This is a genomic window from Frateuria terrea (assembly GCF_900115705.1).
Lineage (GTDB): Bacteria > Pseudomonadota > Gammaproteobacteria > Xanthomonadales > Rhodanobacteraceae > Frateuria_A > Frateuria_A terrea.
The window spans coordinates 114246-229588 of sequence record NZ_FOXL01000003.1 but is presented as its reverse complement, the minus strand read 5'-3'; the positions used below and the strand labels follow the sequence as shown (position 1 = coordinate 229588).

Below are 115343 nucleotides of genomic sequence, written 5' to 3'. Positions count from 1 at the left end.
TTCTGCAGCATCATCGTCTTGCCCGACTTGGGCTGGGAGACGATCAGGCCGCGCTGGCCCTTGCCGATCGGAGCGATGAGGTCGAGGATGCGGCCGGTGATGTCCTCGCTCGAACCATTGCCACGCTCGAGATGGAACGACTTGCGCGGGAACAGCGGCGTCAGGTTCTCGAACAGCATCTTGTTCTTCGACGCCTCCGGCGGATCGCCGTTGATGTCGTCGACCTTGAGCATCGCGAAGTAGCGCTCGCCTTCCTTCGGATGGCGCACGCGCCCGGTGATGTAGTCGCCGGTGCGCAGGTTGAAGCGGCGGATCTGGCTGGGGCTGACGTAGATGTCGTCCGGACCGGCGAGGTAGGACTCGTCGGCCGAGCGCAGGAAGCCGAAGCCGTCCTGCAGGATCTCCAGCACGCCCTCCGCCCAGATGCCGCCGCCGGAACGCGCGTGAGCCTTGAGGATGGAGAAGATCACGTCCTGCTTGCGCGCGCGGGCGACGCCTTCCTGGATGCCCAGCGACTCGGCGAACTCCAGCAGCTGGATGGCGTTCTTGCGCTTGAGTTCGGTGAGGTTGATCAGCCGGTCGCTGCTGCCGATGTCGGCGTTCTCGTCGTCCTCGGGCAGGCCGCGCGGGTTGTTGCGGTTGGGCTGGCCCTGGTTGCCGCCCTGGCTGCCTTGCCCGCCCCCTTGCCCGCCCCCTTGACCACCCTGGGGGCGCTGGCCGCGCTCGTGGCGGCGCCGGCGGCCGCGGCCGTCGCGGTCATTGCGGTCGTTGCGGCGTTCGTTGCTGCCGTTCGGCTGCTGGCTGTTGCCACCCTGGCCGCCCTGGCCGCCTTCGCGCGGCTCCTGCGGGGCGCGCTGGGCGTTGTCACCCGCCTCCATCGGCAGGCTGGCCTGCGCCGGCGCCGGAGGTGGCGCGGAGATCGGGGCCGGGGCGGGCGCTTGCGCGGCGGTGGGTGCCGGCGCGGGCGCCGCTGCAGGGGCGGCGGCCGCGGCGGCCGCCTTCTCGGCAGCGGACTTGCGCGGCGCACGCGTGCGCGGTGCGTCCGCACTCTTGGGTTCGGCGCGCTTGGCGTCGGACGGGTCTTGGGTTTCGATATCGGACACGGGCAAACCTCGTGGGGCGCCGTTGGGACAGGCCGTAGTGAATCAGGAGGGAGGTCGAGCGTCGCGCGGTACGCGCGGGAGGGGCGAAGCGGACCGCCCCTTACGGTCGTGCAATGAATCTAGCATCCGCCGCGCGGCGCCGTAAAGCGCGCGCGGCGGGAATGGGCGGCCTTCAGATCGCCTTGTCGATCATCTGGCTGAGCTGGCCCTTGCTGACGGCGCCGATCTGCGTCGCCTCGACCTTGCCGTGCTTGAACACCATCAGGGTCGGGATGCCGCGCACGCCGTAGGTGCGGGGGGTCTTCTGGTTCTCGTCGATGTTCAGCTTGACGATCTTCAGCTTGCCCTCGTACTGCCTGGCCAGCTCGTCGAGCATCGGCGCGATGGCCTTGCACGGGCCGCACCATTCAGCCCAGAAGTCGAGCAGCACGGGAGTGTCGGACTCGAGCACGTCCTTCTGGAAGGCATCGTCGTTGACGTGGGTAATCAGGTCGCTCACCAGGATCTCCATGGTTGCGTGGAAAGGGGGTTTGGGACCGCGCGGCCGGCATCGGCTACACTGGGGCGCCCATGTTGCGCGGTTCTAACCGGAAGACTGCGGGGATTGCCGTTGCGGCAAGCCTCCATTCCAGCGTAACTCGGGTCGCTATTCAAGCGATTCAAGGGTGGTGACGGAGGGTTCCGTTGTCATAGGCGAGCCGGCTGGCGCACGAGCCGACTCGCCTATGCCAGCGGAACCGTCGGTCCCAGCCTCCACCGGCGGAGCCAGGCGGCAATGCGCGCGCAGGACCGGTCCAAGGCGATCGGCCAGGACGCACGCGCGGTCGGCCCACCCCGCACCCTCAACCGTTCCGCGCCTGCCAGGCGGCGGAGCCGGGCCCGGCCATGCGCCCGCCCGCATTCCATCCAGTGACCCATGTCCGAAACCGTACTGACTGACACCTTCTTCACCAACTTCGACCTCCACCCGCTGCTGCAGCAGGGCCTCGCCGAGGCCGGCTTCACCCGCTGCACGCCGATCCAGGCGCTCACCCTGCCGCTCGCGCTGACCGGACGCGACGTCGCCGGCCAGGCGCAGACCGGCACCGGCAAGACCTGCGCCTTCCTGGTCGCGCTGATGAACCGCCTGCTGACCCGCCCGGCGGTCGCCGAGCGCAAGGATTCCGATCCGCGCGCGCTGATCATCGCACCGACCCGCGAGCTCGCCATCCAGATCGACAAGGACGCGCGCAGCATCGGCCGCCACACCGGCCTGAAGACCGCGCTGATCTATGGCGGCGTCGACTACGACAAGCAGCGCCAGCAGCTGAAGGACGGCTGCGACATCATCATCGCCACGCCCGGCCGCCTGCTCGACTACTACAAGCAGCAGGTGTTCGGCTTCAACGGCGTCGAGGTGATGGTGATCGACGAGGCCGACCGCATGTTCGACCTCGGCTTCATCAAGGACGTGCGCTTCATTTTCCGCCGCCTGCCGGCGCGCGAGCAGCGCCAGGTATTGCTGTACTCGGCCACGCTCAGCCACCGCGTGCTCGAACTGGCCTATGAGCACATGCACGAGGCCGAAAAGCTGGTGGTGGAGACCGACAACATCACCGCCGACAAGGTGCGCCAGGTCGTCTACTTCCCGGCCAAGGAAGAGAAGATGCCGCTGCTGCTCAACCTGCTGGAGCGCGAGAAGCCCAGCCGCAGCATCGTCTTCGTCAACACCAAGGCCGCTGCCGAACGCATCACCGAGCGGGTCAAGCGCCAGGGTTACCGCGTCGGCGCACTCTCCGGCGACGTGCCGCAGCTGAAGCGCCAGAAGCTGCTGCAGCGCTTCCAGGACGGCCAGCTCGACATGCTGGTGTGCACCGACGTGGCCGCGCGCGGCCTGCACATCCCGGCGGTCAGCCACGTCTTCAACTACGACCTGCCGCAGGACGCCGAGGACTACGTACACCGCATCGGCCGCACCGCACGCCTCGGCGCCGAGGGCGACGCGGTCAGCTTCGCCTGCGACCTGTACGCGATGAGCCTGCCGGACATCGAGGCCTACATCGGGCAGAAGATCCCGGTGGCGACAGTCGAGCCGGACCTGCTGGTCATGCCCAAGCCGCACGCGATCGATCCGCAGTTCGCCGAACAGGCCGCGGCCGACAGCGAGCAGTTCGGCGACAAGGTCGAGCCGCGTGGGGACGAACGCAAGGGGCCGCGCGACGGTTCGCGCCGCAGTGGCCGTGGTGGCGAGCGTGGTCCGCGCGAAGGTCGTCCGCCGCGCGCGCCGCGTCCGCCGCGCGACGAAGGCGAGGCCGCGGTGACGACCGAGCCGCAGCCGGGCGTGGTTGCCTCCGGCGCCAGTACGCCGGCCACTGCACCGGCGCCAGAGGGCGGCGAAGGTGCCCACAAGCGGCGGCGTCGTCGTGGCGGCCGTGGCCGCCGCCGCGAGGGTGGCGAGAACGCCGCCCCGCCTGTCCAGGCCACGGTGGAGAGCCGCGCGCCGCATGGCGAGCGCAAGCCGCCGCGTGAGCGTGGCGCCGGCCCATCGCGGCCGTCGCGGCAGGTGGCGGTGCAGTCGGGCGTGACCGATGTGCCCTCCAAGAAGCCGGGCTTCTTCCGCCGCCTGACGCGCCTGTTCACCGGGCGCTGAGCAAGCTTTGATTCCTTCTCCCCCTCCGGGGAGAAGGGGCGCCGAGGGTCGGGCTCGCACGGGCTGGTCAAAGCCACGCTATGACGAGGCCGTGTCGCAAGAGTGGCCCCTCGCCTCAACCCTCACCCCAGCCCTTTCCCCGCAGGGAGAGGGAGCCGCTTGCGGCCTCGTCCGAGGTCTCCAGGCAGCTTCCACAAGCACCCCACGCATCCCGTATCCTTGGCCGCTAATGCGGGACAAGGAGCCACACGCGGTGATCCGCTTCGACCAGGTGAGCAAGCGCTACGAGGGCGGCCATGAGGCGCTCTCGCAACTGTCCTTCGAGGTGGCGGCCGGCGAAATGGCCTTCGTCACCGGCCATTCCGGCGCCGGCAAGAGCACCCTGCTCAAACTGATCGCGCTGATCGAGCGGCCCTCGCACGGGCAGATCGTGGTCGAAGGGCAAAGCCTCGCCAAGGTCGGCCGCGGTGGCATTCCCAAACTGCGGCGCCGGCTGGGCATGGTGTTCCAGGACCACCGCCTGTTGATGGACCGCACCGTGTTTGCCAATGTCGAGTTGCCGCTGACGATTGGCGGCATCGCGCCGGCCGAACGCAGCCGCCGCGTGCGTGCGGCGCTGGAGAAGGTCGGCCTGCTCGCGTACGAGCGCCAGTTGCCCGACTCGCTTTCCACCGGCGAGCAGCAGCGTGTCGGTATCGCCCGCGCCATCGTGGCGCGCCCGGCGGTACTGATCGCAGACGAACCGACCGGCAACCTCGACCCGCAACTGGCCGTCGAAATCATGGGCCTGTTCGCTGAATTCCAGGACATCGGCACCACCGTGCTGGTGGCCAGCCACGACCTGCCGCTGATCAAACGCATGCACAAGCGCGTGGTCGTGCTGGACCACGGTCGGCTGGTCGCCGACATCCCGGGGGAGGAGGTGCTGTGAGCGCTCCTGCCATGACTGAAAAAGCCGCGCCGCGCAGCGAGCGCAGCCAGGCCCGCCGTTTCGCCGGCTGGCGCGAGCATCACGGTTGGAGCGCGGCGGCGAGCCTGCGCCGGCTCGGCGGCCGCCCGCTCGGCACGCTCATGACCGTCGCGGTGCTGGGCCTGGCGCTGGCCCTCCCGCTGGCGTTCTACCTGCTGCTGGCCAACGTGCAGTCGATGGGTAATGCGCTCGGGCAGAACCCCGCGGTCAGCGTGTTCCTGAAAACCGACCAGGCCGGCGCGCAGGCCAACCTGCTGGCCGGCGAGCTGCGCGGCCGCGCGGACGTGGCGGCGGTGACGGTCAAGACGCCGCAACAGGGCCTGGACGAACTGGCCACGCTGCAGGGTTTCTCCGGCGCCGTGCACGCGCTGGACGACGCCAACCCGCTGCCCTGGGTGCTGGTGGTGCAACCCAGGACGGGCCTGGATGCGGCGGCGGTGGACAAGCTGGTGGAGTCGCTGCGTGGCGAACGCGCCGTCGACCTGGTGCAGGACAGCAGCCAATGGCGGCAGCGGCTCGACGCACTGCTGGATGTCGGGCATCGCGCGGTGCTGGTGCTGGCCGGGCTGCTCGCGCTGGCGGCGCTGCTGGTGGTGGGCAATACGGTGCGGACGGACATCGCCAGTCGCAGCGAGGAGATCGGCGTGCTGATGCTGCTGGGCGCCAGCCGAGCCTTCGTGCGGCGGCCATACCTGTACGCCGGCATCTGGTATGGCCTGTTCGGCGGTGTGCTTGCCTCGCTGCTGGCGATGGCGATCGAACTGGCGCTGGCCGGCCCCGCTGCCGAGCTCGATCGCGCCTATGGCGGCCGGCTCATGCTCGGCGCACTGCCTTGGTGGTTGCTGCTGGCCGTCCCGCTGGCGGCGGCCGTGCTGGGTTGGGTCGGCGCGCGGCTGGTCAGCGCCTGGCAACTGCGCAAGGCGGCCTAGTGACCGTCTTCGCAACCCGCGCGCGGTGCGATGGTGCAAGATAGCCCCGGGTGACGCGCGGGGCGTACACGGGGTTCGATGTGGATGGGTGGGGCATGAATGCAGACGTTGGCAGCCACGGCGCCGGCACCGCTCCGCGGGTGTTGGTGGTGGATGGCTCCAAGGTGGTGCGCCAGCTGATCACTCGCGTGCTCAAGGCCGAGCTGCCGGAAGCCGAGCTGATCGGCTGCGGCAGCGGCGCCGAGGCGCGCGAGCTGATCGAGCAGGGCCCGTTCGACTTCATCACCATTGCGCTGCGCCTGCCCGACATGGACGGGCTGGAACTGGCCCGCCACGTGCGCGAAGCGGCACAGGCGTACGTGCCGATCGTGGTGGTTTCCGGCGACGTCGATGCGCGCCTGCACAAGCGCGAACTAGGAGACGTCACCGACTACTTCGACAAGTCGCTGGGCTTCCAGGCCCTGGCCGATTTCATTCGCGGCTACGTGCGGCCGGAGGCCACCGCCGAGGGCACCGTGCTGTACGTGGAAGACAGCCGCGTGGTGGCGCTGGCCACCCGCCGCATGCTGGAGAAGATCGGCCTGACCGTTCGCCACGTGGTCAGTGTCGAAGACGCGTTGGCGATGCTGGAAACCGATCGCGCCCAGGGCAACGTCGGCGCCGACGTGGTACTCACCGACGTCAGCCTGAAAGGCGAACTCACCGGCGGCGACCTGCTCGAGCGCATCCGCAGCCAGTTCGGCTACGGCAAGGGCCAACTGCCCGTGCTGGTGATGACCGGTGACGAGAACCCCGCCAACCAGGCCGCGCTGCTCAGGGCCGGCGCCAACGACCTGGTCGAGAAGCCGGTCGAGGAAAAGCTGCTGGTGACCAAGCTGCTGTTTCAGCTGCGTGTGGCCAAGCACCTGCGCGGGCGGGCCGAAGGCGCGTGAGCGAGGCCGCCGAAGCCGAGCGCATCCGCCTGGAGCCCTCCTGGAAAGCACACCTGGGTGACTATCTCGAACGCCCGGACATGCGCAAGCTGGCCGATTTCCTGCGCGCCGAGAAGCGCGCCGGCAAGGTGCTCTACCCGCCCGGTCCGGAGATCTTCAACGCCTTCGCCCATACGCCCTTCGACAAGGTGCGCGTGGTGATCCTGGGCCAGGACCCCTACCACGGACCCGGCCAGGCGCACGGATTGTGCTTTTCGGTGCGCCCGGGCGTGCCGATACCGCCTTCGTTGCTGAACATCTTCGCCGAGATCGAGCGCGATCTCGGCATCCCGCGCCCCGACCACGGCTGCCTCACCCCCTGGGCCGACCAGGGGGTGCTGCTGCTCAACAGCGTGCTGACGGTCGAGCAGGGCCGTGCCGGCGCGCACCAGAACAAGGGCTGGGAGGGCTTCACCGATGCCGCCATCGAGGCGCTCAACCGCGAGCGCGAGGGGCTGGTGTTCCTGCTCTGGGGTGCCTATGCGCAGCGCAAGGGCAGGCTGGTCGACCCGAAGCGGCACCTGGTGCTGAGCTCGGTGCATCCCTCGCCGCTGTCGGCGCATCGCGGCTTCATCGGCAACGGCCATTTTTCTGCCGCCAACCGCTACCTGCAAAGCCGTGGCCAGGCTCCGATCGACTGGGCGCTGCCACCTCGCGCGCGGCTGGTGGCCGGCTAGCGCGGTCCGGCGCAGCTTGGGACGTCAGCTAGACGTCCGTCCACATGCGCAACAGGTTGGCGTGCGACTTGCTGACGGCGTCGAACGTGGCGCTCTTGCCTTCCCGCCCGAAGATCTGTCGCTTGGCGTTGTCCAGATCCCACAGCAACTCGCGCCTGGCGGGATCGCGCACCTGGCTCTGCACCCAGATGATCGCCGCGTGGCGCGTGCCCTCGGTGACCGGTGCCACGTGGTGCAGGGAATTGGCTGGATAGGCGATGGCCGAGCCCGCTTCGAGCTTGAACTCAGCCCCCATGCCCTGGCTCTGCACCACCAGCTCGCCGCCGACGTAGCTGTTGGGGTCCGAGAGGAAAAGGGTGATGGCCACGTCGCTGCGCACGGCCCCGCCCATGCCTCCCATCACGGCAGCGTCGACATGCGGGCCGTACTGCATGCCCACGTCGTAGCGGTTGAACAGCACCTGGGTCATGGCGGCCGGCAGCAACGCCGTTTGCAGCAGGCCGTTGCGGAGGAATGCGTTGCGCACGATCTCCCGCAACTGAGGCAACCTGTCGTTGCCCGCATCGACCTGCAGGTTCTTCTTGACTTCGCGGGCCGACCACCCGGCGGTGCTGCTGCCGTCGACGAACGATGCCGTCACGAGCTCTCCCTGCAGCATGCGCAGTTCGTCGGGGGTCAGTACGTTGGTGCAGATGATCAAAATGCGTCCTCTTGGGCCCACGGCCGATGAACGGGGAAGCGATTCCGTTGAGTATAGTCAGGCGGCGCTAGGCCGGTTCCGTCAGGTATCGGACGCAACCATGGAATGCCGTCGAGGAACCCTGGGATGGCGGCGCTGGCGCCTGGACGGACGCGACGGCAGCGGCTCGCTGCACTTCACGGTCGATAGATCGCTCATGTGAACAATGGGCCGCATGACCGCGCGGCGAGGGCTGGCGATGCCGCCCCAATTGCTGTACGATTCGGTTCAATAAAACCCCGCAGCTGCAACTTTCCGACCCTTTAGCACTCTCAATAGGGGAGTGCTAAGCTGCGAATTCATTGCCGGAGGTTCCATATGTCCCAAGCCTTGGTGACCGCCAACCTGCCGATCCCCAGCGTCGTTGGCAGCCTGGATGCCTACATCTCGGCCGTACACCGCATCCCGGTGCTCAGCCACGATGAGGAGCAGGCGCTGGCGCGCCGCTTCAACGAAGAGGACGACCTGAGCTCGGCCAAGAAGCTGGTGATGTCGCACCTGCGCTTCGTCGTGCATGTGGCGCGTGGCTATTCGGGCTACGGCCTGCAACTGGGCGACCTGATCCAGGAAGGCAACATCGGCCTGATGAAGGCGGTCAAGCGCTTCGACCCGGACCAGGGCGTGCGGCTCGTCAGTTTCGCAGTGCACTGGATTCGTGCCGAGATGCACGAGTTCATCTTGCGCAACTGGCGCATCGTCAAGGTCGCCACCACCAAGGCCCAGCGCAAGTTGTTCTTCAACCTGCGCAAGAGCAAGAAGCGCCTGGGCTGGATGAATGCCGAAGAAGTGCGTGTGGTCGCCCACGACCTGGGCGTGCCGGAGGCGACCGTGCGCGAGATGGAATCGCGCCTGTCGGGCCGTGATATCGGTTTCGAGGCCCCCGCCGACGCGGACGACGACGCCAAGCCGGCACCGGAGGCCTTCCTGGTCGACGACGGTGCCGATCCATATGACAACGTGTCCGACGCCGACCAGGCCGACAATCAGCTGGAGACGCTCTCCACCGCCTTGGCCAAGCTGGACGACCGCTCGCGCGACATCATCCAGCGTCGCTGGCTCAACGAGGACAAGGCCACGTTGCAGGACCTGGCCGACGAGTACGGTGTCTCGGCCGAACGCATCCGCCAGGTCGAGGCGAACGCGATGAAGAAGATGCGCGCATTGTTCTGAGACGCGCGCTTCCGGCGTGTTAACCGAGGCGGCCCTTCGCAGGGCCGCTTTGCGTTTGCGTTCCACGCCTCTCTACAAGGAGGCGAGGCGAAGGCGGCTCAGAGCCGCTCTGCCAGCAGCTTCTCCAGCTGCCGCTGGTCGGCCGCGAATTTGCGGATACCTTCGGCCAGCTTGTCGCTGGCCATCGCGTCCTCGTTCATGCCCCAGCGGAAACGCGCCTCGTCGATGGCCGGCGGGCGCTCTGTACGCGTGCCGTCGTCGGACAGGCGCCGCGGCAGCGCATCCTCCGAAGCGTCCAGCTCCTGCAGCAGGTCCGGGCTGATGGTCAGGCGATCACAGCCGGCCAGCGCCTGGATCTGGCCCACGTTGCGGAAGCTCGCGCCCATCACTACGGTGCCGTAACCGTGGGTCTTGTAGTAGCGGTAGATGCGCCGCACCGACTGCACGCCCGGATCCTCGTCAGGTGCGTACTGCTTGACCCCGGTGTTGGCCACGTACCAGTCCATGATGCGGCCGACGAACGGCGAGATCAGGAACACGCCCGCCTCGGCGCTGGCCACCGCCTGTTCGAAGGCGAACAGCAGCGTCATGTTGCACTGGATGCCACGGCGTTCCAGCTCGCGCGCCGCGCACACTCCCTCCCAGGTGGAGGCCAGCTTGATCAGCACGCGATCGCGCTTGATGCCGGCGTCCTCGTACATCCCGATCAGCCGCTCAGCCTTGGCGATGCTGGCGTCGGTGTCGAAGGACAGGCGCGCATCCACTTCGGTCGAGACCCGCCCTGGCACAAGCTCCAGGATCTTGCGTCCGACCGCCACCGCCAGCTGGTCGCTGGCATCGATCAGTTGCTGCTCGCGCGAGTGGCTTTTTGCCCTCGCCCAGGCCAGCGATTCCTCCAGCAGCGAGGCGTAGCTGCTCTGGGTGATGACCTTGAGCAGCAGCGAAGGATTGGTGGTGGCGTCCACCGGCCGCCAGCGGGCGATCGCTTCGATATCGCCGGTATCGGCGACGACGGTGGTGTATTGGCGCAGTTGTTCGAGTTGGGAGGGCACGATGGGAATCCGAAGCTCAGGGGATGTCAGAAGGGCGCTTGTCCGCGGTAGGTACGTCAACCGCATCGGCGCCGGTGACGATGCGGGCGTGGCGCTGGTAGGTCCAGTAGGCCCAGGCCCAGTCCAGCAGCACGACCAGCCGGTTGCGGAAGCCGATCAGGAAGTACACGTGGGCCAGCAGCCAGACCCACCACGCCGGCGGGCCGGACAGCCGTAGCCGCCCGAATTGTGCCACCGCGGCCATGCGCCCGATGGTGGCGAGCGCACCCTGGTCGCGGTAGTGGAACGGAGCGGGCGTCGAATCGGCGTCGAGGCACGCACGAATGCGGGCGGCCACGTGGCGCCCCATCTGCTTGGCTGCCGGCGCCACACCCGGCACCCGTGTGCCGTCGGTGCACTCGACGCAGGCCAGGTCGCCGATCACGAACACCTCCGGGTGTGCCGGCAGGCTGAGATCGGCAGCCACCCGCACACGCCCGGCCCGGTCGGTTGGCGCGTCCAGCCTTCGCCCCAGCGGCGAAGCGGCCACGCCGGCGGCCCACAGCACGGTGTAAGCCTCGAGCGGCACGTTACCCAGGCAGACGCCCTCGCCGTCGATCGCGGTCACCGCGGTGCCGATCTGCACCTCCACGCCCAGGCGCTCGAGCTGGCGCTGCGCCTTGGCCGACAGGGTCGGGTCGAACGCCGGCAGCAGCCGCGGGCCGGCCTCCACCAGCAGTACCCGCGCGCGGCGTGGATCGCTGCGGCGGAACTCGCGCGGCAGCGTATGCCGAGCGATCTCGGCCAGCGTGCCGGCCAGCTCCACGCCGGTCGGTCCGCCGCCGACCACCACGAAGTTGAGCCAGGCCTGGCGCCGTGCCGGATGGTCCTCGCGCTCGGCCCGCTCGAAGGCGAGCAGCACGCGCCGGCGGACCGCGAAGGCGTCGTCCAGGGTCTTCAGCCCCGGCGCCCAGCGCGCCCAGTCGTCATGGCCGAAGTAGGCGTGGGTGGCGCCGGTGGCGACGATGAGGAAGTCGTAGCCAAGCATTTCGTGCGCAAAATGCACGCGCTGCGCCGCGAGATCGACGTCCAGGGCTTCGTCCAGCAGCACGGTCACGTTGTCCTGCTTGCGCAGGATCTGCCGTAGCGGCGCGGCGATGGAGGGCGCGGACAGACCGGCGGTGGCAACCTGGTAAAGCAGCGGCTGGAACAGGTGGTGGTTGCGCCGGTCGACCAGGGTGACGCGTACGGGCGCGCCAGCCAGCGCGCGGGCGGCGGCCAGTCCGCCGAAGCCGCCGCCGAGGATCACCACGTGGGGAAGCGCCGCACCATCGTCCATGGGCTTTCCTCTGCGAGATTCGGTCCATCCATTGTCCCATCCCGGGACGTAGATGCCGAACAATCGCGCGGTCGTGCGGGAGCACCACCGACGGGCCGCGTGGTGGTGTCGACGCCCCGGCGCTCACGGGGGCGTGGCAGGATCAATGCAAGTTGCCGGTGGTCAGTACAAGTCGATCGGATCGACGTCGAGCGACCAGCGCACGCGCCGCGCCGACGGCAACCCGGCGAGTGCGTGCTGCCAGGGACGCAGCGCAGCGTGCAACGGGCCACGGGTATCGGCTTCGACCAGCAACTGCCCCCGGTGGCGTCCGGCGCGCAGCGGCATCGGCGCGGGCATCGGTCCGGCGATGCGCAGTGCCGGGTCGGCAGGCAGCGCCGCGTGTGCCTCGGCGAGGAAGGCGTCCACTGGCGCGCGCTGGTGCGCATCGACGCGCAGCAGCGCCTGGTGGCTGTAGGGCGGCAGCATCGCCTGCTGCCGTTCGGCCAGCAGTTCGCGCGCGGAGGCCGCGTAGCCATGCGCGAGCAGGCCGCGCAGCAGCGGATGGTCCGGATGGTGTGTCTGCAGCAGCACGCGCCCCGGCTTGCGTGCGCGCCCGGCGCGTCCGGCGACCTGCACCACGAGCTGGGCCAGGCGCTCGCCGGCACGAAAGTCCACGCTGTGCAAGCCCTCGTCCACGCCGACGATCGCCACCAGCGTCAGGTTGGGCAGGTCGTGCCCCTTGGCCAGCATCTGGGTACCGACCAGGATCGCGGCGGCGTCATCCCTGAGCCCGTCGAGCAGTTGTTCGAAGGCGTCGCGGCGACGGGTGGTCTCGCGGTCGATGCGCAGTACCGGCACGTCGGGGAAGCGTGCGGCCAGGGCCTCCTCCAACCGCTCGGTGCCCTGGCCTTGCGGCTTGAGCTCGACGCCGCCACACGCCGGGCAGACGCCCGGCATGGCGGCGTGGCGATCGCAGTGGTGGCAGACCAGCATGCGCCGCTGCGCATGCACGGTCATCGGACGCTCGCAGCGCGGGCATTCGGCATGCCAGCCACAGGCATGACACAGCAGTGCCGGCGCATAGCCGCGGCGGTTGCGGAACACCAGCACCTGTTCACCGCGCTCGACCGTGTCGGCCACCGCCCCCAGCAGCGCGGGTGACAGGCCATGGTCCAGGCGCTGCGCGCGCATGTCCACGATCTGCACCTGCGGCCGACGCACGGCCCCCGGGCGGGCGCGCAGGTGCAGGGCGAGGTAGCGGCCGGCATCCACGTTGGCCAGCGATTCCAGCGAGGGTGTGGCCGAACCCAGCAGCACCGGCACGCCCAGCGTACGGCCGCGTACCAGCGCCAGGTCGCGAGCGTGGTAGCGGAAGCCCTCCTGCTGCTTGTAGGCGCCGTCGTGCTCCTCGTCGACCACGATCAGCCCGGCCTGCGGCAGTGGCGTGAACACCGCCGAGCGGGTACCCAGCACCACCCGCGCCTCCCCGCTGCGAGCGCGCAGCCAGGCGCGCGCGCGCTCGCCCTCGGCGAGGTTGGAGTGGATCACTTCGACCGGTACACCCAGCCGCTCGCGCAGGCGGCGCAAGGTCTGCGGCGCCAGGCCGATCTCCGGCACCAGCAGCAATGCCTGCTTTCCGGCCGCCAGCGCCTGCGCGATCAGCGCGAGATAGACCTCGGTCTTGCCGCTGCCGGTCACGCCATCGAGCAGGAACGGCTGGAAGCGGCCGAAGCTCTGGGCGACGGCATCCACCGCGGCTTGTTGCTCGGCCCCCAGGGGCGGCGCGGGCGCAGGTGCTGGCCCGGTCGGCGCGAACACGCGTGGTTCGACCAGCCCGGCGTCCAGCAGGCGCCGCGCGGCGGGGCGCCAGCCGGGCAGGGCGGTGTCCAGTTCGGCCGTGGTGTGCGGCGCTTCGGCCAGCAGATCGAGCAACGCGCGGCTGGAACCGCGGCGGCTGCCCGCGTCCCGTGCGCTCTGCCCAGCCACCGTGAGTGCGTAGCCGGGCTCGGCCGTCTGCGGTAACGGCCGCGGTTCGCGCAGCGCGAGTGGCAGCGCGTTGGCGTAGGCCTCGCCCGGTGCGGCCAGCCAGTAGTCCGCGGCCCAGGCAAGCGTCTGCATCATTTCGGCGTCGAGCAGCGGGCCTTCGTCCAGCACGTGCAGCACGCTCTTCAAGCGCGTGCCCGCGACGGCGGCCTCGACGTCGGTCGCCACCACCACGCCAACCATCTTCTTGTGGCCGAACGGCACCAGCACGCGGCTGCCGGCCGCCACGCCGCCGGCGGGAGGCAGGTAGTCGAACAAGCGGGCGAGCGGAACCGGCAGGGCGACGCGGACGACGGCGGGCATGGCGACCTCGTGGGCGGCCCAGTGTAACGGCTCGGCCACGGTGTCCTGCGGGCGGGCGAGGGCCTGCTGCCCTCTCATCTAGGAATTCTTCCTAAGTGGCTCTCCTCAGGAAGAAATTTCGCTTATCCACAAAGCTTGTGGATAAGTCTGTGGACGGGACGGGGAGAGAGCTGTCAAAGCCCCGTCATGGTGCCTTCGGGTACGCGCTGGGCAAAAAATAACCAGCAAATTTAGGTCCAAAAAATCAAAGGTTTGCGTGCAAGCATGTGACCGTGTTCACGCCCTGCTCATGCTTCCCCGATCGGCCTTGACAGCCCCATGACGCTGTGCACAACCGCCATGACAGGCAGTTTTTTCGATCGCCCCGGGCGGCCGTGGCCGGCCGATTCAGTGCCCGGCGCCCAGCACCACCGCAAGCCCCAATACCGACGACAGCAGCCAGAAGTAGCACCAGCCGATGAACCAGTACTTGATCACGGTCATCGCCCAACCCTGGCGGTAGATGCGCTTCTGCATCAGCAGCAGGTAGGTGGGCATCCACAGAAACACGGCCCCCTGCAGGTAACCGAAGACGTAGCCGGTCCATGCTGCGTGCGGCCGCAGCCAGGTCGAGAGCATGCCCAGCACCGCCACCAGCAGCAACGCGAGAAACAGGAAGGCGTGGCTGTGCAGCGCCACGATCAGGTGCTCCATGTAGAGCCGGCGCTTGAACACGTAGAACAGCTTCAACAGCAGGGCGAAGATCGGGATCATCACGACCATGGCCTGCGGCAGCACGGCGAACACGCCGGTGATCAGCCGCTCCCGGGCCAACTGCCGGGCCTCGGGGTTTTCGTCGCCGAACGCCTCCTTGATGTTGGTCAGCATGCGGTGCACGTAAAGGTCCAGCCGCTCGTTCATGAACTGCGGCAACCAGGCGACGTGGACGATCTGGTGGTCCATCTTGCTGGTCAGATGCACTGGACGATCCAGGCCTCCGGCGTCACGTGCCGCCGCACTGGACGCCCGTGCCGGCGCCTTGCCCAGTTCGGCCAGGCGCTTGTTCGCCTGCTCGCGCAGCTGGTTCTCGGCAGCATCGATCCCGGGCAGCGCAACCGTCGGCATGGTCTTGCGCGTGGCTTCGAGCTCGCCCTGGCTCTTGGCCAGCCTGGCCTGCACTTCCTGCGCGGTGCGCGCCTCGGCGAACGTGTTCTGCCCGCTCCCGGTGCGCCCCGATTCGGCCACGCGCTTGTTCATCACCACGTCCACCGCCAGGTGGAAAGCAAAGAAGGCCAGCAGGCACAGCACGAACATCAGCCGGAACGGGGCCACATAACGCTGCCGGCGTCCGGAGAAATATTCGAGCGTGAGGAAGCCGGGCTTGCTCAGCAGCGGCGGCAGCGTATGGAAGATGCGCCCGTCCACGTGCAGGAACATGTCCATGCCGTCTTCGAGCATGTGGTGCACGGGCTTGAGCACGCTGTGCACGGACTGGCCGCAGTGGTGGCAGAACTCCCCCCCCAGCGGCGTGCCGCAGTTGGCGCAATGCAGGGTGCCGGCTTCAGTCAGCTCGTTCATGGACACTCGCCCCCGTGAAAGCGTGCGATCTTGGCACAGCAGGCTATCCGGGGCAGCCCCGCCGACTCGGCTAGAATGGCGCGCCCTCCCGGATACAAGAGCTGATGAAGACCATCGACCGCGCGCGCGTCGTGCACGAGGTCCGCGCCACCGTGCGCCTGGCCCTGCCGTTGGTGTTCGCGCAACTGGCGGCGGTCGGCACCAACGTGGTCGACGCCGTGCTTTCCGGGCATTTCAGCGCGCATGTGCTCGGTGCGGTGGCGGTGGGCACCAGCGTGTGGACGTTGGCGATCGTCAGCGGCATCGGCGTGATGATGGCGGTGCCACCGTCGGTGGCGCAGCTCGACGGCGCCGACCGGCGCCCGGAAGTGGGCGCCGTGTTCCGCCAGGCGCTGTGGCTGGCGGTCATGCTGGGCACGCTGCTGTGGTTCGGCGTCCGTCACGCCGAGCCGCTGGTCAACCTGATCGGCGTGGCGCCGGGCCTGCGCCACGACGTCAACGAGTTCCTGCACGCGATCAGCTGGGGCGCGCCGGCGCTGGCCTGCTACTTCACCTTGCGCGGGCTGTCCGAGGGGTTGTCGCTGACGCGCCCGTCGATGATCTTCAGCCTCGGCGGCCTGGCCGTACTGGCGCCGCTGGGCTACGTCTTCATGTTCGGCAAGCTGGGCCTGCCGCCACAGGGCGCGCGGGGCTGCGGCATCGCCACCGCCCTGGTGCTGTGGCTGGAGATGCTGGGCTTCCTCCTCTACGTGCTGTGCCACCGCAATTACCGGGGGCTGAACCTGCTCGAGCGATTCGAGTGGCCGCACTGGCGGCGCATCGGCGCGCTGCTGCACATCGGGCTGCCGATGGCGGTGACGCTGCTGGCTGAAGCCGGGCTGTTCGTGGCCACGGCGTTGCTGATCGGCACCATGGGCGAGGACGTGGTTGCCAGCCACCAGGTGGCGATCAACGTGGCCTCGGTGTTCTTCATGGTCCCGCTGGGCGTGGCCATGGCGATCACCGTGCGGGTGGGCAATGCGGTCGGCCGCGGCGATGCGCGCGGCGTGCGCTACGCCGGTTTCTGCGGCATCGGCCTGACCCTGGTCACCCAGCTGGTCTCGGCCGGTTTCATGCTGGGCCTGCCGCATGCGATCGCCTCGCTGTACACCGGAAACGCCACGGTGATAGCGCTGGCCGCGCAGCTGCTGGTGCTAGCCGGCCTGTTCCAGTTCTCCGACGGCATCCAGGTCGCTTCCAACGGCGCGCTCAGGGGCCTGAAGGACACCCGCGTACCGATGGCGATCACCCTGTTCGCCTACTGGGGCGTGGGCATGCCGGTGGGCTGGTGGCTGGCATTTCGCCACGGCCTGGGCGCGCGCGGCATGTGGATGGGCCTGATCGCGGGGCTGAGCGTGGCGGCGGTGCTGCTGTTCACGCGCTTCTGGCGCAGCGCCTGGCGACACCGCTGGCAGGCGACCCCGCCGGAGGACCGCATGACGGTGAATTCGCAAGCGGTTACGCTCAACGATCACTTGTGAGGACCGACCGATGAGTACCCCGCCGCCGCTCCACCGCCCGAACGGATTCTGGGCCTTCCTGCGCGTGATCGGCCGCGGTTTCAACGTGGTGCGGCTGGTGATCCTCAACCTGGTGTTCTTCGCGCTGCTGTTCGTGGTGCTGCTGCTGATCGTCGGCGGCGTGGCCGGCAACCGGCTGGCGCATACCATCAAGGACGGCAGCGTGCTGGTGCTGCAGCCCAAGGGCGAGCTGGTCGAGCAGTACAGCATCGAGCCGCTGCAGCGCGCGCTGCAGAGCCTGTCGGGCGAGCCGCCGAAGCAGGTGCAAATGCGCGACCTGGTCGGAGCCATCGACACGGCTGCGCACGACGGGCGGATCAGCCGCATCCTGCTGCTGCCGGACGAGCTCAAGGGCGGCGGCTTTGCAGCGCTGCGTGAGGTCGGCGCAGCGCTGGACCGCTTCCGCGCCGCCGGCAAGCCGGTGATCGTGTGGGGCGTGAACTTCGACCAGGGCCAGTACTACCTGGCCGCGCATGCCGACCGCATCCTGCTCGACCCGCAGGGCGGCGTGATGATCACCGGGCTGGCCAGCTACCGGCTGTTCTACAAGGACCTGCTCGACAAGCTGGGCGTAGACGTCCATCTGTTCCGCGTCGGCCGCTACAAGAGCGCGGCCGAGCCGTACATCCTCGACCACGCCTCGGACGACGCCAAGGCCGCCGACCGCTTCTGGATGGGCGGCCTGTGGGACGAATACATCGACGAGGTGGCGAAGCTGCGTCGGCTCGATCCGGCGGTGTTCCGCGCCGACATCGACAGCCTGCCCGACGCCATCGCACGCACCCAGGGCGACCTGGCGCAGCTCGCGCAGGACGAACACCTGGTCGATGGCACCGCCACGCGGGCGCAACTGGATGCGATGATGCGCAAGGCCGGCGTGCCCGACGGCGACAAACCGCAGGAAGGCTTCCGCCAGGTCGGCCTCTCGCGCTATGTCGCCAACCTCGAGCACGACAGCCGTTTCGGCCCGGGTGTTGCCGTGGTGGTGGCCGAGGGCGAGATCGTCGGCGGCCGCCAGCCGCAGGGCAGCATCGGTGGCGAATCCACCGCCGCGCTGATTCGCGCCGCGCGGGAAGACCACCGCACCAAGGCCCTGGTCCTGCGCATCAACTCGCCAGGTGGCGAGGTCTACGCCGCCGAGCAGATCCGGCGCGAGGTGGAGCTGACGCGCAAGGGGGGCATCCCGGTGGTGGTCTCGATGGGCAACGTGGCCGCCAGTGGCGGCTACTGGATCGCGATGAACGCCGATCGCATCTTCGCCGATCCCAATACCATCACCGGTTCGATCGGCATCTTCGGCATGTACTACGCGATACCAGGCACACTGGACAAGATCGGCATCCACAGCGACGGCGTGGGCACCGGTCCGATGGCCGGCGCCTTCGACATCACCCGGCCGCTCGATCCGAAGGCCGGCGCGGTGATCCAGGCCATCATAGACAAGGGCTACCGCGACTTCGTCGGCAAGGTGGCGCAGGCGCGTGGCAAGACTTTCGGGGCGATCGACGCGATCGCCCAAGGCCGCGTGTGGACCGGCCGGCAGGCGCTCGAGCGCGGCCTGGTCGACCAGCTCGGCGGCATGGATGCCGCGCTCGACGCGGCGGCGACGCTGGCGAAACTGGGCAAGGACTACCACGTGCGCTACGTCGAGGCGCCGCTGGGTGGCTTCGAGCAGTTCCTGGTGGGCATGAACCAGAGTGCGATGGTGCAGCTGGCGCAGGGCGACGGCCTGCGCCTGCCGGCGTGGCTGGCCGAGCTGCCGCGACTGGCACCCGAGCTCAAGCTGCTGCGCCACGCGCAGGCTGGCCGGCCGAACGTCTACGCCTATTGCTTCTGCGCACCGCGGTAAGGTCGAGATCGCACGAACGGCAGGGTTGATATCGGACCCTGTCGCAGGACTACTGCTCGGCGTCGTCCAAGGCCTTCTGCTGCTCCTTGGCGTGGTCGTCGACCAGCTTCTGCACGTCCTTGGCCTTCTGTTCGTCCTTCTTCATGTCGTCCCACGGCGTAGCCACGCGCTTGGGCGCGGCGGTGGCCTGCGGTTCGGGCGCCTTGTTCGAGCAGCCGGCGAGCGCGAGCAGGCAGGCGAGCGGCAGCAATGGCTTCATAGCGGATTCCCTTGTCGACCCAGGCGCAGTGTCCCGCTGCCACACGATGGCGGCAAGCGCATCGGCTAAGCTCTGCGCCCATGAACCTGCGCACCGACGCCTGGCAGCTCACCGGCCACACCGCGCTGATCACCGGCGCCAGCAAGGGCATCGGCCTGGCCGTCGCGCGCGAGCTCGGCGGCCTGGGTGCCGACCTGCTGCTGGTGGCGCGTGACCAGGTGCACCTCGAACAGGTGCGCGCCGAACTCGCCGAGGACCTGCCAGGCCGCGAGGTGCTCGCCTTCGGCGCTGACCTGGCCGAAGAGGAGGAGCGGTTGGCGGTGTTCGACTGGATCGCCGACATCGACGCCCCGGTCTCGCTGCTGATCAACAACGCCGGCGGCAACGCGCCCGAGGCTACGCTTGCGTACGAAAGCGAGGACTACCGCGCGATCTTCGAGCAGAACCTGTTCAGCGCCTTCGAGATGTGCCGGCTGGCGCACCCGCACCTGGCCGAGCATGGCAATGCGGCGATCGTCAACGTCGGTTCGGTGTCCGGCGCCGTGCACGTGCGCACCGGTTCGCCCTACGGCATGACCAAGGCGGCGCTGCACCAGCTCACCCGCAACCTGGCGGTGGAGTGGGCGGTCGACGGCATCCGCGTCAATGCCGTGGCGCCCTGGTACATCCGCACGCAACGCTCGGAGCCGGCGCTGGCCGATCCGGATTACCTGGAAGAGGTGCTCGAGCGTACGCCGCTCAAGCGCATCGGCGAGCCGGAGGAGGTGGCCGCCGCGGTGGCCTTCCTGTGCCTGCCGGCGGCTGGCTACATCACCGGCCAGGTGCTCGCGGTGGATGGCGGGTTTCTCAGCTATGGCTTCTAGGTTTTTCCGCAAGGCGGGCTGACGCCCTCCTGCGAACTGCGTTCAGCCGCCGCAGTTGGCCAGCTGCGCCTGCATTTGTGCCCCGCGCTTCTCCAGCGGCGGTCGCTGGCTCTTGAAGGCGTTGCCGAGCTTGTGCTCGTTCCTGTCGTACTCGTCCTGCAGCGCCCGGCAGGCTTCTTCGGCGTCGAGCTCGCGGCACGAGTCCTGCACCCAGACATAGTTGTTCGCCACCAGGCCGGAGGTGACACGGCCGCGGTTGGCCTCGGGCGCGGAGATGCCGGCACCGCCGCGGTCGGGGCCGTAGACCTCCGCCAGTGGCAGCTGCTCTGCGCCGAGTACCCCGTAGGGTGCCTGGTAGGGCGCGGGATTGCCGTTGCTGCTGAGGTAGGTCTGGCCGTCGGTGGCGCGCACGCAGGCGTACATCACCGGCAGCGGCGCGACCGGTTGGGGAGGGGGCGGCGGTGGCGCTTCGGACGAGGCCGTGGGTGCGGGCGGCGGCGTGGCGGGCAACGATGCCGCGGGCGCGTCGGCCACCTGCATGGCGTGCTGTTGCTGGCCCGCGGGACAGGGCGTGTCCTGGTAGGTCACCTGGCCGTCGGCGGCGGTGCATTCGTAGACGGTGGTGGTCGCGTCGGCGTGCCGGATCGGGCCTAGGGCGAACAGGCCGAGGGCCAGCAGCGTGGAGGCGGGCAGGAGACGGCGCATGGGACGGATTCTAGGGCTGTGCGGGTGAACCGGATGCGCCTGGAGTTTTGCCTTGCCGGGCTTTCCCATGAGCCCCGCCTCACTTACGCCCGCTCACCGGAGGGAGGGGCGCAGAGCGCGCGTCGGGGCCTTAGAAATCGGGCTCGTGTTCCTCGGAGGCGAAGCCGAGCGTAACTGCGCCTTCGCCGACGTTGACCATCCCGGTGATGCTCATCGGCGCTTCGAGCAGGGTCGCGCCGGTTTCCTCGCACGCCCGGCGCAGGCCGTCGTAGCCCGGGAGCTTGGCCAGCTCGGAGAGGTCGCCGCCGTAGCTCACGCACACCACCGGCACCATCAGCCCCGCGCGAACGCGCCGGGCGGCGTAGTCGAACAGCGTCTCGGCGCCGTGCTCGAAGCCGCGCACCTTGCCAACCGGACCGGTCTCGCCGCGGAAGCAACGCAGCAGCGGCTTGATGTCCAGCGCCGTGCCGACCACCGCACTGAAAAGGCTGACGCTGCGATCGCCCTTCTTCTTGGTGCGGTTGCGCAGGTGGTGCAGGTCGCGCGGCAGCATGTAGGCGTAGGTGTGGTTGGCCACCACGCCCAGCCGTTCGCGGATCGCGGGCGGCGCCTCGCCGGCCTGGATCAACCGGGCCGCCTCGAACACCGCCGGGCCCTCGCCGGCAAATACGTTGCGCGTGTCGACCACGCGCATCAGGAACGGCCCCGGGACACCGGCCCGGTCGCGCACCTGGCGATAGTTCTTGAGGATGGCAAAGCTCGCCTTCAGCACGTGCTCGTGGATCGGACTGCGCGTGGCGGTGATGGTCAGGCAGAACACGCAATCGTGTTCCAGCACCAGCTTGTCCAGGAACAGCCGCTGCACGTCCTCGACCGAGCACGGCTCGGTTTCGGCGGCGTGGGTGCCAGCCAGCTTCATGTACAGGAAGCGCTCGATCTCCTCCTGGTCGCGGTCGTCCTTGAACACGGTGCCGTCGAGCTTCACGGCAATCGGCATGACCGCAATGTTGTGTTGCCTCAGGAACGCCTGCGGCAGGTCGCAGGACGCGTCGATCGCCAAGCCCATCCGCATTGGTGTCATCCCCCTGGCCAATGACGCGCCCAACATAACACGCGCATCGATGCTGTGACCCGGATCTTGCTGCGCGGGTTCCGGGCCGGCTAGCGGCCTGCGCGGGGCCGGCTTGAGTGACGACCGCAGGCCGATACCCATAGAATGGTGCGGACTCGAGAAATGGTCCCTGCCGGCGTGGCGTCGCCGGCGCGCGTGCCGCGACCGCGGTGCGTTTTCCCGGGATACCCGATGAAAGACAAGCAAGCGATCGTCTCCAACTGGCTGCCGCGCTATACCGGCACGCCGCTGGAGCAGTTCGGCCAGCACATCCTGCTGACCAATTTCGGCCTGTACGTGGAGCTGTTCGCCCAGTGGCATGGCGTGGAGGTGCAGGGCCGCGACCGGCCGATGCCCAATGCCACCGCCGACGGCATCACCCTGATCAACTTCGGCATGGGCAGCCCCAACGCCGCCACGGTGATGGACCTGCTCAGCGCAGTGCAACCGCAGGCGGCGCTGTTCCTGGGCAAGTGCGGCGGGCTCAAGAAGAAGAACCAGCTCGGCGACCTGGTGCTGCCGATCGCCGCGATCCGCGGCGAGGGCACCTCCGGCGACTACCTTCTGCCGGAAGTGCCGGCGCTGCCGGCGTTCCAGTTGCAGCGCGCGGTCTCCACCATGATCCGCGACCTCGGCCACGACTACTGGACCGGCACCGTCTACACCACCAACCGGCGCGTGTGGGAACACGACGAGGCCTTCAAGGACTACCTGCGCCGCACCCGCTGCATGGCGGTGGACATGGAGACGGCAACCATCTTCGCCGCCGGCTTCGCCAACAAGATCCCCTGCGGCGCGCTGCTGCTGGTGTCCGACCAGCCGATGATCCCCGAGGGCGTCAAGACCGAGGCCAGCGACCGCAGCGTGACCGAGACATACGTCCAGGCACACATCCGCATCGGCATCGAGGCGCTCAAGCTGGTGCGCCGCAACGGGCGCAGCGTCAAGCACCTGCGCTTCGAGGACGAGATGGAAGGCGAGTGATTCCACGGCCCTCCCTGCCTTGGGAGGGCATCCGGAAATCGCAGAAACATGCGCCGCGCGTTGCGTCCGCATCGCGCCGCTTTCACCCGCGCATGACCACGCACGCGGCAAGGTAGGAAAGTCCGATCCCAAGCGCGTGTCGGCCCGGCCTTCCGCCGTTGTGCCGATCCTTGCCAGATCCCCGCAGCTCTGACAGGCACGCGCCTCCCGCGCGAGGCGAATCCTTGCGCCCCGTCCGCGGTGCCCAGTGCCCGCAAGGAGCCAGCAACCCATGAGCGAAACCGTCGGCGATTTCATCCTGCAACGCCTCACCGACTGGGGCCTGCGGCGCATCTTCGGCTTCCCGGGCGACGGCATCAACGGAATCATGGGCGCCATGGGCCGCGCCGCCGATCGCTTCGACTACGTGCGCGTGCGCCATGAGGAGATGGCCGCTTTCATGGCCGGCGCGCATGCCAAGTTCACCGGCGAGATCGGCGTGTGCATGGCCACCTCCGGTCCCGGTGCGATCCATCTGCTCAATGGCCTGTACGACGCGCAGATGGACCACATGCCGGTGCTGGCGATCGTTGGCCAGTCCGCGCGCAGCGCCATCGGCAGCGACTTCCAGCAGGAGGTCGACCTGCAGGTGCTGTTCCAGGACGTGTGCGGCTACGTCGAAACCATCCTTTCGCCGGTGCAGGTGCGCCAGGTGATGGATCGCGCGATCCGTATCGCCGCGGCGCGGCGCACCGTCACCTGCGTGATCGTGCCCAACGACATCCAGGAGCTGCCCGCGGTCAGGCATCCGCCGCGCAAGCACAACGACGTCTACACCGGCGTGGGTTACGCCAATCCTTGCCCGGTACCCAGCGATGCCGACATCAAGCGCGCCGCCGACGTGCTCAACGACGGGCGCAAGGTGGCGATCCTGATCGGCGCAGGTGCCATGCACGCCGGCGACCAGGTCGTCGCGGTGGCCAACAAGCTCGATGCGGGAATTGCCAAGGCGCTGCTCGGCAAGGCCGCCTTGCCCGACGACCTGCCCTTCGTGACCGGCTCGATCGGCCTGCTGGGCACCAAGCCCAGCTGGGACATGATGAACGACTGCGACACCCTGCTGATGGTGGGCACCACCTTCCCGTACTCCGAGTTCCTGCCGGAGGAAGGCCAGGCGCGCGCGGTGCAGATCGACATCGACCCGCGCAACGTGTCCATGCGCTATCCGACCGAAGTGAATCTGATCGGCGACAGCGCGCAGGTGCTCGAACGCCTTCTGCCGCTGCTGCGACCGAAGGAAAACCAGGACTGGCGTGAGCGGATCGAACTCAACGTGCGCAAGTGGTGGCGCGACCTGGAGGCCAAGGCGATGGAGCCGGCCAACCCGATCAACCCGCAACGGATCTTCTGGGAGCTCTCTCCGCGCCTGCCCGACAACACCATCATCTGCGGCGACTGCGGTTCGCACACCAACTGGTACGCGCGCGATGTGAAGATCCGCAAGGGCATGATGGCGTCGCTCTCGGGCAAGCTCGCCACCATGGGCAGCGGCATGCCCTATGCCATCGCGGCGAAGTTCGCCTACCCCGAGCGGCCGGTGCTGGCGATCGTCGGCGACGGCGCCATGCAGATGAACGGCAACGCCGAACTGATCACCGTCAAGCAGTACTGGGAGAAGTGGTCCAACCCCTGCTTCGTGGTCATGGTGCTGCACAACGACGACCTGAACCAGGTCACCTGGGAGCAGCGCGCGCTGGGTGGCGATCCGAAGTTCACCCAGTCGCAGTACGTCGAGGAATTCTCCTACGCCAGGTACGCCGAGCTGCTCGGCTTCAAGGCGATCCGCGTGGACCGCCCGGAAGACCTCGGCACCGCCTGGGAGCAGGCCTTCGCGGCCGACCGCCCGGTGCTGCTGGACATCATCGCCGACCCGGACGTGCCGCCGCTGCCGCCGCACATCACCTGGAAACAGGCCAAGGACTACATGACCGCGCTGGCCAAGGGCGACCCCAACGAAGGCGGCATCATCAAGCAGAGCCTGCGCCAGGTGCTCGCCGGCATCCTGCCGCACACGCCACGATGAACGACGGACGGCCCGCGCCCGCCGCGACCGTTCCTGCAACGCGCCGCATCGCCCGCATCGAGGTAGGGGCCTACCGGATTCCCACCGATGCGCCGGAGGCCGACGGAACCATCGCCTGGGACGCCACCACGATGGTGCTGGCGCAGGTGTCGGCCGGCGGCCACACCGGCCTGGGATGGACCTACGCCCACGCCGCCGCGGGTGCGGTGATCGCCGATCCCTTGCGCGACGTGCTGCTGAACCACGACGCCGACGACATCGCCGGTGCGTGGCACGCCATGAATCGCAGCCTGCGCAACATTGGCCGGCCCGGCGTGGGGTTGATGGCGGTCAGCGCGCTCGACGTGGCCCTTTGGGATCTCAAGGCGCGCCTGCACGGCACGTCCGTGGTGCGGCTGATGGGTCGCGCGCGCGAGGCGGTGCCGGTGTACGGCAGCGGTGGCTTCACTTCCTACTCGGTCGGGCGCCTGCAAGAGCAACTCGCCGGCTGGGTCGAGCAGGGCATGGCGCGGGTGAAGATGAAGGTGGGCACGCATCCGCATGACGACCCTGCGCGAGTGCACGCCGCGCGCGAAGCGATCGGCACTGCGCCCGAACTGATGGTCGACGGCAACGGCGCCTACGCGCGCAAGCAGGCGCTGGCGCTGGCCGAGTGCTACGCCGACGAGGGCGTGGGCTGGTTCGAGGAGCCGGTGTCCTCGGACGACCTGGAAGGACTGCGCCTGCTGCGCGACCGCGCGCCCGCGGGCATGGCCATCGCCGCCGGCGAATACGGCTGGGATGCCTGGTACTTCCGCCGCATGCTGGGGGCCGGCGCGGTCGACGTGCTGCAGATCGACGGCACCCGTTGCGGCGGCTTCACCGGCTTCCTGCACGCGGCCGCGCTCGCGCACGGCTTCGGCATCCCGGTGTCCGCGCATTGCGCGCCGCACCTGCATGCACACGTGTGCAGTGCGGTAGGGCATCTGAAGCACGTGGAGTACTTCCACGACCACGCCCGCATCGAATCGATGTTCTTCGACGGCCTGCCGTCGCTGCGCGACGGCGCGCTGGTGGTCGACGCGGACGCGCCGGGACTGGGGCTCACCTTCAAGGCGCCCGACGCGCGGCGCTACCGCATCGAGGAAAGCTGGCAGACATGACCAAACAGAGAGAGCACGGCTCCGTCCCTTCGTTCCCGCGTGCGCCCGGCTCATCCGGAGCCGAGGCGGCGCGGGCCTCGACCGATGGCCGCGATCGCCAGGACCCTCGCCGCGACGCCGCGGTGCTGCCACTGGCGCCGCCACGCGTGCGCCACTCGCACAGCAACCGCTACGCCTTCTCCAGCGCCGCCGCCGCCGTGCTGGCGCAGGACCTGGCTGCGCACCTGGACGGCGAAGTCTGCTTCGACGACGGCAGCCGCGCGCTGTACGCCACCGATGGCTCGATCTACCGCCAGGTGCCCATCGGCGTGGTCAAGCCGCGCCACGCAAGGGACGTGGAGGAAGTGCTGCGCATCTGCCGCGAGCACGATGCGCCGGTGCTCTCGCGCGGCGGCGGAACCAGCCTCGCCGGCCAATGCTGCAACACGGCGGTGGTGATGGATTTCTCCTATCACCTGAACCAGATCGTCGAAATCGACGTGCAGAACCGCCGCGCACGCATCGAGCCCGGCTGCGTGCTGGACGACCTTCGCGACGAGGCGGAGAAGCACCACCTGACCTTCGGCCCCGATCCATCCACCCACGCGCACAACACGCTGGGCGGCATGATCGGCAACAACTCCTGCGGCGTGCACTCGGTGATGGCCGGGCGCACCGCCGACAACGTGCACGCGCTGGAGATCGTCACCTACGACGGCCTGCGCATGCGCGTCGGTCCCACCAGCGAGGAGGAGCTCGAAGCGATCATCCGCGAGGGCGGCCGCCGCGGCGAGATCTACGCCGGTCTCAAGTCCATCCGCGACCGTTACGCCGACCTCATTCGCGCGCGCTACCCGAAGATCCCGCGCCGCGTGTCCGGCTACAACCTGGACGAGCTGCTGCCGGAGAACGGCTTCAACGTGGCCCGCGCGCTGGTGGGTACCGAGGGCACCTGCGTAACCATCCTGGAGGCCGAGGTGCGCCTGGTACCCAGCCCACCGGTGCGCTCGCTGCTGGTGCTCGGCTATCCCGACGTGTTCGAGGCGGGCGACCACGTGCCGCAGATCCTCTCCTTCGATCCGGTCGGGCTGGAGGGCATCGACGACGCGCTCATCGCCGACATGAAGCGCAAGGACATGCACCCGAAGGACCGCGCCCTGCTGCCGCCGGGCGGCGGCTGGTTGATGGTCGAGTTCGGCGGCGATTCCAAGGAGGAGGCCGACGGCAAGGCGCGCAAGCTGATGGCCGCGCTGAAACAGCAAGAGCACCCGCCGAGCATGAAGCTGTTCGACGACAAGGCCGAGGAAGGCATGCTGTGGACCATCCGCGAGTCGGGCCTGGGTGCCACCGCGCGCGTGCCCGGCCAGCCGGACGGCCATCCCGGCTGGGAGGACGCGGCGGTCCCGCCCGACAAGGTCGGCCCTTACCTGCGCGATTTCCGCAAGCTGCTGGCCAAGTACACCTACACCTGCGCGCTGTACGGCCACTTCGGCGACGGCTGCATCCACTGCCGCATCGCCTTCGACCTCTCCACGCCCGAGGCAGTGGCGCAGTGGCGCGCGTTCATGGACGAGGCGTCCGACCTGGTGCTGTCCTATGGCGGCTCGCTCTCCGGTGAACACGGCGACGGCCAGGTGCGCGCCTCGTTCCTGCCCAAGATGTTCGGCGACGAGCTGGTCCAGGCGTTCGGCCAGTTCAAGGCGCTGTGGGACCCGCGCGGCCGCATGAACCCCGGCAAGGTGGTCGACCCCAACCCGATGGATGCCGACCTGCGCGATGGCCCCGGCTACCAGCCGCCGAAGCTCAAGACCGCCTTCGCCTATCCGGCCGACGGCATGAGCTTCGCCCAGGCCGCGCGCCGCTGCGTCGGCGTGGGCAATTGCCGCAACAAGCACAAGAACGTGATGTGCCCGAGCTACCGCGCCACCCACGAGGAAAAATGGTGCACGCGCGGGCGTTCGCACCTGTTGTTCGAAATGCTCGAGGGCGACCCGCTCAAGGGCGGCTGGCGCAGCGAGCCGGTGCGCGACGCGCTGGACATGTGCCTGGCCTGCAAGGGCTGCAAGAGCGACTGCCCGGTCAACGTGGACATGGCCACCTACAAGGCCGAGTTCATGCACCACCACTACAAGGGGCGCCTGCGCCCGCGCGCGGCGTATGCGATGGGGCGCATCTTCGACGTGGCGCGCGTGGCCTCGCACGTGCCGTGGCTGGCCAACGCCGTCCTGCAGACCCCGGGGCTCTCGCACCTGGCCAAGGCGCTCGGCGGTATCGCGCAGCAACGTGCGATGCCGCGCTTCGCCGGCGAAACCTTTCGCGACTGGTTCGCCGCGCGCGAGAAGTCACGCGTGCGTGGACCGGAGGTGCTGCTGTGGCCGGACACCTTCAACAACTACCTGCATCCGGAGCCGCTCAAGGACGCCGTCGGCGTGCTGGAGGCGGCCGGCTACCGCGTGGTGGTGCCGCAGGCAACGCTGTGCTGCGGCCGCCCGCTCTACGCCGAGGGCATGCTGGACAAGGCGCGCGCGCAGCTTTCCGACATCATGGACACGCTCTCGCCGCACATCGACCGCAGCGTGCCGGTAGTCGGGCTGGAGCCGTCCTGCGTGGCGGCCTTCCGCGACGAGCTGCCCAACCTGTTCCCCGGCGACGAGCGCGCGCGCTGGCTCTCGCGCAACACCTTCATCTTCAGCGAATACCTCGATCAGATCGGCTACGCGCCGCCGCAGCTCAGGCGCAAGGCGCTGGTGCACGCGCACTGCCACCACCACGCAGTGATGGGCACCGATGCGGAAAAGCGCTTGCTGGCCAAGGCCGGGCTGGACTTCCAGTTCCTCGATGCCGGCTGCTGCGGCATGGCCGGCTCGTTCGGCTTCGACGCAAAGAAGGTCAACGTCTCCCTCGCGATCGGCGAGCTGGAACTGCTGCCGGCGATCCGTGCGGCCGATCCGGACACGCTGATCATCACCAACGGCTTTTCCTGCCGCCAGCAGATCGAGCAATGCACCGGACGCAAGGCGCTGGACGTCTCGCAGGTGCTGGCGATGGCGCTGGCACACGGCACGTCCAACCTCGAAGAGATTCCCGCCCGCGAACGCGAGGCTTCGATGCCGTCGGCGCGTCCGGAGCCCGGGCGCGCGGGCGAGGCCTGGGGAGGCCGACCGTGACGGGACCGCGCGCTCCGGTGGGGCGCGAGCGCAGCGAAAACCCTACACCGACCGATCCTGCTCTCCGCAGCAGGCAGCAACGCAGGAGCGCCGACCCATGCACTACCAACTGATCGATCGGGGCGACACGCGCACCTGGGCCATCGTGCTTGAAACCGGCGACGAGGCCAACGCCTGCCTGCTCGCCTTCGCGCGGGAACAGCATCTTTCCGCCGCGCACCTGACTGCCATCGGTGCCTTCCAGCGCGCGGTGCTTGGCTACTTCGACTGGAACACCAAGAACTACAAGCGCAACCCCGTCGACGACCAGGTCGAGGTCGTCTCGCTGATCGGCGACGTGGCGCTCCAGGGCGACCAACCCAAGCTGCACATGCACGCGGTGCTCGGCCAGTCCGATGGCCGCGCGCTCGGCGGCCATCTGCTCGAGGGCCACGTGCGGCCCACGCTGGAAGTGATCGTCACCGAATCGCCCGCGCACTTGAAACGCCGCCATGACCCGACGTCCGGGCTGGCACTCATCCATCTCGACCAGGAGCTGCCATGACCACGCCAGAACCGATCGGCCGGCGTCGCTGGGCCATCGCCGAGGGCTATATCCCGCCCGGCGGCACGCATGCCGACGACCCGCGCTTCGAGAGCCACGAGACCGCCTGCCTGCTCAATGCCAACGACCGCGATGCGCACGTGACCATCACCATCTACTTCAAGGACCGCGAGCCGGCCGGGCCGTACCGCGTCACCGTGGCGGCTCGGCGCACGCTGCACCTGCGCTTCAACGACCTGGAGGATCCGGAGTCGATTCCGCACGATACGGACTACTCCAGCGTGTTCGAGTCGGACCTGCCGATTGTGGTGCAGCACACGCGGCTGGATTCGCGCCAGGCCGCGCTCGCGCTGCTTTCCACCATCGCCTACAGCTAGCCATTTCGCAGGGCGCGCTGCGGCGGTCGGCATTCCGATCGCGCAGGTGCACTGCCACCGGCCTCGCCAGGAGTCATCCATGAGCAAGAAGAAACCCGAAGTCGTCGTCATCACCGGGGCCTCCGCTGGCGTCGGCCGCGCTACCGCCCACCGCTTCGCCCGCGATGGCGCGCGCATCGCGCTCATCGCGCGCGGCAGCGATGGCCTGGAGGCGGCCGCAGAGGAAGTGCGCAAGCTCGGCGGCGAGGCGCTGCCGATCCCGCTGGACGTGTCGGACGCCGATGCGGTCGAGGCGGCCGCCGAGCGCGTCGAACAGGAGCTCGGCCCCATCGACATCTGGATCAACGACGCCATGGCGACGATTTTTGCCCCGGTCCACAAAATAAGTCCGGCCGAATTCCGCCGCGCCACCGAGGTCACCTACCTGGGTACCGTGTACGGCACCATGGCCGCGCTCAAGCGCATGCGCGAACGCGACCGCGGCACCATCGTGCAGGTGGGCTCGGCGCTGGCCTACCGGGCGATTCCGCTGCAGGCGCCCTACTGCGGCGCAAAATTCGCCATCCGAGGCTTCACCGACGCGCTGCGCGTGGAGCTGATGCACGACAAGAGCGACATCCACATCACCATGGTGCAGCTCTCGGCCTTCAACACGCCGCAGTTTCAGTGGGGCCGCACCAAACTGCCGCGACGGCCGCAACCGGTGCCGCCGATCTTCCAGCCGGAAGTGGCCGCCAAGGGCATCCATTGGGCGGCGCACCATCGCCGGCGCGAGCTCAACGTGGGCTTTCCGGCGGTCAAGGCGATCCTCGGCAACAAGCTGTTCCCGAAGCTGGCGGACCGCGCGCTGGTCAGGCTCGGCTACGCCGGCCAGATGGGCCAGCTGCCGCTGCCGGAGGACCGGCCCGACAACCTGTACGAGGCGGTGCCGGACGACTATGGCACGCACGGACGCTTCGACACGCGCTCGAAGACCTACAGCTTGCAGCTGTGGGCCACTACGCATCGCGGCCTGGTCGCCGCCGGCGCGCTGGCGGCCGGGGCATGGCTGTGGGCCGGCCGGCGAGGCATGCGCCCGGCTTCGCGCGGGCTTGGCTGACGCGTATCGGCCCTTCTCTCCCCGGCTTGCCGGGGAGAGAAGGGCCGGCGTTTCAGTAGCGCGGCACCGTGGGGTCGATCTCGCGCGCCCACGCGTCCATGCCGCCCTCGACGTTGAACACGTTGGTGAAGCCGTGCGCCGCGAAGCGCTCGGCCACGCCGCGACTGGAGTTGCCGTGGTGGCAGATGAAGGCGATCGCGGTGTCCTTGGGCAGCGCGGCGAGCGCGTCGTAGCCTTCGTCCTCCAGCACGCGTGCCTGTGCCAGCGGCGCGGCCTGGGAGCGGCCGGCGGCCGGGCGCACGTCGACCAGCAGCACGCTGCCCTGGGCCAGGCGCGCCTTCAGTTCCTGCACGCTCAGCGACTTGATTTCCTGTGCGCCCGGGAACTTCAGGCTCAGGCCTTCGCCCTGCACGGTGGACACCCAGTCGATCACGATGCCCTTGGCGCGCTGCGCGCTGCCCGGGTCGAAGTGCACCTCGATGCCGTTGGCGGCGACCACGATGTCATGGTCACCCGCCGGCGCGAGCTGGAAGCCGGCGCTGTGGTCCGGACCGATTTCCAGGTGCAGTGCCAGACCCTGCGCGTTGGCGATGCCGTTGCGGATGGCGTCTGCGGCCTTGTCGGTAATCGTGATTTCCGGCGGCGTGCGGTCCGGCGGCGTCGCGCCGAACAGTGCGTGCAGCTCCCCGCTGGCGTACATCTGCCGGATGATGTCCGCGCCGCCGACCAGCTCGCCTTCGACGTACAGCTGCGGGATCGTCGGCCAGTCGCCGAATACCTTGATGCCCTCGCGGATCTCGGGGTCCTCCAGCACGTTCACCGTGTGGTACTCGGGCAGGAGCTCGTTGAGCGTGTTCGTCGCCGCGGCGGAGAAGCCGCACATCGGCTGCTGGCGGTCGCCCTTCATGAACAGCACCACGCGGTGGTCCTTGAGCAGGGTTTCGATGCGTTCGCGGGTGGCGGGGTCGAGGGACATGGGAAAGCTCCGGCAAAGAGGGCCAATGATACGCCCGCAGGTTGGGGCCGGCGCGGGCGATCCCAACCGGCGCGCTATTTCACCGCAGCGGCGGCGATGGGTTCGATCGCCTCGGTCCACAGGACATACTGGACGGCGGACGGGTGCAGGCCGTCCGCGGCCACGAGTTCCGGGTGGCGCCGCGAGACCGGCGTGATGTCCACCCAGCGCGCGCCGGCACGGCCGGCCTCGTCGCGGGCGATGGCGTTGTAGACGTCCAGGGCGTGGGCGATCTGCGCTGGATCGCGGCCCTGCTCGCGGGCGAAGCGGGTGACGCCCCAGTCGGGGATCGAGACCACGATCACGCGTGCCGCGTGGCCGCCAGCCAGTCCGGTGGCCCGCTGGAGCAGCCCGGCGAATTCACGCCGGTATTCGCCCGCGCTGCGGCCCCGGTACTGGTTGTTGACGCCGATCAGCAGGGTGACCAGCCCGTAGGGCGGCGTGAGCGTGGCCACGTCCATGGCGGCGGAAAGCTCATCGGTGGTCCAGCCGGTAGTGGCGATGATCTGCGGATCCTCGATGGCCACGCCGCGTGCGCGCAGCCGCGCGACCAGTTGCGCCGGCCAGCGGTCCGCGGCAGGGACCGCTTCGCCGATCGTGTAGGAATCGCCGAGAGCGAGGTAGTGCAGGGGCATGGCTGGTTCCGGTCGGGTGGGGTCGTTCGAAGCTGGCGCTATGCGCATCGAAAAGCCGTTCGTGCCGAGCGTAGCCGCGGGCGAAGCCAAAGCGCTCGTGCCTCAAACCTCGAGGTCAAATCCCTCTCCCTCCGGGAGAGGGTGCCGACCGGCGGGTGAGGGTCCGGGCGGAGCAGGATGCCCGACACAACCGAGCCATCCTCCAACCCCTCTCCCAAAGGAAGATGGGCCTTGCATCAGGCGACCGCCGACTCGCGCGCCTGCTCCTGCGCCATCCGCGAAAGCACCCGCTCCATCCGCACGAACACCTCGGCCAGCTGCGCCGGCGGCGGCAGCAAGGTCAGACGCAGGTACCGGCTGTGCGGCAGGTTGAAGCTGGAGCCGGGCATCAGCAGCACCGCCTCCTCCTCCAGCAGGCGCAGCGCGAAGGCGTTGTCGTCGAACTGCGGCAGGCGTTCGGCGCGCACCTGCGGGAACGCGTACAGCGCGCCGGCGGGTGGGACCAGGTCGAGGTAATCGCTCGCCGCCACGCCTTCCAGCACCGCACGGCGTGCCTCGTGCAGCCGCCCGCCAGGCACGGTCAACGCGGCGATGGTGGCGCGGCCGGTCAGCGCCGGCTCTACCGCCCACTGCGCGGTGACGTTGGCGCACAGGCGCAAGGCAGCCAGCAACTGCAGCGCATCGCGATAGGCGCCGGTGCGCGCCGGGTCGCCGGACAGGCTCAGCCAGCCGACGCGGTAGCCGCAGGCACGGTACACCTTGGACAGGCCGCCGAAGCTCAGGCACGGATGCGCGCCGGCGACCTCGGCCAACGGCTGGAACAGCGCATCGTCGTAGAGGATCTCGTCGTAGATCTCGTCGCTGAGCAACAGCAGGCCATGCCGCTGCGCGATCGCCACCAGCCGCTCGAGCAGCGCGCGCGGGTACACCGCGCCCGTGGGATTGTTCGGGTTGATCAGCACCAGCGCGCGCGTGCGCGGCGTGACCAGAGCCTCGATCTCCTGCGGATCGGGCAGGTGCGCGCTCTGCGCCAGGCAGCGGTAGTAGCGCGGGCGGCCGCCGTTGAGGATGGTCGCGGCGCTCCACAGCGGATAGTCGGGGCTGGGCAGCAGCACCTCATCGCCCGGTTGCAGCAGGGCGCGCAGCGACAGGTCGATCAGTTCACTCACGCCGTTGCCGACGAAGATGCGCTCGACCGCCACGCCCTGCGCGCCGCGCGCGCGCTGCTGCGCGGCGATCGCCTCGCGCGCTTCTTCCAGGCCCTGTTCGTGGCCATAGCCCTCGCTGTCGGCCAGGTGCGCGGCGATCGCCTGGCGCAGGTGCGCCGGCGTGTCGAAGCCGTAGCGGGCCGGGTTGCCGATGTTGAGCTTGACGATGGCGCGCCCGGCAGCCTCCAGCTCGCGGGCACGGCGGGTCAGCGCGCCGCGGATCTCGTAGCGGACGTCGCCCAGGTGGGGGCTCGGGGTGATGGATGCGTAAGGGGGCGGAACCGGCACGGGCGTCCTCTCCAGGACTGCGTAAAGCCGCCGATGCTAGCAGTGCGGGCCAGCGGCGGGCGGCCCGCGCGGGCGCCGGCGGGGCAGGGCATAATCGGATACTTATGAGCGATGCCGCGACGATCGAACGCCTGCGCCACATCGGCTGGAGGGGCGAACTGCCGTCCGGCGGCCGACGTGTGGCGCGCGTGGTCGCGCAGCACCGCGCCGGCTACGAGCTGCACGACGGCCAGGCGCTGTTCGGCGCGCAGCCGGCCGGGCATTTCCTCAGGCGCGCGCTGGACCCGGCCGAACGGCCAGCGGTCGGCGACTTCGTCGAGGTGGAGGACGGCCGCCCGCCGCACATCGCTGCGGTGTTGCCGCGGCGCAGCGTGCTCTCTCGCGCCGCCGCAGGCGAACGCTACGAGCGCCAGCTGATCGCCACCAACATCGACTACGTGCTCGTGCTGACCGGGCTGGACAATGACTTCAGTCCCGCGCGCATCGAGCGCTACCTTTCGCTGATCGAGGACTCCGGCGCCCGACCGGTGGTGTTGCTGAGCAAGCTCGACCTGCACGCCGACGCCGATGTGCGTCTTGCCTCGCTGCGCGAGCGGTTGCCCGAAGGCACGCCGGTCCACCCGATCAACGGCAAGGACCCGGCCAGCGCCGCGCTGCTGGCGCGCTACCTGCAGCCGGGCGACAGCGCGGTGCTGGTCGGTTCTTCCGGTGCCGGCAAGTCGACCCTGACCAACACGCTGCTCGGCAGCGAACGCATGGCCACCGGCGAAGTGCGCGCACACGACAGCCGCGGCCGCCACACCACCACCCACCGCGCGCTGCTGATGCTGCCCTCGGGTGGCTGCCTGATCGACACGCCCGGCATGCGCGAGCTCAAACTGACCGGCGAGGAAAACCTCGACCTGTTCGCCGACATCGAGATGCTGGCCGAAACCTGCCGCTTCGCCGATTGCGGCCACGGCAGCGAACCGGGCTGCGCGGTGCAGTTGGCGCTGGACTCGGGCGAGCTGGCTGCCGAGCGCTGGCGCAACTACCTGAAGCTGCGCGACGAACGCGAGGAGCAGGCGGCCACGCTGGAGGCGCGCCTGCGCCGGCAGCGCGGTGGCCGGCCGGCCGAGCGCCCGCACGGGCATCGTGGGCGGCGCGAGCGGGAGTGACCACCATGCCGGGCTCGAGGACGTGAAACCGATGGCGCAGTGCCGGCGTGCAGGGGTCGGACACGGGCAATCCTGCGGCGCGGTCCCCGCGGCGCAGGCGGCCGGCGCGTGGCGCATGATCCGTCGCCGCGGCGCAGACCCCGGGGGCAGCCTGCCGGCCATGTCGATGGGCACCTTCGGCGCGGTGCCTGCGGGCCGTGCGAGGCCTGGAGCGGCGGCGTGAGCGACGCGCTGACCCCGGAGCGCAATCACTACGCCGCGCTCGACCGGCGCCTGCTGGCCGCCACGCGCGCCATCAACATCCTTCCGACGGTCGCCTGGCCGGCCTCGCTGGAGCAGCGCATGATCGCCGCCTACGAGCGGGGCGACTACGCGCTGCCGGACGTCCGCTACGTGCGCCCGGAGCTTTCGCAGGTGCGCAGCGAGCTGGTGGCGATCGAGAACGAGGCCGGAACGCTGCTGGCCGGCGACCCGATCGGCGATTACCTGTGCCGCACCGCCGCCTCCTGGCGTGTCGCCACCGAGATGCTGGAGGCGGTCGGCAGCACGGGCGTCACCGCGCCGTCGATCGCGCTGTACGGACGGCCCGGCGACGCGATCCCGGGCAGCCACCGCAGCAACCTGGATGCGGCGCGCTACTTCGTCGAGCTGTCCGACGAGCTGGGCGCCGACCTGCTCGCCGACGACGTGGTCACGGACATTTCCGCCGAGACCTTGCGCACCGACCTGGGCCGCACGCTGGATGCGTTCTTCGGCCCCGGCCGGATCGTGGTGGAGGTCGATCCGGAGCTCACCGCCAAGGCCGCCGCCGGCGCCACCCGCATCCGCCTGCGCGGCGGCGCCTGCTTCAGCGAATACGACCGCCACCAGCTGCTGGCGCACGAGGCCTTCGTGCACTCGCTGACCGCGCTCAATGGCCGCGAGCAGCCGCTGCTGGCCTCGCTGGCGCGCACCTCGCCGCGCGTCACCGCCACCCAGGAAGGGCTGGCGGTATTCGCCGAGCTGATGTCCGGCGCGATCGACATCGCGCGGCTCAAGCGCATCAGCCTGCGCATCCTGGCGATCGACATGGCGCTCAATGGCGCCGACTTCGTCGAGGTCTACAAGTACTTCCGCCACTGCGGCCAGGGCGCGGCGGACAGTTTCCATTCGGCGCAGCGGGTATTCCGCGGCGTGCCGCTGACCGGTGGCGCGGCCTTCGCCAAGGACAACGTGTACCTGTCCGGCCTGCTCACCGTGCACACCTTTTTCCGCTGGGCGTTCAAGCAGCAGCGCATGGACCTGCTGCGCCACCTGTTCGCCGGCAAGCTGGCACTGCACGACGTGATCGCCCTGCAGCCGCATTTCCAGGCCGGCACCCTGCTGCCGCCTCGCTGGCTGCCACCGTGGATGCAGCACGTGCATGGCCTGGCGGGAAAGCTGGCCTTCTCGTTGTTCGTCAACGGTATCCACATGGGCAAGGTGCAGGCGGAGGAGTTGCGCCTGAACCTCTGAGGCGCAGAGCAAACGCAGGGCGCCCGAGCGCCCATCGCTCAAGAGCCGTGGCGTGGGCCGGAACACCTGCGCAAGCCCCCTTTTCGGCGCCACGCAACGGGAGCAGGCCAGGCGGGGCTGCTACCATGTAAGGCCGCTTCCCCTCGCAAAAGCCGCCGCCCATGGCCCATCCCGACGACCTGCGCCACGCCGCGCTCGAATACCACCGCTGCCCCCGGCCCGGAAAGATCAAGGTCAGCGCGACCAAGGCGATGGTGACCCAGCGCGATCTGGCCCTGGCCTACTCGCCCGGCGTGGCCTACGCCTGCGAGGCGATCGTAGAGAACCCGCACGCCGCCAGCGAGATGACCGCGCGCGGCAACCTGGTCGCGGTGATCACCAACGGCACCGCGGTGCTCGGCCTGGGCGACATCGGCGCGCTGGCCGGCAAGCCGGTGATGGAAGGCAAGGGCGTGCTGTTCCAGAAGTTCGCCGGCATCGACGTGTTCGACATCGAGCTCAACGAACGCGACCCGGACAAACTGGTCGAGATCATTGCCGCGATGGAACCGACCTTCGGCGGCATCAACCTGGAGGACATCAAGGCGCCGGAGTGCTTCATCGTCGAGCGCAAGCTGCGCGAGCGGATGAACATCCCGGTGTTCCACGACGACCAGCACGGCACCGCGATCATCGTTGGCGCCGCCGTGCTCAACGCGCTGGAAGTGGTCGGCAAGAAGATCCAGGACATCAGGCTCGCCACCACGGGTGCGGGCGCGGCCGGCATCGCCTGCCTGGACATGCTGGTGGCGCTCGGCGTCAGACCCGAGAACATCCTGGCGTTCGACCGCGAGGGCGTGATCCACACCGGACGCCCGGGACTGGACCCGGACAAGGCGCGCTACGCACGCGACACCGACAAGCGCACGCTTGCCGACATCGTGGCGGGCGCCGACGTGTTCCTGGGCCTCTCCGCCGGCGGCATCCTCAAGCCCGCGATGGTGGCCACGATGGCCGACAGGCCGATCATCCTGGCGCTGGCCAATCCCAACCCGGAGATCCTGCCCGAGGACGCCAAGCGCGTACGGCCGGACTGCATCGTCGCCACCGGCCGCTCGGACTACCCGAACCAGGTCAACAACGCGTTGTGCTTCCCATACATCTTCCGCGGCGCGCTGGACGTGGGCGCGACCGGAATCAACGAGGCGATGAAGCTCGCCTGCGTGCGTGCGATCGCGGAACTGGCCCGCATGGAAGCCTCGGATCTCGCCGGCGCCTACGGCGGCGAGGTGCCCTCGTTCGGCGCCGACTACCTGATCCCGCGCCCGTTCGACCCGCGCCTGCTGGTGATGCTGGCGCCGGCGGTGGCCAAGGCCGCGATGGAATCGGGCGTCGCTGCCCGTCCGATCGAGGACATGGACGCCTACGTCGAGAAGCTCGGCCAGTTCATCTACCGCACCAGCCTGTTGATGAAGCCGGTCTACGAACGCGCCCGCGCCGACAAGAAGCGCGTGGTCTACGCCGAAGGCGAGGAAGAGACCGTACTGCGCGCGGTGCAGACGGTGATCGACGAGAAGCTCGCTTTCCCGATCCTGATCGGCCGGCCGGAAGTGATCGCCCAGCGCATCGAGCGGCTCGGCCTGCGCATGCGCGAGGGCGTGGATTTCGAGCTGACCAACATCAACGACGATCCGCGCTTCAACGACTACTGGCAGCAGTACCACGCGCTGACCGAACGCCGCGGTGTCACGCCGGCGGCAGCCAAGAATCTGCTGCGCTCGCGGCCCACGCTGATCGCCGCGATCATGGTCGAGCGCGGCGAGGCCGATGCGATGATCTGCGGCCTGGTCGGCCGCTACCACAAGAAGCTTGGCTACCTGCGCAGCGTGTTCGGGCTGGACCCCGGCGTGCAGTGCACCTCGGCGATGACCGGCGTGATCAACGACCTGGGCGCCTGGTTCTTCGTCGACACCCACGTGCAGGTCGACCCGACCGCCGAGCAGATCGCCGAAGCCACGCTGCAGGCCAGCTACCGCCTGAAGCTGTTCGGCATCGAGCCGAAGGTGGCGCTGCTCTCGCATTCGAACTTCGGCAGCCACGACAACGCCAGCGCGGCGAAGATGCGCAAGGCCTACCAGCTGATCCGCGAACGCGCGCCGCGCTTGGAAGTCGATGGCGAGATGCAGGCGGACACCGCCTGGGACGGCATCCTGCGCCAACGCATCTTCCCCAACACCACCCTGCACGGGCGCGCCAACCTGTTCGTGCTGCCCAACCTGGATGCGGCCAACATCGTCTACAACATGGTGCGCGTGATGACCGACGGCGTGGCGATCGGCCCGATCCTGATGGGCGTGGACAAGAGCGCACACATCCTCACCCCGGCCTCGACGGTGCGCCGCACGGTCAACATGACCGCCATCGCGGCGGTGGATGCGCAGCTGCGCGGCAGCGGCCGCACGACCGGCGCCGAGGCCTGGCGGAGCATGCGCTAGCGCCTCCTGGCCTGCTCCGGGTGACCGCCGGCCTTGCCGGGTGAGCGAGGTGTGGGGCCGGTGGGGCGTGATTGGCCCCTGCGGCGATCGCATCCGAGCATCCGCGGCCGCTACGGCGTATGCTCCGCCTCGCGTACCGGTTTGCGCGGGGGGCAGGCATCCACCCGATGATCGAACCGCCGGGCGGGCGCAGGTCGGGGATTCCAGTGGCACACGGCAAGCACCTGCGGGCACGGCGCCCGGCAGGCACCCAGGCGCGCCACCGGCACTGCAAATGAACGGCACAAGCACGGCCATGGAGCGGCGTCGGGAACGCAAAGCATCCTTGGGGTCGGGTAAGCCATGTCTGAAACCGCACTTTCCGCCAGCATCCTGCTGCTCTGCTACCGGGATGCGCCCTACATCCGCGCTGCGCTGGAATCGGCGCTGGCGCAGACGGTGCCGTGCGAGATCATCGTTTCCAACGACTGCTCCGACGACGGCACCTTCGAGTTGGCGCAGGAGATGATCGCCAACTACCGCGGCCCGCACCGGGTCAGCGTGCGCAGCAACGAGCGCAACCTGGGCGTGGCCGCGCACGTCAATGCCACCGTGCCGCTGACCAGCGGCGACATCGTGGTGATGATGGCCGGGGACGACATCTCCTATCCGCACCGTGTAGCGGCCATCCTCGAGGCGTTCCGTCGCCGGCCGCAGGCCACGGTGCTGGGCAGCGACTTCGATGGCATCGATGAGAACGGCCGTCCGCGTGAGGTCTCCTTCCGCCAGCGGCCGGAAGTGTTCGGGCTGGACTATTACGTCAGCATCGGCCGCCTGATCGGGCTGCTCGGCGCGTCGATGGCGTTCCGGCGTGAGGTGTTCGAGCGCTTCGGGCCGCTGCTCGGGCCGATCGAGGACAACGCGCTGAGCCTGCGCGGCGCGCTGCTGGGTGACTGCATCAACCTGCGCCAGCCGCTGATCCAGTACCGCCAGCACGCCAACAGCGTCAGCGCCGGTGTGTTCGCACGCCACGAACCGCCGATGCTGCGCATGCAGCGCCGCTACGAGCGCACCATCCGCTTCTACCGTGGCACCGCCGACGACCTCGAGCACTGCCTGGCGCAAATGCCTGGATTGTCGCCGCGCAGGCGCGCGCTGGCCCGCGATGTGGTGGCGATGTACCGGATCGAGGCCGATGCCCGCGAAGCCTTGCTGCACAAGGCCCGCCACCACTGGCTCAAGCCGATCGGCCGCGGCCTGATGCACCTGGGTTTGCGCCGCAAGAGCGCCGAACGCGCGCTCAAGCTGTTCGTGCCGCGTCGCTGGTTCGGCTTGTACGGCCGCTAGCTGCGTCGAGCGTAGGAGCCTCCGTGCCCCGCCGCAGCCTGGCACGCATGGCTGCCGGTTTTTTGCCTGCCCCGCATGTCGGTGGCGCGCAGGGGCGCTTCGCGCTCCTGCCGCGGACCTCATATGGCGGCCCCGCACCCCGAAAGCTAGAATCGGGGGCTCCCCACACGTCGAACACATCAGGCGCCAGTGCGCCGCGGAGAAGCTTCATGGACCAGCTCGATGACATCCTGAACCAGGATCTCGACCCCACCGAAACCCGCGAGTGGGTCGAATCGCTCGACGCGGTCATCCAGCACGACGGCACCGAGCGCGCGCACTACCTGCTCGAGCGCATGGTCGATTCCACCCGCCGTGCCGGCGGCTATCTGCCGTTCGATCCGACCACCGAATACGTCAACACCATCGCGCCGGCCAACGAGGCCAAGAGCCCGGGTGACGCGGCGATGGAGTGGCGCATCCGCTCGTTGATCCGCTGGAACGCGATGGCGATGGTGGTGCGCGCCAACCGCAAGCCGGGCGAGCTCGGCGGTCACATCGCGAGCTTCGCCTCCTCCGCCACGCTGTACGACGTCGGCTTCAACCATTTCTGGCGCGCGCCGTCCGCCGAGCATCCGGGCGACCTGGTGTTCCACCAGGGGCATTCCAGCCCGGGCGTGTATGCCCGCTCGTTCCTGGAAGGGCGCATCAGCGAGGAGCAACTGGACCTCTTTCGCATGGAAGTGGTCGGCAAGGGCCGCGGCCTGTCCTCCTATCCGCATCCGTGGCTGATGCCTGACTACTGGCAGGTGCCGACGGTGTCGATGGGCTTAGGTCCGATCCAGGCGATCTACCAGGCGCAGTTCTGGAAGTACCTCGAGCACCGCGGCCTGATCCCGAAGACCGATCGCAAGATCTGGTGCTTCATGGGCGACGGCGAATGCGACGAGCCCGAGTCGCTGGGTGCCATTTCGCTGGCCGGCCGCGAGGGCCTGGACAACCTGGTGTTCGTGATCAACTGCAACCTGCAGCGCCTGGACGGCCCGGTGCGGGGTAACGGCAAGATCATCCAGGAGCTGGAAGGTGTCTTCCGCGGCGCCGGCTGGAACGCGATCAAGGTGATCTGGGGTTCCTACTGGGATCCGCTCCTGGCGCGCGACAACGACGGCGTGCTGCGCAAGCTGATGATGGAAACGCTCGACGGCGAGTACCAGGCCTGCAAGGCCTTCGGCGGCGCCTACACGCGCGAGCATTTCTTCGGCAAGTACCCGCAGACCCGCGAGATGGTCGCCAACCTGTCCGACGACGACATCTGGCGCCTCAACCGCGGCGGCCATGACCCGCACAAGGTCTATGCCGCCTACCACGCGGCGGTGAACACCAAGGGCATGCCCACGGTGATCCTGGCCAAGACGGTCAAGGGCTACGGCATGGGCCTGGGCTCGGGCGAATCGCAGAACCCGACGCACCAGCAGAAGAAGCTGGACGAGGACGCCGTGCGCGCCTTCCGCGACCGCTTCAACATCCCGGTCTCGGACGGCAAGCTTGCCGAGGTGCCCTACTTCCACCCGGGCAAGGATTCGCCGGAAGTGGAATACATGCTGGAGCGCCGCCGCGCACTCGGCGGCTTCCTGCCGCAGCGCCGGCGCAAGACCGACGTGGCGCTGAAGGCACCGCAGCTGTCGGCGTTCGAGCAGATCACCAAGGGCACCGGCGAGCGCGAGATCTCCACCACGATGGCGCTGGTGCGCGGCATGAACCTGCTGCTGCGCGACAAGGCCATCGGCCCGCGCGTGGTGCCGATCGTCGCCGACGAGGCGCGCACCTTCGGCATGGAAGGCATGTTTCGGCAGATCGGCATCTACGCGCCGTTCGGCCAGAAGTACCGGCCGCAGGATGCCGACCAGCTGCTCTACTACCGCGAGGACCAGAAGGGCCAGGTGCTGCAGGAAGGCATCAGCGAGGCCGGCGGCATGGCCGCCTGGATGGCCGCGGCGAGCAGCTATTCGATCAGCAACCAGCCGATGCTGCCGTTCTTCATCTACTACTCGATGTTCGGCTTCCAGCGCATCGGCGACCTGGCCTGGGCCGCCGGCGACATGCGCGCGCGCGGCTTCCTGGTCGGCGGCACCTCCGGCCGCACCACGCTCAACGGCGAGGGCCTGCAGCACGAGGACGGCCAGTCGCACCTGCTCTCCGGCGTGATCCCGAACGTGAAATCGTACGATCCGACGTTCTCCTACGAGATCGCGGTGATCCTGCAGGACGGTACCCGCCGCATGCTGCAGGAACAGGAGGACGTGTACTACTACGTCACCGTGATGAACGAGAACTACGAGCACCCGGATCTGCCCAGGGGTTGCGAGGAAGGCATCATCAAGGGGATGTACCTGTTCCGTGACTCGGGCGTCGGCCAGGGCAACGGCAAGGGCAAGTCCAAGGCCAAGGCGCCGTGCGTGCAGCTGCTGGGCTCCGGCACGATCCTGCGCGAGGTGATCGCGGCGGCCGAACTGCTGGAGAAGGACTTCGGCGTGGCCGCCGACATCTGGTCCTGCCCCAGCTTCAGCGAGCTGCGCCGCGACGGCTTCGATGCCGAGCGCTGGAACCGGCTGCACCCGGAGGCCGAGCAGCGCCTGCCGTACGTCACGCAGTTGCTGCAGGGACGTTCCGGCCCCGCCATCGCGGCCACCGACTACGTGCGCGAGTTCGCTGACCAGATCCGCGCATTCATGCCTGACGGCATGCGCTACACGGTGCTGGGCACGGACGGCTATGGCCGCTCGGACACCCGCGAGCACCTGCGTGATTTCTTCGAGGTCGACCGCTACTGGATCGCCCATGCCGCGCTGGCCGCGCTGGCGAAGGACGGCCTGGTCAATGCCAAGGACGTGGCGCGCGCGATCAAGGAATACAAGCTCGACCCGTCCAAGCCCAATCCGCTGACGGTCTGACCGCCTCACGGCCCCTCTCCTCTTTCGGGAGAGGGGCACGCGGGGATGCCCGCGGGGGCGGGTTGCTTTTTTGTCGTTCTTGCTGGGCGCTTCCGCGGCAGGTTGCAGGAAGGCGAGCGACCGCGCCGGCCAGCTTCGCGAAAATCGCGACGAAAGCGCGCTTCGCGCCTAGGTTCAGCCGAACGCGAGAAGAAGAAATGGTGAGCGTAGCGAAGCGAACTGGAAGGGTCGCGGTACAGCCCCAGGCTACTCGGACAACACCTGCTGGATGGCCTCCAGCCCATGCCCGCGCGTCTCGATCCCGCGCCGCGCCAGCAGCCAGGCCGCCAGCCCCATAGGCAAGGCGATCAGCAGCGCCGACAGCATGAAATGCTCGAACAGTCCGAGCACGCCCAGCAATGCGCCCAGGATGCCGCCCAGCTTGGAAGCGCCGGCGATCAGCCCGGAACCGGTGCTGCGCAGGTGCACCGGATAGATCTCCGCCGCGTACGGAATCAGCGTCGCGATCACGCCGCTGATGCTGAGCAACAGCGCCACCGTGGAGGTCGTGGTCAGCGCTTCGGAACGCAACGCCATCCAGCCGATCGCGAAGAACAGCAGCAGCGACGCCGCGGTCAGCGCGATGAACAGCACCAGCGTGCGAATGCTGCTCCATCGCTGGTAGCAGGCCACGACCACGGCGATGCCAGGCAGCGCGAGTACCGCCGAGCGCGCCAGCAGCGCGGCGCTGGCCTTGGCGTCGATGCCGAGCGTGACCAGGTTGGCCGGCAGCCACAGCAGAAAGCCGAAGTTGGCCAGGCCCCAGGCCACCGCGCAGACCATCAGGCCCCAGGTGATCGCCGCATGGCGCCCGCGCAGCAGCTGGCGCATGCCGATCCGTTCCACACCGTGCGCATGCTCCGCGGCCGGCAGCGGCGCCATCTCGCGCACCGGCAACTGGTTGTCGGAAAACCTCCGCAGCACCGCACGCGCCTGTTCCTCCAGCCCGGCCAGCGCCAGGAAGCGCGGCGACTCGGGAATGTAGCGATTGAGCAGCACGATCAACGCCCCGGTGGGCAGGTTGAGCAGCCACAGCGCGCGCCAGCTGTAGGCCGGCTCGAACAGCGTCGCCGCGCCCGAGGCCAGCAGGTAGCCGGCCGAGGTGCCCACGCCGCCGAGGGCCACCAGCAGCCAGCCGCGGTGGGCAGTGGGTATGGTCTCGGCCATCAGCGTAAAGGTGATCGGCAGCATGCCGCCGGCGGCCGCGCCCATCATGAAGCACATCACCAGGTTCCAGCCGAACGCCGGCATGGCCCCACAGATGGACGTGCCCATGAACATCAACGCCGAGAGCAGGATGGTGGCGCGCCGGCCGAACAGATCACCCAGGCGTCCCCACACCACCGAGCCGACCGTGGTGCCGATCAGCGCCGAGAGCGCCAGCAGGCCGCCGGTGGCCGCACTGATGCCGTATTCGGCCGACATGCCCGGCATCACGAAGCCGATCGTCGCCGGCTTCATCACGTCTACCGCCAGCGCCATGGTCAACACGCCGACCAGCTTCCAGTGCTCGCGGTTGAGCGGCACGTGGTCGGCCACGTGGAACGGCAGCGGACTGGCATCGGCATGCAGTGTGCGGCGCATCTGCGCCAGTCGCGGCATCAGGCCGTAGCCGGCCAGCAGCACGCCCAGCGGCACCTGCGCCATGCCCGCGAGCATCAGGCGGTCCATCGGCATGCCGGCCAGGCGGTAGTGCATCGGCGCGGCCATTGCCAGCATCGGCAGGTGCGCCAGTACGCCGGCGATCACGCAGGCACAGCCGGACCAGAAGGCGATCGGGTGATGGAAGGTGACGCTTCTGGAAGGCATGCGGCGCGGGCAGGAGAGGGACGTCACAGCTTACCCGCTCTCTTGCATGTCCTCCCCTCGGGGGAAAGGGCTAAAGGGGGCGCTGGCGTCAGACTTCCGGGCGTGCGCTGCCTTTTCTGCGGGCAGGTACGCGCCACTTCCCCGCGCGCCCCGGTCCCGCACCCGAGCCTCTCCCCGGAGAGAGGGCTTCGACGCGGCGCGGCTGGCGCAAAGTGAACGGGGCTTTCGCGTGCCGCGCACGGCAGGCTTTTGATACTTGCAGCCACACGCAGCCAAACGCAGGTTTCCATGTCCACGTCGATGCAGCGCGCCAGCGCGCCCCTCTCCGAAACGCTCCGCGAAGGCACGGATGCGTTCATCAGCAGCCCGCCCGGCGAGCCGGAACACCCGCAGCAGGATCCCCCGCCGCCGCCGCCACGCGATCCGGTCGATCCCGGCCGTCCCCAGCAGCCGGAGCTGCCGCCGATCGATCCGCACACGCCGACCGTGCCGGAGCCACGCATGCGGGTGTGAGCGAGGGCTTTCGCAAGAAAGCCCTATCACCCCGGCCCCCATCCCGCGGGATGGGGGCCGGCCTGCATCATGCCCTCAGTCTTCGTCGCTGCGCAGCAGCCGGCGCAGCAGCATGAACGCGCCGATCGTGCCGGCCACCACGGCGACCGTGGCCACCGGATGGCGGCTGGCGTGGCGGCGCGCGCGGCGATACTGGTAGCTCGCCTCGTCGGCGAGGTCTTCGGCCATGTGCGAGAGCTGCTTGCCATAGCCGCTGCCACGGCGACCCAGGCGCATGGTCATGCGGCGGCCACTCTCCATCAGGCTGTTGGCCGTGTCGGCCGTGTCGTTGGCGTATTGGCGCACGCGGTCGCGCACGCGTTCGCTGGCGCCGTCGAAGCGCTGCTCGATATCGCGGGTTCGGTTCATGGGACCTCCTGTGCGTCGAGGCCCCAGCCTGACGGCCGCGGCGTGATCGAGGCGTCGAAAACCGCAACTCGATTCAGGCTTGCCTCACGCGCAGTTGCCTGGCGGAGTCCGCATGCCTCGCCTCGGGCGCGTGGCGAGGCATGCGCCGAAGCACCGGGGCCACGCCCGCAGGCCGCATCAGGCCTCCGCGTACGGCCATCCATCGTCCGGTACCCCCAGGCGGCGCTTCAGTACCGCCAGCCCGTCCGGTCCGCACCGGCCGGCGCGTGGCCATCGATGTAGCGGGTGACGGTGTCGATCAGCTCCTTGCCGCGCGGGCCCCAGCAATGCGGCGCCATCGGCTGGTAGGTGACGCTGCCGCGGAAGGACGGATGGCGCGCGCCCTTCAGGAATGCGTCCATCGCACGTACGCCCATGTTGAGGTTGAAGGTGTCGGCGTCGCCCACGTAGATGTGGATCTTCTCGGTCAGCTTCGGCCCCAGCGTGGCCCATTGCGACTGCAGCAGGTAGCGCAGGTCGAAGTGTCCCCTCCAGTACTGCGCGACATGGTGGTCGATCGCGCCGGTGCGCTTGTCCCACAGCCGCTGCGGATAGCCATCGGCGCCGACCGGGCCGAACGCCGCTTCCCAGATGTCCCACTGGCCGCCGGAGCGATCGCGGTCACCCACGGCCAGTTCGTACCAGTTCTCGTCCTTCATCATCGCCTCGACGTTGCCGTCGGGCTGGCGCGTATCCACGCGTTCGACCTTCACCCAGCCCTTGTCCAGCCAGTAGGCATTGGCGTCGTCGTAGATGTTGACCACCTGGTGATGGCGGAAATCCAGCGCGTCCGGGCAGGAGGCGAAGGTCGCGCCGTAGAAGTCCGGATGGAAAATCATCTGCGCCATGGCGATCCAGCCGCCGGTCGAACCACCTTCGAGGATGCGCGCCCACGGATCGCCGATAGTGCGAAAGCGCTTCTCCACCTCCGGCAGCAGTTCCTGGTGGATGGCGTCGTCGTACGGTCCTTCGTTGGCCGAGTTCACCGCGTAGGAATCGTCGTAATACGGCGAGGGATGCTGCAGGCTGACCATGATGTAGCGCGGCGTGCCGTCAGCCAGCCAGTAGTCGCGAAAGTCCGACTTTGGATGATCGAAGCCGCCCGGCGCGCGGGTGGAGAAGTGGCCCTGCTCGTAGATGACCGGGTAGCGCACGCCCGGGTGCCGGTCGTAGTCCTTCGGCAGCAGCACGGTGGCGCCCAGGTAGATCGGATGGCCCCACCAGGCGCTCAGCAGCGTGCTCTTGATGCGGAAGCGCCTGACATACGGCGTGTCCTTCGGGAACGGGATCGGCGGGATCACCTGGTCGGCGACCAGCCTCACGGGCGTGGACGAGGCCGGGTCGTAGTGCACCTTCACCGGCTTGCCATAGAGGTTGCCGGGCGAATGCTTGAAGTCCTGGCCCTCCCACCGGTCCATGTGCAGCCATACGGTGTGGCCGTCGGCCCGCTTGAACCGGGTGTAGACGTTGACGAAGGGCTGCATCCAGTAATCGCCGGCCGGCAGCAGACGCAGGCTGGCAAGCGGGGCGCCGAAGTCGTCCGCGCCGATGGTCGCCACCTGGCCGGGTGCGAGCGCGCTGACGTCGTGGCCGAACAGCGGCACGCCGGTGATGTCGGTCTGCTCGATCGGCGGCTTGTCGTTGCTGCGGCTGACCGCGACGTAGACGCGCCCGGTGATCGGCTGCGCATGCGCCTTCGCGCTGAAACCGACCTGGATACGCGGCCCCTCCGATGCATGCGCGGTGGGCAGGATGGCCAGGGCGATCAGGCTGGCGCCGGCAAGGCGCAAGAGAGTCAGGGTCATGGTTGTGTCCTAGAAGATTTCCGCCACGCAGCAGCGCAGGCTGCCACCCGCTTTCTCGATTTCGTCCAGCTCGACCGTGCCCAGGCGGAAACTCCAGCCGGCCAGCGCCTGGCGTTGCGTATCGGTCAATGCGGCCGCGGCCGCGGCGCTCATCCACACCCGGTCGTCCGCCAGCGTCATCGCGTTGCCGGCGAAGGCTTCTTTCTGCGCGGGCGCGAGCCACAAGGCGCGCTCGCCGTAGGCACGGGCGATCGCGCGCGGCACGGCCGGATCGGCGAAGCCGTCCGGTGCCACGATCGCCGCGCGGCCGGCGAGCAGTGCCAGCACCACGTTGGTGTGGTACTCGCCCGCCGCCAGTGTGAAGCAGAAGCTCAGGCGCAGGCCGAACGCATCATGCATGGCGCGCGCACCGGCCTCGTCGCAGCGTTCGGACAGGCCGCAGTAGCCGATGCCGCGGGCGCGGTCGATCACCAGCGCGCCAGTCAGCTCGGCCACGCAGTCGCTGCGCGAGGACAGGTCGACCTCCTCGTAGCCCAACACCCGCGCGAAGAACTCCCGCACGTCACGGCGCCGGGCCTCGCGTTGGCGCACAGCGTGGCGCATGCGGCCGACGATCAGCCGTCCGGGCGCAGTGGCAAAGACGTTGTTGGGGAATACCGCGTCCGGCGTGGTGGGCTCGCCCGGGAAGGTGACCACCGGACAGTCCGCGCGCAGCGCCTGCGCCAGCGCCGCGTGCTGGGCCAGTGCTCGTAGCGGGTCGACCGTGCGCCGCATGTCCATGTAGCGGTTGTCGCTGGCCGACTCGGCCGCCAGTGCGAACTCGGCCGGCGCCAGCAGGAAGGCCGCACGCGCCGTGGCGCGGGCGCCCGGCAGTGGCGGCAACGCCGCGAAGGCGTCGAGGAAGGCGTCGGGCGAGGTGACGATCACGCTGGGGTTCCTGGCAGACGTGCCATCGTAGGGCGTCAGAGTGTCTCGGCGGTTGTTTCCTCGGCCGCCTCGATCGCCGCCGCTTCCAGGTGCAGCTTCTGGCGCCGACGCAGGCCCGGGAACATCCCCATCCACAGGCCCACCACCACCAGCGTGCCGACGCCGCCCACGACCGCGGCACCCACCGCGCCCAGCCAGGCGGCGACCAGGCCCGACTCGAACTCGCCCAGCTGGTTGGAGGTGTTGACGAAGATCGAGTTGACTGCATTGACCCGCCCGCGCATGGCGTCGGGCGTGTCCAGCTGCACCATCGATCCGCGGATCACCATGCTGACCATGTCGAACGCGCCGCCGGCGAACAGCGCCACCAGCGACAGCCACATCCACGAGGACAGCGCGAACACCAGCGTGGCCACGCCGAACCCGGCCACCGAGCCGAACATGATCATGCCCACACGGCGGGTCAGGTCGTGCCGCGCCAGCCAGAACGACATCAGCAGCGCGCCCACCGCCGGCGCCGCGCGCAGCAGGCCCAGCCCCCACGGGCCGGTGTGCAGGATGTCCCTGGCGAAAATGGGCAGCAGCGCGGTGGCGCCGCCGAACAACACGGCGAACAGGTCCAGCGAGATCACGCCCAGCACGTCCTTGCGCTCGCGGATGAAATGCACGCCGGCGAACAGCGATTTGAGCGAGGCCGGCTCGCGCTTCGGTGGCGCCTGCTCATAGCGCAGCAGCGCCATCAGCGTGGCGGCGACCAGATACAACCCCGCGGCCGTGGCGTACACCACGCCGGGGCCGGCCACGTAGAGCAGGCCGCCCACCGCCGGCCCGAGCACCATGGCCATCTGGAAGGCCGAGCCGCTGACCGCCACCGCACGCGGCAGGATCGCCGGCGGCACCAGCGCCGGCAGCAGCGAAGACATCGAAGGCGACTCGAATGCCTTGGCCGTACCGATCACGAACACCAGCGCCAGGATGCCCAGCTCGTGGATGCGGTGGGTGAAGCTGAGCAGCGCCAGCAGCGCGATCGCGCACCATTCGACGACCTGGCCGAGCAACACCACGCGCCGGCGCTCGAACTGGTCGGCCACGTGCCCGGCAGGCAGCGCCAGCAGCACCGAGGGAAAGAACTGCACCAGGCCGATCAGGCCAAGGTCCAGCGCCCGGCCAGTGATCGCGTAGATCTGCCAGGCGACCGCCACCGACAGCATCTGGAAGCCGAAGCCCGAGGCGATGCGGGCGAACCAGAACTGCACGAACGCGCGGTGCTTGGGCAGCGAGTCGGTGGGCATGGGGATTCCCGGGGCGAAGGGCGGGATTATCGCCCGTCCCGGCTTCACGACCACTTGCCCATCGCCGTCCTAGGTTCGGCGTATCGCCGCCGCAGGAGACCGGCCATGGGCCGCCAGGCCGAACACGTCTATACCGACCAGCCCACCATCGCCCGCTTCAACCAGCTGGTCGAGCATCTGCAGAACGGCGCGCGCGTGCGCCTGCACCTGTCCGACGGCAGCATCTGCGAGGGCGTCGTCGCCGCGCGCCCGACCGTGCAGGAGTTCTATGACGGCGACGGCAACGAGGGCACCAACGGCGTGGTGCATCTGGAACAGCTGGGCACGTCCGAGTGGGCGCGCTACGTCTGGTTCGACCAGATCGAGCGCGTCGAGCACCTGGATTCGGACACGCAACTGCGCGCCTAGGGCGGGGCCCTGCACGAGCGCCCTTGGACGCAACAGCCCGGTTGCGGTCACCATCGGGGGCGGCCATGCGACCGCGCGTTAGCCGGTGCGCGTGAACCCGTTCTCCTTCCAGCCTTCGCTGCCCACTCCGTGGTGCACGAAGAACAACCCTTCGGGATCGTAGCGGCGCTTGGCCCGCAGCAGCCGCGCATAGTTCGGGCCCCAGAAGCGCTGCTGCCAGTCGCGCAGGAAGTAATCGCTCTCGGACACGTAGGAGCCGGCGTCCGGCGCCACCGCACGCAACGCATCCATCGCTCCGCCCACGGCCGCCGCATGGCGCCGTGCCTCGGCCAGGTCCGGCGCGGCCATGCCGGGAAAGGCCGGGCCGCTGCCCTCGGCGCAGATCGCCAGTGCGAAGGCCTCGGCCACCTGCGGGTTCATGGCCGTGTTGCGCGTGCGTGCGACCGCCGAGGATTCGCCGCCGGCCATGCCCTTGTTGAAATGCAGCGCGAAGTCGTGCCGGCGCGAAGCGGTGAACAGGGCATCGGCCAGCGCCGCCTGCCGGCCGCGGCCCAGCAGCTTCTCCGACAGCCAGGCCGACTGGTAGGCGTGGATGAACCACCCGACCTGGCCGCGATCGCCCTTCCACACCATGTGGTAGGCCGGCGTGCCGGGCCGGTCGTCGTCCGCCATCAGCTGCGGCGCGTGCTGGCGGAAGAACCCGGCGTCCCAGAAATGCCGTGCCGGCAGCGCCAGCGTGCGCGGCGGCTCGGCGAAACCGTATTCCCTGCGCGCGCGCACCCAGTCGAAGAACGGCTTCCAGGCCTGTTCCGCCTGCGCCTGGGACAGGCCCTGGAACACCATCGAGATCGACAGCGTGTTGTCCGGGGCGAACGCCATCTGTTCGCCCCAGTGCGGGTTGAACAGCGCGTCCCGGTAGAACGCCACCGCCCGCGCCACCAGTGCACGGTACGCCTGGTCGGACGCGGCCTTGATGGTGCCGAACACCGCGCCGAAGACTGGCGGCAGGTCGAACGTGCGCAGGGTCAGCCGGGTGACCACGCCCAGGCTGCCGCCGCCACCACCCTTGAGGCCCCAGAACAGTTCCGGGTGGGCGTGCTCGTTGACGATGAGCAGCGCGCCATCGGCGGTCACCACCTCCGCCTCGAGCAGGTTGGACGCCGCCGTGCCGAAGCCCTTGGAGAAGCTGCCGAAGCCCCCGCTCTGCACCAGTCCGGCCACGCCGACGGTGGTGCAGCCGCCGCCCTGCACATAGCGGCCACCGAGCGTGGTCACCGCATGGTAGACGTCGATCCACATGGCTCCGGCCTGCACGCTGACCGCGGGCAGCGGCGTCGCCTTGCCCTCGCCGCCCTGCGGCACGAAGGCGTCGTGCATCGTCACCTGGTTCATCCGGTGCGGCCACACCAGCAGCGAGTCGGCCGCGTTCGAGGTGCCCTGGTAGCTGTGTCCACCGCCCTTGACCACCAAGCGCAAGCGGTGCCGGTGGGCGAAGGCCACCGCGGCGGCCACGTCGGCGCTCGACTCCGCGGCGACGGCGTACGCGCTGGGCCGCGAGGTCCAGGCCTCGGCCCAGCCGCTGGTCTGGGTCAGCGCCGGGTCGTCGCCCAGCGCGAAGGGGTTGTGCAGTTGCTTGACCGCCTGCGCGTAGGCCGCCGTGCCCGGCCCGCCGGCGAATGGCGAGACCGGTTTGAGCACCCGTCCGCCGACGGCACGCTCGAGCGCCTCCCACTCGGCCGGCGCCGGCCAGCCGGCGTGGCCGGGGCGCACCCGCGAGCGCAGCGCACCCGCCACCGCAGCGGGTAGGGCCTGTGCACCACGCGCCAGCAGCGGCAGCAGGGGCAGGGCGAGGGCGGCTTTGAGCAGGTCACGGCGTTTCATGGGGGGTTCCTCCGTGGAATGGGGGCACCGTAAGCCGCGCAAGCCATCGCCGCGAGGGCGCGGTGACCGGCCGTTGGCGGGCGGGGACGAATCGCGGGCCGGCTGGGATGGACTGCCTGCCGCTGTATGCGTCGCGTCGCCGGTAACCAAGCCACTAGAATCGCCCGATGCCGCCGACCGCCAGCCTCGACTACCGGGATTTCCATCGCTGGCGCAAGCCGGCCGAGATCGCCTTCTGGGTGCTGCTGGCGCTGCTCAACACTGTGTTCAACAGCATGGTGGCGCAGATCGACCATGCCACGACCGCCCCCTGGGAGCCCTGGGTGTGGGAGTGGACGAGCTCGCTGATGATCCTGGCGCTGGTGCCGGCCATCCTGGCGGTCGAGCGGCGCTGGCCGTTCCGCTTCGACACCTGGCGGCAGAGCCTGCCTTGGCACCTGCTGGCCACCGTGCCGTTCAGCCTGGTGCATGTGACCGGCATGGTCGCATTGCGCGTGCTGGCTTACCGGCTTGCCGGCATCCACTACGACTTCGGTCGTTGGGAACCGGGCTTCGGCTACGAATACCTGAAGGATTTCCGCAGTTATTTTCTCATCATCGCGCTGATCTGCCTGTCGCGGCTGTGGCTGGTGCGCTGGCAAGGCGAGGCGCGGCTGCTTGCCGCCCCCGACGAGGGCCCGCCGGTGGAGCCGGTGGAACGGCCCGAACGGTTCCTGGTACGCAAGGTCGGCAAGGAGTTCCTGGTCAACGCGCGCGAGATCGAGTGGCTGCAGGCGGCCGGCAATTACGTGAATCTGCACGTGCGCGGACGCGACTATCCGCTGCGCACCACCATGGCGGCGATCGAGGATCGGCTGGATCCGATCCGCTTCGTGCGCGTGCACCGCAGCTACTTCGTCAACCTCGATTACCTGGCCGAGATCGAGCCGCTGGACACTGGCGATGCCCGCCTCAAGCTGCGCGACGGCGCGACGGTTCCGTGCAGCCGGCGCTATCGCGCACAGTTGCGCGAGCGCTCCGGCGAGGCCGCTGCAACGGCCTGAGCGGTTTTCCCTGCAGCAGCGCCCGCGCTTGCACCACTCGCCCGCCCGCTCCACGCTAGGGCCTTTCCCTGCCAAGGAACCCGCCGATGAAGCTGACCCTCCATCCCTCCGTGGCCGTGCTGTGCGGCGTGCTGGCCCTGGCCGGCTGCCATTCGCAGGACCAGCCGCAGGACGCGACCAACGGGCCGGCAGCGACGGCACAGAATGACGATGCCGCGCGCAAGCTCGACACCTACCGCCAGCTGCAGCGCATCCACAACGACGAGATGACCGTGACCATGGGCCACGACATCCTCGACCACTACCCCGGCAGCGCCGCCGCCAGGGAAGTGCAGCAGACCCTGCCGGCGATCGAGAAGCGCTGGAAGACCGAAAGCGAGAAGCGCCGCCTCGACGCGTTGTGGCTCTACCAGGTCTCGCCGATGGAGGGCGGCACGCAGTCGACCGCGACCATCTATTCCAGCCAGCCCTCCGGCGACGACCGCGTGCGGCTGGTGCTGCGCCGGCATACCGCATGGGGCCAGAACGCGTTCCTGTACGGCGGTGGGCACGGCTTCGTCTGCCGCGGCAACTGCACCATCCACGCCACCTTCGACGGCAAGGAGCACGGCATCAGGGCGTTCGCGCCTTCCACCGGCGAGCCGGCGCTGATGATCCGCGACGACAGGGATTTCATCGCGCGCCTGGAAAAGGCCAAAAAGATCACCCTGGACGTGACTCTGGTGGATGGCGAGAAGAAGGAAACGCTGGTCTACGAGGTCGGCGGTTTCGATCCGGGCAAGTGGAAGAGTCTGCCGAAAAAGAAGAAGTGACGGTGCACCGGCCCGCCGGTGGTGCGTTGGCAACCGGGCGGATCGAACCGAAGGAGGAGCCCATGGCCTTGAAACGCACCTTGCTGGCTGGCGCGGCGATCGCGCTCGTGGCCGGCTGCGCCAGCGTCCCTTACGCGCAGCGCCTGACCCAGCGCCAGGCCGCCTACACGGCGGCGGCGGGCGCGCCGGTCAACAGCTTCCGCTTCTTCACACCGCTGTGGTCGTGGGAGGAACTTGGTCCCGACCAGGTGGTGATCTACACCCGGCCGAAGGAAGCCTGGCTGCTCGACGTGCCCGGCTGCACGGAGCTGCCCTTCGCCAACGCGATCGGACTGACCTCGAACCTCAATCAGGTCTCGATCAACTTCGACAAGGTGATCACCGGGCGCAACAACATGCCCTGCACGATCCAGCGGATCCGCCCGATCGACGTCGGCAAGCTCAAGGCGGTGCAGCAGGAACAACGGCAGGTCAAGACCGAGCCGCGGCAGTCCTGAACGGCGTACCCATGGGGCGGGCTTCGCCGCCGTCTGACCCGCGGTCAGCTGAGGAACAGCTTTTCGGCCAGCTTCGCCAGCGGCTTTTCCAGCGCTCCCTGCAGCCGCGGCGGGAAGTCCAGTGGCTTGAGCAGCATCTTCACCGTCATCTCGGCCGGGATATGACGGCGCAACAGATCCTGCGCCTTGCCGGCGATGCGGCGAAACGCTTCGCGGTCCCCCCTGTGCTGCGGGTAGCACTGTTCGAACACGTGCCGCAGCGCGATGTCGCTGTCCTCGCTGCGGATCTCGTTGACCCGCTTTAGCACCGCGCGGAACACCTTGTAGCGCCCGAGCCCCTCGTTCTCGCGGTAGCGGCGGAAGTGCTGGTAGAAGTACTTGAAATGGCGAACCTCGTCGCTCTTGATGTAGCCGGTGAGCTGCTTGAGCACCGGCTCGTCGGTGATCTCGTGCAGCGCGCGATACAGGCTCGCGGTGCCGGTCTCGACCACGCAGCGCGCGGCCAGCTCCAGGCCACGGCTGGTTTCCAGTTCCTCGGCGGTGCACACCGCGCCGTACTCGGTCCAGAACGCGGCGAAGCCCTGGTCCCAGTCGAACTCCGGCCATACCGCTCGCACGTAGGCCGACAGCGCGCGGCCATGCTGCAGCTCCTCGTGTTCCCAGTGCTGGCTGAGCCAGGTCTGCAGTTCCTCGTCGCCGCTGAAGTGGGCGACCAGGTTGTGCGTGTAGAGGTCCGAGCCGCTCTCGACGAAGGAGGAGCTGCACAACAGGAAGAACAGCTCCTCGTTGTGGCGGACGCGGGCGCGGTCGATGCCCGACAGGTCGAGGCTTTCCAGCGTCCAGGGCAGCGAGGGGGCGTAGCTCACACGAGAGTCCTGTGGAGGGGCGCGGCTTGTCGCGCAGGTGACGGAGGGATGACGGACAGCATACGGCTTCGTGACGCAGGCGGATTAACCCAGCCCGACCCTGCAGCCGCAATACCCGTTTCGCGCGGCCCTAGCGCACCACCGTCACCGGCACGTGCGCACGCGCCAACACGTCGGTGGAGACCGATCCGAGCAGCCAGCGCGCCAGTGCGCCGCGCTCGGTATGGCCGATCACGATGTGGTCGATGTCGTGCTGCTGCACCTGGCTGAGCAGCACGTCGCCGGGACTGCCGTGGGTGACTTCCACGTCCACCATCGAGCGTGCATCCGGCTCCATCGCGAGCAGCTCGTCCAGCAGCTCCTGCGCGCGGTGGGCGCCCGAATCGGCCATCATCAGCGCGCAGGCGTCGGCGCCGCCCTCGGTCACCTGCAGCACCGACACCACCCGCACGCGGCCCTGGCCGCAGCGCGCGAACGCCACCGCGGTCTGGAACGCCCGCTGCGAGGATGGCGAGCCGTCGTAGCCGACCAACGTGTACCTGAACATGGCGCCCCTCCCTTGCGGCCCGATTATGCCGTGCGGCTCAGCGTTCGCACGGCTGTGTCACCTCGGCGTGCGCGTTGGGCCGGATCGGCACGCCGCGCACCTCGGCCACGTTCTGGGTCAGTTCCGCGCCGAGCAGCAGGATCACCACCGAGTAGTACACCCACACCAGCAGCACCACCACGCTGCCGGCCGGACCGTAGGCGCCGCCCACGTTGCTGTGTCCGAGGTAGAGGCTGATGCCGAACTTGCCGATGGCGAACAGCACCGCGGTGAAAGCGCCGCCCAGCAGCGCATCGCGCCAGTCGATGCGGGCATCGGGCAGCACCTTGTAGATCGAGGCGAATACCAGCCCGAACAACGCCAGCGACACCAGCGCCTCGACCGCGTCCCAGGCTACGGTGTCGTTGCGCACGAACACCGCGATCGCCGCACTGGCCACCAGCGAGATGATCAGGAGGAAGGCCAGCGTCAGCAGCAGACCGAGCGCATGCATGCGCGTGAGCAGCCAGCTGAAGATGGCATTGCGCGGTGTGGCCTGCAGGTTCCACACGCGGTTGATCGCCAGCTGCAGCTGGGCGAACACGGTGGAGGCACCGACCAGCGAGACCAGCACGCCCAGGATGCCGGCCCAGTTCCCGAGCTGGGGGCGTTGCTCGGCATTGCTGATCACCAGCTTCACCGCATCGGAGGCCCGCGAGCCCACCAGGCTGTTGATCGAGCCGACCAGCTGTTGCTGCCACGCCGGTTGCAGCGAGGTCACCAGCCACAGCAGCAACACCAGCATGGGCGCGAAGGACAGCGCCGAATAAAATGCCACCGCCGCCGCGTGCGTCATCAGGTCGTCGTCGGCCGCGCCGCTGGCGGTGCCCTTGACGACCTTGACGGTGGTTTGCCACAACGAACCCATGCGCTGTCTCCCGGACCGCTTGGGCACAGCATGGCGAGCGCGCTGCGCGGCGATCGTGAACGCCGGGCGGCGGCTTTGCTGGCGCTTCTTTCACTTTTGTCGATCCAGACTCGACCGCAGCCTCAAGCACCCCAAAAGGGGAAGGAGACAGCGATGAACAAGCGATTGACTGCCCTGGCGAGCCTGGCCCTGTCCGGCGTCCTGCTGGCGGCGCTTCCGGCGGGCCAGGCGCGCGCCGACGAACCGATGGTCAAGTGCAATCTGAGCTACAACCTGCACGGCTGGTCGATCATCTACAAGCACGCCGAAGGCACCGGCACGGTCACCTGCAACAACGGGCAGACCGCGCCGGTGAAGATCACCGTGGTCGGCGGCGGCCTCACCGCCGGCAAGTACCGCATCGAGAACGGCAAGGGCGAGATCAGCAAGGTGCACGGTATCGCCGAGGTGTTCGGCGACTACGTGCAGGCCGGTGCCGAGGCCGGCGTGGTCAAGAGCGCGCAGGCGCAGGTGCTGACCAAGGGTGAAACCTCGCTGGCGCTGTCGGGCACCGGCCAGGGCATCGACCTGGGCGTCTCGGTCGGCAAGTTCACCATCGCACGCCCTTAGCCTGGGGCTGGCCGGCTCGGGGCCTGGTCCCGGCGTACACTCGGCGGGCTTCCCCTTTAGGAATCCCGCCATGCGTCGCTTTTCGCTCGCCGTCGCGCCGGTGCTGTTCGCCGGCCTGCTCGCGCCCGCCTTCGCCGCCATGCCCGCGGCGGGCCAGCCGGCCCCGGCCTTCCACCTGCAGGACCAGAACGGCCATTGGCAGGCGCCGTCCGACCACCGTGGCCGCTGGCTGGTGCTGTACTTCTATCCGAAGGATTTCACCCCCGGCTGCACCACCGAGGTCTGCACCTTCCGCGACGATGTGTTGAAGCTGCGCAAGGCGGGCGCCGACGTGGTCGGCGTGAGCCTGGACGACGTCAAGTCGCACGCGCAATTCGCCCGCAAGTACCACGTGCCGTTTCCCCTCCTTTCCGACGCCGACCGCAAGGTGGCCGAGGCCTACGGCGTGCTCAGCAGCCACGGCGGCTTGCATTACGCCAGGCGCACCACCTTCCTGATCGACCCGAAGGGGAACGTGGCCAAGGTCTACGAAGACGTGGATCCAGAGAAGAATTCCGCCCAGGTGCTCACCGACCTGGCCACGCTGAAGGCGGCCTCCTGATGGTGGCCGCCCTGGCGGCACGGCCGCGCTTCGCCGCCTGGCGCGTGCTGACCTGGATCGTACTGATCCTGGCTGCGCTCGGCGGAGTGCTGTACCTGCGCCACGGTGACTGGCCCTATCTGGTTGGCGCGTTCGGGGTGATCGTCGCCTGCGCCGGCTGCATCCTGCGCCAGCCCTGGGCGCGCCCGGCGTTGCGCGTGGTCGCGCTGCTGCTGGCGCTGTGGGCGCTGGCGACCGGCGGCCTGATGCTCGCGCACTGGGGCCAGTTCGCCACCGCCCGCGCCCACGCGCTCACCCAGCCGCAGCCGGAACTGCTGTTGCTGGTGATCGAGCAGGCCCGCCGCAGCTTCCTGCTCGGGCTGGTGCTCAAGACCGTGCTGGTCCCGCTGCTGCTCTGGCTGGCCTGGCAACTGGGCCGGCCGGCGGTGCGCGCGCAGTTCGTTGCGCGCAACTGAGAACCGGGCGCGTCGAGCGGGCGGTCTATGCAAGCCGGATGCTAACCGGCGGCGTCGGCGCGCTTCCCGACCGATGGCGCCTACGGCGCACGGAGCCTGTCGCTGCTGACCCCGCTCGACCGCAGCTGAGCGTCCAGTTCAGCCGCGGTTGACGCACAGGCGGGTATCGCTGGGCTTCCCGCACTCCGGAAAGACCCCCCGATGCGCCTGCCGTTCGTGTTTGCCAGCCTGATCCTGTCCGCCACCCTGCCGGTTCTGCACGCGCAGGACCTGGCGGCGGCCTGCCAGGCCAGCAGCAGCTACGACCTGACGGTCAAGCCCGACAGCCTGCTGTTCGACCGTCCGCAGCCGGCACCCTTCCACGTGCAGATCGCCGACGGCAGCCTGCACACCGACGGCAAGGCGGTGCGACTGCGCGACGAGGACCAGGACCGGCTGGTGCTGTTCGAGCGCGAACTGCGCGCACTGGTGCCGCGCGTGCGCACGGTGGCGGACGCCGGGGTGGACCTGGCTGTGCGCGCGGTGCACGATGAGGCCGCCGGCATGCAGCTGGCGCCGGCCACCATGGCCGAGCTGGATCGCCGCCTCGCCACGCAGGCCGGGCAGCTCAGGCAGCGCATCGCACAGAGCAACAGCACCCACGACTGGCAGGGCGACGCCGCCCAGCAGTTGGCCGACCGTATCGTGGGCGAGCTGGCGCCGCTGGTCGCCGCCGACCTCGGCCAGCAGGCACTCGCCGCCGCCATGAACGGCGACCTGGCCGAGGCCGCGCGCCTGCGCGACGAGGCGGCGGACCTGGCCACGCAACTGCAGCCGCGCCTGCAGCGGCGCATGCAGGCCTTGCGTCCGCAGGTGCAGGCTTTGTGCCCGTCGATCCGCCGCCTGGCGGACCTGCAGCAGGGCGTGCGCGGCGCCGACGGCCAGCCCCTCGGCCTGGTGCAGGTGGGCCAGTAAGCCCGGCCTCCGCTCCTCTGGGGGGCGAAAAGGCCGTGAATGGTGCAGAAGATCCCGAATGCCGCCTGACGGGCGATGCGCCGCAGCCGGTCCCGCCTCGGCGAGTTAATCCACGGCTAAGTGCAGGGGGCTGACCATGGACGCACCCCGTCGTCCCCGAGGAATCGCCCGCGTGGCGCCACGTCCGCAAACGCTCTTCAACGCGCTGATCCGCCGCGGCATCGACCTTCGCGCGATGTACCGCGATGCCTCCGCGCAGGCGAGCGAGCCGGGCCTGCGCGTGGTGCTGGGCGAAAACGCGGGCGCGCTGGACCAGGTGATCACCGACCTGCAGGGCCAGGTCTGCCAGCTGGGCGGCACGCCGGCGCGGCGTGGGCGCCTGGGCGGCGCCGCACGGCGCCAGCTGATCGAATGGCTGCTGCCGGAAACCCCGGACCGCGACGTCGCCTGGATCGCCCGGCTGGCCCACGGCGAGGCCGCGCTGGTGCACGCTTTCGAAGAGGGCCTCCAGCGCGCCACGCCTGAGGCCGCGCTGGTGCTGCGCCGTCAGTTGCCGCGGCTGCAGGGCATCCACCTGGACATGCATAGCCTGGCCCGGGCCCGACGCTGCTAAGCTCGGCCCGCCCGGGGGCGTGCGGCATTTCAGGGGAACGGCATGACCGCAAGCGCACAGCAGGTACTCCAATTCTGGTTCGCCGACGAGAACGCCGTGCGCTGGTTCAGGCGCGACCCTGAATTCGACCAGATCATCCGCGAACGCTTCGGCGCCACCCTGGACGCGGCCGAGCTCGGCGCGCTCGACAACTGGACCGTGACGCCGCATGGATGGCTGGCGCTGCTGATCGTGCTCGATCAGTTCAGCCGCAACGTCTACCGCGGCGACGCGCGCGCCTTTGCCCAGGACAACCGCGCGCAATCACTGGCGCTGGAGGGCCTGGAACGCCGTGACGACGAGGCGCTGGCACCGCTGGAACGCGTGTTCGCCTACCTGCCGCTGGAGCACGCCGAGGACCTCGCACTGCAGTGGCGTTCGGTGACCCTGTTTCGCGCGCTCGGCCTACAGGCCACACCCAACGCGCGCGGGCAATATGAGGGCTTCCTCGACTATGCGCGCCGGCACTGCGAAGTGATCGCCCGCTACGGACGCTTCCCGCACCGCAACGCGGCGCTGGGCCGGCCCAGCACGCCGGACGAACAGGCTTACCTGGCCGAAGGCGGCGGGTTCTAGCAGCTCGTTCCGGCAGGGTTTGCTGCAGCAGGCTTGCGGCCGGTGCGTCGTCGATCCGTCCATGGAAGGAACGACATGCGCATCCTCGTCTTGATCGGCGGCCTGTGGCTGCTGGCTTTCTCCGCTTCCGCCTCGGACACGCTGCGCGTGGGTAGCCACCTGCTGGTGGCCGGCGACAGCGCCGCGCAGGTACGCGAGTTGCTCGGCCCGCCTACCCGCGTAACGCATCATCGCGGCAGGCGCCACGGCCGCGGCGTGGTCGTGGCGGTACGGGCCAGCGAAAGCTGGGTGTACCAGCGCGACGGCAGCGAGATCACCGTGACGCTGGTGGACGGCGAAGTGGCTCGGATCGAGCAACGCCCCTGAGGCATCGCGGCCATGACCGATGGCACGGCATGACGCCTGGCCCATGCCGGCGCGTAGGGATCGCACGAAGCTGGCGCCATACCGTCGACATGGAGACGCCCCCATGCGCCCGCTCATCCTTGCCCTCGCACTTGCCACCGGCCTGGCACTGGGCGTGCCGGCCCAGGCGCATGGCCTGCACGTGAATGACCAGCGGTGCAGCTTCGGTACCGACTACGACGTGCTGGTAAAGTCCGAAGGCATCACCTTCGAACGCCAGGACGGCACACCCGAACGCGTGTTCATGCACGATGGCACGCTGCGCATCGACGGTCGCGACGTGGCCGTGTCGGCAGGGGACGCCAGACGCCTGCGCGAATACGAGGGCCAGGTGCGCAGCCTGTTGCCCGAGGTCGCCTCGATCGCACGCGAAGGGGTCGATATCGGTTTCGACGCGCTCGCCACGGTGGTCGCCAGTTTCGCCGATGATCCGGCCGAACGCAGCCGGCTCACCGCCCAACTCGACGAACAGCACAAACGGGCGCTGGCCAACGTCGACAACGGCCTGGGCCACGGCGTGTGGCGCCAGCACAGCATGCAGGACCTGATGGAAGACCCGGTCGGCAGCGCCGTCTCGACCCTGGTCAGCACGGTCACCGCCAAGGCAGTCAAGGCTGCGCTGAGCGGCGACCAGAGCCAGGTCGCCGCGCTGGAGGCGCGCGCCGACTCGCTCGACAAGAGCATCGACAAGGAAGTGGACGCGCGCGCCGACAAGCTCGGTGAGCGCGCCGAGGCGCTGTGTCCGCAGATGGCCCGCCTCGACCAGCTGCAGCGGGAATTCGAGTTCCGCATGAAGGACGGCTCGCGCCTGGCGCTGGTCGACCGCCAGCACGACAACGAGGCTTCCGCCAAGACGAAGCCCTAGGACCGCCAGCCGACCCCACGGCTCGCGGCCCGGCCGCTCTCCCATATCGACCACCCAAGCGGCCATGCGCCGCGCCGGCATCCCCAGACCGGCGCGGTTTTTTTTGCCCGCGCGCCGGGCGTCACGGCCGTTCTGCTAGGTTTGGCAGTCGGTTTGTCCATGGAGTGACCCGATGCCCGACCTGCTCGCCCGCATCCATTTCTCCGAGAACGCCACGCAGCTCGGTATCAACGTGCTGGTCGCGCTGCTCATCCTGCTGGTCGGCAGCTGGCTGGCGGCACGCATCGCCAATGTCGTGCAGCGCGCGATGCACCGTGCCAGCGTAGACGCGACCCTGGTCGGGTTCCTGCGCAACCTGATCTATGGCGTGCTGGTGGCCGTGCTGGTGGTTACCGCGCTGATCACCGCAGGCGTACCTTCCGCGCCGCTGGTGGCGGCACTGGGTGCCAGCGGCCTGGCCATCGGGCTGGCCCTGCAGGGTTCGCTGAGCAACCTGGCCTGGGGCGTGCTCCTTATCGTCTTCCGCCCTTTCCGGGCGGGGGATTTCGTCCACGCCGGCGGCCTGGACGGCACCGTCGAGGCGGTCAACCTCATGTACACGATGCTCGTCCTGCCCGATGGGCGCGAGGCGATGGTGCCCAACGCCAAGATCGGCGGCGACGCGGTCATCAACGCCAACCGCCGTGGCTTGCGACGCTTCGAAATCAAGGTGGGCATCGGCTACAAGGACGATATCGGCAAGGCGATCGAGGAGGTCGAAAAGCTGTTCGCCGCCGATCCCCTGATCCTCAAGGAGCCGCCGCCGAGTGTGGTGACCGGCGGGCTGGGCGAGAGCTCGGTGGACCTGATCATCCGCGGCTGGGCCAGTAGCGGCGACTGGTGGGCCGTGCAGACCGACCTGCTGCGCCGGATCAAGGAGCGCTTCAGCGCGACCGGCATCAGCATTCCCTTCCCGCAACGCGAACTTACCGTGGTCCAGGGCTCGCTGCCCGACCGGAAGCCCGATTGAGGGGCGGGTTGCCCAAAGGGTCCGGCCGCCGGCGCCGCGGTGCCGGCGGCAACGTCCTCGCTACGGTAGCGTCACCGGCCGGCGGTTGTCGCCCGACACCCGATCGATCAGTTCGTTGAACGGATCGATGCCCGCTTCGGCCGGCGTACCCGTCACCGTCACGGTGAGGCTGCTGTCGCCGGCCGGCAGCATGCGCTTCTCCAGGTACAGCGGCTTGCCGTCGCGGCCCTTGCCGGGCGAGGCGGCGAACACGCCGATCTCGATCGGTACGTCGGGTGTGGCGGGTGTCTCCCTGCCGGTGCCATCGACGTGCACCTTGCCTGCGTGCACCTTCAGGGTCACCTCGTAACGACCATCGGGCAGCTTTTTCGCCGTGGCCGCGCTGATGCGGTTGTCGAACAGCGTGATCTTCCAGAACAGATCATCAAGCAGGCCCCTCCACTTCGGGTCCAGGCCATCGCTGAGCGTGTCCATGAAGTCCTGCGAGCTGGGATAGGGCGGGCCGCGGAACTGCCAGGCGAGCAGGAACTGCCTGAGCAGCCGGTCGAGGGTGTCCTCGCCGACATAGTCCTGCAGCGCGTAGAACACCAGCGAGCCCTTGTTGTAGTGGATGTACTGCTGGTCCTCCACCTTCGCCAGCGGCTCCTCGGCCAGCGTCTCGGTGGCGCGGCTCATCAGGTACTTGTCCAGCTCGTACTTGAGGAACTTGCGCATCTGGTCGGCACCGTACCTGTGCTTCATCACCATCAGCGCCGAGTACTGGGCCAGCGACTCGCTCAACATGGTCGAGCCCTGCATGTGCGCGCCGATCACCTGGTGCGCCCACCACTGGTGCGCCACTTCGTGAGCGGTGACGTAGTAGACGTAGTCGATCTTCGACGGGTCGCGCAGGTCAGCGATGAAGCCGAGCGACTCGGAGTAGGGAATCGTGTTGGCGAAAGACTGCGCGAAGCTGGCGTAGTTGGGGAACTCCAGGATGCGCACCTGGCGATACTGGTAGGGCGTGAAGTGGGCCTGGTAATAGGCCAGCGCGTCCTTGGTCGCCTGGATCATGCGGTCCACGTTCCAGGCGTGCGCCGGGTTGTAGTAGACCTCGATGGCGACGCCCTCGTAGCTGTCCTTCTTCACCGCGTAACGCGCCGACAGCCAGGCGAAGAAATCCAGCATTGGCCGGTCGGCGGTGTAGGTGAAGTAGCGCCGGCCGTTGGCGGTCCAGGTTTTCCTCAGGTAACCGGGTGCCAGCGCGATCTGGTCGGCGGCGGTGGAGACGGTAGTGCTGAAGTCGATCCAGTCGGCGTCGTTGCTGACGTAGTTGTCGCCTAGCGCCTGCCTGTCGCCCAGCCTGGGCATGCGTGGCACGTCCGGCGGCAGGCCGTACCTGCGTCGGTCGCTGCGGTCGGTGAGCTGCACGCCGCTCTGGTAGCCGAAATGCGGCAGCACGTTGCTGTTGAAGAAGGTGCCGTTGCCGGCCAGGAACTGGCCGGAGGGCTCGTTGGTGAAGCCGCGGGGCGCGTACTCGATGTCGAAGTCGAACGCCATGGAGGCGCCGGGTGCGAGCGGCGTCTTCAGCCGGTAGATCGCGTAGCCCAGCCGCTTGTCGTCACTGACCGTCTCGTGCGGCGCGAAGGAGAGCGACTTCACGGTGAAGTCCGTATCGAAATTCACGTGCAGCGCGCCGATCGGCCCGGCTGTCCGGTTGACCAGCGTGTAGTGCCCGCGGATCGCGAGCTTGCGCTGGTGCGGATAGATGTCCACGTCGGTCTTCACCGCACTGATGCGCGGCTGCGCCAGGCCCTTGTACTTCGCGTAGGCCTTCTCGTAATCGGCGCGCTTGCGCTTGGCCTGCTCACTGCTCTGGTAATGGTTGAGCACATCGGTGTTGTAGAAGATCCACGCGCCGCTCAGCACGAAGCCGGCCAGCGCCAGGCCCAGTGCGGTCGCCGCCGGCCGGCGCAGCCGCGCGCGCGCTTCGAGCAGGCGCTCGCGCCAGGACTGCCCGGTGCCGCGCACGTTGAACAGCGCCGCCACCACCAGCAAGGCCACGGCCGCGAAGCCCCAGTACAGGTCGAACCACAACGCGCCGGCCAGGTAGTGGCCGAACCCGTTCATGTCCGAGTACGGCACCGACGGGGTGTGGCCGTAGATCAACAGGTTGTGCTCCCAGTGCAGCAGCGGAAAGCCGATCAGCGAGGAAACCAGCCACACGATGCCCAGCAGGTAGCCCATGAACTTGCTGCCGGCCAGCGTCTGGAACAGCAGCATCAGCACGGCCAGCAGCACGAACGGCGACGCGTCCAGTCCCAGCGTTGCCAGGTACAGGCCGACCTCCAGCCGCGTATAGCCATGGCCAAGCTGCCAGCCGATGCCGACCAGGTCGCCGATCAGCAGGTACGCCAGCACCACCGCCACCAGTGCCAGCAGTCGCGCGGCCAGCGCCAGGGCATCGGGCAGCGGGAAGGCGTCGACCACCTCGGCGGTGTGCCGGTCGCGCTCGCGCCAGGCCAGTTCGCCGGCGTAGAAGGTCACGATGATCGCCAGCAACCACTGGAAGCTGCCCTGCACCGTGGTGATCACCGAGTGCGTGACCGGATAGGTCGCCGTGCCGTAGATCTCGCCGTTGAAGGCCAGTGCGAACAGCAGGTTGACCAGTCCGAACACCAGCATCACCAGGAACGGCACGCCACGCAGCACCTGGCCAAGATCGAACGCAAGCAGCGTGCGCAGTTGCGCCAGCCGCGCGCGCAGGTCGTAGGCCAGTTTCACCGGTGGCATCGCGACGCGCGCCGCGCCGGCCGCCGGCCGCAGCAGCGGTGGTTCGGTGCGCAGCCTGCGCCGCGGCAGGCGCAGCCCTTCGCGGTTGGTGCGGAACAGGGCATAAGCCGCGCCGGCCAGCAGCACCGACACACCCAGCCACAGCAGCCGGTTCCACAGCAGCAGCCCTTCCAGCGGCGGCAGGCGATGGTTGAGCTCATCGGCCGACCAGTAGCGCGTGACGATACCCAGCGTGCGGTTGGCAAACGGGTCGAGCATCGCGGCGATGACGTGGTGGTCGACGTCGCGCGCGAGCAGGCCCGAAAGCGACAACAGCACGATGAAGGCGATAATGCCGATGTAGGTGGCCAGCAGCGAATGGGTGACCGTGGCCAGCAGGAACAACAGCGTCGCCACGAACAGCATGTCCGGCAGCACCATCACGCCGAAGGCCCAGGCGTAGCCGTGCCAGTCGGCCGGACCCAGCCGGGCCGGATCGATCCATGGCATCGCGCTGCCCGATGCCACGCCCAGCGCCACCGCCAGCATGATCGCCACCACCGCCAGGTAACCGGCAGCCAGCCGGCCGCCGAGGTAGGCGCCGCGGCTGACCGGCGTGGCGAACACCAGCTCGGCGGTGTTGTGGTCGAAGTCGCGCAGCGCGGCGCCGGCGACGAACGCCCCGGCGGCCAGCATGCCGAAAATCGTGAAGGCGCTGATCAGTCGCACCACCACCATCGGCGCGTTGCGCAGCACGTTGCCGCTGGCGCCGCCGATCATCACCGCGTCGGTGCTGGCCACGGCAAAGGCCAGCGCACCGAAGGCCAGCGCCATGATCCAGAACAGCGGCGCGCGCCATTGCTGGCGCCATTCGAAACGCAGGATCGCACCCAGCATGGCGTCAGGCCGCCCGCGCCGTGGCCTGCGCGCGCAGGCGGCCGAAGTAAACGTCTTCCAGGTCCGGCGCCACCGGCTCGAAGCCCGGTTCCGGCGGGGCGTCGGCCAGCACGTGCAGCAGCGTCCGGCCGCCGGCGAGGCGGGTGGAGAGAATGGTCATGCGGGCGCGATAGCTGTCCAGCTCCGCCTTGTCGATCGAGCGGCGCCACACCCGCCCTTCCAGGCTGCGGATCGCTTCGCGCGGCTCGCCGGCGAGCAGCACCTGGCCCTGGCCGATGATCGCCATGCGCGGGCACAGGTCGGTCACGTCGGCCACGATGTGGGTGGAGAGGATCACCACCACCTTCTCGCCGATCTCCGCCAGCAGGTTGAGAAAGCGGTTGCGTTCCTCCGGGTCCAGGCCGGCGGTGGGCTCGTCGACGATCACCAGCTTCGGGCTGCCGATCAGCGCCTGCGCGATGCCGAAGCGCTGCCGCATGCCGCCGGAGAAGGTGCCGAGCTTGCGCTTGCGCACGTCCCACAGGTTGACCTGGCGCAGCAGCGCTTCGACGAGCTCGCGCCGCTGGCCGCGCGCGGTGACGCCCTTGAGCACGGCGAAGTGGTCCAGCATCGCTTCGGCGGAAACTTTCGGGTAGACGCCGAATTCCTGCGGCAGGTAGCCGAGCAGGCGGCGGGTGGCCGGTTTGTCGGCCAGCAGGTCCAGGCCGTCCAGCTCGATGCTGCCCTGGTCCGGGTCCTGCAGCGTGGCGATGGTGCGCATCAGCGAGGATTTGCCCGCGCCGTTGGGCCCGAGCAGTCCGAACATGCCCTGCGGGATGTCCAGGTCGATGCCGCGCAGCGCGTGCACGCCGTTGGCGTAGGTCTTGGACAGGTGGCGGATGGTCAGCATGCGGGCTCCTCGGGCGCCGCCCCGCGCGGCGCGCCAGGCTCAGGATAGGCAGCGACCCGGGCGGGCGCATCGGTACAAGGTCATGCATGGGCGTCCGCGCCGATCCGTTCGGCCGGGCAGGCGCCGCGGCCGAGGTCGAAGGCTGCCCGCGCCCCGCTGCGCCACGACCCCGGGGGAGATTAGGCAGTCGTGCGCGCTTGCCGGTGCACGGTGTGATCTCCGGCGGCTCGGTGACGACGCGGCGGGCGGCCGTTCGCTATCATGGGAGGCCTTGCGCGGCGCCATCCCCGGGCGCAGCACCCCCGACATCGCAGGAGATCTCCATGGCCGACCTCAAAGAAGCACGCGTCCCCGACATCGGCGGCCACGACAACGTGCCGGTGATCGAAGTGCTGGTGAAGGCCGGCGACCGCGTGGAGAAGGAGCAAAGCCTGATCACGCTGGAGTCGGACAAGGCCACCATGGAGGTGCCCGCGCCGTTTGCAGGCGTGGTGAAGGAAATCAAGCTCAAGGTCGGGGACGAGGTGTCGGAAGGCGCCCTGATCGCGACCATCGAGGCCGAAGGCGCCGCCGCGCCCGCACCCGCCCCGACGCCGGCCGCTGCGCCGCTGTCCAGCCAGCAGGCCAGGGCCGCCGAGCCCCGTTCGAGCAAGGGCGCGGTCGACGAGGCCGCGCCACAGCCGCCGCCCGCTGCGCCGCCGTCCGGGGGCGGCGCTGGCGTGCGCGAGGCGCGCGTCCCCGACATCGGCGGCCACGACAACGTGCCGGTGATCGAGGTGCTGGTAAAGGTCGGCGACACCGTGGCCAAGGACCAGAGCCTGATCACGCTGGAGTCGGACAAGGCCACCATGGAAGTGCCCGCACCATTCGAGGGCGTGGTCAGGGAACTCAAGCTCAAGGTCGGCGACGAGGTCTCCGAAGGCGCGGTCATCGCGCTGATCGAAAGCGGTGCCGCGGCGCCCGCCCCGGCCGCTCCGGCGTCCTCCTCGCCCGACGCCGGCTCGGCCACCGGCCTGCCGGTCAGCGGTGGCGGTCCCAGGGGCGAGGAGAAGCCCGCGCCGGTCGGCGGCCGCGGCGTGCTGCCTGGCAACGTGCCCGAGGGCGACGTGCGCCCGCAGGGGCGCGCACCGTTCGACGCAAAGATCGTGATGCCCGGCGATGCGCCCTACGCCAGCCCGTCGGTCCGCGCCTTCGCGCGCGAGCTCGGCGTAGACATCGCACAAGTGAAGGGCTCCGGCCGCGGCGGGCGTATCCAGCGCGAGGACGTCTCGGCCTACGTCAAGCATGCGCTCGCCTCCGGTGCGCGCCCGGTGCAGGGCGGCGCTCCGGCGGGCGCGGTCGGTGGGCTCAGCCTGCTGCCGTGGCCGAAGGTCGATTTCTCCAAGTTCGGCCCGGTCGAGGAGAAGCCGCTCTCGCGCATCCAGAAGATTTCCGGCGCCAACCTGGCCCGCAACTGGGCGATGATCCCGCACGTCACCCAGCACGAGGACGCGGACATCACGGAGCTGGAGGCGTTCCGCAAGCAGCTCGGTGCCGAGAACAAGGACCTGAAGGTCACCCCGCTGGTGTTCCAGATCAAGGCGGTGGTCGCAGCCCTGAAGCAATTCCCGCAGTTCAACGCCTCGCTGGACGAGAGCGGCGAGAAGCTGGTCCTCAAGAAGTATTTCCACATCGGCATCGCGGTGGATACGCCCGACGGCCTGGTGGTCCCGGTGATCCGCGACTGCGACCAGAAGGGCCTGCTGGATCTGGCCCGCGAGCTGGGCGAGATCTCCAGGAAGGCGCGCGAGAAGAAGCTCGGGCCGGCCGAGATGTCCGGCGGCTGCTTCTCGATCTCCTCGCTGGGCGGCATCGGCGGCACGGCGTTCACGCCGATCGTCAATGCGCCGGAGGTGGCGATCCTGGGCGTCTCCAAGGCGCAGATCAAGCCGGTGTGGAACGGCAAGGAGTTCGCGCCGCGGCTGATGCTGCCGCTGTCGCTGTCCTACGACCATCGCGTCATCGACGGCGCGCTGGCCGCGCGCTTCGCCGCGTTCCTGGCCAACCAGCTCGGCGACATCCGCCGGCTGCTGCTCTGACGGAGGCCGACGCCATGGCGAACACGATCGAAGTGAAGGTCCCCGACATCGGCGGCCACGACAACGTGCCGGTGATCGAGGTGCTGGTGAAGGCCGGCGACCGCGTGGAGAAGGAACAGAGCCTGATCACGCTGGAATCGGACAAGGCCACCATGGAGGTGCCCTCCAGCGCCGCCGGCGTGGTGAAAGAGCTCAAGGTGAAGGTGGGCGACGAAGTATCCGAGGGCGCGGTGATCCTCACGCTCGAAGCCGAGGGTGAGGCTTCTCCTGCGGCCGGAAAGCAGGCAGGGGGCCAGGGCAAGGTGCAAGCTCCCGCTCCGGCCGCACCCGCTGCCGCCCCAACGCCGCAACCTCCCCCGGCCGGAGAGGGCAGGGCGCCGCTGGCCGCCGGCGCGTCCGGCCGCCAGCCGGACATCGAGTGCAAGCTGGTCGTCCTCGGCTCCGGCCCGGGCGGCTACACCGCCGCCTTCCGCGCCGCCGACCTCGGCGTCGACACCGTGCTGGTCGAGCGCTACGCCAGCCTCGGCGGCGTCTGCCTCAACGTCGGCTGCATCCCCTCCAAGGCACTGTTGCACGCCGCCGCGGTGATCGACGAAGCCGAAGCCATGGCCGCCCACGGCGTCAGTTTCGGCAAGCCCAAGATCGAGATGGACAAGCTGCGCCACTTCAAGGACCAGGTGGTCGGCAAGCTCACCGGCGGCCTGGCCGGCATGGCGAAGCAGCGCAAGGTGCGTACCGTGCAGGGCACGGGCAGCTTCGTCTCGCCGCACGAGCTGGAAGTAAAGACGGCCGAAGGCACGAAGCTGATCCGCTTCGAGAACGCCATCATCGCCGCCGGCTCGCAGGCCGTACGCCTGCCGATGTTCCCGTGGGACGACGAGCGCGTGATGGATTCGACCGGTGCGCTCGAGCTCACCGACATTCCGAAGAAGCTGCTCGTCGTCGGTGGCGGCATCATCGGCCTGGAAATGGCCACGGTGTACTCGGGCCTGGGCAGCGAGGTGACCGTGGTCGAGTTCATGGACCAGATCATCCCTGGCGCCGATGCCGACCTGGTCAAGCCCCTGGCCAAGCGCCTGGCCGCCAAGCTCAAGGGTGTGCACCTGAAGACCAAGGTGGTCGAGGCCAAGGCCACCAAGAAGGGCATCGAGGTCCGCTACGAGGGCGAAAGCATTCCCGAGACCACCGTGTTCGACCGCGTGCTGGTCGCCGTGGGCCGATCCGCCAACGGCAACAAGATCGGTGCCGACGAGGCGGGCGTGGCGGTAACCGAGCGCGGCTTCATCAATGTCGACACGCAGATGCGCACCAACGTGCCGCACATCTACGCCATCGGCGACCTGGTCGGCCAGCCGATGCTGGCGCACAAGGCCACCCACGAGGCGCGTGTCGCCGCCGAAGTGGTGGCCGGCTTGAAGAGCCATTTCGACGCGCGCGTGATCCCGTCGGTCGCCTACACCGATCCGGAAATCGCCTGGGTCGGCGTAACCGAGCGCGAGGCGAAGGAAAAGGGCCTGAAGATCGGCACCGGCAAGTTCCCCTGGGCCGCCTCCGGGCGCGCGATCGGCATCGACCGCACCGAGGGCTTCACCAAGCTGCTGTTCGACGAGGAGACGCACCGCGTGGTCGGCGCGGGCATCGTCGGCCCGCATGCCGGCGACCTGATCTCGGAGTTGGCCCTGGCCATCGAGATGGGCGCCGAGGCGGCCGACATCGCGCTCACCATCCATCCGCACCCGACGCTGAGCGAGTCGGTGGCGATGGCGGCGGAGGTCTACGAGGGCACCATCACCGACCTGTACATTCCCAAGCGGAAGTAGATCTCGTCGCCCGACTGAAAACCCGGCTTCGGCCGGGTTTTTTTGTAAGCGGCGACACTGCCATGGGCGGCTGGCGCGCATGCCGGGCTCGCCACAGCCATGGCGATGTCCGGCCCCGGGCACGGCATCGGCTAATGCCTGAGCCGCAGGGTCGGTACTCCCCGGTGCCGCTTGACGCAGGCAGGCGGTTGGGCTTCGCTTGCCCGGCTGCGCCCGTGAGCGCGGCTCAATCCCTGGCAATGGAGGCAGCGATGTCCCTGAAGGTGTGTCTTGCCGGTGCGACCGGCTGGGCCGGTGCCGAACTTGCCCGCGGCCTGGCGGATGCGGGCGACCTGCAACTCGTGGCTGCCGTCTCGCGCAGCCACGCCGGGCGCAACCTCGCCGCGGTGCTGGACGAGCCGCGGCTGGACGCGCCGGTCTTCGCCACTGCGGCCGAAGCGCTCTCGCAACCCTGCGACGTGTTCGTCGAATACACCCATCCGGACACGGCCAAGGCGAACGTGCTCGCCGCGCTGGCGCACGGTGCCCACGTCGTCGTCGGCACGTCCGGCCTCACCGATGCGGACTATGCGCAACTCGACGCGGCCGCCCGGGGCCGCGGGCGCGGCGTGCTCGCCTGTGGCAACTTCGCACTCACCGCCGTGCTGCTGCAGAAATTCGCGGTGATGGCCGCCCGTTACATCCCGCACTGGGAAATCATCGACTACGCCTACGAGGGCAAGCCGGACGCGCCGAGCGGCACCGCGCGGGAACTCGCCGCGCGGATGGCCCAGGTCCGCCAGCCGCACCTGGGCGTGCCGCTCGACCAGGTCCGTGGCACGCGCGAGACGCGCGGCGGCACGATCGCCGGCAGCCAGGTCCATGCCGTTCGCCTGCCCGGCTTCGTGCTTGGCGTGGAGACGATCTTCGGCATGCCGGAGCAGACCCTCAGCATCCGCCACAACGCCGGCGCCGGCGCACGGCCTTACGTGGACGGCGCGTTGCTGGCGATACGCAAGGTGCCCGGGCTGCTCGGCCTGCACCGCGGACTGGACGCCGTTCTGGAGCTATGAGCGCGACGGGCGGCGGCGGCCGGAACCGGGGATCCGCCAGCCACAACGCGCAATCGCGTCGGGTCACTGCCCCGGCTGATCCACCAGTGCTTCGCGCAGATGGCCCTGCAACACGCGCAGGTTTCCCTGCGCCTGCTCAAGCATGGCCGCCATCTGCCCCGTCACGTACAGCAGCTCGCGTGGCCGTACGTCGCCGACGCGCAGGTCGGTCATGGTGTCGAGCATGCGCGGGCCGTTCATCACCACCGCGATGTTGGTGTCCAGATTCGCGTCCATGTCGCGCTGGCTGGCGTAGGCGGCCGAGTAACGGCGCATGCGCTCGTGCTCGATCCAGCTCGCGGACTGGTTCGCCACGGCCACGTCCCAGGCTTCATGGCGCAGCGTGGGCCAGCGCAGGTTGAGATTGAAGCCGTGGGCGGTCATCGCCTGCACGTGCTGGGCGATGGTCGCTTCCGGCGCGTGCTCGCGAAAGTCCGCGATCATCCGGTCGCGCAACGCACCGAGGATCTTCTCGCGCTGCCCGTCCTGCGCGAGCGCGACGTTCACCTCGTCGAGATTGCTGCGGATCTCCGCCTCGATCCGTGCGCTGGCCGTGCGTGCCGCCTGCTGGTGGTGCGCGTGCTCGATCCACGCCTCGAGCCCCAGCGCGGTGAGGATGCTGAGCACGATCATCAGGTAGTGCTTGAGGAAATCCCGGGCGGATTCCAGCCGGACTTTCGGCAGTTCCAGATGCATGAGGTGTCCTTGTGAACGCAGGTCAGTCGGGCGGCGCGACAGTCTCGAACAGATCGCGCTGGGGCACAAAATCGTCGCGATCGACGAAGCCGGCCAGCCCGACGCCGACCAGCCGGTAGCGGGTACCGGCCGGATGTTCCACCCGGGCGCGCAGTGCGCAGGCCAGTTCGGCCAGTTCGTCGGCCGAGCCGGGTAGCGTCGGTGGCGAGAAGCTGCGCGTGAGCGTGCGGAAGTCGGCGGTCTTGAGCTTGAGCACCACCGTGCGCGCAATGCGCCCGGTTTCGCGCTGGTGGCCGGCCCAGGTCTTTCCGGCGAGCCGACGGATGTGCGGCTCCAGCTCGTCCAGGGTGAGGTCGTGTTCGAAGGTGTCCTCGGAGGACACCTGCAGGGTGGGGCGGTCCGGCTGCACGGCATGTTCGTCGATGCCCCAGGACAGCTCGTGCAGTCGCCGGCCCCAGCGGCCGAAGCGTTCCTCCAGCACGGCCAGGCCCTGCGCGCGCAGGTCGGCGGCGGTGGCCACGCCCATCGCCGCGAGCTTGCCCTCCATCACCTTGCCCACGCCCGGCAGTCGGCCGACCTTGAGCGGCGCGAGGAAGGCCTCGACCTGGTGTGGGCGGATCACGAACAATCCATCGGGCTTGCGCCAGTCCGAGGCGATCTTGGCCAGGAACTTGTTGGGCGCCACGCCCGCCGACGCCGTCAGGTTGGTTTCCTCGCGGATCGCCGCGCGGATCGCCTCGGCCGTCGCGGTGGCCGAGGCCAGGGCACTCTTGCTCACCGTTACGTCCAGGTACGCCTCGTCCAGCGACAGCGGCTCGATCAGGTCCGTATGCCGGGCGAAGATCGCCCGCACCTGCCGCGACACCGCCTTGTAGCGGGTGAAGTCCGGCGGCACGAAGACCGCCTGCGGGCACAGCCGCTCGGCGCGCACCGCCGGCATCGCCGAGCGCACGCCGAACACGCGTGCCTCGTAGCTGGCCGCGCACACCACCGAGCGCGCCCCGCGCCACGCCACCACCACCGGCTTGCCGCGCAGCGAAGGGTCGTCGCGCTGCTCGACCGACGCGTAGAACGCGTCCATGTCGATGTGCAGGATCTTGCGCGGGGTGGGGGACACGGCAGGGAACCGGGAGTGCGTGGGAAGGATTCTAGGCGACCGCCGCAGCCGTGCGGGCAAAAAAAGCGCCTGCAGGATTGACGCCTGGTTGATAGATGCAGGACTAGCGTCCACCGGGCGCATCCGGAGGTGATCCGCCATGGCCGATTTCGCCCAGCTACGCCAGCGCATGGTCGAGCGCCAGCTCGCCGGTCGCGGCATCAGAGATGCACGCGTGCTCGAGGCGATGGCGCGGATTCCACGCGAGGCCTTCGTGTCCGGCAGCATGCACGAGTTCGCCTACGAGGATTCGCCGCTGCCGATCGAAGCCGGACAGACCATCTCGCAGCCGTTCATTGTCGCGCGCATGCTCGAAGCGGCCGAACTTCACCAGGAAGATAGCGTGCTGGAGATCGGCGCCGGCTCGGGCTACGCCGCGGCGGTGATGGGGGCGCTCGCGGCCCACGTGCATGCGATCGAGCGCCACGCCGAACTGGCCGACCTCGCACAGCAACGCTTCGACGCGCTGGGCTATCGCAACATCCGCCTGCGCGTAGGCGACGGCAGCGGCGGCTGGCCGGAGGCGGCGCCGTTCGACGCCATCATTGCCGCCGCCGGCGGACCGGCCGTGCCGGACGTACTGCGGCGGCAGCTGGCCATCGGCGGGCGGCTGGTGATGCCGGTGGGCGAGACGCTGCACCGGCAACGCCTGGTGAAGGTCACCCGTGTCACCGAGGACCGCTTCCGGGAGGAGGCACTGGACGAAGTGCGCTTCGTCCCGCTGGTCGGCAGCTACGGCTGGAGCGAGCGGGAGGCCTCGCCCCCGCCGCGGGTCGAGCCGGTGGCGGCACGGGCGCCGGCCGACGGCCACGGACTGCCCGACCTGATCCGCGCGGCCGCCGAGCCGTTGCCGGATCCGGAGGATCCGGCTTTCGGACGGCTGTTCGATCGCTACGGCGATGCCCGCGTGGTGCTGCTGGGCGAGGCCAGCCACGGCACCAGCGAGTTTTACCGCGCCCGTGCCTCGATCACCCGCCGGCTGATCGAGGCACATGGCTTCACCATCGTCGCGGTGGAGGCCGACTGGCCCGACGCTGCGGCGCTGAATCGCTACGTGCGTGGTCGTCCGGCGACACGCGGTGAGCCGATCTTCCAGCGCTTTCCCACCTGGATGTGGCGCAATCGCGACGTCGCCCGTTTCATCGACTGGCTGCGCGGCTACAACGCGGACAAGCCGCCGGCGAAGCAGGCCGGCTTCTACGGGCTGGACCTGTACAGCCTGGACAGCTCGATCCGCGCGGTGATCGATTACCTGGACAAGGTCGATCCGGAAGCGGCCAAGGTGGCCCGCCGCCGCTACGGCTGCCTGATGCCCTGGAGCAAGGAGCCGGCGCAGTACGGACGCATGGCACTGAATGCCGGTTATGCGTTCTGCGAGAAGGCGGTGGTGCAGATGCTTCGCGAGCTGCTGGCGCGGCGCATCGACTACGTCCGCGCCGACGGCGAGTATTTCCTGGACGCGGCGCAGAACGCGCGCCTGGTGAGCAACGCCGAGGCGTACTACCGCGCGATGTACTACGGTTCGGCCGAGTCGTGGAACCTGCGCGACAGCCACATGTTCGAGACGCTGGAGCATCTCCTGGACGCGGCCGGTCCGCAGTCCAAGGCGGTGGTGTGGGCGCACAACTCGCACATTGGCGACGCGCGCCACACCGAGATGGGCCAGGTGCGCGAGGAATTGAACCTCGGCCAGCTGTGCCGCCAGCGCTTTGGCCGCGATGCGGCGCTGCTCGGCTTCGGTACGCACACCGGCACGGTCGCCGCGGCCGACGACTGGGACGAGCCGATGAAGGTGATGGACGTGGTGCCCTCGCGCAAGGACAGTTACGAGCGCCTGTTCCACGACGCCGGCCAGCCGCGTTGCCTGCTCGACCTGCGCGAGGGTGCCAACCGCGAGCTGTGCGGCAGGCTGGCCAGCGCCCGGCTGGAGCGCTTCATCGGCGTGATCTACCGGCCCGACACCGAGCGCTGGAGCCACTACGTGGAATGCTCGATGCCGCGCCAGTTCGACGGCTACACCTGGTTCGACCAGACCCACGCGGTCGAGCCGCTGGGCGAGGAGCCACGTACCGGCGCGGCCGAGACCTGGCCCTTCGGCCTCTAGCGGCGGCCCTGCGCCAGCATGCGCACGGCGAGTGCGGCGAGCACGGTGCCCATCAGCCAGCGCTGCAACGCCTGCCACAGCGGCCGGCCACCCAGGAAGCCCGCAATCGTGCCGGCCGCCAGCACGATCAGTGCGTTGACGCTCAGGCTGATGGCGATCTGCGTGAAGCCCAGCACCACCGACTGGCCGAGCACGCTGCCGTGGCCGGGCACCATGAACTGCGGCAGCAGCGACAGGTAGAGCATGGCCGCCTTGGGGTTGAGCAGGTTGGTGAACAGGCCCATCGCGAACAGCCGGCGCGGGCGGTCCGGCGCCAGTTCGCGCACCTGGAACGGCGAGCGGCCGCCGGGCCTGAGCGCCTGCCACGCCAGGTGCAGCAGATACAGCGCGCCGCCGATGCGCAGCGCGTCATAGGCGTAAGGCACCGCGAAGACCAGCGCTGTGATGCCGAAGGCGGCGCAAAGCATGTAGACGATGAAACCCAGCCCCACGCCGGCCAGCGACACCAGCCCCGCGGCGCGGCCCTGGGAGATCGAGCGCGAGACCAGGTAGATCATGTTCGGGCCGGGCGTCAGCACCAGGCCCAGGGCGATCAGGGCGAAGGCGAGCAGGTGGCTGGCATCGGGCATGGTCGGCACCGGAGTTGGAAACGCGCGAGCATACGGCCCCGCCCCGTGCGCGGCATGTGCCGTCAGGACGGCTCGGACGGCCGGGCGGGAGCAAGGCGGCGCCGGCGTGCCTCGAACAGGGTTAGCCCGAGCGCCGCGAGCCCGAACGGCAGCAGGTTGTAGACCAGCCGGTAGCACAGCAGGCCGGCCAGCACCTCCGCGCGCGCCTGGGCAGGAAAGGCGCCGAGCAGGATCGCTTCGAACACACCCAGCCCGCCCGGAGCATGGCTGACGATCCCGGCCAGCAGCGCGGCGAGGTAGACCGGTACGAAGTCGGCGAGCGGCGGCGCGACCTGCGGCGGCAGCAACAGGTACATCGCACTGATCGCCGCGCTCATTTCCACGCCGCCGAGCAGCATCTGCAGGAGCGCCGAACCCGAGCCCGGCAAGGCGATCGCCCAGCGGCCCACGCGCAGGCTGCGCGGTCGCGCCAGCCACAGCACCAGGCCGGCCAGCAGCAGCACGATGACGGTGCCTGCGATGCGCCCCCAGCCCACGGCGATCGCCGGCTCCATCAACAGGCCGGCCGCACCCAGCACGGCATAACCCAGCCCGACGCCGAGACTGGCCAGGCCGACCACGCGTGCGATGTCGCCCGCCCCGAGTCCGGCCGTGGCATAGATCCGGTAACGCACCGCACCGCCGGTGACGGCGTGGAAGCCCAGCGTATTGGACAGTGCGTGCGCGGCGAAGCCGGCGAAGGCCGACAGTTCAAGCGGTGCCCGCGCGGGCGCCACGCGGCGTGCGGCCAGTACGTCGAACGCCGCGAGCATGGTGAAACTGACCGCGGTCGCCGCGATGGCGCCGGCGACGTGGGTGCGCGGCAACTGCAGCAGTGCCGCGGCCACGTCGCGCCAGCGCATCGCCCCCAGGTAGCGGTGCAGCAGCCAGGCCGCCAGTGCGAGCAGCAGCGCGGAAACGAGCCAGGAAAGGACACGCAGGATCGCGCGCATGCGCGGGGCGCGGGCCGGGTCGAACAGGGAGGGGGAGAGCGCAGACATCCGCGCGACCTTACGCCGGATGCGCGTGGGCGCGCGAGTGCTGGAGAGTCATCTCGCCAAGCGTAGCGGTTCGTGCAACCTTCCTGCAGGCGGAATGCCGCACGACTGCGACTGCGCACATGCACTTTCCCGCAAGAAACATCCGTCCATCACGGTGGCGGTGCTGAACGCCATCACCGACTCACGCTATCGTGTGTCCCTCCTGCCGCCGACGACGCCCGCCCCACGCATGAGCACCGAATCGAACACCTACCTGCGTCGCCTGGGCACCTGGGACGGCGCGATGATCGTCATCGGCGGTGTGATCGGCGCGGGCATCTTCCGCACGCCGGCCACGCTGGCCCAGCGCACCGGTTCGGGCTGGGAGCTCCTTGTGCTGTGGGCCATCGGCGGCCTGCTCACGCTGGCCGGGGCGCTGAGCTACGCGGAACTGGGCGCGCGGCGGCCGCAGGCCGGCGGCAGCTACATCTACCTGCGCGAGGCGTTCGGCCAGCTGCCGGCGTTCCTGTTCGGCTGGACCATGGCGCTGATCAACTACCCCGGCAGCGTGGCGGCGGTGGCCACCGCCTTCGCCGACTACTTCTGCGCGGCACTGGGCCTGTCGGCGCTTTACGTCAAGCCGGTGGCCGCCGCGGCGATCGCCTTCATCGTCGGCGTGAACCTGTTCGGCATCCGTGCCGGCGCCTGGGTGCAGAACATCTTCACCGTGCTCAAGCTGGTGGCGATCGCGTTGCTGGTGGCGGTGGGCGTGGTGCTCTCCGACGGCCACCTGGGCGTGACGCTGGCCGCCGATCCCACGCGCCACGTGCCGACCGGTGCACTGTTCGGCGCCCTGCTGCCGGTGCTGTTCACCTACGGCGGCTTCCACTATCTCAACGATCTCGCCGGCGAGGTACGCAATCCGCAACGCACCTTGCCGCGCGCGCTGGGGCTGGGCATGGCGGGCGTGATGATCGCCTACGTGCTGGCCAACTTCGCCTACCTGGCCGGCCTGGGCCATGCGGGACTTGCGGCCAGCCACGCGCCGGCGGCCGATCTCATGCGCCGTCTGCTGGGCGACCGCGGTGCCACGCTGATGGCGCTGGGCATCGCCTGCTCCACCTTCGGCTACTGCAACATCGCCATCGCCGGTGGCGCGCGCGTACTGCAGACGATGGGCGCCGACGGCATGTTCTTCTCCGCGGTAGGCCGCATCGAGCCGCAGAGCCGCGCGCCGCAGGTGGCGCTGGCCACGCTCGGTGCGTGGGCGATCGTGCTGGCGGTGTCGGGCAGCTTCAACCAGTTGCTCGACTACACCACCGTCGGCGAGTGGCTCGCGCACGCCTGCAGCATCGCCACGCTGTTCTGGTACCGCCGCTATCTCAGCGAGCCCTCGCCCTACCGCGTGCCGTTCTATCCGTGGCTGCCGATGATCTTCGTGGTCACCGTGCTGTGCGTGATCGGCGCCACCGCCATCCACAATCCGGGCGACGCCGGCATGAGCCTGGTCATCATCGCCTGTGGCATTCCGGCGTACTACGGCTGGCGCTGGCTGGAGCGCAGCGGCGCCTGAGTCGCGATCTTCAGCAAGGCTTGGCAATACTTGGTGCTTACCGCAGCGAGGATGGCCGATGAAAGCGATGGTGGTGGCCCTGGCCTGCCTGGTCCTGCCGCTGGTGGGGCAGTCGGCACCGCGCACGGATCAAGGGGCCACACCCCCGGCGGACGTCGCGCTGGCGCACGTGCGGCGCGGCGCGATCGAGCACCTGCCCGATGGCGAGGCCCTGCGCCGCTACACCTTCGAACCGGCCGCGCAACCCAGCGTGCGGATGACGCCGGCGCAGCCATGGCGTGGCGGTGAGCTGCGCATGCGCGTGCAGAACGCGATGCCCTGGGCGGTCACGCTGGCGGTCGACGTCGAAGGCAGCGCGGGCGCTCATCTGCACGCGACGGTAGGCCTGCCCGCCGGTCCGCCACAGACACTCGTCGTGCCACTGCATGCGACCTCGCCGCGCGACTTCGGCATGCAGGCCGGCCCGCCGATGCCGTTCGGGCAGGCCGGGCAGCGCATCGTTCTGGCGACCATGGTGGAAGGCGCGGCGTCGCTCGAGGCGGTGCGCGCGGTGCAGTTTTCCATTCCCGCGCCGCAGGCCGAACAGGCGTTGCTTATCGGCGCGACGGGTACCTCCGCAGGCGATACCCCGCGCGCCGCCTACGGCGGCATCGTCGACCGCTACGGCCAGTACACGCGCGCACAATGGCCGGAAAAGATCGACGGCGACGCGGCGCTGCGCACGCGTGTGCGAAGCGGTCCTTCCGCCGCCGCGCCCGCTCGCGGAGACACGTACGGCGGACGTCCGGACGTCCAGGCCAAGGCCACCGGCTGGTTCCGCACGCAGAAGGTCGGCGATCGCTGGCAGCTGGTCACGCCGGATGGCCATCCGTTCTTCTCGCTGGGCGTCAACGCCGTGGCGGCCGATGGCGGGCGCAGCTACGTACAGGGCCGCGAATGGATGTTCACCAGCCTGCCGCCGACGACCGGAAAGTGGGCCGCATTCACCGGAGTGGGCGACAGCCGGCGCGACACCGGCGCGTCCAGGGGCCTGGGCTACGACCACGGTCGCTGGTTCGATTTCTACGCGGCCAACCTCTACCGCGTCGACGGCACCGGCTGGCGCGACGCCTGGCGCCAGCGCACGCGACGGCGGCTGGCCGCCTGGGGCTTCAACACGCTGGGCGACTGGAGCGACGAGACCATCGCGCGCGGCCACCGGCTGGCCTACACCCGCTCGATCAACGTCGCCGGCGACTATGCCAACGTCGCCACCGGCTACGACTGGTGGGGTCGCATGCCCGACCCGTTCGATCCACGCTTCAAGGCTGCCACCGAACGCGCGGTCGGCAAGGCCACCGACGACGTGCGCGACGATCCCTGGCTGCTCGGCTACTTCGCCGACAACGAACTGGCCTGGGCCGCGCCCGGCCCGCAAGGCCGCTGGGCGCTGGCCGTGGGCACGCTGCGCGGCGAACCGCACAGCCCGGCCAAGCAGGCCTTCATCGCGATGCTCAAGCACAAGTACGGCGACGCGCTGCGCCTGGGTGTCGCCTGGGGCATCGGCGTGACGCGCTGGGAGGCGCTGCAGCCGGCCGGCTTCCAGGCGCCGGTGCCGAGCGAGGCGCACCCGGCCATCGCGCAGGACTACAGCGCCTGGCTGCGCACCTACGCCGATGCGTACTTCCGCACCGTGGCGCAGGCGCTGCACCGGCACGACCCGCACCACCTGTTTCTCGGCGGCCGCTTCGCCGTGCGCACGCCCGAAGCCGTGGCCGCCTGCGCGCAGTGGTGCGACGTGCTGAGCATCAATGTCTACGCCGACCTGCCGCAGCACGGCATGGACCTGCCCACGCTGCACGCGCTGGGCAAGCCGGTGCTGGTCAGCGAGTTCTCGTTCGGTTCGACCGATCGTGGACCGTTCGGCGCCGGTCCGGTGCCGGTGTGGAACGAGGCCCAGCGCGGCGAGAACTACGCGCGGTTCATGCAGGCCGCCGCCGCCGATCCAGCGATCGTCGGCGCGCACTGGTTCCAGTGGGCCGACCAGCCGGTCACCGGCCGCCTGCTCGACGGCGAGAATGCGCACTTCGGCCTGGTCGGCATCACCGACATCCCGTTCCAGAGTTTCATCGAGGCGGTGACGGCAGCCAACGCCGCCACCGCCCGCCGCTGATGCCCGCTAGCGCCCGATCTCGCGCAGCGGCTTGCCGTGCATCAGGTTGCGCTCGATCTGCTCGAGCGTGACGCCCCTGGTTTCCGGCACCAGCCAGAACGTCAGCACGATGAACACCGCGTTGAATGCCGCATAGAGCCAGAACGTCTCCGCCTGGCCAATGCCGTTGAGCAGCGGCAGGAAGGAAACGCCGACCAGCCAGTTGGCGGCCCAGTTGGTGAAGGTGGAGCAGCCGATGCCGAAGTCGCGGCCCTTGAGCGGCTGGATCTCCGAGCACAGCGTCCAGATCAGCGGGCCGGCAGACATGGCGAAGCCCACGATGAACACCAGCAGCATCGCCACGGTGAAAAGCTGCTCGCCATGGCTGTCGATGCCCAGGCGCATCATCGTGCCCACCACGCCCAGGCCCACGGTCATCACCACGAAGCCGATGTAGAGAATGGGTTTGCGGCCGAGCTTGTCGACCAGGCCGATGGCGATGAAGGTGGCCAGCACGTTGACCAGGCCGACCAGCACGGTGAACCACATCTGTGCCGCGGTGGCGTAGCCCATGCCCTGGAAGATGCGCGGCGCGTAGTACATCACCACGTTCATGCCGGTCAGCTGCTGCATCACCTGCAGCAGCACGCCTAGGCCCACCGAGCGGCGGAAATTGGCGTTCTGGAAGAACATGTGCACGCCACGCTGCGGGATCTTCAGCTGCTCCTGGATGTCGGCGATTTCCCGCGCGATGACGTTGACGTCGCCGCGCAGCTTGTGCAGCACGCTCTCGGCCTCGGGGCGGCGGCCGCGCATCATCAGCCAGCGCGGGCTGTCCGGCAGCACGGTGACGCCGACGAGGAACAGCGCGCCGGGAATCGCGATCACGCCCAGCATCCAGCGCCAGTTGCCGGAGTAGCTGAACCCGAGGTCGGACAGGTAGGCCGCCAGGATGCCGATGGTGATCATCAGCTGGTAAAGCGAAATCATCGCGCCACGGATCGACTCCGGTGCGATCTCCGCCAGGTACAGCGGCGCGGTGAAGCTGGCGATGCCGATCGCCAGGCCGAGCACGAAGCGGCCCGCGATCAGCACGTCGGGCGACCAGGCCACCCCGCAGAGCACCGAGCCGGCCACGAACAGCACCCCGCCCAGGATCAGCGAGCGCTTGCGGCCCAGGTGGCCGGACAGCCAGCCGGCTGCCAACGCTCCCAGCGCGGCGCCGGCCATCATGATCGAGACGATCCAGCCGATCGTGCGGTCGCTGACCACGAATTCCTTCTGGATGAACTGCTCGGCGCCGGAGATCACGCCGATGTCCAGGCCGAACATCAGGCCGGCCAGCGCGGCCAGGATGCAGGTGAACACGGCCGTGGCCTTGGCACGGGTGGCGACCGGTGCTGCGGTAGTGGCATTCATGGATTTTCCCGGTAGGTGTCGTCTAGACGGCTTGGCTCGATAGTGTGGCGTGTTCGTCCGCCCGTGGGTGGCACGCCGGCAAAGCGCGGTTCCGGCAGGCCGGTGGTGCCCGCCGGCGCTGCGAACAGCGCACCGGCGGAGGGTTGTCCGGCGAGCGCGTCGGCGTCCAGGCCGTCGCGCGCGCTGGTGATGTAGAGCATCGCAAGATCCGGTCCGCCGAAAGCGGGGCGGGTCGGCTGCGAGGCGGGCACATCGATGCAATGGTCCAGGCGCCCATCCGCGGTATAGCACGCCACGCGACCGAGACCCCACTGTGCGTTCCACAGGTTGCCGGCGCAATCCACCGCCGAGCCGTCCGGCTCGCCGCGCGGATCGTCGACGCGCGCGAAGGTGCGCGGCGGGCCGCAGCGGTCGCCGTAGCCGCAGCACTGGATCGTGCGTGCCATGGAATCGCAGTAGTAGAGCGTGCGCCCGTCGGGGCTGAAGGCGAGGCTGTTGCTGATCGCCACGCCGGGCAGGTCCAGGCGCTCGATCGAGAGATCCGCGTTCAGGCGGTAGAAGCTGCCGATGGCGCGGCGAGGGTCGCCCGCGGCCGGTTCGTGCAAGGTACCGAAGACGAAGCGGCCCTGGCGGTCGCAGGCACCGTCGTTGAGGCGCGTCGGCACCCCCGATTCCACCTCGGCGATGGGCGCGAGCGTGCCGCTGGCCGGATGGAAGAACGCCAGGCGCGAGGCAAGCCCGAGCAGCAGCCAGCCGTCGGCCTCGCACAATGCCAGGCAGGCCAGCCGCTCGGGCATCGGCCACCGCTCCGCGCGGCCGTCGCGCGGGCGGTAGCGCCACAACGTGGCTGCGTGGATGTCGGTCCAGTACAGCGCCTGTTCGCGCGTGCACCACACGATGCCTTCGCCCAGCGTGTTGCGTGCCTGCAGGGCGACCGTGGCGGCGGCGTTCATACCCAGCCGCCGTCCACGATGAAGTCCTGCCCGGTGCACATGCGGCTGTCGTCGGCAGCCAGGAACAGCGCCGCGCGCGCAAGGTCGTCGGCCATCAGGTAGCCGGGCAGGCATTGCACGCGGGCGATCTCCGCTTCGCCTTCGGCGTCCAGCCACAGCCGGCGCTGCTTCTCGGTGATCACCCAACCGGGCACCAGCGCGTTGATGCGGATGCGGTCGCGGCCGAGCTCGCGCGCCAGGCCGTTGACCAGCCCGTGCACGGCGGCCTTGGCCATCGCGTACATCGGGTAGCCGGCGTTCTTCTTCATCCAGCCGGTCGAACCCAGGCAGATCACCGAGCCGCCACCGAGCGCGCGCATGTCCCCGCACACCGCCTGCGTGGCGAAGTACTGGTGGCGCAGGTTGACCGCGATGTTGCGATCGAACTCGGCGCCAGTCGTGTCGCCGAAGGCGTGGCGCACGTCGTTGGCGGCGTTGTTGACCAGCACGCCGATCGGACCCATGGCGGCCCGCGCCTGCGCGATCGCCGCGGCCAGTGCGTCGAGGTCGGTGACGTCGCAGGGCAGGAACAGCGGGCGATGGTGGGCGTCGGCCAGCTCCTCGCACAGCGCCTGGCCGTGTTCGCGATCGAGGTCGATGAAGGCGACGCGGCTGCCCTGGCGCGCGAAGTGCTCGACGAACGCCGCGCCGATGCCGGTGGCGCCGCCGCTGATGAATACCGTGCGGTCGAGCAGGCTGGGGTAGGTAGCGAAGGCGGCCATGCTCACCACTCCGCCACGCTGCCGTCGGCATGGCGCCACACCGGATTGCGCCAGCGATGGCCGGCCGAGGCGCGCTCGGCGACGTAGGCCTCGTTCACCTCGATGCCCAGGCCGGGACCGTTCGGGATGGCGACGAAGCCGTCCTGGTAGGCGAACACGCTGCGGTCGCTGACGTAGTCGAGCAGGTCGTTGGCGGCGTTGTAATGGATGCCCAGGCTCTGTTCCTGGATGAAGGCGTTGTGGCAGACCGCGTCCAGCTGCAGGTTGGCGGCCAGCGCGATCGGACCGAGCGGGCAGTGCAGCGCGATGGCGACGTCGTAGGCCTCGGCCATCGCGGCGATCTTGCGCGTCTCGGTGATGCCGCCGGCGTGCGAGGGATCGGGCTGCAGGATGTCGACGCCGCCGATCGCGAGCACACGCTTGAAGTCGTAGCGCGAGTACAGCCGCTCGCCCAGCGCGATCGGCGCAGGCGACACGGCGGCGAGTTCCGGCAGCGCTTCCAGGTGTTCGGAGAGGACGGGTTCCTCGATGAACATCAGCTTGTAGGGTGCGAGCTCGCGCATCAGCACCTTGGCCATCGGCTTGTGCACGCGGCCGTGGAAGTCCAGGCCCAGGCCCACGTGTGCCCCGACCGCGTCGCGCACGGCCTGCACGTTGGCCAGCACTTGCTCGACCTTCTCGTAGGTGTCGACGTACTGCATTTCCTCGGTGGCATTCATCTTCACCGCGGTGAAGCCGCGCGCGACCGCCTCCTTCGCCGCGCGCGCAGTGTCGGCGGGACGGTCGCCGCCGATCCACGAATACACGCGGATGCGCTCGCGCACCGGACCGCCGAGCAGCGCGTGCACCGGCTGGCCCAGGTGCTTGCCCTTGATGTCCCACAGCGCCTGGTCGATGCCGGCGATCGCGCTCATCAGCACCGGGCCGCCGCGGTAGAAGCCGCCGCGGTACATCACGCTCCACAGGTCCTCGATGTGGCGCGGGTCCTTGCCGACCAGGTAGTCGGACAGCTCGTCCACCGCCGCGGCGATGGTGTGCGCGCGGCCTTCGACGATCGGCTCGCCCCAGCCGCAGATGCCCTCATCGGTATCGACGCGCAGGAACAGCCAGCGCGGTGGCACGACAAACGTGGTCAGACGGGTGATCTTCATGCGTTGGATCCCTGCGAATCGAGGTGGCGCCGCCAGGCCTGGGTGAAGGCATGCGCACGCGCGCCGACGTCGTCGGCCGCGCGTCCGGGCGCGTAGAGCGAGGAGCCGATGCCGAAGCCGGCGGCGCCGGCAGCCAGCCACGGACCCATGGTGTCCGGCGCGATGCCGCCGACCGGCAGCACCGCGGTGGCCGCCGGCAGCACGGCGCGCCAGGCCTTGAGCACGGCCGGCGAGGCCTGCTCGGCGGGAAAGAGCTTCAGCGCATCGGCGCCGGCGGCAAGCGCGGCGAAGGCCTCGGTCGGCGTGGCGACGCCCGGCACGCAGTAGAGGCCCGCCTGCTTGGCGGCGCGGATGACCGCGACATCGGCGTGCGGCATCACCACGATCCGCCCGCCCGCGTCGGCGATGTCGCGCACCCGAGCCGGATCGAGCACGGTACCTGCGCCGACCAGCCGCTCGCTGCCGTAGCGCTCGGCGAGCAGGCTGATGCTGTCCAGCGGGCGCGGCGAGTTGAGCGGCACTTCCAGGATGCGGAAGCCCGCACCGACCAGCGCGTCGCCGACGGCCGGCGCCTCGTCCGGATGCAGGCCGCGCAGAATCGCCACCAGCGGCAGCGGATCGAGCCAGGTGTTGAAGTCGTTCATGCGTGGGAAAGTCCGTGAAGCAGGCCGGCCGCTGCGGCGACCCGCCAGAGGCCCGACGCGGCAGTCGCGCCGGGCGTGGATTGGAGCGACAGGCCGAACGCGGGGGCCGCCTGCCGGTAGCGCGCGCACAGCGCATCCTCGCCGACGACCAGCACCGGCGCGTCGGGCGTGGCCCAGCCGGCGGCCAGCGCCATGCGCAGCTCGTCGCCGATCAGCAGGCCGGAAAGGAAGTCGGCCACCGAGGCAGGCGCCAGCGCACCTTCGAGCATCAAGGCGCGCGTGGAGAACAACCGCGACAGGCCACCCGCGGCGCCGGAGGCCTGCGCCGCCGCGACACCGCGCGCGAACGCCTCATCGTCGGCGCCGCCCTCGGGAAGTCCGGCGCCGAGCACCGAGTGCCCCCGCAACAGCGCGAACAGCTCGCCCGTCATCAGCGTGGTGAAACCGGTGACCGCATCGTCGCGCACGCGCACCCACTTGCTGTGCGTGCCGGGCATCAGCAGCCGCGCGTTGCCCGCAAGGCCAGGCATGCGCGCGAGTACGCCGGCCACCTGGGTCTCCTCGCCGCGCATCACGTCCGGCCCGGCCGGGTCGCGCAGGCCCGGCACGATGTGCACGGTGCGCCCATCCGGCGCGTCGATCGCGGTGAGCGAGCGACCCAGCGCTTCGAGGCGGCAGGGCGTGTCGAGGTAGGGCACCTCGCGCCAGCCGCCGCGGCTACCGACCATCCCGCAGGCCAGCACCGGCGCGTGTGGCCAGCCCTCGACCGCGCGCGCGAAAGCTTCCTCGAAACCACCCTGCGGCAGCTGCCGGCTGCCCCAGGGCAGCGCACGCGTGTCCGCCACGCCGCCCACCTCGTCGAAGCGGTAGGCGCGCAGCCGCGTGCTGCCCCAGTCCAGGCCGATCAGCGGCGTGTTCACGCACTGGCCTTTTTGCGGGCGCGGCCGCGGCTGTGCTGCAGGTTCGCCTGCGAGTCGGCGATCATCGAGTGCATCGCCTTGCGCGCCACTTCCGGTTGCTTGCGGCGGATCGCCTCGAGCACCTTCTGGTGCTGCGGCAACGAATACTTGAAGTTGGTCGCGGTGCGCGCCGACAACGTGAAAAAGGTGCCCAGCGCGGTCTCGACCACCGAGAACAGCGACTGCAGCAGCTCGTTGCCGGTGGCATGCAGCACCGCGTCGTGGAACTGCAGGTCGGCCGCAGTCCACTCGTCGAGCGTCTGCGCGGCGTCCATCGCGCGGAAGGCGGTATCGATCTCGGCCAGCTGCTCGGCGGTACGCCGGCGCGCGGCGGCGGCGGCGGCGGCGGGCTCGATCACCTCGCGCATCTCCACCAGCTTGTCGACGAAGTCATCGGTCGGCATCGACGCGCAGCGCCAGGCCAGCACGTCGGCGTCGAGCTGGTTCCAGTGGCGCTTGTCCAGCACGCGTGCGCCGACACCGGTGCGCGATTCGATCAGGCCCTTGGCCGAGAGCACCTTCAGTGCCTCGCGCAGTGCGGTGCGGCTGACCTGCAGGCTTTCGGCAAGTGTTTCCTCGCGCGGCAGCACGTCGCCGGGCTTGACCTTGCCGCCCACGATGCGCTGCCCGAGCTCGTGCATGACGTGCCCGTACAGGCTGCGGACTGCGCTCGTCTTCCTCATGAAATGCGGCTCCAGGGTGGCTTGGTCGATCCGTGTCGGCGGGCGCTGTCCCCCGTCCGGACGGTTTGTCATACAAATCGACTATAAGCACTCGGCGCGCGTCCTGCCAAGGTGCGGCGGCACTTTTTTTCTCCCTACGGAGCGGCGTCGCGAAAGGGCTGATGACGCATTGCGGAAATTGCGTCGAACAAAGCGATCGCTGCCGGAGCCGGCGAACACCGTGCGCCCCGCGATGCAATGCGGAAGCGGCTTCTGCAAAGCATCGCTACGGGTGTCATGCCGCGCTGCACCAGGAAAAAATTACGCCCGCCGAACACTTGCACGATAATCATACAATGTGATTGCATGCCTCCACTTCGAGTGCGGCAGAAGGAGGCTGGGGACATGCTACGTGCAGGGTGGATGGGTTCGATGCTCGGCCTGATGACGCTCTCGATGGCGGCGCATGCCGGCACCGCCGCGAAGCGCGAAAGCTTCGGCACGATGCCCGATGGTCGAGCGGTGGAAGCGGTCGTGCTGACCAATGCACATGGATTGTCGGCACGGGTGATCGCCTACGGCGCGAGCCTGCAGTCGTTGCGCGTACCGGACCGCGACGGCCACTTGGCCGACATCGTGCTCGGCTACCCCTCGCTCAAGGGTTATCTGGAGAAGCCGCAGTATTTCGGCGCCACGGTTGGCCGCTACGCCAACCGCATCGCCAAGGGCCGCTTCGTGCTCGACGGTCATACCTACCAGGTACCGGTCAACGACGGACCCAACTCGCTGCACGGCGGCACCCGCGGCTTCGACAAGGTGCTGTGGACGATCAGCGCGGTCAGCCATGACGCCGGCAAGGCGAGCGTGACGCTGACCTACGTCAGCCCGGATGGCGACATGGGCTATCCCGGCAAGCTCTCGGTCACCGCGCAATACACGCTCGACGACAAGAACCAGCTGTCGATCCGCTACGGCGCGACCACCGACCGGCCGACCATCGTCAACCTGAGCAACCACACCTACTGGAACCTCGCCGGCGAGGGCTCCGGCAGCGTGATGGACCAGCGCCTGACCATCGTTGCCGATGCGTTCCTGCCGATCGATGCGACGTCCATTCCCACCGGGCAGCTGCGCAAGGTCGACGGCACGCCGTTCGACTTCCGCCATCCCAAACCGATCGGCCGCGACATCCGCACCGATGATCCGCAACTGCTCAACGGCCGCGGCTACGACCACAACTGGGTGATCAGCCGCACGCCGGCGCCGGTGCCGCGGATGGTCGCGCGCGTGGAAGACCCGCACTCGGGGCGCGTGCTCACGCTGAGTTCCGACCAGCCCGGCCTGCAGTTCTACTCGGGCAATTTCCTCGACGGCACGACCGTCGGCACCGGCGGGCACGTCTACCGCCAGGGCGATGCGTTCGTGCTCGAACCGCAGTTGTATCCGGACACGCCCAACCAGCCGGCGTTCGGCTCGGCGCGGCTGGACCCGGGACATGAGTACCGCAACGTGATCGTCTACCGCTTCACCACCGAGCCGGCGCGCGCCGCGCACTGACCCGGCAGTCCACCGTCCACCGGACGCCCGTTGGGGCGCCCGCGGGAGCGTTTTGCCCGGCGCAGGGCGCCGCGCACCACGAGGAGTTCGCATGAAACACGCATGGTTGGCCCTGGCATTCGGTGCGGCAGCGCTGCTGGCACCGCGCGCACCGGCCGCCGATGCGCCGGCGCGCTGGACGCCGGCGAAGGCGCACGCCTGGTACGAACACCAGCCCTGGCCGCTGGGCAGCAACTACGTGCCGGCCGACGCAATCAACGAGCTGGAGATGTGGCAGTCGGCCACCTTCGACCCGGCGCGCATCGACAAGGAGCTGGGCTGGGCACAGCAGCTGGGCATGAACACCATGCGCGTGTTCCTGCACGACCTGCTGTGGAAGCAGGACCCGCAGGGTTTCAAGCAGCGCATCGACACCTTCCTGGCGATCGCGCACAAGCACGGCATCAAGCCTATCTTCGTGCTGTTCGATTCGTGCTGGGACCCGGAGCCGAAGCTCGGTCCGCAGCACCCGCCGATCCCCGGCGTGCACAACTCCGGCTGGGTGCAGAGCCCGGGCGTGGCCATGGCCGACCCGAGCCAGTATCCGCGGCTGGAGCAGTACGTGAAGGACATCGTCGGGCACTTCGCCAACGACCCGCGGATCCTCGCCTGGGACGTGTGGAACGAGCCGGACAACCCCGGTGGCGGCGACTACGACGCGCGCGAGCCGAAAAACAAGGTGGCGCTGGTGGCCAAGCTCCTGCCGCAGGTGTTCGCCTGGGCGCGCAGTGCCGCGCCGACGCAGCCGCTCACCAGCGGCCTGTGGCACGACGCGGACTGGTCCGACCCGGCCAAGCTCAATGCGGTCGAGCGCACGCAGCTGGACGAGTCCGACGTGATCAGCTTCCACAACTATGGCTGGCCGGAGGAGTTCGCCGGGCGCGTGCAACAGCTCGCGCGGTACGGCCGCCCGCTGATCTGCACCGAGTACATGGCGCGCGGCGCGGGCTCGACCATCGATGGCGTACTGCCGCTGGCCAAGAAGCTCGACGTGGGCATGGTCAACTGGGGCTTCGTCAAAGGGCGCACGCAGACCACGCTGCCGTGGGATTCCTGGCAGCGCCCGTACACGCTGCAGCCGCCAACGATCTGGTTCCACGACCTGCTGCACGGCGACGGTACGCCGTACCGCCAGCGCGAGGCGGAGATCCTGCGCGCGCTTTCGCACGCACCGCGCGGCGTGGTGCCGGCCGCGGCAGCGGTCTATCCGGCCTCGGCCGGCACAACGACCCACTGAACACCGACGTTTCCGCGCCGCGGGCAGCCGCCCGCGGCGTGACCAGACCAAGAACGCCGGCCAACCGGCGATCCACGATCTTCTGACGGGAGGTTTCCATCCATGTACCGCAACCGCATTTCCGTGACGATCCTCGCGGCCGCGATCGCCGCGGCCTTCGCTCCGGCCTACGCGCAGGATACGCAGGCGCCTGCCGATGCCGGCACGCAGTCATCCACCAGCGCCTCCACCCAGGACGGCCAGGCCAAGGCCAAGAGCGGCACCGCCCAGAGCGAGACCAAGAAGAAGGTGGTCGACCTGTCGCAGGTGACCGTCACGCCGCTGCGCCAGAGCCTGGAGAGCGCCCAGTCGCTCAAGCAGGACGCGCGCATGGTGGTCGACTCCATCGTCGCCGAGGACATCGGCAAGCTGCCGGACAACAGCGTGGCCGATGCCATGCAGCGCATCACCGGCGTGCAGGTGGCGCAGGGCTTCCAGGGCGAGACCAGCTCGGTGGTGATCCGCGGCCTGCCCAACGTCGTGACCACGCTCAATGGCCGCGAGATCTTCAGCGGCGTGGGCCGCGCCTTTGCCTTCCAGAACCTGCCGGCCACCGCGGTCAAGACGGTCTCGGTCTACAAGAGCAGCGAGGCGAGCCTGCTCGACGGCGGCATCGCGGGTGTGGTCGACATGCAGCTCTATCGCCCGTTCGACTTCGACGGCGCCAAGGTGGCGGCGACCTACACGGCCACCCACGCCAAGTACGGCAACCACACCGACCCGAACTTCAGCGTGCTGGCCAGCGACCGCTGGCAGACCGGCATCGGCGAGGTCGGTGCGCTGGTCAATGCCAGCTTCATGGCGCAGCACTACCAGTACAACGCGGTGTGGGGCGACTTCCCGAAGGTGCTGACCGACGGCACCGGCGCGCCGGTCCGCACCGATGCGGGCAACCTGGTCGCCGCACCCAACGGCTTCGGCGCCGACTACAACATCGGCTACCGCCAGCGCCCGGAGCTCAACTACGCGCTGCAGTGGAAGCCCAACGACAGCACCGAGGTCTATGCCGAAGGCCTGTACGACTGGCTGTCGGACGACTACAACCAGCCGTTCTACTTCTCCTTCCCGGTCGGTGCAGTCAGCCCGAGCAACCTGACCGTCAGCGACAACTGCTACGCCGACCAGCTCACCGGCTCGCCGTTCGAAGGCCAGACCGTCTGCGACGCCGCCAGCGGCACCTGGACCGGCAACACCTATGCCGCGACCAGCACCCAGGCGCACGTGCAGCACGGCCACGACATGCAGCACGCGGTCGGCGTGAAGTGGCAGGGCGACCGGCTGCGCCTGAGCTCGGACCTGTCCTACGGCCAGACCTCGTTCAACGACAACACCTTCATCGTCGACACCTTCCTCAAGGGGCCGGTGACCACGGTGTGGAACGGCACGGCCGGCAACCAGCAGAACTGGTCGCTGGGCAACAACCAGCAGCTGGATCCGAACAACTACTACCTCAACGGCCTGTTCCAGACCTGGCACACCGAGCGGGGCAAGCAGTGGGCGTGGCGCGGTGACGGCAACCTGGACATCAACGGCAGCTTCCTCAGCTACCTCGACTTCGGCCTGCGCTATGCCGACCACAAGGCCCAGTACAACGGCAGCGTGGAGATCTCCACCCCGCCGCCGGGCGGCGCCGGCACCGGCAACATCGTCGAGACGCCGAACCCGGCCAACCAGGTCACCGCCCGCTTCCCGAGCAGCTACTTCTGCTCCATGCCGACCACCTCGGCCATCCCGGTGTCCTGGCTGACCGGCTGCTTCAACTACCTCACCGCCAATGCCGACGCGATCCGTGGCCTGTACGGCCTGCCCGCGGGCACCGCGCCGGTGAACCCCGGCCGCTACTACAACATCGACGAGAAGACCCTCGCCGGCTACCTGCAGGCTGGCTACGACACCACCCTGTTCGGACTGCCGGTGGACGGCCTGCTGGGCATGCGCGTGGAGCGCGTCAAGCGCAACCTGGACGCGTACTCCTTCAATGCCGCCACCAGCGTCTACTCGCCGCTGTCGGTGGGCACCAATGAACCGGTGTACCTGCCCAACGCCAGCTTCAACCTGCACTTCACCGACGCGCTGCAGTTGCGCCTGGTGGCGGCCAAGACCATCACCTACCCGGGCTTCGGCCAGCTGAATCCGTCGATCTCGCTCAACCCCGGAACGATCAACCGCGCCGGTGCGGCCGCCAGCGGCAATCCGAACCTCAAGCCGATCAAGTCGAACAACTACGACGCGTCGCTGGAGTGGTACTTCGCACCGTCCGGCTACGTCAGCGGCGGCGTGTTCTACCGCGACATCAACGGCTACATCCAGAACTACGTGACCGACGTGACGATCAACGGCGAGGCCTACCAGTTGTCCTCGCCGCAGAGCGCCGGCAGCGGCCACCTGGACGGCGCCGAGGTGGCCTACCAGCAGTTCTTCGACTTCCTGCCGGGCGCGCTGAGCGGCCTGGGCGTGCAGTTGAACTACACCTACATCGACGGCTCGACCCGCTCGCCGCAGTTCATCGGCGGCCCGGAGGTGGCCTCGCCGCTGCAGAATGTGTCCAAGCGCAACGGCAACGCGGTGCTGATGTACGAGAAGTACGGCTTCTCCGCGCGCCTGGCCTACAACTACCGCAGCCGCTTCATCGACTTCTTTACCCAGCCGACGGTGGCCGGCAACCATGACGAGATCGAGCCGGCCAACCAGCTCGACCTGTCGGTGGGCTACGACGTCAACCCGTACACCACCGTGATCCTCTCGGCCACCAACCTGACCGGGCAGGACCTGCACCAGTACTGGGGCGACGGCAACTCGCGGCCGCGCGACATCCGCTACCAGGATCGCACCGTGGGCGTCGGCCTGCGCTTCAAGCTGTGAGCGCCGGCGGCGACGGCAGCGGCCCTCCCCGCAGCCAGCCGTCGCCGCCGTCGGTCACACCTGCCTTGCTGGAGCCGGCGGCGTGAGGACGACACTCCGATACTATCGATGGGCGGCGGTGCTGGCCCTTGCCTGCGCCGCCGCACCACCGGCCGGTGCGAGAGGCGCCGAACACTGGGTCGGCGCCTGGGCCGCCGCGCCGCTGCGCAATCCGATGCCGGCGAACGCGGTGCTGCGGCAGCCGCCGCTCGATACCCCGTTGCACCACCAGACCGTGCGCGAGATCGTCCGCATCGGAGCCGGCGGACGGCGCCTGCGCGTCCACCTGGACAATCGCTTCGGCGAGCGGCCGGTGACGATCGGTGCCGTCGCGGTGGCCCGCGCCGCGGCGGGCGACGGTTTCGCCGTCGACACCGGCACGCTCGCGCCGGTGACCTTCGGCGGCGAGGCGCGCGCCGTGCTGCCCGCGGGCGGCGTGCTCGACAGCGATCCGCTGGGCCTGGCCGTGCATGCGGGCGAGCGGCTGGCGGTGAGCCTGTTCGTGCCTGGTGCGGCGATGCCGGCGTCCTGGCACCCCGATGCGCGCTACCGGCAGGCGATCTCGCTCGATGGCGACCACACACGGGCCGCACGCATGCCGCTGGCCGGCTATGCACCCGGCTACGACTGGCTGGCACGGATCGACGTGGCGGCAACGCCAGCGACGCGCGCGATCGTCGCGTTGGGCGATTCGATCACCAACGGCTTCCGCGCCAGCGCGGGCATGAGTTATCCGGAACAACTGGCCGATCGCCTGCGCCGGTCCGGTTGCGCCCTGCCGGTGCTCGATGCCGGCATCGACGGCAACCAGGTCGCCGCGGCGCGGGGTGGCTTCAGCCAGGGCCAGAGCATGTGGCAGCGCCTGCAGCCGGACGTCCTTTCGGTGCCGGGTGCGCATGACCTGCTGCTGCTCGGCGGCATCAACGACATCGGCGAGCCGACCATGGCGGCGCGCGCGGCCGGCCGGCCGGTGCCGCAGGCGCAAGTCCTCGCGGGGCCGGTGATCGCCACGCTGGGGCGGATCGCCGCGGCGGCGCGCGAGCATGGCCTGCGCCTCTATGGCGCCACGCTGCCGCCGTTCGGCGGCACGCTGGGTGCGTATTCGGCGCAGGGCGAGGCGGCGCGCCAGACGGTCAACGCGTGGATCCGTACCCGCGCGCCGTACGACGCGGTGATCGATTTCGATGCCGCGCTGCGCGACCCGGCGCAACCGCAGCGGCTGCGACCCCGCTACGACAGCGGCGACCACATCCACCCGAACGATGCGGGCTATGGCGCGATGGCCGCGGCGGTTCCGCTGGCCTTGTTCGCCTGCCCGGCGCCGCGGCAAGTCCAAGGCGTCGACCCGTCGCGATCCCATCCAGCCGGAGATACTCCATGACACGTCCGATCCTGCTGCCTTGCGCGCTGGCCTGCGCGCTGGCGCTCGCCTGGGTTCCAGCCGCCGCGGCGCCGGGGCCGGCGCAGGCGACCGGCAAGGTGCTCGCCGATGGCGTGGGCTACGTCAGCGCGGTGCGGCTGGCCCACCAGCCGGAGGCATCCTCGAACGGGCGCATGCTGATGGTGTTCGAGCGCGACGGCATGGGCGGCATTCCGCTGTACGAGAGCGTCGACGGTGGTGCGCACTGGCGCTTCCTCTCCAACGTGACCGACCAGGCGCACGGCGGCGATCCCCATTGGCAGTTGCGCTGGCAGCCGCACCTGTCCGAGCTCGCCAAACCCAGCGCCGACCTGCCGACCGGCACCTTGCTGCTGGCGGCCAACGCCACCGGCAATGACGCGACCAGCCGCCTGGTGGCCGAGGACCTGCAGCTGTACACCTCCACCGATGGCGGGCGGCGCTGGCGCTACCGTGGCTCGATCGTCAAGGGCGGCGGCAATCCGAGCGACAAGGACAACCATGGCGTGTGGGAGCCGAACGTCCACCGCCTCGACGACGGGCGGCTGGTCGCCTACTACTCCAGCGAGAAGCACAAGGCCGAAGGCTTCAACCAGTTGCTCGCGCACAAGGTGTCCGGCGACGGCGGCCGCCACTGGGGCAAGGAGAAGGTGGACGTGGCCATTCCCGGCGGCGTCGAGCGTCCCGGCATGGCGGTGGTCGATCGCCTGCCGGACGGCCGCTACGTGATGACCTACGAGGACATCGACGGGCCGAACAACGGCCAGGTGTACCTGAAGACGAGTGCCGACGGCCTGGATTGGGGCGATCCGGCCGACCGCGGCACGCCGGTGCGCACCGCTGCCGGCGCATGGCCTGCCGCTTCGCCGATCGTGCGCTGGCTCCCGTGGCGCGACGGTCCCGGCGTGATCGCCGTGGTGGCCGAACGCGCGGGCGGCGACGGCGACCCGTCCGGTCGCAGCATCTACTGGAACAACGACGGCGGGCGCGGTCCGTGGTGGGAGGCCGCAGCGCCGGTGCAGAAGCTCACCGGGAACATCCATGCCGGCTGGACGCAGGCCTTGCTGGCCATGCCCGGTGCACGCCTGTGGCACGCGACCACGTCCTCCGACGCCGCCGATCCGCAGGACGCGCGCAAGAACGTCGTGATGTACGCCGACGCACCCGCTCGCTTCGACCGCTATGAGGCCGAAGACGCGGCGCGCCGGTGGTCCGTGCGTATCGGCGATCCGGGCGCCTCGAATGGTGCCAAGGCGCGCATGGCGTCCGCGCCCGGCGGGCAGCTGAGTTTTCCCGTGCACGTGTCGGCCGGTGGCGCCTACCGCGCCACGGTACGCTGGCAGGACCTGGGCTTCACGCCGGCGCTGCCGGTGCTGCGCGTCAACGGCGCGACCTGGGTGCTGGCCGACCGCACCGGCCAAGACGGCTGGCATCTGGCCACCGCCAGCGGCACGCTGCGCGCCGGCGACAACACCGTGGTGATCGAGGGTGCGCAGCGTCCGGCCGACGTGGATTACCTGCAACTGGATCCGGCGACGCGGGGCGGCGACTGATGCGTGTGCCGATGCCTGCCTTCGGAGTTCCCATGCCGATGAAGCACTACCGCTCGATCCTCGCGAGCCTGGCCCTGCTGCTCGCGAGCGCCCCGACGCTGGCGGCCGGCGCGCAGGACTATTCCAGGCCGTTGCTGCCCTCGGGCCCGGACCCGTGGGTGATCCAGCGCGACGGCGTCTACTACTACACCAGCACCTCAGGCGACCGCATCGAACTGCGCAAGACGCACGACCTGCGGCAGCTGGCGCAGGCCGAGCCCGTGGTCGCCTGGCGGGCGCCCGCGGAGGGGCCGGATTCGGCCGCGGTCTGGGCGCCCGAACTGCATCTCATCGACGGCAAGTGGTACCTCTACTTCACCGCGGCGGATGCCCGGCACAACGACGACGATCACCGCCACGTGTTCGTCCTGCAGAACGCATCGGCCGATCCCACGCGTGGACGATGGGTGGAACGAGGGATGCTGAAGACGGAACGCACGGGGATCGACGGCACGGTGTTCGAACACGGCGGCCGCCGCTTTTTCGTCTACTCGGCCTACGTCGGCGACCACAGCGACCTGGTGATCGCGCCGATGACCAATCCGTGGACGCTGGGCTCGCCGCAGGTGGACATCGCCCGGCCCACGTACGCGTGGGAAATGCAGGGCGGGCGCAAGATCCTCGAGGCGCCGGAGTTCCTGCAGGGGCCGGACGGCAAGGTATTCCTCAGCTATTCGGCCAGCGCCTGCTGGTCGGACGACTACGCGCTGGGGCTGCTGCAAGCGGACGGCAACGCCGACCTGCTCGATCCGGCGTCGTGGCACAAATCGCCGAAGCCGGTGTTCGCCAGTTCGCCCGAACACCACGTGTACGCGCCCGGCCACAATGGCTTCTTCAAGGGCACCGACGGCCGCGACTGGATCATCTATCACGCCAACGGCGGCCCGGGCTGGAAGTGCACGCCGCGCCGCGCGCCGCGGATCCAGCCGATCGGCTGGACGGCCGAGGGCATGCCCGATCTCGGCGAGCCGGGAGCGCCCCCGCAGGACCCGTAGGGCGGGCTTCAGCCCACCGCTTCGGCGAAGTTGGCGGTGCGAGGTTGGCCCACCCTGCGCCTGGCTACGCCAGGCTGGTAGCAATACCGAAGGCCACCGCCGTCACCGCCGCCATCGCCATGCAGGCGCTGGTCGGGCGGATGCGGCGGGCGTCCACGCGCGGCGTGAGGCGCCACAGCAGCAGCGCGCCGGCGACCATGTCGATCACCAGCGCCAGGCGCAGCGGCAGCGAGGCGAGCAGCGGGCCATAGGGCGGCCGCACGTTGCCTTCGTGCGCCGCGACCAGCCCCACCAGCAGCAAGCCCAGCAGGCTCCACAGCAGGCAGCCGAAGTACACGCGGTTGAACACCACGTTGCTGCGCTCGCTCCAGCGCAGCACCGGCCAGGCGATCAGGCTGGCGGCGAGGGCGACGATCGAGCCGTAAAGCACCCACCAGAGCAGGGTACTGAGCAGGGTAAGCAGGGTTTGCATCAACTTTGCGCCTTGAAGCCGAGCTTGCGCAGCAGCTTTTCCATCAGCCAGGCCGGGCCGACCAGCAGGTAGGAGAGGTCGGTGAGGAAGCTCGGGCGGTGGCCTTCGTAATGATGGCCGATGAACTGGCCGACCCACGCCACGACGAATACCACGAGGGCGGTCCAGCGCAGCCGTACCGGCCCGAGCAGCTCGAACAGCCACGCGGTGAGCAGCGCCAGCGCGGCGAAGAACACCAGCAGCGCGCCGCCCAGCCGGTGCGAGTGCTTCCAGTACCAGCCGAACGCCAGCACCATCGCGAACACCGCCCACGCGCCCGGCTTGAGCCAGGCGGCGGGCACCGGCACGGTCCACAGCAGGGCGACCACCGTCCACACGATCGGCGGCACGCAGATCCAGTGCAGGACCTGGTTGACCGGGTTGCGGTGGTCGGCGCTGTAGCCGTCGAGCCAGCTCTGCATGCTGCGCATGGTTGCCCCCTGGGTCGGTGGATCAGTCGAGCCGGATGCCGGCCAGCCGCTCCAGCGCCTCGGCGTACTTGGCGCGGGTGCGTTCGATGATCTCGCCCGGCACGTGCGGTCCGGGCGCCTTCTTGTTCCAGTCCAGCGTTTCCAGGTAGTCGCGCACGAACTGCTTGTCGTAGCTGGGCGGGCTGATGCCGGTGCGGTACTCGTCGGCCGGCCAGAAGCGCGAGGAGTCGGGCGTGAGCATCTCGTCCATCACGTACAGCTTGCCGCTGGCGTCGGTGCCGAACTCGAACTTGGTATCGGCGATGATGATGCCGCGCTCGGCGGCGTAGGCGGCGGCCCAGCGGTAGATCGCCAGCGTGGCGTCGCGCACCTTTTCTGCCAGCTCGCGACCCACGGCATCGACCACCGCATCGAAGCTCACGTTCTCGTCGTGGTCGCCCACTGCAGCCTTGGTCGACGGGGTGAAAATCGGTTCGGGCAGCTGCTGCGCCTGCTTCAGCCCGGGCGGCAGCGCGATGCCGCAGAGCTTGCCGGTGGCCTGGTAGTCCTTCCAGCCCGAACCGATCAGGTAGCCGCGCGCGATCGCCTCGACCGGCACCGGCTTCAGCCGCCTCGTCACTACCGCGCGGCCGGCGTAGAGCGACAGGTCCGTGCCCGCGGGCAGCACTTCGCCCAGCGGTACCTCGAGCAGGTGGTTGGGAATGATGTGCGCGGTCTTGTCGAACCAGAAGTTCGAGATCTGCGTAAGCATCTCGCCCTTGCCGGGGATCGGGTCGGGCAGCACCACGTCGAAGGCGGACAGGCGGTCGGTGGCGACGATCAGCAGGCGGTCATCGGACAGCGCATAGACGTCGCGCACCTTGCCGCGATGGATCAGGTCCAGGCCAGGCAGGTTCGATTGCAGCAGGGTGGTGGGCACGGGGCGATCCGCCGTTGAAGCTTGGGAGCAGCCTATTCTAGCGGGGTGCGCACGGCCCGGCGGCGCCGCGCTGCTAGAATCGCGCCTTCCCGGGAATCCATCTCGCTGTACGCCCTGCCGATGCGACTCGTCCTGCTTGCGGCGCTGCTGGTCGCCGCCCTGCCTGTTTTTGCCGCTGCCCCCGCCCGTCCGGCCCGGCTGGGCCTGTGCGCCGCCTGCCATGGCGAGACTGGCATGGCGCAGATGCCCGGCGCGCCCAACCTCGCCGGACAACGTCTGGACTACCTGCGCAACGCGCTGGCGCAATACCACGACGGCCGGCGCGACGTGGCGGTGATGCGCGCGGCGATCGGGCCCGTCAGCGATGCCGAGCTGGATGCGCTGGCACGCTGGTACAGCGCACAGCCGCCGGCACCGCAGGCGCGGCCATGAACCTTTCCTCCACGCTGGTGCTGGCCTTCGTCGGCCTGATCCTCGGCCACGGCCTGCCCGGCGCGATCGTCGGCGCGGTGATCGGCTTCGTCATCGACAGCCTCCGCCAGAGCCAGCGTTACCGCGCGGCACCGCAGATGGACGGGCTGTACGGCCCGCTGTTCGCCCTGCTCGGCGCCGTAGCCAAGTCGGACGGGCGCGTGTCGGAGGCCGAGATCGCGGTGGCCGAGCGCATGATGACCCGCATGGGCCTCACCGGCGAGCAGCGCAGGCAGGCCATCGCCAGCTTCAACCAGGGCAAGCAACCGGAGTTCGACGTCACACCGGCGATCGACGGCCTGCGCCGCTGGGTCGGCATGCGCCGCGATCATGCCTTTCCCGTGCTGGACGTGGTGATCGAGACGGTGCTCGCCGAGGGCAATCCGCCACCGGAGAAAATGGGCATCCTGCGCCAGCTCGCCTTCGCCCTGCGCATCAGCGACATGGAACTGATGGCGCTGATGGCGATGAAAGGTTACGCCTGGAACGCTGCCGCCGGCGACCGCAGGCGCGGCAGCGGCGGCGGTTACGTGCCACCGCATCGCAACACCCACGGTCCCGATCCTTACACCGTGCTCGGCATTACGCGCAACGCGGACGAGCGCGCCATCAAGCGCGCCTATCGCAAGCTGATTTCCGAGCACCACCCCGACCGCCTCGGCGACCTGCCCGAGGACATGCGCAAGCGTGCCGAGGCGCGCGCCAGCGAGATCAACGCGGCATACGAGCGGATCAAGGCGGAGAAGGGGTTCTAGTGAGGCGCGGCCGATACGATCCGCTCCAGGCGCCAACACGGACCGTTCGCTCTGAACGCAGGCTGCAGGCCGGAGCCGAACCACCTTTCCATCACCCACCAGCCCTTCGGCTTCGCTGCGCTACGCTCAGGGCGAACGGCTGAAGAAAACCTTCCCGGGATCCGTCCATGAGCAAGCAATCGCCCGTCATCGCTCCTTCCATCCTCTCCGCCAACTTCGCCCGCTTGGGCGAGGACACCGCCAACGTACTGGCCGCCGGCGGCGACTGGGTGCATTTCGACGTGATGGACAACCACTACGTGCCCAATCTCACGATGGGCCCGATGGTGTTGAAAGCCTTGCGCGACTACGGCATCACCGCGCCGATCGACGTGCACCTGATGGTCAAGCCGGTCGACCGCATCGCGCCGGATTTCGCCAAGGCCGGCGCCAGCCTGATCAGTTTTCACCCGGAAGCGAGCGAACACGTCGACCGCACCATCGGCCTGATCCACGACGCCGGTTGCCAGGCCGGCCTGGTGTTCAATCCGGCCACGCCGCTCAACTGGCTGGACCACGTGCTCGACAAGCTCGACCTGGTGCTGATCATGTCGGTCAATCCGGGTTTCGGCGGGCAGAAGTTCATCCCCGAGGCGCTGGCCAAGCTGCGCGAGGTGCGCCGCCGCATCGATGAGAGAGGTCGCGCCGTACGGCTGGAGATCGACGGTGGCGTCAGTGCCGAGAACATCGGCGAGATCGCGGCAGCCGGCGCCGATACCTTTGTTGCCGGCTCGGCCATTTTCGGCGCGCCCGACTACGCGAAGGTCGTCGCCGCGATGCGGCGGGCCATCGGGTGACGGCTGCCCGCAGCGACGGGTCGTTAGCGCAGGCAGCCATGCGCCCGGTTTGCTAGCTTGTGGACGGGGTGAGCCACTTATAGTTAGTCGCGCGAGGGTGGGAACGGAGGGGACACGTCACCGTGGGTTCCTTGCAGCAGGTATCGGCACCCGTCCCGAAGACCGACAAGTAGCGTCGAGCTTTCGCGTGGCGCAAAAAGAAATCCCGGTGCGCGGAGCACCGGGATAAGCGTCGTCGGAATGGGACGCGTTGAGGAGTCCACCAGAGCGGGCGCCTGGCCGTCGCCGGGGGGCGACGACGGTGTAATCCACGGCAATGGACGACGCCCGCCACTACAGCAAGACCGGCGCGTCCCCGGTTGGTTCCACGGCAGCAGCAAAATTTTTCGCGCCGAAGCCGGAACAAGCGCACGCCTCGTTGCGAGCCGGCGGCCTGGACGGTTGGTGACCGCCTGTGTCTGGGGTCGCGCGGCGGGCTGGCGCCCGCAACCGGCCTGGGCAGTGGCAAAAAAATCCCCTCGCAGGGAGGGGAAGGAACGGGGCTAACGGAAAGCCTTATAGGAGCGAAGGCGATCAGAGCGGCTGCCAGTCGGGATCCGGCTCCTCGCCCGCACCCGCCGCGCTTCCGTGCGCGACGGGTGCTTCGACGCCTTCCACGGCAAACGGGTCGACATACTCCAAAGACATGGCACGTCTCCTTCAGTGGATACCCATGACGAGGCCGAGCAGCAGGGCGCCCAATGCCAGCACCACGCGCAACGGTTCGAAGTGGCGCAGCTCGGCGTTGGGATCGGGTTTGCTGGCGGCGTTGTTCATGGCATCTCTCCGGAGTCAGCTGCATAAGACGCCGGCGCCGGGCGCACGCAGCGGCATCGCGCGGGCGCAGTGCGGGCCGGATCGGGCAAAACGCGGGCAGTCGCGCCGCCCGCCTTGCGCCGCGGCGGCGCGCATAGCACGCTGCGCGCCACCGAAAGGGAGACCAGTCATGGGCCGCAGCATCGCCATCGTCGAGGACGAACCGCTCATCCGCGCCAACTATGTCGAGGCGCTGAACCGCTTCGGCTACGACACGCGCGGCTACGGTTCGCGGCAGGAGGCGTCCACCGCTTTCGCGATGAAGCTGCCGGAACTGGTGATCATCGATATCGGCCTGGGCGATGAACCCGAAGGCGGCTTCGACCTCTGCCGCGAGCTGCGCGCCAAGTCGGCCACGTTGCCGATCATTTTCCTTACCGCGCGCGATTCGGATTTCGACGTGATCTCGGGCCTGCGCCTGGGCGCCGACGACTACCTCAGCAAGGACACCAGCCTGCACCAGCTGGCCGCGCGGATTGCGGCGCTGTTCCGCCGCATCGAATCGCTGAAGGCGCCGGCATCCAGCGAGACGGTGATCGCGCACGGGCCGCTCAAGCTCGAATCCGAGCGCATGCGCGTGACCTGGAACGGCGCCGAGATCCCGCTCACCGTCACCGAGTTCTGGATGGTGCACACGCTGGTGCGCTTCCCCGGCCACGTGAAGAACCGCGACCAGCTGATGCGCGAGGCGGAACTGGTGGTGGACGATGCCACCATCACCTCGCACATCAAGCGCATCCGCAAGAAATTCGTCGCGCTGGCGCCCGATTTCGATGCGATCGAAACCGTGCACGGCGTCGGTTACCGGTGGAAGCCGTGAGGCGGTTGATCGGCGCCTTGCTGCTGCTCGTCGCCGCAGCTGTTGCCGCCGACGCGCCAGGCGAAGCCACCGCCCAGGGCAAGCCCGACCGCGACGTGCCCGGCTGGACCGTCCATGCGCCCACGCCGGCCGGCTGGACCGCCGACTGCTGTACCTACGCACGCGCCATCGGCGTGAACCTGGTGATCTACCGTGGCGAGTGGACCGGGGAGCCCTACGGAGTCATGGTGCTCAATGTCTGGCCCCGCAAGCTCGCCAGCCTCGATGCGGAGCTCGACGCCGACCGCGAGCATTACCTTCAGGCCGACCCGGCGGCCAAGGTCGCCCGCTTTCCGGTCCGCCATCGCGCGATGCCGTGCGAAGCGGTGGTGTTCGAGGGCAGCGACAAGGTCGACGACGCCGTGGTGTTCTGCGATCCGGGCAAGGCCACCGGCATCCGCCTGAGCTGGTCGATGAGCTTCAAGGATGCAGACCCGCAGCGCGCGGCATTGCTCGATGACTTCATGCGCGTCGTTGTCGGCACCGGTTATCGGCGAACGGCCGCGCCCCGCTAGCCCGCAGCGACGGATTACCCCAAGCTGATGCAATGAACCTGCGCCGCAAGCTGCTGCTGGTCGCCCTGTGCACGCTGGCTCTGCCGGTGGCCGGCTGGTTGTACGTGCGGCAGATGGAGACGCTGTTGCGCGAAGGCCAGGCGCAGGCGCTGGTCGCCTCCGCGCGGGCAGTGGCGCGCAGCCTGGTGGCGACCGGCGCCGCCCTGCCGCAGGACGCTCGCGGCTGGTATGTCGAACAGGCCGCCACGCCGATCACCGTCGACGGCTACGGCGACGACTGGGCGCCGCTGACGCCGTGGAGCCAGCCGCTGGGTCCGCGCGGCAGCGTGCTGCTGGCCGAGGACGCCGACGGGTTCTACCTCTACGTGCAGCAGCGCCAGACCCGGCGCGTGCGCGCCGATGCGGACGACCCGGGTGCATTGCGCGCCGATCACCTCATCCTCGAACTCGACCGCGGCGACGCGCGCCTGCGCTACCTGCTGGCCAGCGCCGCGCCGGGCAGTTTCACCGCGCGGCTGCTCGATCCGCCGGTGCCCGGCTGGCCCGACCGGCTGGTCGGGCAGTGGCAGGAGGATGGTGGCGGCTGGCGTGTCGAGGTGCAGCTGCCACGCCCACTGGTCGTGGACCGGCTCGGCCTGGGACTGTACGACGCCTCGGCCGGTGGCGACCCGCTGGCGGTCGATGCGCGATCGCTGTGGCACTACTCGCCGACCCTGGCGCAGGAGCTCGACCGCCTGGCGCCGGAGGAGGTGCGTGCCCGCGTGTTGGCGCCCACTGGCTGGCTGCTGGCGCAAAGCGGGCATCTGCAGGCCGGCGGACCGCAGCCGGGCTGGTTCTCCGCGCTGGTCTATCGCGCGCTGCTTGCCAACCCCGTCGAGGACGCCGCCTCCTGGACCCAGGACGCCCCACGCCTGGACCTGCCCGAGATCGCCCGGGCCCGCGCCGGCAAGCCGTCCACCGTGTGGCGCGACGGCGAGACCCGCGCCAGCGTGGTGCTCGCCGCCGCGGTGCCGATCGGCACGCCCGGCCGGGTACGTGGGGTGCTGCTGCTCGAACAGGCCAGCACCACCGTGCCGCTGCTGGCCAACCGTGCCTTGTTCACCCTGCTGGCGACCAGCTTCGGGGTGCTGCTGGTGGCCGGCGGCATCCTGCTGTGGTTCGCCACGCGCCTGAGCCTGCGCCTGGGCCGCCTGCGCGATGCCGCCGAGCGCGCCCAGATGGCCGACGGGCGCATCGACGGCCTGTTCGCCCAGGGGCGTTTCCCGCTCACCGCGGCACCGGACGAGATCGGCGACCTGGCGCGCAGCTTCGAGCGCCTGTTCGAGGCGGTCGGCGGCTATACCGATTACCTGCGCACGCTGGCTTCCAAGCTCTCGCACGAACTCAACACGCCGCTGGCGATCGTCAAGAGCTCGCTGGACAACCTCGAGCACGCACTGCAGGCCAACGCCGCGTTGCCGCCGGAGGCGCAGCCCTACCTGGCCCGCGCCCGCGACGGCGTGGCACGGCTGGGCACGCTGGTGCGCGCGATGAGCGAGGCCAGCCGGATGGAGCGCGCGATCGCGGCCGCCGAAGCGGAGGACGTCGACCTGCGCGAGGTGGTGCGCGGCTGCGCCGAGGCCTACCGCCCGCTGATCGGCGCCCGCGAGCTCACCTGCCAATTGCCCGAGGCGCCGCTGCCGATGCATTGCGCGCCCGAGCTGATCGCCCAGGCGTTGGACAAGCTGCTCGACAACGCGCTCTCGTTCACCCCCGCCGACGGCTGGCTGCGGCTGGCGCTCATCGCCCGCGAGGATGGCGCCGAAATTACCCTCGCCAACCAGGGACCGCCGTTGCCCGCGGCGATGCAGGCGCGCCTGTTCGACTCGCTGGTCAGCCTGCGCGACAAGGCCACCCCGGGCGATGCGCCGCACCTGGGCCTTGGGCTTTACGTGGTGCGCCTGGTCGCCGAACGCCACGGCGGCAGCGCCAGCGCCGGCAACCTAGGGGACGGCAGCGGCGTGGCCTTCACCCTGCGCCTGCGCAACATGCCGCGCCAGCGGCTGTGACCGGGCAGGCCATGGGGCATCCCGCTGCTCCTGGGGGCGTGGGGCTGCTATCGTGGGGGACTGTTTAGCCGTCCGGATCCGCATGTGATCTCCCGAGACCAATTCGACGCGCTGGCTGCCGAAGGGCACACGCGCATTCCGCTGGTGCGCGAGGTCTTCTCCGACCTCGACACGCCGCTGTCGGTGTACCTGAAGCTCGCCGACGGTCCCTATACCTTCCTGTTCGAATCGGTCGAGGGCGGCGCCACCTGGGGACGCTATTCGATCATCGGCCTGCCGGCGAAGCGTGTGTACCGCCTGCACGGGCCCGAACTGGAAGTCGAGGAGGCCGGGGAAGTGGTCGAGCGCCGCCACCTGGACGATCCGCTGGGCGAGATCGAGCGGCTGCGTACGCAGTATTCGGTGCCGCACCTGCCGGAGCTGCCCGCCTTCACGGGCGGCCTGGTCGGCTACTTCGGCTTCGAGACGATCGGCTACATCGAGCCGCGGCTGGCCCGGTGGGACCGCGCGGACGAACTGGGTACGCCCGACGTGCTGCTGATGCTGGCCGAGGAAGTGGCCGTCTTCGACAACCTCAAGGGGCGCCTGTACCTGATCGTGCACGCGGACCCGTCGCAGCCGCAGGCCTACGCGCACGCGCAGCGCCGGCTCGATGCACTGGTCTACCGGCTACGCCAGGGTGGCGCCTCGTATCCGCAGCTGACCCAGTCCACCGCGCTCGACGAAGGCGACTTCAAATCTTCCTTCACCCGGCCCGAGTTCGAGGCGATGGTGGAGAAGGCGAAGGAACACATCCGCGCCGGCGACATCTTCCAGGTGGTGCCCTCGCAGCGCCTGAGCGTGGGTTTCAACGCGCGCCCGGTCGACGTGTACCGCGCCCTTCGCGCGCTCAATCCCTCGCCGTACATGTACTTCGTCGACCTGGGCGCCACGCAGATCGTTGGCTCCTCGCCGGAGATCCTGGCGCGGCTGAAGGACGGCAAGGTAGTAGTGCGACCGCTGGCCGGCACTCGCAAGCGGGGCGCCACCGAAGAGGAAGACCTCGCGCTGGAGGCCGAGCTGCTGGCCGACCCGAAGGAGCGCGCCGAGCATGTGATGCTGATCGACCTGGGCCGCAACGACATTGGCCGCATCAGCCAGACGGGCACGGTCGAGGTGAGCGAGTCGTTCGTGATCGAACGCTACTCGCACGTCATGCACATCGTCTCGCAGGTGCAGGGCGCGGCGCGGGAGGGGCTTTCCTACATGGACGTGCTCAAGGCCACGTTCCCGGCCGGCACCCTCTCCGGTGCGCCCAAGATCCGTGCGCTGGAAATCATCCAGGAACTGGAACCGTACAAGCGCAACATCTACGCCGGCGCGATCGGCTGGATCGGCTGGTGGGGCGACGCGGACACCGCCATCGCCATCCGCACCGCGGTGATCCAGGACGGCCGCCTGCACGTGCAGGCCGGTGCCGGCATCGTCTACGACTCCGACCCGGCGGCGGAGTGGGAGGAAACGATGAACAAGGGCCGCGCCCTGTTCCGCGCGGTGGCGCAGGCGGCCAAGGGGCTCTGAAGGCGACCACTGCGTGGCTCTGGCGCCTTCTCCTGCCGGGATAGGGCTGGGGTGAGGGGGACTCGCCCCAATCCCTCATTGACGCGGGGCTTCTTCCGGGCATGCCGGGCTCCCAGGCGACGTGCGCAAAAACTTTCGCTCGCGTGCATGACTTCCGGCATACCATGGCTGGACTGCAACGTTATATCGTTTCGCCCCTCCTTCCGCCCGAAGACGCATCCGCATGATCAAGAAGTCCGCCGTGCTGGCCTCTATGCTACTGGCCGGATGCGCGGTGGGCCCGGACTTCCAGCGTCCCGCGGCACCGGCGGTGTCGCATTACACCGCTGCGCCGGCGACCTCGACGGTGGCCACTGCCGGTGTCCCGGGCGGGGCGTCCCAGCGCTTCGAGCGGGGCGGCGACATTCCCGCGCAATGGTGGCAACTGTTCCATTCGCCCGCGCTCGACGCGTTGGTCAAGCAGGCACTGGCCCGCAATCCCGACCTCAAGGCCGCGCAGGCCGCGCTGCTCGCGGCGCGCGAAAATGCACTGGCCGGCCGCGGAGCCTACTATCCCAGCGTCGGCGTGGGCCTCTCGGCGAACCGCCAGCAGGACCCGCCCGGCGCACTGGCGCCGGTGCCCAGCTCCAACGCCTCCCTGTACAACCTGCTCACCGCGCAGGTCAGCGTGTCCTACATGCCCGATGTGTTCGGGCTGAACCGGCGCACGGTCGAGGCGCTCCAGGCGCAGGCGCAGGTCGCGCGCTACGAGATGATCGCCGCCGACATGGCGCTGGGCGCCAACGTGGCGGTTACCGCGATCCAGGTCGCCTCGCTGCGTGAACAGCTCAAGGCCACGCAGGAGCTGGCTGGGCTCAGCGCGCACGTGCTTTCGATCATGCGCTACCAGCTGGCCAAGGGTTACATCGGCCGGCTCGACGTGGCCGCGCAGGAGACCCAGCTGGCGCAGGTCAACGCCTCGCTGCCGGCACTGCGCACACAGCTGGCGCAACAGCAGCACCGGCTGTCCGTGCTTGCCGGCCGCTTTCCCGGCGAGGGGCCGGCCGCGGCGTTCGAGCTGTCCGACTTGCAACTGCCGCAGGAACTGCCGCTCAGCCTGCCCTCGGCGCTGGTCGCGCAGCGGCCCGACGTGCTGCAGGCGCAGGCCAACCTGCACGCGGCCAGCGCCCAGGTCGGCGTCGCCATCGCCAACCGCCTGCCCAACCTCACGTTGAGTGCCGATGCCGGCAGCACGGCACTGGCGATCCGCAACCTGTTCACGTCGGGCACCGGCTTCTGGGGGTTGGGCGCGGGGCTTGCCGCGCCGATCTTCCAGGGTGGCTCGCTCAGGCACCAGGAACGCGCCGCCAAGGCCGCCTACACGCAGGCCGCGGAGCAATACCGCAGCACGGTATTGGCGGCGTTCGAGGACGTCGCCGACACGCTGACCGCGCTGCAGCAGGATGCGCAGGCGCTGCAGGCCGCCGCCGCCGCCGACAAGGCCGCCCGGGTGACGCTGGACCTTTCGCAGCGGCAGTGGAAGGACGGCTACGCCGGCTACCTCGCCGTACTCGCCGCGGAGCAGGCCGCGTTGCAGGCGCGCGTCAGCCTGGTGCAGGCGCAGGCTAGCCGCTACGCCGACACGGTGGCGCTGTTCCAGGCACTCGGCGGCGGCTGGTGGCATCGCGCCGACCTGGCGCAGGACGACCACCCGGCGACCGCAGCCCATACGACTTCAACCAAGGCTTCCCATGACCCCTGACCGCGCCTGCACGACTGCGCGCCGCCCGCCGCGTGCCCTGCTCGCCGCCACGGCGTTGACCCTCGCCAGCCTGCTCGGTGGATGCGGCTCGTCCACGGACAAGCCGGCGCCGCCGGCCGATGCCCCGCACAACGCCACGTTGACCGCCGCGCAGCGTCAGCACATCACGCTGGACACGGTCGTCTCCGGGCCTTTCCACAAGGCGATCGAGGCCACCGGCGTGGTCGACTTCGACAACGACCAGGCCACCAGCGTGCTGGCGCCGTTCTCCGGCCCGGTCACGCAATTGCTGGTGAGCGCCGGGCAGCACGTCGACAAGGGACAGCCGCTGGCGCGGGTCAATTCGCCGGACTTCGCGGCGGCCGTCGGCGCCTACAGCAAGGCGCTGGTCGCCGCCCGCAACGCGCGACGGCTGGCCGATGCGGACCGCGACCTGAGCGCGCACGAAGGCGTGCCCCGGCGCGAACTGGAGCAGGCCCTGACCGATGCCGCCAGTGCCGATGCCGACCGTGACGCCGCGCTGCAGGCATTGCTCGCGCTCGACACCGACCCGCAGACGATCAAGGCAATCCAGTCGGGCAAGCCGCCGGCGCACGTCGAGGCGGTGATCCGCGCGCCGGTCGCCGGCACCGTGGCGGAGAAGCTCATCACGCCGGGCCAGTTGCTGCAGGCCGGCAGCACCGCCTGCTTCACCGTGGCCGATCTCTCGCGCATGTGGGTGATGGCGCAGGTCGCGCCCGGCGAACTGGCCGCGGTAAGCATCGGCGATCCAGCCCGCATCGATGCCGGCAGCACCGGCACGCTGCCCGGCGTGGTGGACAACATCGGTGCGGTGGTCGATCCGGACACGCGCGCGGTGCCGGTGCGTGTGCGGGTCGACAACGCCCACGGGCTGCTGAAGAAGCAGATGTACGTGCGCGTGCGCATCCAGTCGCGCCAGACCGACCGTGGCCTGCTGGTGCCGGTGTCGGCGTTCCTGCGCGACGACGAGAACCTGCCGTTCGTCTACGTCGCGCAGCACGACGGCAGCTTCGCCCGCCGGCGCGTGACACTCGGTTACCGCAGCGGTGACCGCTACCAGGTCTCCGAAGGCCTGCAGGCCGGCGAGCAGGTGGTGGCCCAGGGCGGCCTGTTCGTCCAGTTCATGCAAAGCCAATGAGCGACCACCTGCCTCCGATGCCGCCGCGTTCGGCGTCGCTGATGAATCGCCTGGTCGGTGCGTCGCTGGGCCAGCGCCTGCTGGTCGCGCTGCTGACGCTGGTACTGGTCGGTGCCGGCATCCGCGCGCTGCAGCGCCTGCCGGTGGACGCCTATCCGGACCTGTCGCCGCCCAGCGTGGACATCGTCACGCAGTGGCCCGGCCACACCGCCGAGGAAGTCGAGCGGCTGATCACGGTGCCGGTCGAGCGGGGCATGACCGGCATTCCCAGGACCACCAGCACGCGTTCGGTGTCGCTGTACGGCCTGTCCGACGTGACGCTCAATTTCGCCGGCGGCAGCGACTACGAGCTCGACCGCCAGGAAGTCTTCAACCGGCTCGGCGACCTCGAACTGCCCGACGGCATCGCGCCGTCGGTCTCGCCGATGTCCTCGCCCTCGGGGCTGATCTACCGCTACGTGCTGCAAAGTTCCGACCGCACGCCGGCGGAACTCAAGACCATCGAGGACTGGGTCATCGAGCCGCAGTACCGCGCCGTGCCCGGCGTGGCCGACGACTCCGGCTTCGGCGGCGGCACCATGCAGTATCAGGTGCTGCTCGATCCGGTGAAGCTCGCCGGCGCCGGCCTCAGTGCAACGCAGGTGCAGGCCGCGCTCGGCGCCAACAACGCCAACGCCGGCGGCGGCTTCTACTCCCAGGGCGGGCAGTTCTACTACGTGCGCGGCGTCGGCCGGCTGGTCACGCTCGAAGACATCGGCAACGTGGTGCTGGCCGTGCACGACGGCAAGCCGGTGCTGGTCAAGGACGTCGGCCGCGTCGCCGTCGGCATTGCGCCGCGGCTGGGCGAATTCGGCTACGAGAACCAGGACGACGCGGTGGAAGGCGTGATCTCGCTGCGCACCGGCGAGAAGACCCAGGACGTGCTCCGTCGCGTCGAGGCCAAGACGAAGGAACTCAACGAACACGTCCTGCCGGGCGACATCAAGATCCATCCGTTCTACGACCGCAGCGACCTGGTCGCGCTGACCACGCGGATCGTGCGCGAAAACCTCGTGCGCGGCATGCTGCTGGTGGTCGTGGTGCTGATCTTCTTCCTCTACGACGTGCGCGCCGGCCTGATCGTGGCCGCCACCATCCCGCTGGCGCTGCTTTTCGCCTTCACCTGCCTGGACCTGCAGCACGCCTCGGCCAACCTGCTGTCGATCGGCGCGGTGGACTTCGGCATCCTGGTCGATGCGGCGGTGGTGATGGTGGAAAACATCTACCGGCAGATCGCCGACCGCGAAGGCGAGCACTTCGACGTCGTGGAGATCATCCGCGACGCCGCGGCCGAGGTGGACCGGCCACTGTTCTACGCGGTGGCGGTGATCGTGGTCAGCTTCCTGCCGATCTACGTGCTGTCCGGCCCGTCCGGCACGCTGTTCAAGCCGATGGCCGACACCATGGTGTTCGCGCTGGTCGGCTCGCTGGTGGTCACGTTGACGCTGCTGCCGGTGCTGTGCTCGTGGCTCATGCGCAAGGGCGTGCGGGAGCGGCGCAACGCGGTCTTCGAATGGATCAAGTCGGCCTACGCGAAGGGGCTGGATGTCTGCCTGGCGCACGCGCGCGGCACCATCGTCGCCTCGGCCTTGCTGCTGGGCGCGTCGCTGCTGCTGATACCGGGCATCGGCGCGGAGTTCATGCCGCACCTGGACGAGGGCGCACTGTGGGTGCGCGCGACCATGCCCTACACGATCTCCTTCGACGAGTCGGCCAAGGTCACCCCGCAGATCAGGAAGATCCTGCGCTCGTTCCCGGAGGTCACCACGGTCGCCTCCGAACTGGGCCGCCCGGACGACGGCACCGACGCCACCGGCTTCTTCAACGTCGAGTTCTATGTCGCGCTGAAGCCGTATTCGGAGTGGCACGGCGCGTACCGCACCAAGCCCGAGCTGATCGAGGCGATCAACAAGAAGCTCGCCGCCTTCCCCGGCATCGTCTTCAACTACACCCAACCGGCCGAGGACGCGGTGGACGAGGCCGAGACGGGCCTCAAGAGCGCCCTGGCGGTGAAGGTGTTCGGTCCCGACCTGGACACGCTGCAGAAGAAGGGCAAGGCGATCAAGCACGTGCTCGAGCGGGTGCGAGGTATCCACAATGTGTCGCTGGTGCAGGAGCTGGGGCAGCCATCCCTGAGCATCGTCATCGATCGCGCGGCGATCGCCCGCTACGGGCTCAACGTCGACGACATCAACGGGCTGATCCAGACCGCGATCGGCGGCGACGTGGCCACCCAGGTGATCCAGGGCGAGAAGCAGTTCGACCTCGTGGTGCGGCTGGACAAGCCCTACCGCGACGATCCGCAGGCGATCGGCAACATCCTGGTCGCCACCCCGGCCGGCCAGCAGATTCCGCTCAAGACGCTGGCGGACATCCACGTCACCGACGGTGCCTCCTTCATCTACCGCGAGAACAACTCGCGCTACATCGGCGTGCAGTTCTCGGTGGAAGGGCGCGACCTGGCCGGTGCGGTGGAGGACGCGATGGCGCAGGTCGGCAAGCAGGTGAAGCTGCCGCAGAGCTATCGCGCCGACTGGGGCGGCGAGTACTCCGAATACACCGCCTCGCGCGCGCAGCTCAACGTGATCGTGCCGCTGACCCTGGCGCTGATCTTCCTGCTGCTGTTCACGCTCTACAGCAACTTCAAGTTCCCCTTCATCACCGTGCTCGGCGTGGTCTTGTCGGCGCCGGTCGGGGGACTGGTGGCGCTGTGGCTCACCGGCACGCCGTTCTCGGTGTCCTCGGGGATCGGGTTCCTGGCGCTGTTCGGCGTCTCGGTGCAGACCGCGGTGGTGTACATCTCCTACGTCAACGAACTGCGCCGCAATGGCACGCCGCTGGCCGAGGCGGTCCGCGCGGCGGCGATCCTGCGCCTGCGTCCGATCATGATGACCGCGCTGGTCGCCGCGCTTGGCCTGTTGCCGGCGGCACTGGCCACCGGCGTGGGCACCGATACGCAGCGGCCGTTCGCGCTGGTGATCGTCAGCGGCCTGTTCACCCGCCTGCTGATCAGCGTGTTCCTGATGCCGGCGTTGTATGCGGTGGTGGCGCGGCCGCAGGATCGGCTGGAGGTGTAGCCCTCGCTACACTTCCCCGATCGACCATCCGGGGAAGACGCATGCAGGACGATCGCGCGGCATCGCACGGCGCCGCCAGGACCACCCGCGCGGCGCGATGGCGATGCCTGCCTGCGCTGTGGCTCGGCGTGCTGCTTCCGGTGACCGCCGCCGCGGCCCAGTGGCCGGACACGCCGCTGGCCCGTGCCGAGGCGCTGGCCCTGCTGCAGACGCTCAACGCCGACCTGCTCAGCCATCCGAGCGCCACGCTCACGCTGGAGCGCTGGTGTGGCGCGCATCGCCTGGCAACCACGCCCAAGGTGTTCGCCCGGCGCGACCGCAAGGTGAGCAAGCCGCTGCCCGAGGACCTGCGCCGTGCGCTCGGCATCGAGGCCGGCACGCCGGTGCGCTACCGCCGCGTGCAGCTGGCCTGCGGCGACCATGTGCTCTCCGAAGCCGACAACTGGTACCTGCCCGCACATCTCACCGGGGCGATGAACCAGGCGCTCGACCACGGCGACACGCCCTTCGGCAAGGTGGTCGCGCCGCTGCGCTTCCGCCGCCACACGCTGTCCGCGCGGTTGCTGTGGTCGCCGCTGCCGGAGGGTTGGGAGATGCACGGCCTGCCAGCCGCCGGCAGCCAGCCGCTCGTGCTGCCGCACCAGCTGCTGCAGCACCGCGCCCTGTTGGAGGATGCGCAGGGCCGGCCGTTCAGTGCGCTGGTGGAGACCTACACCGAGCAGGTGCTCGCCTTCCCGCCGCCGGCGACGCGCCGGTAGCCTGCGCGTCGCGGGATCTGCGATGGGGCGCCGCTATCATGAGCGACATGGCAGCCTTCTCCCCCGACGACCTGACCC

At 69.3% G+C, this 115343-nt stretch carries 97 protein-coding genes (2 of these 97 cut by a window edge); 59 read left to right on the top strand and 38 right to left on the bottom strand.

Annotation, left to right across the window (positions count from 1 at the left end):
• Together rho and trxA are read right to left on the bottom strand one after the other, a co-directional pair.
• Positions 1-1103: the 5' portion of a transcription termination factor Rho gene (rho, locus tag BMZ38_RS04825; protein ID WP_091334841.1), read on the bottom strand. Its footprint begins 688 nt before the window's first position; the window shows 1103 of its 1791 coding nt (coding positions 1-1103); the start codon lies at positions 1101-1103; the stop codon falls past the left edge of the window.
• Positions 1104-1275: 172 nt separating this feature from the next.
• Positions 1276-1602: a thioredoxin TrxA gene (gene trxA, locus BMZ38_RS04820; protein ID WP_091335632.1), complete on the bottom strand. Its 327-nt coding sequence runs from the start codon at positions 1600-1602 to the stop codon at positions 1276-1278.
• A gap of 417 nt (positions 1603-2019) precedes the next feature.
• Between trxA and BMZ38_RS04815 the strand changes: the two genes are divergently transcribed.
• From BMZ38_RS04815 to ung, 5 genes are all read left to right on the top strand, one after another.
• The gene (locus BMZ38_RS04815) at positions 2020-3732 is read left to right on the top strand and encodes a DEAD/DEAH box helicase (RefSeq protein WP_091334838.1); all 1713 of its coding nucleotides are present in this window, start codon (positions 2020-2022) and stop codon (positions 3730-3732) included.
• Between the two features lie 229 nt (positions 3733-3961).
• Complete coding sequence (gene ftsE / locus BMZ38_RS04810) at positions 3962-4663, top strand: cell division ATP-binding protein FtsE (protein ID WP_217638718.1); 702 nt, start codon at positions 3962-3964, stop codon at positions 4661-4663.
• A gap of 11 nt (positions 4664-4674) precedes the next feature.
• Positions 4675-5631 (top strand): permease-like cell division protein FtsX, encoded by a 957-nt coding sequence (ftsX, locus tag BMZ38_RS04805; protein ID WP_091334834.1) that lies wholly within the window; start codon positions 4675-4677, stop codon positions 5629-5631.
• 95 nt (positions 5632-5726) lie between these two features.
• Complete coding sequence (locus BMZ38_RS04800) at positions 5727-6563, top strand: response regulator (protein ID WP_091334831.1); 837 nt, start codon at positions 5727-5729, stop codon at positions 6561-6563.
• The gene (gene ung / locus BMZ38_RS04795) at positions 6560-7279 is read left to right on the top strand and encodes a uracil-DNA glycosylase (RefSeq protein ID WP_091334829.1); all 720 of its coding nucleotides are present in this window, start codon (positions 6560-6562) and stop codon (positions 7277-7279) included. The genes BMZ38_RS04800 and ung overlap by 4 nt, the downstream gene beginning before the upstream one ends.
• A gap of 28 nt (positions 7280-7307) precedes the next feature.
• On the opposite strand, the gene BMZ38_RS04790 is transcribed toward ung, so the two are convergent.
• Positions 7308-7979 (bottom strand): Fe2+-dependent dioxygenase, encoded by a 672-nt coding sequence (locus BMZ38_RS04790; RefSeq protein WP_091334826.1) that lies wholly within the window; start codon positions 7977-7979, stop codon positions 7308-7310.
• A gap of 357 nt (positions 7980-8336) precedes the next feature.
• Between BMZ38_RS04790 and rpoH the strand changes: the two genes are divergently transcribed.
• Complete coding sequence (gene rpoH / locus BMZ38_RS04785; protein ID WP_091334823.1) at positions 8337-9188, top strand: RNA polymerase sigma factor RpoH; 852 nt, start codon at positions 8337-8339, stop codon at positions 9186-9188.
• Between the two features lie 98 nt (positions 9189-9286).
• Here rpoH and tal read toward each other — a convergent pair whose 3' ends face one another.
• The 4 genes from tal to BMZ38_RS04765 all read right to left on the bottom strand — a co-directional run bounded on the left by tal (position 9287) and on the right by BMZ38_RS04765 (position 15443).
• Complete coding sequence (gene tal, locus BMZ38_RS04780; protein ID WP_342707632.1) at positions 9287-10249, bottom strand: transaldolase; 963 nt, start codon at positions 10247-10249, stop codon at positions 9287-9289.
• A gap of 7 nt (positions 10250-10256) precedes the next feature.
• Complete coding sequence (locus BMZ38_RS04775; RefSeq protein WP_091334818.1) at positions 10257-11558, bottom strand: NAD(P)/FAD-dependent oxidoreductase; 1302 nt, start codon at positions 11556-11558, stop codon at positions 10257-10259.
• A gap of 162 nt (positions 11559-11720) precedes the next feature.
• Positions 11721-13886: a primosomal protein N' gene (locus tag BMZ38_RS04770; protein ID WP_091334815.1), complete on the bottom strand. Its 2166-nt coding sequence runs from the start codon at positions 13884-13886 to the stop codon at positions 11721-11723.
• Positions 13887-14273: 387 nt separating this feature from the next.
• Positions 14274-15443: a DUF3667 domain-containing protein gene (locus tag BMZ38_RS04765; RefSeq protein ID WP_091334813.1), complete on the bottom strand. Its 1170-nt coding sequence runs from the start codon at positions 15441-15443 to the stop codon at positions 14274-14276.
• 104 nt (positions 15444-15547) lie between these two features.
• On the opposite strand from BMZ38_RS04765, the gene BMZ38_RS04760 reads away from it, so the two are divergent.
• Together BMZ38_RS04760 and sppA are read left to right on the top strand one after the other, a co-directional pair.
• Complete coding sequence (locus BMZ38_RS04760; protein WP_091334810.1) at positions 15548-16963, top strand: MATE family efflux transporter; 1416 nt, start codon at positions 15548-15550, stop codon at positions 16961-16963.
• A 10-nt stretch (positions 16964-16973) separates the two neighbouring features.
• On the top strand, positions 16974-18851 hold the full coding sequence (sppA, locus tag BMZ38_RS04755) for a signal peptide peptidase SppA (RefSeq protein WP_091334808.1): 1878 nt from the start codon (positions 16974-16976) through the stop codon (positions 18849-18851).
• Positions 18852-18900: 49 nt separating this feature from the next.
• Here the strand turns inward: sppA and BMZ38_RS04750 are convergent, their stop codons facing one another.
• On the bottom strand, positions 18901-19110 hold the full coding sequence (locus tag BMZ38_RS04750; protein ID WP_091334806.1) for a hypothetical protein: 210 nt from the start codon (positions 19108-19110) through the stop codon (positions 18901-18903).
• 80 nt (positions 19111-19190) lie between these two features.
• Here BMZ38_RS04750 and BMZ38_RS04745 point away from each other — a divergent pair, with 80 nt between their 5' ends.
• Entirely contained in the window at positions 19191-19973 is a 783-nt protein-coding gene (locus tag BMZ38_RS04745) for an SDR family oxidoreductase (RefSeq protein ID WP_091334804.1), read from the top strand.
• Between the two features lie 42 nt (positions 19974-20015).
• Here BMZ38_RS04745 and BMZ38_RS04740 read toward each other — a convergent pair whose 3' ends face one another.
• Both BMZ38_RS04740 and BMZ38_RS04735 read right to left on the bottom strand, forming a co-directional pair.
• The gene (locus tag BMZ38_RS04740; RefSeq protein ID WP_245747183.1) at positions 20016-20678 is read right to left on the bottom strand and encodes a DUF4124 domain-containing protein; all 663 of its coding nucleotides are present in this window, start codon (positions 20676-20678) and stop codon (positions 20016-20018) included.
• Between the two features lie 130 nt (positions 20679-20808).
• On the bottom strand, positions 20809-21750 hold the full coding sequence (locus BMZ38_RS04735) for a DegV family protein (protein ID WP_245747182.1): 942 nt from the start codon (positions 21748-21750) through the stop codon (positions 20809-20811).
• A gap of 231 nt (positions 21751-21981) precedes the next feature.
• Here BMZ38_RS04735 and BMZ38_RS04730 point away from each other — a divergent pair, with 231 nt between their 5' ends.
• The 7 genes from BMZ38_RS04730 (at position 21982) to BMZ38_RS04700 (ending at position 31143) form a co-directional block, all read left to right on the top strand.
• The gene (locus BMZ38_RS04730) at positions 21982-22773 is read left to right on the top strand and encodes an AMP nucleosidase (protein ID WP_091334802.1); all 792 of its coding nucleotides are present in this window, start codon (positions 21982-21984) and stop codon (positions 22771-22773) included.
• Positions 22774-23044: 271 nt separating this feature from the next.
• Entirely contained in the window at positions 23045-24835 is a 1791-nt protein-coding gene (locus BMZ38_RS04725) for a thiamine pyrophosphate-requiring protein (protein ID WP_091334800.1), read from the top strand.
• The gene (locus tag BMZ38_RS04720; RefSeq protein WP_091334798.1) at positions 24832-25977 is read left to right on the top strand and encodes an enolase C-terminal domain-like protein; all 1146 of its coding nucleotides are present in this window, start codon (positions 24832-24834) and stop codon (positions 25975-25977) included. The genes BMZ38_RS04725 and BMZ38_RS04720 overlap by 4 nt, the downstream gene beginning before the upstream one ends.
• A complete protein-coding gene (locus BMZ38_RS04715) occupies positions 25974-29123 on the top strand; it encodes an FAD-binding and (Fe-S)-binding domain-containing protein (protein ID WP_091334796.1) in 3150 nt (1049 codons plus the stop codon). The genes BMZ38_RS04720 and BMZ38_RS04715 overlap by 4 nt, the downstream gene beginning before the upstream one ends.
• Positions 29124-29220: 97 nt before the next feature.
• Positions 29221-29667: a PPC domain-containing DNA-binding protein gene (locus BMZ38_RS04710; protein ID WP_091334795.1), complete on the top strand. Its 447-nt coding sequence runs from the start codon at positions 29221-29223 to the stop codon at positions 29665-29667.
• Positions 29664-30044, top strand: a complete 381-nt coding sequence (locus BMZ38_RS04705) for a sensory rhodopsin transducer (protein ID WP_091334792.1) — start codon at positions 29664-29666, stop codon at positions 30042-30044. The genes BMZ38_RS04710 and BMZ38_RS04705 overlap by 4 nt, the downstream gene beginning before the upstream one ends.
• Before the next feature lie 79 nt (positions 30045-30123).
• Positions 30124-31143, top strand: coding sequence for an SDR family oxidoreductase (locus tag BMZ38_RS04700; protein WP_091334790.1), 1020 nt, complete (start codon positions 30124-30126; stop codon positions 31141-31143).
• 52 nt (positions 31144-31195) lie between these two features.
• Here the strand turns inward: BMZ38_RS04700 and grxD are convergent, their stop codons facing one another.
• The 3 genes from grxD to BMZ38_RS04685 form a co-directional block, all read right to left on the bottom strand.
• Positions 31196-32119: a Grx4 family monothiol glutaredoxin gene (gene grxD / locus BMZ38_RS04695; protein ID WP_091334788.1), complete on the bottom strand. Its 924-nt coding sequence runs from the start codon at positions 32117-32119 to the stop codon at positions 31196-31198.
• Between the two features lie 74 nt (positions 32120-32193).
• Positions 32194-32793: an SGNH/GDSL hydrolase family protein gene (locus BMZ38_RS04690; protein ID WP_091334786.1), complete on the bottom strand. Its 600-nt coding sequence runs from the start codon at positions 32791-32793 to the stop codon at positions 32194-32196.
• Between the two features lie 236 nt (positions 32794-33029).
• The gene (locus BMZ38_RS04685; RefSeq protein ID WP_091334783.1) at positions 33030-34289 is read right to left on the bottom strand and encodes an aminotransferase class I/II-fold pyridoxal phosphate-dependent enzyme; all 1260 of its coding nucleotides are present in this window, start codon (positions 34287-34289) and stop codon (positions 33030-33032) included.
• 104 nt (positions 34290-34393) lie between these two features.
• Here BMZ38_RS04685 and rsgA point away from each other — a divergent pair, with 104 nt between their 5' ends.
• The 5 genes from rsgA (at position 34394) to aceE (ending at position 43670) form a co-directional block, all read left to right on the top strand.
• On the top strand, positions 34394-35446 hold the full coding sequence (gene rsgA, locus BMZ38_RS04680) for a ribosome small subunit-dependent GTPase A (RefSeq protein ID WP_091334781.1): 1053 nt from the start codon (positions 34394-34396) through the stop codon (positions 35444-35446).
• A 219-nt stretch (positions 35447-35665) separates the two neighbouring features.
• A complete protein-coding gene (locus tag BMZ38_RS04670) occupies positions 35666-36940 on the top strand; it encodes a peptidase MATCAP family protein (RefSeq protein ID WP_091334777.1) in 1275 nt (424 codons plus the stop codon).
• Between the two features lie 161 nt (positions 36941-37101).
• Positions 37102-39414, top strand: coding sequence for an NADP-dependent malic enzyme (locus tag BMZ38_RS04665; RefSeq protein WP_091334775.1), 2313 nt, complete (start codon positions 37102-37104; stop codon positions 39412-39414).
• A gap of 342 nt (positions 39415-39756) precedes the next feature.
• The gene (locus tag BMZ38_RS04660) at positions 39757-40740 is read left to right on the top strand and encodes a glycosyltransferase (RefSeq protein ID WP_091334773.1); all 984 of its coding nucleotides are present in this window, start codon (positions 39757-39759) and stop codon (positions 40738-40740) included.
• Between the two features lie 209 nt (positions 40741-40949).
• The gene (gene aceE, locus BMZ38_RS04655) at positions 40950-43670 is read left to right on the top strand and encodes a pyruvate dehydrogenase (acetyl-transferring), homodimeric type (RefSeq protein WP_091334772.1); all 2721 of its coding nucleotides are present in this window, start codon (positions 40950-40952) and stop codon (positions 43668-43670) included.
• 246 nt (positions 43671-43916) lie between these two features.
• On the opposite strand, the gene BMZ38_RS04650 is transcribed toward aceE, so the two are convergent.
• Positions 43917-45518, bottom strand: coding sequence for an MFS transporter (locus BMZ38_RS04650; RefSeq protein ID WP_091334770.1), 1602 nt, complete (start codon positions 45516-45518; stop codon positions 43917-43919).
• Positions 45519-45806: 288 nt separating this feature from the next.
• Between BMZ38_RS04650 and BMZ38_RS04645 the strand changes: the two genes are divergently transcribed.
• Positions 45807-46031, top strand: coding sequence for a hypothetical protein (locus BMZ38_RS04645; protein WP_091334768.1), 225 nt, complete (start codon positions 45807-45809; stop codon positions 46029-46031).
• 75 nt (positions 46032-46106) lie between these two features.
• Here the strand turns inward: BMZ38_RS04645 and BMZ38_RS04640 are convergent, their stop codons facing one another.
• From BMZ38_RS04640 to BMZ38_RS04625, 4 genes are all read right to left on the bottom strand, one after another.
• The gene (locus BMZ38_RS04640) at positions 46107-46439 is read right to left on the bottom strand and encodes a hypothetical protein (protein ID WP_091334766.1); all 333 of its coding nucleotides are present in this window, start codon (positions 46437-46439) and stop codon (positions 46107-46109) included.
• 227 nt (positions 46440-46666) lie between these two features.
• Positions 46667-48283, bottom strand: coding sequence for an alpha/beta hydrolase-fold protein (locus BMZ38_RS04635; RefSeq protein WP_091334764.1), 1617 nt, complete (start codon positions 48281-48283; stop codon positions 46667-46669).
• Between the two features lie 9 nt (positions 48284-48292).
• A complete protein-coding gene (locus BMZ38_RS04630; protein ID WP_091334761.1) occupies positions 48293-49210 on the bottom strand; it encodes an arginine deiminase-related protein in 918 nt (305 codons plus the stop codon).
• Between the two features lie 35 nt (positions 49211-49245).
• Positions 49246-50502, bottom strand: a complete 1257-nt coding sequence (locus tag BMZ38_RS04625) for an MFS transporter (protein WP_091334759.1) — start codon at positions 50500-50502, stop codon at positions 49246-49248.
• A 105-nt stretch (positions 50503-50607) separates the two neighbouring features.
• Between BMZ38_RS04625 and BMZ38_RS04620 the strand changes: the two genes are divergently transcribed.
• The gene (locus tag BMZ38_RS04620; RefSeq protein ID WP_091334757.1) at positions 50608-50910 is read left to right on the top strand and encodes a DUF3247 family protein; all 303 of its coding nucleotides are present in this window, start codon (positions 50608-50610) and stop codon (positions 50908-50910) included.
• Positions 50911-50988: 78 nt separating this feature from the next.
• Here BMZ38_RS04620 and BMZ38_RS04615 read toward each other — a convergent pair whose 3' ends face one another.
• On the bottom strand, positions 50989-52791 hold the full coding sequence (locus BMZ38_RS04615; protein ID WP_091334754.1) for an FAD-binding oxidoreductase: 1803 nt from the start codon (positions 52789-52791) through the stop codon (positions 50989-50991).
• A 167-nt stretch (positions 52792-52958) separates the two neighbouring features.
• Here BMZ38_RS04615 and BMZ38_RS04610 point away from each other — a divergent pair, with 167 nt between their 5' ends.
• From BMZ38_RS04610 to BMZ38_RS04600, 3 genes are all read left to right on the top strand, one after another.
• A complete protein-coding gene (locus BMZ38_RS04610; RefSeq protein WP_091334752.1) occupies positions 52959-53834 on the top strand; it encodes a LytTR family DNA-binding domain-containing protein in 876 nt (291 codons plus the stop codon).
• Positions 53835-53920: 86 nt separating this feature from the next.
• Positions 53921-54646: a hypothetical protein gene (locus BMZ38_RS04605; RefSeq protein WP_091334750.1), complete on the top strand. Its 726-nt coding sequence runs from the start codon at positions 53921-53923 to the stop codon at positions 54644-54646.
• 62 nt (positions 54647-54708) lie between these two features.
• Positions 54709-55143, top strand: coding sequence for a DUF6491 family protein (locus tag BMZ38_RS04600; RefSeq protein WP_091334748.1), 435 nt, complete (start codon positions 54709-54711; stop codon positions 55141-55143).
• Positions 55144-55187: 44 nt separating this feature from the next.
• On the opposite strand, the gene BMZ38_RS04595 is transcribed toward BMZ38_RS04600, so the two are convergent.
• The 3 genes from BMZ38_RS04595 to BMZ38_RS04585 all read right to left on the bottom strand — a co-directional run bounded on the left by BMZ38_RS04595 (position 55188) and on the right by BMZ38_RS04585 (position 57463).
• A complete protein-coding gene (locus BMZ38_RS04595; protein WP_091334746.1) occupies positions 55188-56009 on the bottom strand; it encodes a ferritin-like domain-containing protein in 822 nt (273 codons plus the stop codon).
• A 130-nt stretch (positions 56010-56139) separates the two neighbouring features.
• Positions 56140-56556: a universal stress protein gene (locus tag BMZ38_RS04590; protein WP_091334744.1), complete on the bottom strand. Its 417-nt coding sequence runs from the start codon at positions 56554-56556 to the stop codon at positions 56140-56142.
• 37 nt (positions 56557-56593) lie between these two features.
• Positions 56594-57463 (bottom strand): YihY/virulence factor BrkB family protein, encoded by an 870-nt coding sequence (locus BMZ38_RS04585; protein ID WP_091334742.1) that lies wholly within the window; start codon positions 57461-57463, stop codon positions 56594-56596.
• A gap of 153 nt (positions 57464-57616) precedes the next feature.
• On the opposite strand from BMZ38_RS04585, the gene BMZ38_RS04580 reads away from it, so the two are divergent.
• The 9 genes from BMZ38_RS04580 to BMZ38_RS04540 all read left to right on the top strand — a co-directional run bounded on the left by BMZ38_RS04580 (position 57617) and on the right by BMZ38_RS04540 (position 63589).
• Entirely contained in the window at positions 57617-58072 is a 456-nt protein-coding gene (locus tag BMZ38_RS04580; protein ID WP_091334740.1) for a hypothetical protein, read from the top strand.
• A 70-nt stretch (positions 58073-58142) separates the two neighbouring features.
• Positions 58143-58673 (top strand): peroxiredoxin, encoded by a 531-nt coding sequence (locus BMZ38_RS04575; RefSeq protein WP_091334737.1) that lies wholly within the window; start codon positions 58143-58145, stop codon positions 58671-58673.
• Positions 58673-59128, top strand: coding sequence for a hypothetical protein (locus BMZ38_RS04570; RefSeq protein WP_091334735.1), 456 nt, complete (start codon positions 58673-58675; stop codon positions 59126-59128). The genes BMZ38_RS04575 and BMZ38_RS04570 overlap by 1 nt, the downstream gene beginning before the upstream one ends.
• A gap of 201 nt (positions 59129-59329) precedes the next feature.
• Positions 59330-60082: a DUF2884 family protein gene (locus BMZ38_RS04565; protein WP_091334733.1), complete on the top strand. Its 753-nt coding sequence runs from the start codon at positions 59330-59332 to the stop codon at positions 60080-60082.
• 172 nt (positions 60083-60254) lie between these two features.
• Entirely contained in the window at positions 60255-60695 is a 441-nt protein-coding gene (locus BMZ38_RS04560) for a PA2169 family four-helix-bundle protein (RefSeq protein WP_245747181.1), read from the top strand.
• Between the two features lie 42 nt (positions 60696-60737).
• Entirely contained in the window at positions 60738-61310 is a 573-nt protein-coding gene (locus BMZ38_RS04555; protein WP_091334728.1) for a DUF924 family protein, read from the top strand.
• A gap of 75 nt (positions 61311-61385) precedes the next feature.
• Positions 61386-61676 carry a DUF2845 domain-containing protein gene (locus tag BMZ38_RS04550; protein WP_091334725.1) on the top strand — a complete coding sequence of 97 codons (291 nt, stop codon included), beginning with the start codon at positions 61386-61388 and terminating at the stop codon, positions 61674-61676.
• A gap of 103 nt (positions 61677-61779) precedes the next feature.
• Entirely contained in the window at positions 61780-62580 is an 801-nt protein-coding gene (locus BMZ38_RS04545; protein WP_175483673.1) for a DUF2884 family protein, read from the top strand.
• Positions 62581-62752: 172 nt separating this feature from the next.
• Positions 62753-63589: a mechanosensitive ion channel family protein gene (locus BMZ38_RS04540; protein WP_091334720.1), complete on the top strand. Its 837-nt coding sequence runs from the start codon at positions 62753-62755 to the stop codon at positions 63587-63589.
• 60 nt (positions 63590-63649) lie between these two features.
• On the opposite strand, the gene BMZ38_RS04535 is transcribed toward BMZ38_RS04540, so the two are convergent.
• On the bottom strand, positions 63650-67237 hold the full coding sequence (locus tag BMZ38_RS04535; RefSeq protein ID WP_091334717.1) for an ABC transporter permease/M1 family aminopeptidase: 3588 nt from the start codon (positions 67235-67237) through the stop codon (positions 63650-63652).
• Positions 67238-67241: 4 nt separating this feature from the next.
• Complete coding sequence (locus tag BMZ38_RS04530) at positions 67242-68126, bottom strand: ABC transporter ATP-binding protein (RefSeq protein WP_091334714.1); 885 nt, start codon at positions 68124-68126, stop codon at positions 67242-67244.
• A gap of 323 nt (positions 68127-68449) precedes the next feature.
• On the opposite strand from BMZ38_RS04530, the gene aceF reads away from it, so the two are divergent.
• From aceF to dapB, 3 genes are all read left to right on the top strand, one after another.
• On the top strand, positions 68450-70204 hold the full coding sequence (aceF, locus tag BMZ38_RS04525) for a dihydrolipoyllysine-residue acetyltransferase (RefSeq protein ID WP_091334711.1): 1755 nt from the start codon (positions 68450-68452) through the stop codon (positions 70202-70204).
• A gap of 14 nt (positions 70205-70218) precedes the next feature.
• Entirely contained in the window at positions 70219-72024 is a 1806-nt protein-coding gene (gene lpdA / locus BMZ38_RS04520) for a dihydrolipoyl dehydrogenase (protein ID WP_091334709.1), read from the top strand.
• A 251-nt stretch (positions 72025-72275) separates the two neighbouring features.
• Positions 72276-73076 carry a 4-hydroxy-tetrahydrodipicolinate reductase gene (gene dapB, locus BMZ38_RS04515; RefSeq protein ID WP_091334707.1) on the top strand — a complete coding sequence of 267 codons (801 nt, stop codon included), beginning with the start codon at positions 72276-72278 and terminating at the stop codon, positions 73074-73076.
• Between the two features lie 63 nt (positions 73077-73139).
• On the opposite strand, the gene BMZ38_RS04510 is transcribed toward dapB, so the two are convergent.
• A complete protein-coding gene (locus tag BMZ38_RS04510) occupies positions 73140-73811 on the bottom strand; it encodes a hypothetical protein (protein ID WP_091334704.1) in 672 nt (223 codons plus the stop codon).
• Positions 73812-73833: 22 nt separating this feature from the next.
• On the bottom strand, positions 73834-74928 hold the full coding sequence (gene dinB, locus BMZ38_RS04505; protein ID WP_281243874.1) for a DNA polymerase IV: 1095 nt from the start codon (positions 74926-74928) through the stop codon (positions 73834-73836).
• Between the two features lie 139 nt (positions 74929-75067).
• On the opposite strand from dinB, the gene BMZ38_RS04500 reads away from it, so the two are divergent.
• Entirely contained in the window at positions 75068-77071 is a 2004-nt protein-coding gene (locus tag BMZ38_RS04500) for a protein-L-isoaspartate(D-aspartate) O-methyltransferase (RefSeq protein WP_091334700.1), read from the top strand.
• On the opposite strand, the gene BMZ38_RS04495 is transcribed toward BMZ38_RS04500, so the two are convergent.
• A complete protein-coding gene (locus tag BMZ38_RS04495; RefSeq protein ID WP_091334697.1) occupies positions 77068-77700 on the bottom strand; it encodes a LysE family translocator in 633 nt (210 codons plus the stop codon). The two genes, BMZ38_RS04500 and BMZ38_RS04495, sit on opposite strands and share 4 nt — an antisense overlap.
• A 62-nt stretch (positions 77701-77762) precedes the next feature.
• Positions 77763-78740 carry a putative bifunctional lysylphosphatidylglycerol flippase/synthetase gene (locus BMZ38_RS04490; protein ID WP_245747180.1) on the bottom strand — a complete coding sequence of 326 codons (978 nt, stop codon included), beginning with the start codon at positions 78738-78740 and terminating at the stop codon, positions 77763-77765.
• Positions 78741-78969: 229 nt separating this feature from the next.
• Here BMZ38_RS04490 and BMZ38_RS04485 point away from each other — a divergent pair, with 229 nt between their 5' ends.
• Both BMZ38_RS04485 and BMZ38_RS04480 read left to right on the top strand, forming a co-directional pair.
• Positions 78970-80292 (top strand): APC family permease, encoded by a 1323-nt coding sequence (locus BMZ38_RS04485; RefSeq protein ID WP_091335624.1) that lies wholly within the window; start codon positions 78970-78972, stop codon positions 80290-80292.
• 58 nt (positions 80293-80350) lie between these two features.
• Positions 80351-82444: a beta-agarase gene (locus BMZ38_RS04480; protein ID WP_091334695.1), complete on the top strand. Its 2094-nt coding sequence runs from the start codon at positions 80351-80353 to the stop codon at positions 82442-82444.
• A 6-nt stretch (positions 82445-82450) separates the two neighbouring features.
• Here BMZ38_RS04480 and BMZ38_RS04475 read toward each other — a convergent pair whose 3' ends face one another.
• From BMZ38_RS04475 to BMZ38_RS04445, 7 genes are read right to left on the bottom strand one after another with little or no spacing between them, the layout of a single operon-like run.
• On the bottom strand, positions 82451-83842 hold the full coding sequence (locus tag BMZ38_RS04475; RefSeq protein ID WP_091334692.1) for a sugar porter family MFS transporter: 1392 nt from the start codon (positions 83840-83842) through the stop codon (positions 82451-82453).
• Positions 83839-84795: an SMP-30/gluconolactonase/LRE family protein gene (locus BMZ38_RS04470; RefSeq protein ID WP_091334690.1), complete on the bottom strand. Its 957-nt coding sequence runs from the start codon at positions 84793-84795 to the stop codon at positions 83839-83841. Before BMZ38_RS04470 ends, BMZ38_RS04475 begins: the two co-directional genes overlap by 4 nt.
• Positions 84792-85556 carry an SDR family NAD(P)-dependent oxidoreductase gene (locus BMZ38_RS04465; protein WP_091334688.1) on the bottom strand — a complete coding sequence of 255 codons (765 nt, stop codon included), beginning with the start codon at positions 85554-85556 and terminating at the stop codon, positions 84792-84794. Before BMZ38_RS04465 ends, BMZ38_RS04470 begins: the two co-directional genes overlap by 4 nt.
• 2 nt (positions 85557-85558) lie before the next feature.
• Positions 85559-86707: a galactonate dehydratase gene (gene dgoD, locus BMZ38_RS04460; protein WP_091334686.1), complete on the bottom strand. Its 1149-nt coding sequence runs from the start codon at positions 86705-86707 to the stop codon at positions 85559-85561.
• On the bottom strand, positions 86704-87351 hold the full coding sequence (locus BMZ38_RS04455) for a 2-dehydro-3-deoxy-6-phosphogalactonate aldolase (RefSeq protein ID WP_091334684.1): 648 nt from the start codon (positions 87349-87351) through the stop codon (positions 86704-86706). The genes dgoD and BMZ38_RS04455 overlap by 4 nt, the downstream gene beginning before the upstream one ends.
• The gene (locus tag BMZ38_RS04450; RefSeq protein WP_091334682.1) at positions 87348-88271 is read right to left on the bottom strand and encodes a 2-dehydro-3-deoxygalactonokinase; all 924 of its coding nucleotides are present in this window, start codon (positions 88269-88271) and stop codon (positions 87348-87350) included. Before BMZ38_RS04450 ends, BMZ38_RS04455 begins: the two co-directional genes overlap by 4 nt.
• The gene (locus BMZ38_RS04445; protein WP_091334680.1) at positions 88268-88993 is read right to left on the bottom strand and encodes a FadR/GntR family transcriptional regulator; all 726 of its coding nucleotides are present in this window, start codon (positions 88991-88993) and stop codon (positions 88268-88270) included. The genes BMZ38_RS04450 and BMZ38_RS04445 overlap by 4 nt, the downstream gene beginning before the upstream one ends.
• Before the next feature lie 384 nt (positions 88994-89377).
• Here BMZ38_RS04445 and BMZ38_RS04440 point away from each other — a divergent pair, with 384 nt between their 5' ends.
• From BMZ38_RS04440 to BMZ38_RS04415, 6 genes are all read left to right on the top strand, one after another.
• Positions 89378-90529, top strand: a complete 1152-nt coding sequence (locus BMZ38_RS04440) for an aldose epimerase family protein (RefSeq protein ID WP_245747179.1) — start codon at positions 89378-89380, stop codon at positions 90527-90529.
• A gap of 91 nt (positions 90530-90620) precedes the next feature.
• Entirely contained in the window at positions 90621-91805 is a 1185-nt protein-coding gene (locus tag BMZ38_RS04435; protein ID WP_245747178.1) for an endo-1,4-beta-xylanase, read from the top strand.
• Positions 91806-91907: 102 nt separating this feature from the next.
• Complete coding sequence (locus tag BMZ38_RS04430; RefSeq protein WP_091334678.1) at positions 91908-94706, top strand: TonB-dependent receptor; 2799 nt, start codon at positions 91908-91910, stop codon at positions 94704-94706.
• 118 nt (positions 94707-94824) lie between these two features.
• Positions 94825-96126: a GDSL-type esterase/lipase family protein gene (locus tag BMZ38_RS04425; protein ID WP_091334676.1), complete on the top strand. Its 1302-nt coding sequence runs from the start codon at positions 94825-94827 to the stop codon at positions 96124-96126.
• Positions 96123-97697: an exo-alpha-sialidase gene (locus BMZ38_RS04420; protein WP_245747177.1), complete on the top strand. Its 1575-nt coding sequence runs from the start codon at positions 96123-96125 to the stop codon at positions 97695-97697. The genes BMZ38_RS04425 and BMZ38_RS04420 overlap by 4 nt, the downstream gene beginning before the upstream one ends.
• Before the next feature lie 32 nt (positions 97698-97729).
• On the top strand, positions 97730-98731 hold the full coding sequence (locus tag BMZ38_RS04415; RefSeq protein ID WP_091334674.1) for a glycoside hydrolase family 43 protein: 1002 nt from the start codon (positions 97730-97732) through the stop codon (positions 98729-98731).
• Positions 98732-98795: 64 nt separating this feature from the next.
• On the opposite strand, the gene BMZ38_RS04410 is transcribed toward BMZ38_RS04415, so the two are convergent.
• The 3 genes from BMZ38_RS04410 to BMZ38_RS04400 are packed head-to-tail and all read right to left on the bottom strand — an operon-like array spanning position 98796 to position 100592.
• Entirely contained in the window at positions 98796-99203 is a 408-nt protein-coding gene (locus BMZ38_RS04410) for a hypothetical protein (protein ID WP_091334672.1), read from the bottom strand.
• On the bottom strand, positions 99203-99673 hold the full coding sequence (locus tag BMZ38_RS04405; RefSeq protein WP_091334670.1) for an Mpo1 family 2-hydroxy fatty acid dioxygenase: 471 nt from the start codon (positions 99671-99673) through the stop codon (positions 99203-99205). Before BMZ38_RS04405 ends, BMZ38_RS04410 begins: the two co-directional genes overlap by 1 nt.
• Before the next feature lie 22 nt (positions 99674-99695).
• On the bottom strand, positions 99696-100592 hold the full coding sequence (locus BMZ38_RS04400; RefSeq protein WP_091334668.1) for a phosphoribosylaminoimidazolesuccinocarboxamide synthase: 897 nt from the start codon (positions 100590-100592) through the stop codon (positions 99696-99698).
• A 120-nt stretch (positions 100593-100712) separates the two neighbouring features.
• On the opposite strand from BMZ38_RS04400, the gene BMZ38_RS04395 reads away from it, so the two are divergent.
• From BMZ38_RS04395 to recC, 12 genes are all read left to right on the top strand, one after another.
• Positions 100713-101024 carry a c-type cytochrome gene (locus BMZ38_RS04395; RefSeq protein WP_091334666.1) on the top strand — a complete coding sequence of 104 codons (312 nt, stop codon included), beginning with the start codon at positions 100713-100715 and terminating at the stop codon, positions 101022-101024.
• A complete protein-coding gene (gene djlA, locus BMZ38_RS04390; RefSeq protein WP_091334664.1) occupies positions 101021-101818 on the top strand; it encodes a co-chaperone DjlA in 798 nt (265 codons plus the stop codon). Before BMZ38_RS04395 ends, djlA begins: the two co-directional genes overlap by 4 nt.
• 167 nt (positions 101819-101985) lie before the next feature.
• Positions 101986-102654, top strand: a complete 669-nt coding sequence (rpe, locus tag BMZ38_RS04385; RefSeq protein WP_091334662.1) for a ribulose-phosphate 3-epimerase — start codon at positions 101986-101988, stop codon at positions 102652-102654.
• Positions 102655-103639: 985 nt separating this feature from the next.
• A complete protein-coding gene (pdsR, locus tag BMZ38_RS04380) occupies positions 103640-104329 on the top strand; it encodes a proteobacterial dedicated sortase system response regulator (RefSeq protein ID WP_091334660.1) in 690 nt (229 codons plus the stop codon).
• Positions 104326-104883: a hypothetical protein gene (locus tag BMZ38_RS04375; RefSeq protein WP_091335616.1), complete on the top strand. Its 558-nt coding sequence runs from the start codon at positions 104326-104328 to the stop codon at positions 104881-104883. Before pdsR ends, BMZ38_RS04375 begins: the two co-directional genes overlap by 4 nt.
• Positions 104884-104915: 32 nt before the next feature.
• Positions 104916-106931 (top strand): ATP-binding protein, encoded by a 2016-nt coding sequence (locus BMZ38_RS04370; protein WP_091334658.1) that lies wholly within the window; start codon positions 104916-104918, stop codon positions 106929-106931.
• 84 nt (positions 106932-107015) lie between these two features.
• Positions 107016-108491, top strand: coding sequence for an anthranilate synthase component I (gene trpE, locus BMZ38_RS04365; protein ID WP_091334656.1), 1476 nt, complete (start codon positions 107016-107018; stop codon positions 108489-108491).
• Positions 108492-108714: 223 nt separating this feature from the next.
• Complete coding sequence (locus tag BMZ38_RS04360; RefSeq protein ID WP_139202382.1) at positions 108715-110232, top strand: efflux transporter outer membrane subunit; 1518 nt, start codon at positions 108715-108717, stop codon at positions 110230-110232.
• A complete protein-coding gene (locus BMZ38_RS04355; protein ID WP_091334654.1) occupies positions 110222-111391 on the top strand; it encodes an efflux RND transporter periplasmic adaptor subunit in 1170 nt (389 codons plus the stop codon). The genes BMZ38_RS04360 and BMZ38_RS04355 overlap by 11 nt, the downstream gene beginning before the upstream one ends.
• Complete coding sequence (locus BMZ38_RS04350; protein ID WP_091334649.1) at positions 111388-114507, top strand: efflux RND transporter permease subunit; 3120 nt, start codon at positions 111388-111390, stop codon at positions 114505-114507. Before BMZ38_RS04355 ends, BMZ38_RS04350 begins: the two co-directional genes overlap by 4 nt.
• Positions 114508-114548: 41 nt before the next feature.
• Positions 114549-115265 (top strand): hypothetical protein, encoded by a 717-nt coding sequence (locus BMZ38_RS04345; RefSeq protein ID WP_217638717.1) that lies wholly within the window; start codon positions 114549-114551, stop codon positions 115263-115265.
• Positions 115266-115303: 38 nt separating this feature from the next.
• On the top strand, positions 115304-115343 hold the 5' end (the start) of the coding sequence (gene recC / locus BMZ38_RS04340; protein WP_091334644.1) for an exodeoxyribonuclease V subunit gamma. 3431 nt of this gene lie beyond the right edge of the window; the window shows 40 of its 3471 coding nt (coding positions 1-40); it begins with the start codon at positions 115304-115306; the stop codon falls past the right edge of the window.

Excerpts from the sequence above, each read along its gene's own strand:
- BMZ38_RS04815 (WP_091334838.1), top strand. The coding sequence starts at position 2,020 with ATGTCCGAAACCGTACTGACTGACACCTTCTTCACCAACTTCGACCTC.
- ftsE (WP_217638718.1), top strand. The coding sequence starts at position 3,962 with ATGCGGGACAAGGAGCCACACGCGGTGATCCGCTTCGACCAGGTGAGC.
- ftsX (WP_091334834.1), top strand. The coding sequence starts at position 4,675 with ATGACTGAAAAAGCCGCGCCGCGCAGCGAGCGCAGCCAGGCCCGCCGT.
- BMZ38_RS04800 (WP_091334831.1), top strand. The coding sequence starts at position 5,727 with ATGAATGCAGACGTTGGCAGCCACGGCGCCGGCACCGCTCCGCGGGTG.
- rpoH (WP_091334823.1), top strand. The coding sequence starts at position 8,337 with ATGTCCCAAGCCTTGGTGACCGCCAACCTGCCGATCCCCAGCGTCGTT.
- BMZ38_RS04775 (WP_091334818.1), bottom strand. The coding sequence starts at position 11,558 with ATGGACGATGGTGCGGCGCTTCCCCACGTGGTGATCCTCGGCGGCGGC.
- BMZ38_RS04770 (WP_091334815.1), bottom strand. The coding sequence starts at position 13,886 with ATGCCCGCCGTCGTCCGCGTCGCCCTGCCGGTTCCGCTCGCCCGCTTG.
- BMZ38_RS04765 (WP_091334813.1), bottom strand. The coding sequence starts at position 15,443 with ATGAACGAGCTGACTGAAGCCGGCACCCTGCATTGCGCCAACTGCGGC.
- BMZ38_RS04760 (WP_091334810.1), top strand. The coding sequence starts at position 15,548 with ATGAAGACCATCGACCGCGCGCGCGTCGTGCACGAGGTCCGCGCCACC.
- sppA (WP_091334808.1), top strand. The coding sequence starts at position 16,974 with ATGAGTACCCCGCCGCCGCTCCACCGCCCGAACGGATTCTGGGCCTTC.
- BMZ38_RS04750 (WP_091334806.1), bottom strand. The coding sequence starts at position 19,110 with ATGAAGCCATTGCTGCCGCTCGCCTGCCTGCTCGCGCTCGCCGGCTGC.
- BMZ38_RS04745 (WP_091334804.1), top strand. The coding sequence starts at position 19,191 with ATGAACCTGCGCACCGACGCCTGGCAGCTCACCGGCCACACCGCGCTG.
- BMZ38_RS04740 (WP_245747183.1), bottom strand. The coding sequence starts at position 20,678 with ATGCGCCGTCTCCTGCCCGCCTCCACGCTGCTGGCCCTCGGCCTGTTC.
- BMZ38_RS04735 (WP_245747182.1), bottom strand. The coding sequence starts at position 21,750 with ATGCGGATGGGCTTGGCGATCGACGCGTCCTGCGACCTGCCGCAGGCG.
- BMZ38_RS04730 (WP_091334802.1), top strand. The coding sequence starts at position 21,982 with ATGAAAGACAAGCAAGCGATCGTCTCCAACTGGCTGCCGCGCTATACC.
- BMZ38_RS04725 (WP_091334800.1), top strand. The coding sequence starts at position 23,045 with ATGAGCGAAACCGTCGGCGATTTCATCCTGCAACGCCTCACCGACTGG.
- BMZ38_RS04720 (WP_091334798.1), top strand. The coding sequence starts at position 24,832 with ATGAACGACGGACGGCCCGCGCCCGCCGCGACCGTTCCTGCAACGCGC.
- BMZ38_RS04715 (WP_091334796.1), top strand. The coding sequence starts at position 25,974 with ATGACCAAACAGAGAGAGCACGGCTCCGTCCCTTCGTTCCCGCGTGCG.
- BMZ38_RS04710 (WP_091334795.1), top strand. The coding sequence starts at position 29,221 with ATGCACTACCAACTGATCGATCGGGGCGACACGCGCACCTGGGCCATC.
- BMZ38_RS04705 (WP_091334792.1), top strand. The coding sequence starts at position 29,664 with ATGACCACGCCAGAACCGATCGGCCGGCGTCGCTGGGCCATCGCCGAG.
- BMZ38_RS04700 (WP_091334790.1), top strand. The coding sequence starts at position 30,124 with ATGAGCAAGAAGAAACCCGAAGTCGTCGTCATCACCGGGGCCTCCGCT.
- grxD (WP_091334788.1), bottom strand. The coding sequence starts at position 32,119 with ATGTCCCTCGACCCCGCCACCCGCGAACGCATCGAAACCCTGCTCAAG.
- BMZ38_RS04690 (WP_091334786.1), bottom strand. The coding sequence starts at position 32,793 with ATGCCCCTGCACTACCTCGCTCTCGGCGATTCCTACACGATCGGCGAA.
- rsgA (WP_091334781.1), top strand. The coding sequence starts at position 34,394 with ATGAGCGATGCCGCGACGATCGAACGCCTGCGCCACATCGGCTGGAGG.
- BMZ38_RS04665 (WP_091334775.1), top strand. The coding sequence starts at position 37,102 with ATGGCCCATCCCGACGACCTGCGCCACGCCGCGCTCGAATACCACCGC.
- BMZ38_RS04660 (WP_091334773.1), top strand. The coding sequence starts at position 39,757 with ATGTCTGAAACCGCACTTTCCGCCAGCATCCTGCTGCTCTGCTACCGG.
- aceE (WP_091334772.1), top strand. The coding sequence starts at position 40,950 with ATGGACCAGCTCGATGACATCCTGAACCAGGATCTCGACCCCACCGAA.
- BMZ38_RS04650 (WP_091334770.1), bottom strand. The coding sequence starts at position 45,518 with ATGCCTTCCAGAAGCGTCACCTTCCATCACCCGATCGCCTTCTGGTCC.
- BMZ38_RS04645 (WP_091334768.1), top strand. The coding sequence starts at position 45,807 with ATGTCCACGTCGATGCAGCGCGCCAGCGCGCCCCTCTCCGAAACGCTC.
- BMZ38_RS04640 (WP_091334766.1), bottom strand. The coding sequence starts at position 46,439 with ATGAACCGAACCCGCGATATCGAGCAGCGCTTCGACGGCGCCAGCGAA.
- BMZ38_RS04635 (WP_091334764.1), bottom strand. The coding sequence starts at position 48,283 with ATGACCCTGACTCTCTTGCGCCTTGCCGGCGCCAGCCTGATCGCCCTG.
- BMZ38_RS04625 (WP_091334759.1), bottom strand. The coding sequence starts at position 50,502 with ATGCCCACCGACTCGCTGCCCAAGCACCGCGCGTTCGTGCAGTTCTGG.
- BMZ38_RS04620 (WP_091334757.1), top strand. The coding sequence starts at position 50,608 with ATGGGCCGCCAGGCCGAACACGTCTATACCGACCAGCCCACCATCGCC.
- BMZ38_RS04615 (WP_091334754.1), bottom strand. The coding sequence starts at position 52,791 with ATGAAACGCCGTGACCTGCTCAAAGCCGCCCTCGCCCTGCCCCTGCTG.
- BMZ38_RS04610 (WP_091334752.1), top strand. The coding sequence starts at position 52,959 with ATGCCGCCGACCGCCAGCCTCGACTACCGGGATTTCCATCGCTGGCGC.
- BMZ38_RS04605 (WP_091334750.1), top strand. The coding sequence starts at position 53,921 with ATGAAGCTGACCCTCCATCCCTCCGTGGCCGTGCTGTGCGGCGTGCTG.
- BMZ38_RS04600 (WP_091334748.1), top strand. The coding sequence starts at position 54,709 with ATGGCCTTGAAACGCACCTTGCTGGCTGGCGCGGCGATCGCGCTCGTG.
- BMZ38_RS04590 (WP_091334744.1), bottom strand. The coding sequence starts at position 56,556 with ATGTTCAGGTACACGTTGGTCGGCTACGACGGCTCGCCATCCTCGCAG.
- BMZ38_RS04585 (WP_091334742.1), bottom strand. The coding sequence starts at position 57,463 with ATGGGTTCGTTGTGGCAAACCACCGTCAAGGTCGTCAAGGGCACCGCC.
- BMZ38_RS04580 (WP_091334740.1), top strand. The coding sequence starts at position 57,617 with ATGAACAAGCGATTGACTGCCCTGGCGAGCCTGGCCCTGTCCGGCGTC.
- BMZ38_RS04575 (WP_091334737.1), top strand. The coding sequence starts at position 58,143 with ATGCGTCGCTTTTCGCTCGCCGTCGCGCCGGTGCTGTTCGCCGGCCTG.
- BMZ38_RS04570 (WP_091334735.1), top strand. The coding sequence starts at position 58,673 with ATGGTGGCCGCCCTGGCGGCACGGCCGCGCTTCGCCGCCTGGCGCGTG.
- BMZ38_RS04565 (WP_091334733.1), top strand. The coding sequence starts at position 59,330 with ATGCGCCTGCCGTTCGTGTTTGCCAGCCTGATCCTGTCCGCCACCCTG.
- BMZ38_RS04555 (WP_091334728.1), top strand. The coding sequence starts at position 60,738 with ATGACCGCAAGCGCACAGCAGGTACTCCAATTCTGGTTCGCCGACGAG.
- BMZ38_RS04550 (WP_091334725.1), top strand. The coding sequence starts at position 61,386 with ATGCGCATCCTCGTCTTGATCGGCGGCCTGTGGCTGCTGGCTTTCTCC.
- BMZ38_RS04545 (WP_175483673.1), top strand. The coding sequence starts at position 61,780 with ATGCGCCCGCTCATCCTTGCCCTCGCACTTGCCACCGGCCTGGCACTG.
- BMZ38_RS04540 (WP_091334720.1), top strand. The coding sequence starts at position 62,753 with ATGCCCGACCTGCTCGCCCGCATCCATTTCTCCGAGAACGCCACGCAG.
- BMZ38_RS04535 (WP_091334717.1), bottom strand. The coding sequence starts at position 67,237 with ATGCTGGGTGCGATCCTGCGTTTCGAATGGCGCCAGCAATGGCGCGCG.
- BMZ38_RS04530 (WP_091334714.1), bottom strand. The coding sequence starts at position 68,126 with ATGCTGACCATCCGCCACCTGTCCAAGACCTACGCCAACGGCGTGCAC.
- aceF (WP_091334711.1), top strand. The coding sequence starts at position 68,450 with ATGGCCGACCTCAAAGAAGCACGCGTCCCCGACATCGGCGGCCACGAC.
- lpdA (WP_091334709.1), top strand. The coding sequence starts at position 70,219 with ATGGCGAACACGATCGAAGTGAAGGTCCCCGACATCGGCGGCCACGAC.
- dapB (WP_091334707.1), top strand. The coding sequence starts at position 72,276 with ATGTCCCTGAAGGTGTGTCTTGCCGGTGCGACCGGCTGGGCCGGTGCC.
- BMZ38_RS04510 (WP_091334704.1), bottom strand. The coding sequence starts at position 73,811 with ATGCATCTGGAACTGCCGAAAGTCCGGCTGGAATCCGCCCGGGATTTC.
- BMZ38_RS04500 (WP_091334700.1), top strand. The coding sequence starts at position 75,068 with ATGGCCGATTTCGCCCAGCTACGCCAGCGCATGGTCGAGCGCCAGCTC.
- BMZ38_RS04495 (WP_091334697.1), bottom strand. The coding sequence starts at position 77,700 with ATGCCCGATGCCAGCCACCTGCTCGCCTTCGCCCTGATCGCCCTGGGC.
- BMZ38_RS04490 (WP_245747180.1), bottom strand. The coding sequence starts at position 78,740 with ATGTCTGCGCTCTCCCCCTCCCTGTTCGACCCGGCCCGCGCCCCGCGC.
- BMZ38_RS04485 (WP_091335624.1), top strand. The coding sequence starts at position 78,970 with ATGAGCACCGAATCGAACACCTACCTGCGTCGCCTGGGCACCTGGGAC.
- BMZ38_RS04480 (WP_091334695.1), top strand. The coding sequence starts at position 80,351 with ATGAAAGCGATGGTGGTGGCCCTGGCCTGCCTGGTCCTGCCGCTGGTG.
- BMZ38_RS04475 (WP_091334692.1), bottom strand. The coding sequence starts at position 83,842 with ATGAATGCCACTACCGCAGCACCGGTCGCCACCCGTGCCAAGGCCACG.
- BMZ38_RS04470 (WP_091334690.1), bottom strand. The coding sequence starts at position 84,795 with ATGAACGCCGCCGCCACGGTCGCCCTGCAGGCACGCAACACGCTGGGC.
- BMZ38_RS04465 (WP_091334688.1), bottom strand. The coding sequence starts at position 85,556 with ATGGCCGCCTTCGCTACCTACCCCAGCCTGCTCGACCGCACGGTATTC.
- dgoD (WP_091334686.1), bottom strand. The coding sequence starts at position 86,707 with ATGAAGATCACCCGTCTGACCACGTTTGTCGTGCCACCGCGCTGGCTG.
- BMZ38_RS04455 (WP_091334684.1), bottom strand. The coding sequence starts at position 87,351 with ATGAACGACTTCAACACCTGGCTCGATCCGCTGCCGCTGGTGGCGATT.
- BMZ38_RS04445 (WP_091334680.1), bottom strand. The coding sequence starts at position 88,993 with ATGAGGAAGACGAGCGCAGTCCGCAGCCTGTACGGGCACGTCATGCAC.
- BMZ38_RS04440 (WP_245747179.1), top strand. The coding sequence starts at position 89,378 with ATGCTACGTGCAGGGTGGATGGGTTCGATGCTCGGCCTGATGACGCTC.
- BMZ38_RS04435 (WP_245747178.1), top strand. The coding sequence starts at position 90,621 with ATGAAACACGCATGGTTGGCCCTGGCATTCGGTGCGGCAGCGCTGCTG.
- BMZ38_RS04430 (WP_091334678.1), top strand. The coding sequence starts at position 91,908 with ATGTACCGCAACCGCATTTCCGTGACGATCCTCGCGGCCGCGATCGCC.
- BMZ38_RS04420 (WP_245747177.1), top strand. The coding sequence starts at position 96,123 with ATGACACGTCCGATCCTGCTGCCTTGCGCGCTGGCCTGCGCGCTGGCG.
- BMZ38_RS04415 (WP_091334674.1), top strand. The coding sequence starts at position 97,730 with ATGCCGATGAAGCACTACCGCTCGATCCTCGCGAGCCTGGCCCTGCTG.
- BMZ38_RS04410 (WP_091334672.1), bottom strand. The coding sequence starts at position 99,203 with ATGCAAACCCTGCTTACCCTGCTCAGTACCCTGCTCTGGTGGGTGCTT.
- BMZ38_RS04405 (WP_091334670.1), bottom strand. The coding sequence starts at position 99,673 with ATGCGCAGCATGCAGAGCTGGCTCGACGGCTACAGCGCCGACCACCGC.
- BMZ38_RS04395 (WP_091334666.1), top strand. The coding sequence starts at position 100,713 with ATGCGACTCGTCCTGCTTGCGGCGCTGCTGGTCGCCGCCCTGCCTGTT.
- djlA (WP_091334664.1), top strand. The coding sequence starts at position 101,021 with ATGAACCTTTCCTCCACGCTGGTGCTGGCCTTCGTCGGCCTGATCCTC.
- rpe (WP_091334662.1), top strand. The coding sequence starts at position 101,986 with ATGAGCAAGCAATCGCCCGTCATCGCTCCTTCCATCCTCTCCGCCAAC.
- pdsR (WP_091334660.1), top strand. The coding sequence starts at position 103,640 with ATGGGCCGCAGCATCGCCATCGTCGAGGACGAACCGCTCATCCGCGCC.
- BMZ38_RS04370 (WP_091334658.1), top strand. The coding sequence starts at position 104,916 with ATGAACCTGCGCCGCAAGCTGCTGCTGGTCGCCCTGTGCACGCTGGCT.
- BMZ38_RS04360 (WP_139202382.1), top strand. The coding sequence starts at position 108,715 with ATGATCAAGAAGTCCGCCGTGCTGGCCTCTATGCTACTGGCCGGATGC.
- BMZ38_RS04355 (WP_091334654.1), top strand. The coding sequence starts at position 110,222 with ATGACCCCTGACCGCGCCTGCACGACTGCGCGCCGCCCGCCGCGTGCC.
- BMZ38_RS04350 (WP_091334649.1), top strand. The coding sequence starts at position 111,388 with ATGAGCGACCACCTGCCTCCGATGCCGCCGCGTTCGGCGTCGCTGATG.
- BMZ38_RS04345 (WP_217638717.1), top strand. The coding sequence starts at position 114,549 with ATGCAGGACGATCGCGCGGCATCGCACGGCGCCGCCAGGACCACCCGC.